84 protein-coding genes and 1 pseudogene (1 of these 85 running past the window's edge) are annotated in these 115343 nt (G+C 69.4%); 41 read left to right on the forward strand and 44 right to left on the reverse strand.

Features of this window, described 5'->3' with window-relative positions:
* The first annotated feature begins 116 nt into the window (after nt 1-116).
* Genes FLL47_RS35245 through FLL47_RS35255 form a run of 3 tightly spaced genes read left to right on the forward strand, consistent with a single transcriptional unit; the run spans nt 117 to nt 2084 of the window.
* Complete coding sequence (locus FLL47_RS35245; RefSeq protein ID WP_186316098.1) at nt 117-542, forward strand: STAS domain-containing protein; 426 nt, start codon at nt 117-119, stop codon at nt 540-542.
* On the forward strand, nt 539-1480 hold the full coding sequence (locus tag FLL47_RS35250) for a sensor histidine kinase (RefSeq protein ID WP_144127001.1): 942 nt from the start codon (nt 539-541) through the stop codon (nt 1478-1480). The genes FLL47_RS35245 and FLL47_RS35250 overlap by 4 nt, the downstream gene beginning before the upstream one ends.
* 40 nt (nt 1481-1520) lie before the next feature.
* Complete coding sequence (locus tag FLL47_RS35255; RefSeq protein ID WP_144127002.1) at nt 1521-2084, forward strand: transposase family protein; 564 nt, start codon at nt 1521-1523, stop codon at nt 2082-2084.
* A gap of 62 nt (nt 2085-2146) precedes the next feature.
* On the opposite strand, the gene FLL47_RS35260 is transcribed toward FLL47_RS35255, so the two are convergent.
* Nucleotides 2147-2946, reverse strand: a protein-coding gene (locus FLL47_RS35260) for an IS5 family transposase (protein ID WP_246159091.1) whose coding sequence is annotated in 2 segments (ribosomal slippage) — nt 2147-2605 and nt 2608-2946 — 798 coding nt in all. Because the reading frame shifts where the segments join, the coding sequence is not laid out codon by codon here.
* Nucleotides 2947-3419: 473 nt separating this feature from the next.
* Between FLL47_RS35260 and FLL47_RS35265 the strand changes: the two genes are divergently transcribed.
* A complete protein-coding gene (locus FLL47_RS35265) occupies nt 3420-4388 on the forward strand; it encodes a DUF8189 domain-containing protein (RefSeq protein ID WP_144127003.1) in 969 nt (322 codons plus the stop codon).
* 359 nt (nt 4389-4747) lie between these two features.
* On the opposite strand, the gene FLL47_RS35270 is transcribed toward FLL47_RS35265, so the two are convergent.
* Entirely contained in the window at nt 4748-5410 is a 663-nt protein-coding gene (locus FLL47_RS35270) for a transposase family protein (protein WP_222106350.1), read from the reverse strand.
* A 213-nt stretch (nt 5411-5623) separates the two neighbouring features.
* Here FLL47_RS35270 and FLL47_RS35275 point away from each other — a divergent pair, with 213 nt between their 5' ends.
* Complete coding sequence (locus tag FLL47_RS35275; protein WP_144127004.1) at nt 5624-5941, forward strand: hypothetical protein; 318 nt, start codon at nt 5624-5626, stop codon at nt 5939-5941.
* Nucleotides 5942-6194: 253 nt separating this feature from the next.
* On the opposite strand, the gene FLL47_RS35280 is transcribed toward FLL47_RS35275, so the two are convergent.
* Nucleotides 6195-6419, reverse strand: coding sequence for a DUF4193 family protein (locus FLL47_RS35280; RefSeq protein WP_425457788.1), 225 nt, complete (start codon nt 6417-6419; stop codon nt 6195-6197).
* Between the two features lie 639 nt (nt 6420-7058).
* Here FLL47_RS35280 and FLL47_RS45250 point away from each other — a divergent pair.
* Nucleotides 7059-7304, forward strand: coding sequence for a DUF7713 domain-containing protein (locus FLL47_RS45250; RefSeq protein ID WP_425457789.1), 246 nt, complete (start codon nt 7059-7061; stop codon nt 7302-7304).
* 184 nt (nt 7305-7488) lie between these two features.
* Here FLL47_RS45250 and FLL47_RS44425 read toward each other — a convergent pair whose 3' ends face one another.
* From FLL47_RS44425 to FLL47_RS35320, 7 genes are all read right to left on the reverse strand, one after another.
* Nucleotides 7489-8385: a DUF6841 family protein gene (locus FLL47_RS44425; RefSeq protein ID WP_246159099.1), complete on the reverse strand. Its 897-nt coding sequence runs from the start codon at nt 8383-8385 to the stop codon at nt 7489-7491.
* Between the two features lie 1760 nt (nt 8386-10145).
* The gene (locus FLL47_RS35295) at nt 10146-12173 is read right to left on the reverse strand and encodes a right-handed parallel beta-helix repeat-containing protein (protein WP_186316100.1); all 2028 of its coding nucleotides are present in this window, start codon (nt 12171-12173) and stop codon (nt 10146-10148) included.
* Nucleotides 12174-12348: 175 nt separating this feature from the next.
* Nucleotides 12349-14439 carry a glycoside hydrolase family 36 protein gene (locus FLL47_RS35300; RefSeq protein ID WP_144127007.1) on the reverse strand — a complete coding sequence of 697 codons (2091 nt, stop codon included), beginning with the start codon at nt 14437-14439 and terminating at the stop codon, nt 12349-12351.
* Between the two features lie 110 nt (nt 14440-14549).
* On the reverse strand, nt 14550-15104 hold the full coding sequence (locus FLL47_RS35305; RefSeq protein WP_144127008.1) for a DUF624 domain-containing protein: 555 nt from the start codon (nt 15102-15104) through the stop codon (nt 14550-14552).
* Between the two features lie 144 nt (nt 15105-15248).
* A complete protein-coding gene (locus FLL47_RS35310) occupies nt 15249-16202 on the reverse strand; it encodes a carbohydrate ABC transporter permease (protein ID WP_144127009.1) in 954 nt (317 codons plus the stop codon).
* 9 nt (nt 16203-16211) lie between these two features.
* Nucleotides 16212-17264 carry an ABC transporter permease gene (locus tag FLL47_RS35315; RefSeq protein ID WP_144127010.1) on the reverse strand — a complete coding sequence of 351 codons (1053 nt, stop codon included), beginning with the start codon at nt 17262-17264 and terminating at the stop codon, nt 16212-16214.
* Nucleotides 17265-17354: 90 nt separating this feature from the next.
* Nucleotides 17355-19049, reverse strand: a complete 1695-nt coding sequence (locus FLL47_RS35320) for a type 2 periplasmic-binding domain-containing protein (RefSeq protein WP_246159077.1) — start codon at nt 19047-19049, stop codon at nt 17355-17357.
* Between the two features lie 435 nt (nt 19050-19484).
* Between FLL47_RS35320 and FLL47_RS45045 the strand changes: the two genes are divergently transcribed.
* The 5 genes from FLL47_RS45045 to FLL47_RS35340 all read left to right on the forward strand — a co-directional run bounded on the left by FLL47_RS45045 (nt 19485) and on the right by FLL47_RS35340 (nt 26369).
* Nucleotides 19485-19727 carry a glycoside hydrolase family 95-like protein gene (locus FLL47_RS45045; RefSeq protein ID WP_342780388.1) on the forward strand — a complete coding sequence of 81 codons (243 nt, stop codon included), beginning with the start codon at nt 19485-19487 and terminating at the stop codon, nt 19725-19727.
* Nucleotides 19728-19867: 140 nt separating this feature from the next.
* Nucleotides 19868-20917, forward strand: coding sequence for a LacI family DNA-binding transcriptional regulator (locus tag FLL47_RS35325; RefSeq protein WP_246159078.1), 1050 nt, complete (start codon nt 19868-19870; stop codon nt 20915-20917).
* A 212-nt stretch (nt 20918-21129) separates the two neighbouring features.
* Nucleotides 21130-22656, forward strand: coding sequence for an alpha-N-arabinofuranosidase (locus FLL47_RS35330; protein ID WP_144127011.1), 1527 nt, complete (start codon nt 21130-21132; stop codon nt 22654-22656).
* Nucleotides 22656-24356 carry a glycoside hydrolase family 43 protein gene (locus FLL47_RS35335; RefSeq protein WP_144127012.1) on the forward strand — a complete coding sequence of 567 codons (1701 nt, stop codon included), beginning with the start codon at nt 22656-22658 and terminating at the stop codon, nt 24354-24356. Before FLL47_RS35330 ends, FLL47_RS35335 begins: the two co-directional genes overlap by 1 nt.
* Nucleotides 24357-24674: 318 nt before the next feature.
* Nucleotides 24675-26369: a GH39 family glycosyl hydrolase gene (locus tag FLL47_RS35340; protein WP_144127013.1), complete on the forward strand. Its 1695-nt coding sequence runs from the start codon at nt 24675-24677 to the stop codon at nt 26367-26369.
* A 379-nt stretch (nt 26370-26748) separates the two neighbouring features.
* Here FLL47_RS35340 and FLL47_RS44435 read toward each other — a convergent pair whose 3' ends face one another.
* Nucleotides 26749-26967, reverse strand: a complete 219-nt coding sequence (locus FLL47_RS44435) for a hypothetical protein (protein WP_246159080.1) — start codon at nt 26965-26967, stop codon at nt 26749-26751.
* Nucleotides 26968-27132: 165 nt separating this feature from the next.
* Here FLL47_RS44435 and FLL47_RS35350 point away from each other — a divergent pair, with 165 nt between their 5' ends.
* A complete protein-coding gene (locus FLL47_RS35350; RefSeq protein WP_281286767.1) occupies nt 27133-29622 on the forward strand; it encodes a transglycosylase domain-containing protein in 2490 nt (829 codons plus the stop codon).
* A 150-nt stretch (nt 29623-29772) separates the two neighbouring features.
* Here the strand turns inward: FLL47_RS35350 and FLL47_RS35355 are convergent, their stop codons facing one another.
* The 9 genes from FLL47_RS35355 to FLL47_RS35390 all read right to left on the reverse strand — a co-directional run bounded on the left by FLL47_RS35355 (nt 29773) and on the right by FLL47_RS35390 (nt 48160).
* A complete protein-coding gene (locus FLL47_RS35355) occupies nt 29773-31464 on the reverse strand; it encodes a hypothetical protein (RefSeq protein WP_144127014.1) in 1692 nt (563 codons plus the stop codon).
* 2 nt (nt 31465-31466) lie between these two features.
* On the reverse strand, nt 31467-36275 hold the full coding sequence (locus FLL47_RS35360; RefSeq protein ID WP_144127015.1) for a hypothetical protein: 4809 nt from the start codon (nt 36273-36275) through the stop codon (nt 31467-31469).
* Nucleotides 36268-37317 carry a hypothetical protein gene (locus FLL47_RS35365; RefSeq protein ID WP_144127016.1) on the reverse strand — a complete coding sequence of 350 codons (1050 nt, stop codon included), beginning with the start codon at nt 37315-37317 and terminating at the stop codon, nt 36268-36270. Before FLL47_RS35365 ends, FLL47_RS35360 begins: the two co-directional genes overlap by 8 nt.
* A 2-nt stretch (nt 37318-37319) precedes the next feature.
* Nucleotides 37320-40589, reverse strand: coding sequence for a tetratricopeptide repeat protein (locus FLL47_RS35370; protein ID WP_186316101.1), 3270 nt, complete (start codon nt 40587-40589; stop codon nt 37320-37322).
* Nucleotides 40586-44659: a DUF6603 domain-containing protein gene (locus FLL47_RS43305; RefSeq protein WP_186316102.1), complete on the reverse strand. Its 4074-nt coding sequence runs from the start codon at nt 44657-44659 to the stop codon at nt 40586-40588. Before FLL47_RS43305 ends, FLL47_RS35370 begins: the two co-directional genes overlap by 4 nt.
* 1 nt (nt 44660) lies before the next feature.
* Nucleotides 44661-45326 carry a peptidoglycan-binding domain-containing protein gene (locus FLL47_RS35375; RefSeq protein ID WP_144127018.1) on the reverse strand — a complete coding sequence of 222 codons (666 nt, stop codon included), beginning with the start codon at nt 45324-45326 and terminating at the stop codon, nt 44661-44663.
* 116 nt (nt 45327-45442) lie between these two features.
* The gene (locus FLL47_RS35380; protein WP_144127019.1) at nt 45443-45901 is read right to left on the reverse strand and encodes a transposase; all 459 of its coding nucleotides are present in this window, start codon (nt 45899-45901) and stop codon (nt 45443-45445) included.
* Nucleotides 45902-46037: 136 nt separating this feature from the next.
* Nucleotides 46038-46364 carry a hypothetical protein gene (locus FLL47_RS35385; protein WP_144127020.1) on the reverse strand — a complete coding sequence of 109 codons (327 nt, stop codon included), beginning with the start codon at nt 46362-46364 and terminating at the stop codon, nt 46038-46040.
* On the reverse strand, nt 46361-48160 hold the full coding sequence (locus tag FLL47_RS35390; protein WP_144127021.1) for a metallophosphoesterase: 1800 nt from the start codon (nt 48158-48160) through the stop codon (nt 46361-46363). The genes FLL47_RS35385 and FLL47_RS35390 overlap by 4 nt, the downstream gene beginning before the upstream one ends.
* 148 nt (nt 48161-48308) lie before the next feature.
* On the opposite strand from FLL47_RS35390, the gene FLL47_RS35395 reads away from it, so the two are divergent.
* Entirely contained in the window at nt 48309-48683 is a 375-nt protein-coding gene (locus tag FLL47_RS35395) for a hypothetical protein (protein WP_144127022.1), read from the forward strand.
* A 614-nt stretch (nt 48684-49297) separates the two neighbouring features.
* Here FLL47_RS35395 and FLL47_RS35400 read toward each other — a convergent pair.
* From FLL47_RS35400 to FLL47_RS35430, 7 genes are all read right to left on the reverse strand, one after another.
* Entirely contained in the window at nt 49298-50542 is a 1245-nt protein-coding gene (locus FLL47_RS35400; RefSeq protein ID WP_144127023.1) for a glycoside hydrolase family 25 domain-containing protein, read from the reverse strand.
* A gap of 440 nt (nt 50543-50982) precedes the next feature.
* The gene (locus FLL47_RS35405) at nt 50983-51837 is read right to left on the reverse strand and encodes a hypothetical protein (RefSeq protein WP_144127024.1); all 855 of its coding nucleotides are present in this window, start codon (nt 51835-51837) and stop codon (nt 50983-50985) included.
* Between the two features lie 142 nt (nt 51838-51979).
* Nucleotides 51980-52210 (reverse strand): hypothetical protein, encoded by a 231-nt coding sequence (locus tag FLL47_RS35410; protein ID WP_144127025.1) that lies wholly within the window; start codon nt 52208-52210, stop codon nt 51980-51982.
* Nucleotides 52211-52347: 137 nt separating this feature from the next.
* The gene (locus tag FLL47_RS35415) at nt 52348-53433 is read right to left on the reverse strand and encodes a hypothetical protein (protein WP_144127026.1); all 1086 of its coding nucleotides are present in this window, start codon (nt 53431-53433) and stop codon (nt 52348-52350) included.
* 103 nt (nt 53434-53536) lie between these two features.
* Nucleotides 53537-53779 (reverse strand): hypothetical protein, encoded by a 243-nt coding sequence (locus tag FLL47_RS35420; protein WP_144127027.1) that lies wholly within the window; start codon nt 53777-53779, stop codon nt 53537-53539.
* Between the two features lie 14 nt (nt 53780-53793).
* Nucleotides 53794-54657, reverse strand: a complete 864-nt coding sequence (locus FLL47_RS35425; protein WP_144127028.1) for a nuclease — start codon at nt 54655-54657, stop codon at nt 53794-53796.
* A gap of 998 nt (nt 54658-55655) precedes the next feature.
* Nucleotides 55656-56717, reverse strand: coding sequence for a hypothetical protein (locus tag FLL47_RS35430; protein WP_144127029.1), 1062 nt, complete (start codon nt 56715-56717; stop codon nt 55656-55658).
* Between the two features lie 1401 nt (nt 56718-58118).
* On the opposite strand from FLL47_RS35430, the gene FLL47_RS44855 reads away from it, so the two are divergent.
* The 4 genes from FLL47_RS44855 (at nt 58119) to FLL47_RS35445 (ending at nt 66627) form a co-directional block, all read left to right on the forward strand.
* Nucleotides 58119-58250, forward strand: coding sequence for a hypothetical protein (locus FLL47_RS44855; RefSeq protein WP_281286768.1), 132 nt, complete (start codon nt 58119-58121; stop codon nt 58248-58250).
* Between the two features lie 150 nt (nt 58251-58400).
* Complete coding sequence (locus FLL47_RS35435) at nt 58401-58733, forward strand: CU044_2847 family protein (RefSeq protein WP_144127030.1); 333 nt, start codon at nt 58401-58403, stop codon at nt 58731-58733.
* A 516-nt stretch (nt 58734-59249) separates the two neighbouring features.
* On the forward strand, nt 59250-63794 hold the full coding sequence (locus FLL47_RS35440) for a WD40 repeat domain-containing protein (protein WP_186316103.1): 4545 nt from the start codon (nt 59250-59252) through the stop codon (nt 63792-63794).
* A 748-nt stretch (nt 63795-64542) separates the two neighbouring features.
* Nucleotides 64543-66627 carry a HEAT repeat domain-containing protein gene (locus FLL47_RS35445; RefSeq protein ID WP_186316104.1) on the forward strand — a complete coding sequence of 695 codons (2085 nt, stop codon included), beginning with the start codon at nt 64543-64545 and terminating at the stop codon, nt 66625-66627.
* A 530-nt stretch (nt 66628-67157) separates the two neighbouring features.
* Here FLL47_RS35445 and FLL47_RS35450 read toward each other — a convergent pair.
* The 3 genes from FLL47_RS35450 to FLL47_RS35465 form a co-directional block, all read right to left on the reverse strand.
* On the reverse strand, nt 67158-67523 hold the full coding sequence (locus FLL47_RS35450) for a hypothetical protein (RefSeq protein WP_144127033.1): 366 nt from the start codon (nt 67521-67523) through the stop codon (nt 67158-67160).
* 491 nt (nt 67524-68014) lie between these two features.
* Entirely contained in the window at nt 68015-68632 is a 618-nt protein-coding gene (locus FLL47_RS35455) for a TetR/AcrR family transcriptional regulator (RefSeq protein ID WP_246159081.1), read from the reverse strand.
* A gap of 452 nt (nt 68633-69084) precedes the next feature.
* Nucleotides 69085-70290, reverse strand: a complete 1206-nt coding sequence (locus FLL47_RS35465; RefSeq protein ID WP_144127034.1) for an RNA-guided endonuclease InsQ/TnpB family protein — start codon at nt 70288-70290, stop codon at nt 69085-69087.
* A gap of 148 nt (nt 70291-70438) precedes the next feature.
* On the opposite strand from FLL47_RS35465, the gene FLL47_RS35470 reads away from it, so the two are divergent.
* The gene (locus FLL47_RS35470; protein WP_144127035.1) at nt 70439-70942 is read left to right on the forward strand and encodes a DUF6326 family protein; all 504 of its coding nucleotides are present in this window, start codon (nt 70439-70441) and stop codon (nt 70940-70942) included.
* Nucleotides 70943-71380: 438 nt separating this feature from the next.
* Here the strand turns inward: FLL47_RS35470 and FLL47_RS35475 are convergent, their stop codons facing one another.
* Nucleotides 71381-72217: an IS5 family transposase gene (locus tag FLL47_RS35475; RefSeq protein ID WP_144127036.1), complete on the reverse strand. Its 837-nt coding sequence runs from the start codon at nt 72215-72217 to the stop codon at nt 71381-71383.
* Nucleotides 72218-72767: 550 nt separating this feature from the next.
* Between FLL47_RS35475 and FLL47_RS43760 the strand changes: the two are divergent.
* Nucleotides 72768-73451 (forward strand): annotated as a pseudogene (locus tag FLL47_RS43760) (alpha/beta fold hydrolase); the annotation flags it as partial.
* Between the two features lie 92 nt (nt 73452-73543).
* Here FLL47_RS43760 and FLL47_RS35485 read toward each other — a convergent pair.
* Nucleotides 73544-74140, reverse strand: a complete 597-nt coding sequence (locus FLL47_RS35485) for a TetR/AcrR family transcriptional regulator (protein ID WP_144127037.1) — start codon at nt 74138-74140, stop codon at nt 73544-73546.
* 186 nt (nt 74141-74326) lie between these two features.
* Between FLL47_RS35485 and FLL47_RS35490 the strand changes: the two genes are divergently transcribed.
* The gene (locus tag FLL47_RS35490; protein WP_144127038.1) at nt 74327-74887 is read left to right on the forward strand and encodes a hypothetical protein; all 561 of its coding nucleotides are present in this window, start codon (nt 74327-74329) and stop codon (nt 74885-74887) included.
* A gap of 91 nt (nt 74888-74978) precedes the next feature.
* Here the strand turns inward: FLL47_RS35490 and FLL47_RS35495 are convergent, their stop codons facing one another.
* The gene (locus FLL47_RS35495) at nt 74979-75824 is read right to left on the reverse strand and encodes an MBL fold metallo-hydrolase (RefSeq protein ID WP_144127039.1); all 846 of its coding nucleotides are present in this window, start codon (nt 75822-75824) and stop codon (nt 74979-74981) included.
* Nucleotides 75825-75998: 174 nt separating this feature from the next.
* Between FLL47_RS35495 and FLL47_RS35500 the strand changes: the two genes are divergently transcribed.
* Nucleotides 75999-76226: a hypothetical protein gene (locus FLL47_RS35500; RefSeq protein WP_144127040.1), complete on the forward strand. Its 228-nt coding sequence runs from the start codon at nt 75999-76001 to the stop codon at nt 76224-76226.
* 485 nt (nt 76227-76711) lie between these two features.
* On the opposite strand, the gene FLL47_RS35505 is transcribed toward FLL47_RS35500, so the two are convergent.
* Entirely contained in the window at nt 76712-77326 is a 615-nt protein-coding gene (locus tag FLL47_RS35505; protein WP_144127041.1) for a hypothetical protein, read from the reverse strand.
* A gap of 240 nt (nt 77327-77566) precedes the next feature.
* On the opposite strand from FLL47_RS35505, the gene FLL47_RS35510 reads away from it, so the two are divergent.
* Nucleotides 77567-79477 carry a tetratricopeptide repeat protein gene (locus FLL47_RS35510; protein ID WP_186316105.1) on the forward strand — a complete coding sequence of 637 codons (1911 nt, stop codon included), beginning with the start codon at nt 77567-77569 and terminating at the stop codon, nt 79475-79477.
* 219 nt (nt 79478-79696) lie between these two features.
* On the opposite strand, the gene FLL47_RS35515 is transcribed toward FLL47_RS35510, so the two are convergent.
* Together FLL47_RS35515 and FLL47_RS35520 are read right to left on the reverse strand one after the other, a co-directional pair.
* A complete protein-coding gene (locus tag FLL47_RS35515; RefSeq protein ID WP_144127043.1) occupies nt 79697-81544 on the reverse strand; it encodes a GTPase in 1848 nt (615 codons plus the stop codon).
* Nucleotides 81541-85173 carry a GTPase gene (locus FLL47_RS35520; protein WP_186316106.1) on the reverse strand — a complete coding sequence of 1211 codons (3633 nt, stop codon included), beginning with the start codon at nt 85171-85173 and terminating at the stop codon, nt 81541-81543. The genes FLL47_RS35515 and FLL47_RS35520 overlap by 4 nt, the downstream gene beginning before the upstream one ends.
* Before the next feature lie 205 nt (nt 85174-85378).
* On the opposite strand from FLL47_RS35520, the gene FLL47_RS35525 reads away from it, so the two are divergent.
* From FLL47_RS35525 to FLL47_RS35550, 6 genes are all read left to right on the forward strand, one after another.
* Nucleotides 85379-86014 (forward strand): GNAT family N-acetyltransferase, encoded by a 636-nt coding sequence (locus FLL47_RS35525; protein ID WP_246159083.1) that lies wholly within the window; start codon nt 85379-85381, stop codon nt 86012-86014.
* A gap of 717 nt (nt 86015-86731) precedes the next feature.
* On the forward strand, nt 86732-89617 hold the full coding sequence (locus tag FLL47_RS35530; protein WP_186316107.1) for a LamG-like jellyroll fold domain-containing protein: 2886 nt from the start codon (nt 86732-86734) through the stop codon (nt 89615-89617).
* A gap of 47 nt (nt 89618-89664) precedes the next feature.
* On the forward strand, nt 89665-93726 hold the full coding sequence (locus FLL47_RS35535) for an ALF repeat-containing protein (protein WP_144127046.1): 4062 nt from the start codon (nt 89665-89667) through the stop codon (nt 93724-93726).
* Entirely contained in the window at nt 93716-94099 is a 384-nt protein-coding gene (locus FLL47_RS35540; protein WP_144127047.1) for a hypothetical protein, read from the forward strand. Before FLL47_RS35535 ends, FLL47_RS35540 begins: the two co-directional genes overlap by 11 nt.
* 181 nt (nt 94100-94280) lie before the next feature.
* Entirely contained in the window at nt 94281-95045 is a 765-nt protein-coding gene (locus FLL47_RS35545) for an Imm10 family immunity protein (protein WP_246159096.1), read from the forward strand.
* Between the two features lie 486 nt (nt 95046-95531).
* Nucleotides 95532-96170: a hypothetical protein gene (locus FLL47_RS35550; RefSeq protein ID WP_222106351.1), complete on the forward strand. Its 639-nt coding sequence runs from the start codon at nt 95532-95534 to the stop codon at nt 96168-96170.
* A 29-nt stretch (nt 96171-96199) separates the two neighbouring features.
* Here FLL47_RS35550 and FLL47_RS35555 read toward each other — a convergent pair whose 3' ends face one another.
* The 3 genes from FLL47_RS35555 to FLL47_RS35560 form a co-directional block, all read right to left on the reverse strand.
* Nucleotides 96200-97003: a class I SAM-dependent methyltransferase gene (locus tag FLL47_RS35555; RefSeq protein WP_222106352.1), complete on the reverse strand. Its 804-nt coding sequence runs from the start codon at nt 97001-97003 to the stop codon at nt 96200-96202.
* Nucleotides 97004-97142: 139 nt separating this feature from the next.
* Complete coding sequence (locus FLL47_RS45255; protein ID WP_425457790.1) at nt 97143-97391, reverse strand: DUF3885 domain-containing protein; 249 nt, start codon at nt 97389-97391, stop codon at nt 97143-97145.
* A 592-nt stretch (nt 97392-97983) separates the two neighbouring features.
* Nucleotides 97984-98487 (reverse strand): bifunctional DNA primase/polymerase, encoded by a 504-nt coding sequence (locus FLL47_RS35560; RefSeq protein WP_246159084.1) that lies wholly within the window; start codon nt 98485-98487, stop codon nt 97984-97986.
* Nucleotides 98488-98674: 187 nt separating this feature from the next.
* On the opposite strand from FLL47_RS35560, the gene FLL47_RS35565 reads away from it, so the two are divergent.
* From FLL47_RS35565 to FLL47_RS35585, 5 genes are all read left to right on the forward strand, one after another.
* A complete protein-coding gene (locus FLL47_RS35565) occupies nt 98675-98863 on the forward strand; it encodes a hypothetical protein (RefSeq protein ID WP_144127049.1) in 189 nt (62 codons plus the stop codon).
* Nucleotides 98864-99450: 587 nt separating this feature from the next.
* Nucleotides 99451-99828: a helix-turn-helix domain-containing protein gene (locus FLL47_RS35570; protein ID WP_144127050.1), complete on the forward strand. Its 378-nt coding sequence runs from the start codon at nt 99451-99453 to the stop codon at nt 99826-99828.
* Between the two features lie 16 nt (nt 99829-99844).
* On the forward strand, nt 99845-100414 hold the full coding sequence (locus tag FLL47_RS35575; protein ID WP_144127051.1) for a M78 family metallopeptidase domain-containing protein: 570 nt from the start codon (nt 99845-99847) through the stop codon (nt 100412-100414).
* Complete coding sequence (locus FLL47_RS35580; protein ID WP_144127052.1) at nt 100344-101591, forward strand: MAB_1171c family putative transporter; 1248 nt, start codon at nt 100344-100346, stop codon at nt 101589-101591. The genes FLL47_RS35575 and FLL47_RS35580 overlap by 71 nt, the downstream gene beginning before the upstream one ends.
* Nucleotides 101588-102193 (forward strand): hypothetical protein, encoded by a 606-nt coding sequence (locus FLL47_RS35585; RefSeq protein WP_144127053.1) that lies wholly within the window; start codon nt 101588-101590, stop codon nt 102191-102193. Before FLL47_RS35580 ends, FLL47_RS35585 begins: the two co-directional genes overlap by 4 nt.
* Nucleotides 102194-102303: 110 nt before the next feature.
* On the opposite strand, the gene FLL47_RS45260 is transcribed toward FLL47_RS35585, so the two are convergent.
* The 4 genes from FLL47_RS45260 to FLL47_RS35605 form a co-directional block, all read right to left on the reverse strand.
* On the reverse strand, nt 102304-102954 hold the full coding sequence (locus FLL47_RS45260) for a zinc ribbon domain-containing protein (RefSeq protein ID WP_144127054.1): 651 nt from the start codon (nt 102952-102954) through the stop codon (nt 102304-102306).
* On the reverse strand, nt 102906-103298 hold the full coding sequence (locus tag FLL47_RS35595; RefSeq protein WP_144127055.1) for a hypothetical protein: 393 nt from the start codon (nt 103296-103298) through the stop codon (nt 102906-102908). Before FLL47_RS35595 ends, FLL47_RS45260 begins: the two co-directional genes overlap by 49 nt.
* A 189-nt stretch (nt 103299-103487) precedes the next feature.
* Complete coding sequence (locus tag FLL47_RS35600) at nt 103488-105164, reverse strand: copper resistance CopC/CopD family protein (RefSeq protein WP_144127056.1); 1677 nt, start codon at nt 105162-105164, stop codon at nt 103488-103490.
* Nucleotides 105161-105931, reverse strand: coding sequence for a YcnI family copper-binding membrane protein (locus FLL47_RS35605; RefSeq protein WP_144127057.1), 771 nt, complete (start codon nt 105929-105931; stop codon nt 105161-105163). Before FLL47_RS35605 ends, FLL47_RS35600 begins: the two co-directional genes overlap by 4 nt.
* A gap of 214 nt (nt 105932-106145) precedes the next feature.
* On the opposite strand from FLL47_RS35605, the gene FLL47_RS35610 reads away from it, so the two are divergent.
* Nucleotides 106146-106370 (forward strand): tautomerase family protein, encoded by a 225-nt coding sequence (locus FLL47_RS35610; RefSeq protein WP_144127058.1) that lies wholly within the window; start codon nt 106146-106148, stop codon nt 106368-106370.
* A 353-nt stretch (nt 106371-106723) separates the two neighbouring features.
* On the opposite strand, the gene FLL47_RS35615 is transcribed toward FLL47_RS35610, so the two are convergent.
* On the reverse strand, nt 106724-107515 hold the full coding sequence (locus FLL47_RS35615) for an IclR family transcriptional regulator (protein WP_222106353.1): 792 nt from the start codon (nt 107513-107515) through the stop codon (nt 106724-106726).
* Nucleotides 107516-107680: 165 nt separating this feature from the next.
* Here FLL47_RS35615 and kduI point away from each other — a divergent pair, with 165 nt between their 5' ends.
* The 7 genes from kduI to FLL47_RS35650 all read left to right on the forward strand — a co-directional run.
* Nucleotides 107681-108496 carry a 5-dehydro-4-deoxy-D-glucuronate isomerase gene (gene kduI / locus FLL47_RS35620; protein WP_144127060.1) on the forward strand — a complete coding sequence of 272 codons (816 nt, stop codon included), beginning with the start codon at nt 107681-107683 and terminating at the stop codon, nt 108494-108496.
* Entirely contained in the window at nt 108493-109272 is a 780-nt protein-coding gene (kduD, locus tag FLL47_RS35625) for a 2-dehydro-3-deoxy-D-gluconate 5-dehydrogenase KduD (protein ID WP_144127061.1), read from the forward strand. The genes kduI and kduD overlap by 4 nt, the downstream gene beginning before the upstream one ends.
* Before the next feature lie 136 nt (nt 109273-109408).
* Entirely contained in the window at nt 109409-110494 is a 1086-nt protein-coding gene (locus FLL47_RS35630) for a sugar ABC transporter substrate-binding protein (RefSeq protein WP_144127062.1), read from the forward strand.
* Between the two features lie 98 nt (nt 110495-110592).
* A complete protein-coding gene (locus tag FLL47_RS35635; protein WP_222106354.1) occupies nt 110593-111489 on the forward strand; it encodes an ABC transporter permease in 897 nt (298 codons plus the stop codon).
* Nucleotides 111486-113039 carry a sugar ABC transporter ATP-binding protein gene (locus FLL47_RS35640; RefSeq protein ID WP_144127064.1) on the forward strand — a complete coding sequence of 518 codons (1554 nt, stop codon included), beginning with the start codon at nt 111486-111488 and terminating at the stop codon, nt 113037-113039. The genes FLL47_RS35635 and FLL47_RS35640 overlap by 4 nt, the downstream gene beginning before the upstream one ends.
* Complete coding sequence (locus tag FLL47_RS35645; protein ID WP_144127065.1) at nt 113036-114031, forward strand: ABC transporter permease; 996 nt, start codon at nt 113036-113038, stop codon at nt 114029-114031. Before FLL47_RS35640 ends, FLL47_RS35645 begins: the two co-directional genes overlap by 4 nt.
* Nucleotides 114032-114080: 49 nt before the next feature.
* Nucleotides 114081-115343, forward strand: the 5' portion of a protein-coding gene (locus tag FLL47_RS35650; protein WP_144127066.1) for an aldehyde dehydrogenase family protein. 234 nt of this gene lie beyond the right edge of the window; 1263 of the gene's 1497 nt are visible here — the first part of the coding sequence; it begins with the start codon at nt 114081-114083; its stop codon lies off the right edge, out of view.

A 115343-nucleotide genomic window follows, 5' to 3' on the forward strand; every position in this document is an offset into this window, starting at 1 on the left:
TACAACGCCAACCGTCTACATTCCACCCTCGGATACCGCACACCCACCGAGGTCCGCCTCGGGTATCGTCACGACCACGCCCTCGCAGCGTGAGAACCCCGGTGTCCGGTCCTGGGGTGGAAGCTCAGCGCCAGGTGACGCACGCGCACCCGGCGTCGACCGGCAGCAGCGCCGAGGCCGGCTGGTCGCCGCTGCTGCGCATCCGCCGCACAAGGCATCCTTACGGGCTGCGGCTGACCGGCGAGGCAGACCTCAGCAACCAGCAGGCGCTCGCAGCGGCGCTGGACGCCGTGCTGGACCGACAGCCCGACCCCGCCGCCCCGATCCTGATCGACATCGCGGGCCTGTGGTTCGCCGACGCCGCCACCGCTACGCTGCTCGGCCAGCTCGCCCTGCGGGCACCGGCCGGTGTACACCTCGCCGGAGCCCAGCCTGCGGTGGAGACTGTTCTCGACCGGCTGGGCCTCACGCAGCTGAGTAAGATACGGCTGACCCACGCCAAGCCCGGTACGAGCAGAACAGGGACGGAGGTGGTCGCATGAGTACCGTTTCCGTGCAAGAGTTCGTCCACCCGGCGCTGCTCTACCGCAGCGACGAGGAGTACCTGGCCGGGACCGTGCCCTTCATCCGTGACGGCCTGGCCGCCGGAGAACCGGTCGCGGTGGCCGTGCCCGGCGCGAACCTGCGACTGATCGCAGACGCTCTCGGCGCCGACGCCGAGCAGGTCCTGCTGAAGGACATGACCGTCGCCGGCCGCAACCCGGGCCGGATCATTCCCACTGTCCTGCTCGCCTTCGCCAACGCCCACCCCGGACGGCGAGTGCGCCTGATCGGCGAACCCATCTGGGCCGGGCGCAGCGAAGACGAGTATCCCGCCTGCGCCCAGCATGAAGCTCTCATCAACGCCGCGTTCAACGGCCGGCCGGCCACGATCCTGTGCCCCTACAACACCGAACTGCTGGACCCGGCGTGGATCGCCGACGCATACAAGACACACCCGGTCATGCTCGACGCCACCCGCCGCTTCGACAGCGTCCACTACGACGATCCGGTCGCGGTCGCGGCCGGCTTCAACCTGCCACTGCCCGACCCCCCGGCCGACGCGGCGACCATCACCGTCGACCTTTACACCCTGGCGGCCGTGCGCCGCTTCGTCGCCGGGCACGCCCACCGGGCCGGGCTGACAACCGAGCGGATCACCGACCTCACCATCGCGGTCAGCGAACTGGCCACCAATGCCATCAAGTACGGCGGCGGCACCGGCGAACTCGCCCTCTGGGTTCACGGCGACCACCTCATCTGCCAACTGACCGACAGCGGACACCTCAGCGATCCCCTCACCGGGCGGATCCCGGTACCGGCACACGCCCCAAACGGAGGCCGAGGACTGCTGCTGGTGAACCAGCTCTGCGACCTGGTCCGCGTGCACACCACCGCGGTGGGGACGAGCACCCGCATCCACCTGCACCGCCGGGCCTGAGCAGTGCCGGTGCCGCGCCGACCGGTTCCCACCGCGACCTGTGGCAAGGGTTCATCACCGGCTACATCAATACCCACTGCTCCATGCAGGTCGCCAACCGTGGCTTCGCCAACATTGGGTCCGCCGACCGCGGGCCGGCCGGGGCGGTCGCAAGGCGTTCGTGTCGGGCAAGGCCCGCCAGAACACGATCAAAAGCACGGTGGTCAGCGACGAGACCGGCGCGACCCTGTGGTGCGGCAGCCACCGCCCGGGCCGGGTCCACGACCACACCGCGGTCCGCGTCGAAGGCATCGACGCGCTGCTCAACGCGTACCCGCAGGTGAGGGTCCTTGTGGACTCCGGATACCAGGACCTGGCCAAGAACCATCCCGGCCAGGTCGAGGCACCGCCGTTGAAGCTACGTCCAGGAGCCTGGGAACCCTACGTAATCGCCTACGCGAACAAGCGCAAGCAGCAGTCCAGCCAGCGGATCGCGGTCGAGCACGCCATCGCCAAACTGAAGTGGTGGCGGGTCCTGCAGCGCTTCACCGGACGACGCGAACTCCTGCCCGAGACCGTCGACGCCGTCGCCGCCCTGGTCTCCGACCACACCATCACCTGGTGAAACGGCCGGAGCAGCTCATCGCGTGACCTCAATTATTGCGCACAAGATCGTAAGGGCGTGTCTCATTTGGTGAGGCGGCGGTAGCAGATCAGGGCGCTGGCGATCACGGCAGAGGCTTCGTAGTGCTCGCCCTTGCGGTCGTAGCGTCGGACCAGGCGCCGGTAGCGCATCAGCCAGGACAGGCACGCCTCGACGATCCAGCGGTGCCGGCCGAGCCGCTTGGAGGACTCGACGCCCTTTCGGGCGATGCGGACCTTGATCCCGCGACGTCGTACCTCTTCGCGCAAGGCGCGCACGTCGTAGGCCTTGTCGGCATGCAGCTTGTCCGGGCGCCAGCGTCGGCGGCGGGCCGGTGTCAGGATCGCGGGCACGCAGTCCAGCATGGGTAGCAGGACCTGGCTGTCGTGCACGTTCGCCGCGGTGGCCAGCACGGCCAGGGGTACGCCGGTCCGTTCGCAGATCACATGGATCTTGCTGCCGGGCTTGCCTCGATCGACCAGGTTTGGCCCGGTCAGATCGCCCCCTTTTCGGCTCGGACACTGATCGAGTCGACCACCGCCCGTGACCAGTCGATACGCCCTCCGCCGCCGAGCCGGTCGAGCAGCGCCTCGTGCAGCCGAAGCCATAACCCGGCGGCGGTCCACTCGGCGAAGCGCCGATGGGCGGTGGCCCGGGTGACCCCGAAGGAGACCTCGGGCAGCTTCCACCAGGAACATCCCGCCTGGGTGACGTAGACGATCGCCGCCAGCACCGCCCGGTCGTCAGTTCTGCGCCGACCACCGCCCTGCCTGCGACGCGGCGCCGGCGGGATCAATGGCTCAGCGATCTCCCACAGCGTGTCCGGCGCCCACAGACGGATCATCGACTCGTCCACGGAACGACATCATGCCGCAGTCCAGCCCACGTCCAATTGAGAGATGGCCTTAAACGGGCAAACCTCGACCTTGCGAAGGTCTCTGGGGCCATACTGTGGTCACACACCATCCTCTGTAGAGGAGATGGGTGAACCGTCGCCTCGATAGTCCGAATTGGGGGAGGTCATGGGATCTCCGCAGGCGTGGTGACCGAGGATCGCGGCGTGAGCGGGTACCGCCCGGGCGACTTCGCGTTTTCTAAGACGGCTCCGAGACCGTAGTACGGCGTTGTTTGGGGTAGTCGGGATCCACAAAACGGGCACCGGGCCTCGCCCTGGCCTGACGTGTCGTCCCGCCTGGTACGAGAAAATGGTTCCGCAACCGCGCTTTGCGAGGTGGATGATATGTCCTGTGTCTGCGGAATCAACCGGGGAAACGGTTACGTAAAACCGCTGGAGTTTTGACATAAGGAGGATGGACCATGCACCTGTCCCGCCGTCAACTCTTGCAGGCGGGCGGCGCTACGCTCGGCGCGCTCGCGCTGCCCCTGCTTCCGACGGGCCCCGCTTGGCATGAGGTTCCCGGCGGGGGTCGCACCAGGACGGAGCCCAGTGTAACCATTTTCAATGGCAATCAGGAACTGTTTGTCGTTGGCTACGATCGTCGTATCTATCGAAATACTTCGGGAAGCAATTTTCCCTTCACCTCATGGCTTGAGGTAGAAGGCGGCGGAGTGGCGGGTAGCACCGTATTGGCGGACCAGGGAGACCCGGATAAACTGGATAAACCTGGCAATTCGGACGCTGTCGAATTCATAACCGGACCAAATGCGGTGGCATTTAGCAACGAGCTGTATTTATTTATTCGAGGCACGAATGACCGAGTGTACTACAACAAAACCGGCGGGGGACCTTTCGGACAATGGCAGCAGATTCAAGATCAAAAGTTTTATTGGGACGTCAGTGGCGTCGTATTTCTTAATCAGCTATACGTGTTCGCGACAAGGAATAAACAAATTTACGCGTGCAAGTCCAGCGGGGGAGCGTTCGATTCATGGGGCAGAGTCCCGACTAACGGCCAGACCGACCTCGGGCCTTGCGCCGTCGTTTTCGATAATGTTCTGAACCTTTTCGTGTGCGGCACCGATGGTCGGATATATAGGAACTCCTCGATTGGCGGTCCGTTCTTTGGCTGGTTGGAGGTCGAAGGTGGCGGAAGGACTCGGAACAAGCTGTGTGCAGTAGCATTCGGCAACACGTTAAATTTGTTTGCGGTCGGTACAGACAACCGGATCTATCGCAATGAATCCACTGGCGGCCCTTTCGGCAGTTGGCTCGAAGTCGGAGGTAACGGACGTACTCTCTCGGGACTTACGGCCACTGTCTTCAACAACAGGATTCGTCTCTATGCACGTGGCACCAACAACGCGATCTACGTTAACGATATATAGTGTATTTGAACGATATAGCGTTAAAAGACTCCCTCGACGGGGATACGCGCCGACGGAAACGGCCCCGGATCGGGCGTGGCAGCCCGCATTAGCCGCGGCTAGCTGGGTGACGTAGACGATCGCCGCCAGCACGCACCACCCAGTCGCCAGTTCTGCGCCACCCACCGCCCTGGCTGCGACGCGGTGCCGGCGGGATCGAGCTCAGCGATCTCCCGCAGCGTGTCCGGCCGCCCACAGACGGATCATCGACTCGCCCACGGAACGACATCCTGCCTCAGCCCACCCGCCTCCAATTGAGACACGCCCTTACGATCTTGTGCGCAATAGTTGAGGTCGCGTGATGAGCCGCGCTAGGCGTTTCACCAGGTGATGGTGCGGTCGGAAACCAGTGCGGCGACGGCGTCGACGGTTTGCGGGAGGAGTTCGCGTCGTCCGGTGAAGCGCTGCAGGACCCGCCACCACTTCAGTTCGGCGATGGCGTGCTCGACGGCGATCCGCCGGCTGGACTGCTGCTTACGCTTGTCCTCGTAGGCGATCCGGTAGGGCTCCCAGGCCCCTGGACGCAGCTTCAACGGGGGTGACTCGACCTGGCCGGGATGCTTCTTGGCCAGGCCTTGGTATCCGGAGTCCACAAGGATTCTTACCTGGGGGTAGGCGTCAAGCAGCGCGTCGATGCCTTCGATGCGGACGGCGGTGTGGTCGTGGACCCGGCCGGGGCGGTGGGTGCCGCACCACAGGGTCGCACCGGTGCCGTCGCTGATCACGGTGCTTTTGATCGTGTTCTGGCGGGCCTTGCCCGACACGAACGCCTTGCGTCCGCCCCGGCCCGCCCGCGGGCGGCGGACCCTGATTTCGGTCGCGTCCATCCGTAGCGTCACGCCCTCGGCCGCGGCGTAGGCGAACACGTCAGCCAGGGTCCGGAGCCGCACCCCGGTCGCGGTCGCGAACCCGCGCCCGGCCAGCAGCGGCCGGACCTGCCCGATCGCCCGCGTGACGGTGGACCGATCCACCCCGAATGCCACCGCTACTGTAGCGCATCATGCGACAGGCCCGTCCGCAGGTGCGCGAGGGTGATCACCGCCCGGTCAGCCAGCGTCAGCGCGAACCTCCTGCCCGCGCCTGCAGCACGCCGACGGCGGCCACCGCGCCGAGCGTGCAGCCGGCCTTCCCGGCCGGCGACCCAGGCCGGGCCCACCTCGGCCAGGACCAGCCGCAGATGATGCCGGGAGATACCTGTGAACACCGGATGGCTGAAAACACGGCGAGCCCAGCGACGCGACATCCAGAAGGATCTGCGATCGGATCACGAGTCGCCACCGTCAACTATTGCGCACAAGATCGTTAGCACCGCGCTGAGCGACGGCCACTGGTGGCAGGTCAACGAATATGCGACCGAGCTGATCACTGCCGCGGCAGAGCTGGCGCTGGCCGCCGAGCAGGCCGAAAACGGGGCCGAGGTGAACGCCGCGGACGTGGTGCGACTCATCGGCCGCAGCAAGGCCCATTTGGCGCTGCTGCGTCAGCTGGCAGACCTCCCCGACCCCACCGGGTGACCCCAGCTCGCAGGCTGAAGCCGTGCTAACGGGACACGGATCGGCACGGCTGTACCCGGGGAAGCCGGCGGTACGGGATGAACCTCCTGGACATGCCCAGCCGGACCGGCGCGTGGAGAATCCGGCGATTCTGGCTGTCATGGTAGCCGTCTGCGCGAGCTTGTCCTGGAAGCGCGAACACCCTGGGACGGCTGTGACGGACAAGGGGTGAGTTCCGATGTGCGTCGGCAGCCTGCCTCTCGCGCGTCGAAGATCAGGCGCACTCTCGGCAGAGGTCCTTGCCTGCTGTAGCGCGCTGGCTGGTGTGGTGGATCAGGAAACACCTCGAGCATCGGAACTCGTCAGATTGGATGGGGACCACCGCGACAACGAGTTCTTCGTCGAGTTGATCGGTGCCGGCCATCTCGAGCGAGGCCGCAATCTCACTGTCATCGGCGTCAATGGAATCCGTGCGGGGTTTGTCCAGGCCGGCCCGCAGGTCCTCAAGGGCTGTCCTCTTCTGATGCCTTCGAGCGGGGTGCGTCGTAGTCGGCGGTAGCCATTTATGCGCCTCTCTCTGGTCGCACCATCAACTGTGCACGCTCGGCTGAAGCATACCGGCTGAAGATCGTCATCGCTCTGCTGACGAATGATCACCGCCGGCGCCCACGCCGGAGCCGCGGCTGGCGCCTAGCGGAAACGAGAATGCGAGCCGATGGGGCGGCCCTTTGGGGCCGCCCCATCGTATGTGGCGGGCCAGCCCATCCCCCCGGAAACGCCTGACCCAGCATCCTCGACGTCAAGTTACCGCAGCTAAACACCCTTTGCCCGCGGTTTCCCGTGAGCCATCCCGCCGGCGATCCGTCATGCCGTTGACGCGGCGGCGGCTGGTCGGCGCCGGACTGTGCGCGGTGGGGAAGGGCCAGGACCGATGGCGACACGTCCGGGCCGGCTGCGCTCGGCGCGAGCCGCGCAGCCCGCCACTGCGATGCGGGGGAGTACTCGGCGTGGTGGTGCCGCCCCGATGACGAGGTCCAGTCCACCCTGTTCAGCGCTGCCGGACGGCCTTACCGAATTGAGAGGACCAACGATGGCACATCCGTCGCGACAAGTCATGTTCCGCCTGGCAACAATGGTGATGGCGGCGTTGGCACCGCTGCTCGTGGCGCCCGCGCCCGGGAGGCGGGACTCCGAACCGGAAGGTGGGCCGCATCGGGAAGTTGTCGATGGACGGTCGATGTCCTGGGAAGAGTTCGGCCGGGCGCTGGCGCCCTTCGAAGGGCGGCGCTTCCGCCTGATCATCGAGGATCCCTCGGTCGACCTTCGGGCTGAGCCGGAACCTACGAGGAGCAGCGGCATCGTGCCGTCGCCCACGGTCGGATAGATTGGGCACCTATGGCCGCGCAAAGCAGGGTGGTTGAAGGCCCTGGCGGCCGCAGCGGTCAACGCCCTGGCGAACGTTCAGTGTCGTTCGGACGTGGGTGTGGACACCGGCGGGCCGGTAGCGGACAAGGTTCCCCACTCGAGATGTCTCGAGGTCGACGACCCGGCTGTCGCCGCGCATGACCTCAGCTCACTCCTTCGCTCGATGCATGCTCGGGCGGGCCCGCGGTCCGGAGCACGAACGATGCGACGCGCCATCCCTCGCCCGTCTTCACGGCGAGGTAGGCCGCTCCGGCGTGGTCGATCTCCTTTCCTTCGCGGTCACGGCGAGAGAACAGGCCCTCGATGAAGGCGGCGTACGAGTCGAGCGGTCGGATGTCGAGTCGCAGCAGGTCGGTGCCGGCATACCCGGCGCGCAGCAGCGGGTCGATCGCATCGTGGGCGAATTGCAGTACCGCCTCACGGGTGGGCAGTACCCGGTAGCCGCCGTCGCTGACGATCGTCATCGGCACGCCGTAGAAGTCGAGGAGCGCGTCCAGATCACCGCGCTGACCTGTCGCGAGGCTGACGAACGTGTCGAAGTAGGCGCTGTACCACCCACGGACCTCGCTCTCGACGCTGTCTTGTGCGGACATGGCAGGAACTCCTCTCCCCGAATCCGGCCCCTGGTCGCCCGGCGCGACATACAGGCGGCACCCCGTCCCCTTCAGTGCCGCGGCTGGGAGGGCGGCGACGGTTTCTGGCACCGTCCGCGCTTGCGTTCGGGACAATGTTTGAGCCGGGGTGTTTCCGGCATACGGACCGCCCCTGGCCGTGGCAGCGAGGGGGCCGACGATGGCGCGTACGGTGGCTGACCTGATCAAGATGCTCGGCCGGTCGCGACGTGCGGGCGACAGCGTGTACATGTTCACCGGGCGGACGAACACGCCGCTGCGGCCGGACAACATCACCGACCGGTTCAACAAGCTGTCGGCGACGCGGGCGTGCGGGTGCTCGGACCGCACCAGGTCCGGCACATGCTGGTGTCGAGCCTGTTGGACGCCGGCTACAGCGTGCATGAGGTCGCCGAACGGCTTGGCCACGACCCCGCGACACTGATGCGCTCCTACACCCGGGTAACGCGGTGCGTCGTCGGCAGCCCGCCGATGACGCCGCGGCGTTGGTCACCGGCGGGCTGCTGCTCACCGGGCGATCGGACCGTCGGCGCCGTCGGTCCTACAGCAGCGGAAGCGAGCCACCCGCCGCCACAGTTGTCCGGTCGGATGAACCGGACCGCCGGTCTCAAGGAGTGGAGTGGACGCTCGACACTGTCGGTGCGGCATCAGCGAGTACTTGGTCAGCTTGACTGGGTCAACACCGTGGTGGTCGGCAGGCCTGATCCCTGGGGAAACGCGCGTTAGTACAGCGTTTCTAGTCCGGTCGCCGCGCGGTCGTGGACGTGGGTGGGCCGAGGATTGGCGACTCAGCAGTTCGGTGAGACACGTCCTTTCAATTTGTCTATTTTGTCGCGCACTGATCGGCTATGCTGAATACCTGATGCGCCCTGAAGTGCTCGAACGTGGTGCTGGAATGGTGCAATCACAGACCCCTTGACTGGCGTACTTTATACTTCTGGTGACCTCGGCAAACGTTGCCTAGTACACCGCTGACCCTTACAACAACTGGGGGTCAAGGGGTCGTCGGTTCGAATCCGGCCAGCCCGACGTTGTCTAATACCTGCTCAAAGCCCGTTTCTGGGATCCCGGAAGCGGGCTTTGATGTTCTTCGAGACACGGTTTTCTACACGTACGAGCGTTCGGTTAGACGCGCGAGGCGCATGGACCGGGCGTTCCCGAGCTGGCCCACTGTAGTTGACCATGGGCCCAGCCCTTGGTGCCCTCTCCGTGACAGTCGACCAAATGCCCTGGTGAGACGGCCTGGCTGGTCCGCGGGGGAGTTGTCGCGATCATGCGAGTTCGACGTGTCGTGGAGTCGATCTGGCCGCGATTGCCGCTGGCGAGACGTGTGTTGTTTGTGGACAGGCGTGACCACCTCTGGGGCTGTCTAGCAGGCGAAGGTGTGAGGAGCGCGCTGGTAATGCCGGAGACGGCGCGCCACCGACGTACGGCACTGCGGCGAGGCCGAGACGGTCAGTGAGCTGTTAGCGAGGGTCAGCCCGGCAGTCCGGCGCTGATGCGTTCGCCGAGCGCTACGACGTGGGCGCAGAGGACGGCGAGGGGTTCCCCGCGCCCTCGGCCTGGGGGTGCCGCGGTCCCGGCTACGGCGAGCAGCATTATGTGGGAGCAGTGGAACTGGTTGCACACCTCGCGGAGTTCTTTCCTGCCGGCTGAAGCCAGCCCGGAGCCCTTCGAGGGGGCAGGCTGGTGCCCCTTCGGAACCGCTTCGGGCTGCCCCATGGGCCCCTGCCGTGCAGAGACAAAGGGCGTCTGAAGAACGGAAATGCGGTTGAGGAGCAGGTTGGTCTCTCCGGCGGGATACATCCCAAAACTGCTCCCCTGTAGGGCGGTTGGCCATAGCGGTTGACCTGCCGATTGATAGCGAATGGTCGTGATCCACCATGGGTTCGTGGGGTGCGGTTGGCGGGGTCTGACGGCGCTCAGCCTGCTCCGTGCGGGGCTGAGCGTTGGGTTCGAGCGATGTTGGTCCGATGAACCGGAGGTTCGCGCGTCGCACGGGATCGTGAATGAAAGCCCCACACCTCGCGCGGTCGGCCGTCCCAACGGAAGTCCACATCGGCTGGCGCCACCGCCCGAGCATGCAGCTCACGCCACAGGGCGCCATCGAGCAAGGGCGCCCCTCGCTCGAACCAGCCGCGAGAGGCGCCACGCAGCAGCTCTGACCCCTAGCGCCGGCCCGCCGGCTCTGGCGCGGCGAGTATCCGGGTGACGGGCGCCGATGCGGCGAAAGGCCCGGGCACAACCTCACCTCGGAGGATCCCACAGAGGTCGGCGCTCAGGTCCAGGTCAGACCCGTCGGGGTTGGTGTAGCCCATCTCGGCTTGGTAGCTGGTCCCGAGGCGGTCGGTGGTCACCGGGGCGACCACGTGGGTGCTCGGGTGGGTCACCTCGACGCGAAGGGTGCCGGCTGCGGTGTCGAGCACCTCGACTCGCACGGGTGATGCGCCTGTGATGATGGCCGCGGGTTCCGCGCGGAACGGCTCGGCGCCCTCCGCGTAGAGGTTGCCCTCGATCCAGACCGGGAGGCGTGGCCCGGCCATCGCGCTGCCGTGCTCGTTCGGGTACTCCTGCGCCGTCGGGTAGGCGTCGTACTGCGAGGTGCCCACCGGGGTGGGCACGAAGGTGGCCTGCCCGGGCACGCCGTCCATGTCGATCGCGCCGGACCAGAAGCTCGCGAGCGTCGATTCCGACTGCGGTTCGGTGTGCTCGGCGCGCGCGCCGTCGCCGACGAAGACGTTGTTGTAGAACCGGTTGTCTCCACCGAGGATGTTCGAGACTCCGTATACGGCCGTGGAGTGCGGGAGGTGGTACGGGGTGTACCGCTGGTGCTCGGTGCAGTTCGCGATGCGACCGGCGATGTAGTTGTGCACGTAGGCGCCGCCGCTGGACATGTCCTTGACCGCCCACGGTGACAGGAACAGGTTCGAGTCCACGAGGTACGGGCCGTGGCAGACCTCGACCATGAAGTCTTCGGCGGTGGAGGCGTAGAAGACGTTGCGCCGCACCAGGGTGCCCTGGGCCTGCCAGTCGAGCCACAGGGCACGGTGCGTGTGATGGATGGTGTTCCCGCTGATCACGGTGTCGATCGCGGCATGCAGCTTGATGCCGGCCACCTCGGCGCCGTGCCACTGACGCTTCACGTGGATGCGGGAGATGTGGTTGTCGCTGATGGTCGAGAACGCCGCCCCCAGGTGCCCGACGATGCCGGCCTGCTCGCAGTCCCGGATCGTGTTGCGGCGCACCGTGTGGGAGCCGACGTGATCCCGGTCCCACGGGTGCGGCTCGCCCGCGGCGGGCCCGCGCAGGGCGAGCGCCCGCTGGATCACCTCGCGCTCGCGCTGTGTGCCGCCCTTGGCGCCCTTCGGCCCTGCGGCGGCCTCGTTCTGCCCGGTGCTGGCCTCTTTGCCCAGCGAGACGCCGACGTTCTTCGAGTCGGTGATCGTGTTGTCCTCGATCACCCAGCCCTTCGACCAGTGCGGGCCGATCAGGCCCTCTTGCAGCGCCGTGGGCGGGGCCCACTGCGTGGCGGCCTTCGTCAGGGTGAAGCCGCGCACCGTAATGTAGTCAATGCCCGTGGCGGCGGGCCAGAAGACGAACTTGCGCGCGTTGATCTCGATCTGGTGCTCCGCCGGGTCGGCGCCCCCGAAGTTCGCCCAGATCGCGGTGACGTCGTCGCCCACCTCGCAGTACCAGGTCAGCAGCGAACCCGCCTGGTCGAACGAGTCCACGGTGACCTCGGGGTGCTCGACGCCGGCCATGGTCAGCGACTCGTACAACGACTTGCCGTCGAGATACACCTCGCCCGTGTGCCAGGTGTTGACCTGGTCGAAGAACCAGTCCCCACCGATGCGCTCGAGGTAGGGGTTGCGCGACCCGAACAGGGAGTTCGGCACGGTCGCCACCCAGACCCGGCCCGCCGAGCCGGCGTGCGGATGCCAGTCGCCGATCACCTCAGCACCCGAGATCGTCACCTTCTCGAACAGGCCATCCGCGCCCAGCGCAGGCTGGTAGGTGATCGGCGCAGCAGCCGTACCGCCGCGCGGCGGGTTCACCCACTCGCGGTACACGCCTTCGTGCACGACGACGGTGTCCCCCGGCTGAGCCAGCGCCGCGGCAGCAGCGATCGTGAGCAGGGGGGCCTGCGCGGTTCCGGCGGCGGTGTCGGAACCAGACTTCGCGACGTGCAGCTCCACGCCGGTAACCTCAGCCTCAGGGACGGGGAGAGTAAGAGCGCTGCTGGCCATTGATGATCTCGATTTCTAGAGTTTCTATCGGTACCTGGAGGTCTGCGTCTGAGTGCGATTACCTTGCGAGACGATGGCGAGTCCTATTACGGCAGCCGGCGCGGATCGGGATTCCCGGCATATCTCACTCGATCTGCGTGAGCAGCAATGCCGCGGCAGAGAACGGCTCATTCAGCTCCACGGCTACTAGTTCCTCGGACAGCTTGACCACGATCTCGCGGTGGGAGTAGAGGTCGCTGACCTCGTACCTGCCCGGTGGCAAAGCAACCTCGATCGGAGTTCGCTCAGCGGCTCCGAACCGGTGGACGACGACCAGGATCTGGGCGCCGTCGTTGGACACTCGCCGGACTGCCTGCCACCCTTCGGGGTGCCGATAGCTGCTCACCTTCGGTCCGAACCGGTGACCGACACCGTTCTTGATCACCGGGACCGCCGCCCTGTAGAAGGTGATTGCCCGGGAGACCACAGCCCACTGCTCGTCACTCAGTTCGTGGATGTCGCCCGATAGGCACATCCGGCCGAGCATGGTCGCGGTGAGCGAGTACGCGAGCCGCTGTGGGGAGTCCTGCGCGCGCAGCACTGCCCAGATCTGGCTCTGCCGCGGGAGCAGTGCGCGTTGCACGTTGGCGGCGATGATGGGGATCTCCGCGCACTCGTGGGCGTCCGAGAATGACGACATGCTTGTGAGGGCCAGCATCGAGGGCTCCAGCCGGTGGCCGCCGGACGCGCAGTTCTCCATCACGAGCTCCGGCATCTCCTCGCGGATCATCCGGAAGAAGCCCTGGACTGCGGCCATCTGCTGTCGCAACCCCTCACCGAGGGACTCTGCTCCGTCGCACCCGATTCCGATGCTGTTGTTGTAGTCGACTTTGAGATAGCCGAAGCCGTTGGCCTTGAGGAAGTCGATCACCCGGTCTTTGAGGTACCCGATCACGAACGGATCGCGGAAGTCCCAGAAGCGCCGGCCGCCTACGGTGACGGGGACGCCGTCGCGCTTGAGCAGGTGGTCGGTCAGCGTGAATGACGTGGCCCGGGAGCCGACCGTCTCGAACTCGAACCAGATGCCGGGGATCATGCCGGCGGACCGCACGTGATCAAGCGCCTCGGTCAGTCCGTCGGGGAACGTTCGGCGGTCCAGTTCCCAGTCGCCGTGACCGTTGAACCATTCGCTGCCCTCGGCCTTGTACCAGCCGCTGTCGATGACGAGATATCGAATCCCTTTGCCCGCAAGCCGGTCGACGATCGCACCAAGGTTCTGCGGCGACGGCGAACCCCAGGTGGTGCAGTATTCATTGAAGATGACGGGCAGAGCCTCTTCGACCGCTGGCACATCCAGGAAGAGCTGGTGGCGAGCCGTCAACCGGTGGGCGGCGTCGTCCACTCCACCCTGCGTGACCGTCAGGTATGCGACGGGGGTACGGAACTCCTCCCCGGGAGCCACGCTCTTCGTCCAGTGGCCCAGCTCACGATCCGCTAGCCCGCCCGACAGGTTGAGGGCGGCGTCCGTCCGGCCTAGCTCGATCTGCCACGAGGCCGGGTGGGCAATCTGCACGCCCCAGCAGACGCCGGCGCGGCTGTCCTCGAGGAACGCCGTCGGGAAGAACCCTTGCACTGGCCAAGATCCGACCTGACCGAAGCGCAGGCACCGCTCCCAGCTGGCCCAGGCTGGCTCCAGGCTCAGGTCCTCGACGTGGTCAGACACCAGACGCCCCTCACCCGACCAGGCGCTGCGCAGCCTGTGCAGGATCAGATCGCCGGGGGCATCGTCGCCGGCGAAGGGTGTCAGACCAGTGAGCGAGAACGAGGAGAGCAGCTCTAGCGTCACCGTGTCCGGTCCCTCGTTGCGAAGGACAGCAAATGAGTCCAGCGCGGCCTCGCCCGATTGCCACCGCAGATGGTGTTCGACGAGGCACCCTTGGTGCGTGCGCAGGAGGGTCACGACCGTGACACCGGCGTCGGTCGTGACCTCGAGCTGCGACTCGAGGGTGAGCGTGGCGACAGTGCCTCCGTTCCGCAACGAACGACCGGCCGAACCGCCCGGGTATGTGTCACCGACGGTCTTGATCTGGACGAGCGAGTCGATGGCAGACGACTTCTCGGCGACCTGGCCTGCCATTGCTGCCGGGAAGAGCATCATTCCCACCGGCCCGCCCGGACCAGGCTGCAGGTAGCGGGCGATCGTGTCCCCGAGGACGTAGTCCTTCAGGACCTCCACGACTACTCCTTTCAAAGACCGTGTCGAAGTAGCACCCAGCGGTGGCCGCGATTGAGCGCACGAAGGCCAACTACGGACTGCCGCACGGCTGTGGCCTCGGCTGGGGAGCGTCAGACCTCCGCCTCCTTCGGCTCCGGTTGCACGTACCCCCGGGCGACGAAGAACCCCTCGAGCAGGTAGCACCACCACAGGAGGATCAGGCCGGGCGCCACGAACACCGCGGGCATGAAGTTCCAGATGGCGACGCCCCCGAGGACCACGGCGAGCCCGAGCAGGAACGTCAGGCTGGGCGTCGTCAGCCCCAACGTGAGCCCGTTGAGCACCTGGCGCCAGGTGGGGTTGGTGAAGCGGGCTGCGAGGGGGAGGCACCAGAAGACCAGGACCAGGAGGAAAAGTCCGACGACGGTGAGCGGCACCCAGACCTCGGCCAGCCCGAGAGTGGGCAGGTAGGAGAGCGTGAGGATGCCCACGGCCGCGACCGGGACGGCCAGCAGGCCGATGACGGTCGCCTGCCTCCAGCTCTGCCGCAAGGCCTTCGTGGCGATGGCCCAGAGGCCTGCGTCCTTGCCCAGGACGTACCGGCGGCACACCTCGTAGGCGACCACCGTTCCCGCTCCCGCCGTCACGACGAGGCCGAGGCTCACGAGCCAGAACAGGCTGATCACGATGACGGAGCCGAGCGAGTCCAGGATGCGCCACAGTCGCGACGCGGGGTGGTAACGGAAGATGGTCGGCGCCTTTCCGGGTGCGGAGTTGCGGGGTGCTGAGGACGGGGTCGGCCTGCCGCGGCGGGCGGGAGCCCGGCGCCGTCAGCCCTTCACGGAGCCGATCACGAGACCGGACACGAAGTGCTTCTGCAGGAACGGGTAGACGAGCAGGATGGGGACGGCCGCCACCACGGTGATCGTCGATCGCAGCGCGATCGGTGTGGTGACCTGCCCGCCAGACTGCGCGCTGCCCGTGGCGGCCACGGAGTTCATGCCGGCGTTCATCGAGCTCGCCAGTAGTTTCTGCAACTCGTACTGCAGGGTGGACAACGCCTGATCGCCCGAGTTGTAGAGCAGGGTGTCCAGCCAGGAGTTCCAGCTGGCCACGGCCACGAACAGACCCACCACGGCCAGCGCGGGCTTGCACAGCGGCATCACGATCTGCCACCACATGCGGAACTCGCCCGCGCCGTCGGTCCGTGCCGACTCGATGATCTCGTCGGGGATCGACTTCATGTACGTGCGCAGGACGATCAGGTTGAACGCGCTGATGATCGTCGGCACCCAGTAGGCCTGGAAGCTGTTCAGCATGCCCAGGTCCCTGATGAGCAGGTAGTTGGGGATCAGCCCGGCGTCGAAGTACATCGTCAGCACGAAGATCAGGGTGATCGAGCGGCGGAAGATGAACTCTTTGCGGCTGAGCGCGTAGGCGAGCATCGAGGTGAAGACCAGGTTTGTCGCCACCACCACGACCGTCTTCAGGACGCTCATGACGAACGCCTGGTAGATCGTGGTCATGTTGAACACGACGTTGTAGTTCTGCAGCGAGAAGACCCGAGGCCAGATGCCGATCCCGCCACGGACGGCGTCGTTGCCGTCGTTCAGGGAGATGGCGAGCGTGTTCAGCAGCGGGTAGATCATGAGCGCCGCGAGGGCCAGCAGGAAGGTCGTGTTGAGCGTCGTGAAGATGATCTGCTCGACCGTCCGCTTGCGACGCCGTGACCCGCCTCGTGATGCGCGCCGCGTCAGAGGCTTCGCGACAGTGGTGCCTGACATGAAGTCCTCCTAGACCAGCGTCTCTTGGTTGAGGCGCTTGGCCGCTAGGTTCGCCGAGCCCACCAGGATGACGGCGACGATGGTCTTGAAGATGCCCGCGACGACGGCGAGGCTGTAGTTGCCCAGCTGGTAGCCATAGCGCAGCACGAAGACGTCGATGGTCTCGGACTTTTCGGACACCAGGCCGTTGCCGAGGAAGTACGGCAGCTCGAAGTTCGTGGACAGGATCCAGCCGCTGTTGATGATGAGCAGCACGACGATCGTGGGCCTGATGCTCGGGAGCGTGATGCTGAACATCTTGCGATAGCGGCCCGCTCCGTCGACCTCGGCGGCCTCGTACAGGCCCGGATCGATCGCAGTGATCGCGGCCAGGTAGAGGATCGTGTTCCAGCCCAGCTCCTTCCACAGGTTCGTCCCGGCGACGATCTCCCAGAAGTAGTTCGGCTGGGTCAGGAACAGGACCGGCTCGTCGACGATGTGCAGGTTCATGAGGCCCTGGTTGATGAACCCGCCGGAGGAGGGCAGCGAGAGCGCCACCGATGCCAGGCTCGCCACGATCACCCAGCTGAGGAAGTGGGGCATGTACGTGATGTTCTGCATGATCCGCTTGAACGGCAGGTTCTTTACCTCGTTCAGCAGCAGCGCCAGGACAATGGCCCCGAAGGTCCCGACGATCAGGGTCAGGACCGACTGTCCCATCGTGTTGACCACGACCTGGCGGAACCGCTCGCCGTTGACACCGGTGAACAGGTTGTGGAAGTTTTCGAGGCCCACCCACTGCTGGTTCCAGATGCTGCCGCGACCCGGCTTGTAGTGCTGGAAGGCGATCGCCCAGCCGTAGACCGGGACGTACTTGAACAGGATCTGGTACAGCAGCAGCGGGACGGACATCGCCAGCAGGGCTCGCTGCGCCCAGACCCTGTCCCAGGTGATCTTGCGCTTGGGATCCTTCGCTGCCTTCTTTCGGGCCTTGCGCTTCTGGGCACGCGAGCTGCTCGCCGGCTCCGGGGCCGGTTCGAGCCCGGTGGCGGGCACAGGGGTGCTGACCGTGGCGTCCGTCATCTGTCCAACCTCGTCAGGAGCAGTGGGTGGTAATCGAGAACGCGTCGTGGTGGGGGGCGCACGCCGCCCACCACGACTGCTCGCAGACTGTTACCAGTTGGCCAGACGGTTCTTGATGCCGGCGTTGACTGCGTCCTCGTACACCTTGACGTCGACCTTGTGGATGGAGTCGACGTAGGCCTGCCAGTTCTTGTCGAAGTCGGCGGGCTTGCCGGCGATGATCTTCGGCAGGTTCTGCACGCTGGTGTCGGTCAGCTGCTGGTTGACCTGGTTGGCGCCGTCGGAGAGCTTGATGTTCCACGCCGGGTAGTACTTGGGGTTGTCCGGCACCTTGTTCATGAAGTCAAGCCAGGTCTTCTTGTTGCCGTACTTCGCCATGAAGTTCTTGTCGTAGTCGCTCAGCGTCGCGTAGAACTCGGCGGGCTGGTCGTCGGGGCTGTAGGCGTTGCCGTCGGAGAACTTGCCCTGGTGCTTGGGCAGCATGTCGAGCAGCGCGTCGAGACGGTTGTGGGAACGCCAGGTGATGTCCTTGTAGTTCTTCCGCTGCTGGTCCGTGCGGGAGAAGACGCCGTCGGCGCCGACCTGGTAGTCCTCGCCGGCGATGCCCCAGGAGAGCGTCTTCTGCCACTCCTCGCTGAGCATGGTGTCGAGGAACTTCAGTGCCTTCTTCGGCTGCTTGCTGGAGACCGAGACGCCGAACCCCTGGTTGATGTTCATGACGGCGCGGTCGGCGTACCAGGGCGTCACCCCGTCGTAGACGGGCATGAGGGGCACGTAGGTGTTCTCGTCCTTGCCGGCGCTCTGCAGCGACTGGGTGGCGGTCCCGAAGTTCCAGCCCTGGTCGTGCATGCCGAGGACGGCGCCGGTGGCCAGCTTCGCGGTGTACTGGTCGAACGTCAGGGTGAAGGACTCGCGGTCGACGAGGCCCGCGTTGTACTGCTGGTTGAGGACCTTGTAGAAGTTTTTCGCGACGTCCTTGTCGGCGTAGATCGACGCGTTGTTGTTGCTGTCGACGATGACGCCACCGTTGTTCGGGGAGCCTGTCAGCAGCGCCGGCGGGTTGGTCATGCCCCACTCACGGCCCTTGGACGCCAGAATCTCGAAGCCGACGGTGGGGGCGCCGTTGGTCTGGGGGTGCTTCGCCTTGTAGTCCGAGATGAGCTGGAAGTAGCGGTCGAGCGTCATGTTGCCGAGGTCCGGGTAGCCGGCGTCCGCGAGCACACGCTTCTGGATCCAGAACGCGGGACCGTAGTAGGTGCCGCCGGTGATGTCGCCGTAGAAGCGGTTGTAGTTCGGGAAGATGTACAGGCCCTTGTCCACCTCGTCGCCCGAGTAGCTCATCTTCTTGACGTCGTCCTTGACGTGCGCAGCGAGGTCGGGGTAGTGCCCCGTCGTCAGCATGTCGTCCAGGCGCCGGAGAGCGCCGCCCTCCAGGAAACGCTGCTTCAGGTCGCCGGTGCCGACGAGGTCGGGGTACTGACCGCCCGCGAGCATGACACCGATCTTCTGGTCCTCGTTGTCCGGCGTGACGATCTCGTACGTGAGGGTGACACCGAGCTTGTCCTTGAGCAGCTTGGTGATCTTGTTGTCGGGTGCCGGGGCCTGCTGGGCCGACGTGATCCAGACCGAGAGCGTCGTCGGGTTGCTGGGGCTCAGCGTTTCCGAGTCGTCCGCGCTTTCGTCCGACGTGCAGGCAGGCAGGGCGATCAGTGCCATGGCCGTGGCGGCCACGGTGAGCTGCCGCCCGGCCCGGCGCAGGCCGCCGAGTCTAAGGTTGCGCTTCATGTCTCTCCTTTCGGAACTGTCCGGACGTCTCTGCTGTGAGAAAACTGTCCGGGCGATGTTGACCGGAAGCTGTGCGCTGCGGACGCGAAATTCGGCCTCGCGTCTTAACCGCGGCGTGATTTTAGCGATAAAGTAGAGAGGCGATCGAGTTCCGTCAAGCCCCGCGCACGAACCGAGACTCCGCCGTGACGTCCCGGTCCACACGCAAGGAGCCGCATGCGCCACACCCTCCGGAACGACGCCCTGTCGGCGTACAGGTCGGCGTGGGCAGGTAGGTACGGCTGAACGTATCCAGCTCGCCGTACGCGATCGATCTCGCAGCGCGACTGTCTGTTCACTTTGGCCACTTCGGCGGTGGCGGTGGTAGGCCGAAGTCACGGCGAAAGGGATGGGCTCGATCGAGGGATACCCCGTCGTCGGCCTTCCAGGGCGGGCATGGCCAGCCGAATCCTGCCGGCATTGCCCGCCGGATGGACATCGGGAAAGGCACGCGGACTGCGCGTCCGGGGCGGTGACGCCGCCGATCTCGAGTGGCGGGACAGGGTGCTGTCGACCATGATGCTTCACGCCTTGGCGACGCGTGAGGTGACCATCGACGTGCCCGGAGACGGGCAGGTGCGCATCAGGCGCAGGGTGTCGCTGCAGGCCGGCGCGACGGTGACCGTGGTGGCGCCGTAGGCGTGGGATGGTGCCGCACCCTCACATGGTCAGCAGAAGCTCGCCCCGTCAGGCGAGGTGGACCACTTGCCAAGCCGCATTTTATCGATAATATGACGGCACCCCGCGGTATGTCCGAGCCGCGAGCCTCTCGTCAGAGGTTGCTGGGCTGGCAGAACGTCGCGGACAGGAGGATACACATGGCGAGGGTGACGATGGCGGATGTCGCCCGTGAGGCGGGCGTGTCGACCATGACCGTGTCGAACGTCCTCAACGAGCGCCTCCCGGTCAACGAGCCGACGCGTGCCCGCGTCATGGCCGCCGTCGCGGCTCTAGGGTACGAGGTCAACCTGACCGCGCGACACCTGCGCGCGGGACGGACCGACACCGTCGCCTTCATCGTGCCCAGCTTCCACGACTACTTCGGTGAGATCGCAGACAAGATCGCGCCGCTGATCGAGGCCGACGGGCGGCACCTCGTCCTCGAGCGGACGAGCGCCAGCCCGGAGCATGAGATGGCGGCGCTGAGCGTCGCGCGACTCCAGTACTACGACGGCGTCCTGCTGTCCGTCGCCGGCCTCGACCGCGACCAGCTGGACCGCGTGCGCACGCCCAAGCCGATCGTGCTGCTCGGCGAGCGCGACGTGCCCGACCGCTTCAACCACGTGCGGCTGGCGAACGAAGAGGGCGCCCGCCTCGCGACGGCGCACATGATCGAGCACGGCTCGCGACGCATCCTTGCGCTGGGCTGCACGTTCGACACCGCGCACATGATGTCGTCGGACCGCCGCGCTGGCTGGGAGCGCGCACTTCGCGATGCCGGCCTCGATGTCGACGCACGCCATGTGGTGCCCGTCTCCACCTACACGTCGGCGGCCGGACGCGATGCCCTGCTCGACGTCATCGCGTCCGGTCTGCCCTTCGACGGCGTCTTCGCCGTCACCGACGTCATCGCGCTCGGCGCGATCGCGGCCCTGGCAGAGAGCGGGCTTCGGGTGCCCGTCGACGTCCAGCTCGCCGGGTTCGACAACCTCGACATGGCGAACTTCGTCCCGCCCGGCCTCACCTCCGTCGACGCGGACCATGAAGGTGTCGCCGAGACCGCGGTGGGTCTGCTGCGCCGGCAGATGGCGGGCTGGACCGGCCCGGCCGAGCACGTCGTCGCGCCCGTCAGCCTCGTGGTGCGTGGCTCCACCCGCGGTGGCGCCTAGGGCCGTGCACTCACGCGCGGAACGCCGCGCGCCCCTCTAGCCCGGTTCGGTCGAAGGGAACCAAGCTGTGAGCACCTCTGCGCGCACGTCCGCCTTGCGCGCCGGCGTGTACGCCGGTCCGCCGAGGCGGCGGATCGGCTCTGCCCTCTTGCTGCGCAGGAGCTCCGTTTCCTCTCCGGCCTGAAGGCCGGAGTATCCACGGAAGGAATCTGATGACGACGAGCACGATCGCAGTGATCGACCTCGACCTGCCCGGCGCCACGATCAGCCGGCACGTGTACGGGCACTTCGCCGAGCACCTGGGGCGGTGCATCTACGGCGGGTTCTGGGTGGGCGAGGACTCGCCGGTCGCGAACGTGCGGGGCATCCGCTCGGACGTGGTCGAGGCGTTGCGGGCAATCTCGATCCCGAACCTGCGCTGGCCGGGCGGCTGCTTCGCCGACGACTACCACTGGCGTGACGGCGTCGGCCCGCGCGAGAGCCGCCCGCGGATGGTCAACTCGCACTGGGGCGACGTGGTGGAGGACAACGCGTTCGGCACGCACGAGTTCATGGACCTGTGCGAGCTGCTCGGTGCGGACCCGTACGTGTCGGGGAACGTGGGGTCCGGGTCGGTGGCGGAGATGTCGGAGTGGGTGGAGTACCTGACCCGGGCGGACGACTCACCGATGGCGGCGCTGCGGCGGGCGAACGGGCGCGAGCAGCCGTGGCGGGTGCCGTTCTGGGGACTGGGCAACGAGGCGTGGGGCTGCGGCGGCAACCTGCGCGCCGAACAGTTCGCGTCGCTGGCCCGGCAGTACGCCACCTACTGCCGCAACCACGGCGGCAACCTGCTGTACCGGATCGCGGCGGGCGCGAACGAGGCCGACCTGCACTGGACCGAGACGCTCATGCGCTCGTTCGACGACCTGGCAGCGGACCGAGCCGGTTCGGCGGGCCCGTTCCAGGCCGTGTCGCTGCACTACTACACGATGGCCGGGCCGTGGTCGGACAAGGGCGACGCCACCGGGTTCAGCACGGACCAGTGGTACGTGACCATGGCCCGCGCCCGGCGCATGGAAGAGCTGCTCACCCGGCACTCCACGGTCATGGACCGCTACGACCCGCACCGCAAGGTCGGCCTGGTCGTGGACGAGTGGGGCACGTGGTGGAACGTGGAGAAGGGCACCAACCCCGGGTTCCTGTACCAGCAGAACACGCTGCGCGACGCCCTGGTCGCCTCCGTGCACTTCGACGCGTTCCACCGTCACGCCGAGCGCGTGGTCATGGCGAACATCGCCCAGACCGTCAACGTGCTGCAGGCCATGATCCTCACCGACCCCGACAGCGGGGCGCTCGTGCTCACCCCGACGTACCACGTCTTCGCCATGAACACCGGCCATCACGACGGCGCCGCCCTCGCGGTGCACCTGCGCGGCGTCGAGACTCGCGCCGTCGGCGCGACCGAGCTGCCGCTCGTCTCGGCGTCCGCGTCGGTCAAGGGCGACACCGCCCTGGTCTCGCTGTCCAACCTCGACGCCGAGACGGACCGCACCCTCGTCCTGGACCTGCGCGGCCGCGATGTCGTCGGGCACACCGCGCGGGTGCTGACCGCCAAGGCGCTCGACGCGCACAACACTCCCGAACAGCTCGACGCCGTCGCCCCTACCGACCATGCCGGCGTGCACCCCCACCCCCGGGGGCTCGAGGTCGAGCTGCCTGCCCACTGCTACGTCACCGTGGCGCTCGAGCTGCGCTGATGGACCGACCGGAGGTGAACATCCGCGACGGCGGGGCGCGGGCAGACGTCACCAACCCCGTCATCTTCGCGGACGTGCCCGACCCGGACGTCATCTTCGACGGCCGGTACTACTACATGGTCAGCACGACCATGTACTTCGCGCCGAGCGTCCCGATCATGCGCTCGGGCGACCTGGTGCACTGGTCCATCGCCGGGTACACCGCGGCGATCCTCGACGACACGGACGCGCTGGCGCTGCGCAACGGCCAGGACGCGTACGGCCAGGGCAGCTGGGCAGCGAGCATCAGGTTCCATGACGGGACCTACTACGTGTCGGTCGGCAGCCTCACCACGCAGCAGACGTACGTCTACTCGACTCCCAACATCGAGCACGGGCCGTGGACCAGGTCGGTGCTCGACGGGTACGCCCACGATCAGTCGCTGCTGTTCGACGGCGACGACGTCTGGCTTGTCTACGGTGGCGGGTCGATCGACCTGCGCAGGCTGCGGCGGCACGACGACGGGACCCTTGCCTGGGGCGGCCCGGCGGCCCGGCTCGTCGAGGACGCCAACGTCGACCAGACCAGCGGACTGAACGCCGAGGGCGCGCACGCGTACAAGATCGGGGACTACTACTACGTCTTCATGATCGAGTGGCCGTCGGGTGGCATCCGCCAGGAGGTGCTGTGGCGGTCGACGTCGCTGACGCCGCAGTCGGCCGGCGGCGTGTGGGAGGGCCGGGTCGTGCTCAGCCAGGGCGTGACGGTCGGGGGCCGACCCGGAACCGGCGTCGCCCAGGGAGGAGTCGTTCAGACATCCGACGGACAGTGGTACGCCATGCTGTTCCAGGACGAGGGCCCGCTGGGTCGTGCGCCTCAGCTCATTGGCGTGACCTGGGACGACGATGGGTGGCCGGTGTTCGCTCTCCATCCGCAAGCGCCCGCGGCGGCCGCACGGACGGCCGGTGACGGGGCCGCCGTCGTCGCCTCGGACGACTTCGACAACCTCCTCGAGCGCGCGGGCCACTGGAACACGGCCAACGCGGACCTCCTGGCAGAGTCCGCCGAGAACGCATGGAACGGGTCGGACCTGGGGCTCCAGTGGCAGTGGAACCACAACCCGGACAACCGGTTCTGGTCGCTCACCGAGCGGCCCGGACACCTGCGGCTGACCACGGGCAGCGTCGCGTCGAGCATCCTCGATGCGCGCAACACGCTCACCCAACGCACGCTCGGACCCGCGAGCTCCGGCGCCATCTCGCTGGACGTCTCGCACATGAAGGACGGGGACGTCGCAGGCATCTCCGCCTACCAGCGCAAGTACGGATACATCGCCGTGACGATGGAGGGCGGGACCAAGAGCCTGGTGATGCGCCGGGCGGGCGGCGACGGCGTCATCGCCTTCACCAGCGCACCGGTGCCGCTGCGGGCGGACGTCGTCTACCTGCGCGCTGACGTCGACTTCCGGGATGCCGTCGATACGGCGTCGTTCGCGTACTCGTACGACTGCAGCAACTGGACGCGGCTGGGCGACACCCTGCGGATGCAATACGACCTCGCGCACTTCACCGGGTACCGGTTCGCCCTCTTCAACTACGCCACTGCCGAGCCCGGAGGCTACGTCGACGTGGACTGGTTCCGTGTCAGCGACCCCACCGGGCTCGCAAGCCCTACTCACCGACGGAGCGAAGGAGCTGTTCTTGACATCTCCCCCAGCTGAAGCAGGGGGATTCGACCCTCGCGGGTTGAACTTTCTGCTTCGCAGCCCGTTGCCGACCTGGGTTACCAGCAAGGAGCGGTGGGCCGCTCATCGGTCTTACACAAGCTCCACAGACCTGACTTCCCGCCAGCCCGGCGGTAGGCCCGGCCGGCTTGGTTTTCGCCGGCCAGGCCACAACAAATTAGCACACCTGTCCACTTGTGCGACACCGGCGTACGCCGGATTCGCCTTGGCGGCGAACCGCCTTTTCCTGCCCTGCTCCGCAGGAGTTCCGTTTCCTCTCCGGCCTGAAGGCCGGAGTACCCACGGAGGCATTCGATGACTGAGCAGGCGACGTCAGCCCTGCTGATCGACGGACAGGAACCCGCCGAGGTGCGGCTGCATCATGTGTGGAACGAGTGCGTCGGTGCTGGCCGCGCGAATGAGGCGTTGCGGGCGGACTGGCAGGCGCACTTCCGCGAGGCCGTCCAGGTGCTGGGCGCCCGGCACGTGCGCTTCCACGGCCTGTTCCACGACGACATGTTCGTCTACCGGACGGACAACGGCGGCGGCTTCGGCCCGAACCAGCCGCTGCCCGAGCCGGTCTACACGTTCGCATATGTCGACAAGGTGTTCGACGCAATCCTCGACGCGGGCGCCCGCCCGTTCGTGGAGCTCGGGTTCATGCCGCGCGAGCTCGCCACCCAGACCGAGACGCTGTTCTGGTGGAAGGCGCACTGCAGCCCGCCCAAGGAGATGGGCCAATGGGTCGCGCTGGTCGACGCCACCGTGCGGCACTGGATCGAGCGGTACGGCATCGACGAGGTGCGGCGGTGGCCGTTCGAGGTGTGGAACGAGCCGAACCTCGTGCCCAACTTCTGGACCGGGACGCGCACCGAGTACTTCGAGCTATACGAGGCCACGGCGCGCGCGATCAAGGCCATCGACCCCCGGCTGCGGGTCGGCGGCCCGTCGACGAGCGTGTTCGTCCCCGACGCCCGTTACTCCGGAGAGACCCACGACCCGTCGCTCGAGGTCGAGACCGCGGTGGCCACCGACCCCGACGAGCTCGACTGGCAGCCGGTGTGGATCCACGAGCTGATCGAGTACTGCGCGCAGCGCGGGCTGCCGATCGACTTCCTCTCCACCCACCTGTATCCGACCGACTACGCGGCGGACTCCCTGGGCAACCTCAAAGCGATCACGCGCCAGAAGGACGCCACGTACGTCGACCTGCAGGTCCTGCGCACGATCATCGAGAACAGCCCGTACCCGGATGCCGAGCTGCACATCACCGAGTGGTCGACCTCGCCGTCGAGCCGCGACGCGATCCACGACACGCTCTTCGCCGCCGCGTACATCGTCCGGGCGTTCCTCAAGGGCGCGCCGCTGGCCGACTCGATCTCCTACTGGACCTTCACCGACGTGTTCGAGGAGGGCGGCGGCGGCATCGGCCCCTTCCACGGAGGCTTCGGGTTCGTTAACGAGAACGGCCTGCACAAGCCGACGTTCCACGCGATGGCCATGCTCCACCGCCTCGGTGACCGCCTCCTGGCCGAGCTGCCCGACGGCGCCATCACCCGCTCGTCCGCGACGGGTGACGTGTCGGCCATCTTCTACAACTACCCCGCCGATATGGGCACGACGGGGCTCGCGTCCCGCAACGGCTACGCCGAGACGCGAGCCCTCGCCGAGATGGGCCCCGAGCGCCGCGTCCGGCACCGGGTCGAGGGACTGCGCCCGGGCACCGAGCTCACCGTGGAGATCCTCGACTGGGAGCACGGGAACGTCGCCGAGGCCTGGTACCAGATGGGCGCCCCGCTCAACATCACGCGGGAACAGACCGCCGAGCTGCGCCACGTCGCCGACGGCCTCCACCGCAGCACGCTGACCGTCGGCGACGACGGCGTTCTCGACATCGACCTCACGCTGCCCGCCTGGGCGGTCGCCTCGGTCGCGCCGACGCTTGCCCGCGCCGCTGCTTGCCGCATTCCAGGAGCTCTTCGACCACGAGGAGGGTCTATTCGGCACTGAGGACGCGTACATGTGCAAGTACACCGACGACGGTGCCTACTGGTGCGGATTGGACATGCCGCACGTCACCACAGGGTTGGCAACGTCGCCAACTAGAGGGCGCGCGGAATCATATGTTGTCCATTTTGGCATGATGCGATCCGCTACGCTGAATGCGGTATGTGCCGTGAACTGGGTGAACGTGGTGCCGGAATGGTGCAATCACAGACCCCTTGACCGGGCAAGACAGCGTTCATCAGCGGATCGACCCAGGGAATCGGTTACGCGACCGCGAAGGCCCTGGCCACCGAAGGCGCCGACATCATCCTCAACGGCCGTGATCCGCAGAGGCTGACCGAGGCCGTCGACAGGCCGCGCCGCGAGGTGCCTGGTGCGTCGGTCAGCGGTCAGACTTCGCGGTCACCGAAGACGTCGATCGGCTGTGCGACCGGGTCCCGAGCGTGGACATCCTGGTCAACAACGTCGGGTCGTTCGAGTTCAAGCCGGTCGAGAAGATGAAGTACCGGCAGGTCATCGAGACGTTGCCGGTGACTTCTTCGACATGGCGGATGATCGCCAGCCGGCGTTTGCCGTCGCGGTCGAGCGGGGGGACGTCCATACAGTCTCCAACTTCGATGGAGCCCTGTAGGTGTCAACCGACTTCGTCAGTTTTATATAGACCACTGATTGTCATGCGGTACCCGTGGGCATGCGGGATGTGTCTAGTCTGCGGCAAGCGTAGGTCCTGGCAGCATTCGTGTATCCGGATGGGACGGTGTGAAACTTGACTACCTATGGAGATGATGAGCCGGTCATCGGCCGGGCGCGGCCGCCCGCGCCGCCGGCGACCGGCCGGGCCGAGGCCCCCCGAGCCGGTGCCCCGGCCCCGGTCGCGGGCCGGGAGCAGGCGTCCCGAGCCGGCGTCCCGTCCCTGGCGGGCCGGGCTGGCGGGGCGGCGCAGCCCGTGGCCGAGAAGAAGCGCAGCCCGCGGCGTCGGCGGGCGCTGATCGCGGGCATGATCGGCGTCGCCGTCGTGCTGTCCGGCGTCGGGCTGATCGCGGGCACCTGGTTCTACAGCAGCGTGCCCCGCCCGGAGCAGCTGCCGCTGAAGGAGAACACCGAGGTGCTGTCCGTCGACGGCAAGGCGATCGCCAAGCTGGGCGCGGAGAACCGGACCCTGATCCAGATCGGCACGCTGCCGGAGCCGGTGCGCAACGCGCTGATCGCGGGCGAGGACAAGAACTTCTACAGCCACGACGGCATCGACCTGGCGGGCATCGCCCGCGCCGCCTGGAACAACCTGACCGGCGGCGAGACCCAGGGCGCGTCGACCATCACCCAGCAGTACGCCCGCGCCGCCGCCGACGACCTGGAGATCACGTACGCGCGCAAGATGCGCGAGGCGGTGATGGCCCGCAAGCTGGAGGACGAGTACGACAAGCTGGAGATCGCCGGGTTCTACCTGAACACCGTCTACTTCGGCCGCGGCTCCTACGGCGTCGGCGCGGCCGCGCAGGCGTTCTTCGGCAAGGAGGCGGCGAAGCTGACCGTGGCCGAGGCGGCGGTGCTGGGCGCGGTCCTGCGCCAGCCCGAGCCCAGCGACAACCACGGCGGCTACGACCCGCAGAACAGTCCCGAGGCGGCCAAGGCCCGCTGGGGGTACGTGCTGGACAACATGGTCGAGATGGGCTGGCTGAGCGCCACCGACCGGGCCGCCGCGGCCTATCCCGACCAGACGCTGAAGGCGTACAAGGCGGGCCAGAACGCGGGGGAGTGGGGCTACCAGGACCGCGGCACCGGTAACGTGATCAACTACGTGGGCGCGGAGATGCGCGCCTGGAACGTGCCGGACTGGCGCAGCGGCGGCTACCGCATCACCACCTCGATCGACAGCCGCGCGCAGAAGGCGCTGGAGAGCCAGGTCTACCGCGCGCACCAGTTCGAACGCACCTGCCAGACCAAGGAAGGCAAGGAGACCTGCACCGAGACCCTGAAAGCTGCTGTCGACGGCAAGGGCACCCTGCTGGAGGGCCAGCCGAAGAATCTGATGGCCGCGGCGGTCGCGATCGACCCGAACAGCGGCCGGGTGATCGCGTACTACGGCGGCAACAGCGGCACCGGCGTCGACTACGCGGGGCGCAACGCCATCGGCACCGAGAAGGAGTACGGCGGCCACCCGCCCGCGTCCTCGTTCAAGATCTACACCTTGGCGGCGGCGCTGGAGGACGGCTACTCCATCAAGAGCCACTTCGACCCGACGCCGCTGTCCAAAGCGAACGGCGACCCGGACAACGTGCAGAACGCGGGCCGGGACAACGACGCCAGCTGCGGCAAGTTCTGCACGCTGGAGCAGATGACGGTGAAGTCGTACAACGTGCCGTTCTACAAGATCACGCGGGACATCGGTCAGGACAAGGTCGTCGACATGGCCCGCCGCGCCGGAGTCACCACCGTCTGGGGCACCGACGGCAAGCCGATGCGCCTGGCCGGGGCCGAAGCCGGCCGCATCAAGAGCACGTTCGGCTACCAGGTCGGCTTCGGGCAGTACCCGATCACCGTGCTCGATCACGCCTCCGGCGCGGCCACCTTCGCCGCGCACGGCGTCTGGCGCAAGCCGCACTTCGTCGTGAAGGTCGAGAAGAAGGACAAGGACACCGGCGAATGGAAGCCGGTCGATGGTCTCGGCGAGAAGGTCGAGTCCCGGCAGGCGATGCGCGCCGAGATCGCCGACGAGGTCACCTCGGTGCTCCGGCAGATCCCCGGCGCGCACGCGCTGTCCGGCCGCCAGTCCGCCGCCAAGACCGGCACCTGGGAGAACGGCCGCCTCAAACCCAACGGCCAGAAGATGTTCCCCGGAGAGAACGCGCACGCGTGGTTCATCGGATACACCCCCCAGATCGCCACCGCGGTCTGGGTCGGCAACGTCCGCGAGGAGCTGCCGCTGCGCGACCGCGACAAAGACAAGATCGGCGGATCGGCGCTACCTGGGCAGATCTGGGAGCAGTTCATGAACGACGCGCACCAGGCGATGAACCTCAAGGCCCAGCCGCTCGCCGACGGCAGCGACGGCAACCTCGGCGACCCCGACCGCGGCGACGGCGCGTCCCCCGCCCCGTCGGCAGCCCCCTCCAGCGCTGCCCCCGAGCCCTCAACCTCCTGCGGCCCGGACCAGCCCTGCGGCGGCGACCCGTCCCCCGAGCCCAGCCCCGAGCCCAGCCCGAAACCCAGCCCGTCGACCAGCCCCAAACCATCCCCGTCCCCCCGGCGCCCGTGACCGTCCAGCGGCCTCGCGACGCTTGAGGCGATCGGTGTCCGTGGCCGGAACGTCGTATCACACCACGTGTTCCGGCCACGGACGCCGATCCTCGTCAGAAGAAGCGGAGGTAGAGCGTCGGGTCCTCGGGGCGGGACGGGTCTGGGCGGTCTAGCCGGTGACGGTCCTCGGCGGGATTGCTGCGTCGTACTGGAGGTTGCTGGCAGCCTCGCCCTGGCCTGTCTGCGCACGACGGCTGGTCCAGCCGAAGACGCCACCACCGTGCCAGCGGGTCAGCACCGGTGTCCTGGTGACGTGCACACCGGCTCGGGAGATCTCCTCGTCCCGGAACATGACCGGGCCGTCCGTGCGTTCCAGGATCCGCCCCGCTGGCAGCACCGGTTCCAGGCGCACACCGTGCTCGTCGAAGCGCGGGATCCGGCCGCGCCGGAACTTCACCGCATCCGACCCGGGCCGCAACGGCACAGCCACGAGCGGGATCCAGTGCTCGGGCACGGGTGTCTCCAGCCGGTAGGTGAGCGCGTCGGCCGACAGCTGCACAGCCTCCGGCTCGGGCGTTTCGGTGTGCCGAGGCCGGGGCCGCCCGGTGGCGCCCTGCACGACCCGCTCGATCGCCCACCCGAGGTTTGCCATTTCGTCCCGTACGAACATGACCTCCTCTACCGGGGGGCCTTCCACGAGGTGGCCCGCGGTGGGTGGCAGTGGCAGCCAGGCCGGCCCCGGCCGCCCCGTCACGGCGTCGGTGAGGCGGAACACCGACCAGCCGTCCTCGTGAACGAGGTCGGTGGGTTCGATGTCGACCTCGTCGCCGAACGTGTCGGTGACGGTCAGCGACTTGATCCGGTGCAGCAGGCCGACCTTCAGATCGACCGGGATGATCCACCAGTCGTTGCCATACACGTTGGCGAACGAGACGAGCAGCAGCCGGGCGAGATCGACCGGTCCGGCATTGATCGCCGGCAGGTTGACCGTGTCGTCCTCGAACTCCCACCACCGCTCGGCCGGCATCCCCGGATACCCGGCGCGTGTGGCCAGCGTCCGCGTCTCCGGCGACTCGACCAGCTTCGGCGCCGCGCCGAGCCCGCGCCCGGGCCGCAGGTCGATGTCGAAGTGGTACCCCTCGACCCGGCCGCCGCTGAACTCCGGCACGGTCAGCCCCACCTCCTGGCCGGGGAACGAGGCGCCCAGGCTGAACCGGTGCTCCAGCCGCTCCGACACCCAGCACGCCTTACCCGCACCGGGATGCTCGGCGGCGAACCACGCCAGCCACCGCTTTGCGGTGTCCCGGAAGCGGCCGACCTGGTCACCGGCCAGCCCGGACGGCTGCCAGCCCTCACGGAGCCTGCGGGCGAGCGCGACCGCATCCGGTGCCCGCGCCGCCAGTACCCGGTGCAGTGACTGCCCGGCCGTGTCGCGGGCATGGATCCCAGCGTCCGGCAGGGGACACGATGCGAGCACGTCGTCGACGGCCTGGTCGGGGACGGGGCCGAGCATGGTGAGGAACCGCAGCCCGCAACGGGCTGTCTCGCGTACGGTCAGGCCGAGGTCGGTGCCGTGCTCGACCAGGTGCTCCAGCGGCCGGTCGGTGGGCAGGTCCACTAGGTCACCGGTCTCGCCGGGACGGAACCGGCTGATCGGCGTCGCCTCCGTCGTCAGGCGCGACGCGATGGGCGAACCGCCGTCCTCACCCTGGAACTCGGCCAGCTGCCACTGCCTGGCCAGCAGGAACAGGGGGTCGGCCACGGTCGCGGCGAGCGCGTCCTCCAGCGACCCGCCGTGCCGGTCGGGGCGGGTGCGCGGCTCCAGCCGCTGGTACTGCGCGAATCTGGTGTCGTCGGCCACCGCTATGACTCCGCTCTCCGGAATTCCGTGAAGCCGGGCTTGGCGGCCGTCTTCAGGACCAGGTCCTTGAACTTGATGCCCGGCGTGGTGCCGATGGCGCCGTCGGGTAGGTACGCGGCGGGCAGGTAACGGCCGAGCCAGGTCAGCGTCTCCAGGTCGACCAGGCGCAGCTGTGCGAGGTCGAGCGTCTCGCGCAGTAGCGCGGCCAGGCTGTCCGTGGTCCACGCCGCTCCGGGCACCGCGGGCATGGCCAGCAGCATCGTGTTGGGCGGCCGCGCGCCGGGCGCGTCGAAGTGGAACGACACGCCGGCGGACTGGACCTCGTCGGGGATCTGCTCGGCCCACGTGTCGATGACGAGCGCCGCGGTCGGCTTGGACAGGTCGGCGTCGTCCGGTCCGTGGATCACCAGCCCGGTCGCGGGCACCACGGGCGCCGGACTGCCGTCGTCGAGGCGGTCGGCGCCGATCCACCGGTCTCCGGCGGCGAACGGGGTCTGCCCGGCGCGTAGGGCCAGCGCCCGGCCGGTGCCCGCCGCGTCGGCGTACAGGAGGAGGTCGCTGAGCGCGGCGACCGCGGGCCGCACCGTGCCGGCCCGGTCGAGCCAGGTCCGGACCGGGTCCCGGGCCGGATCGCCGCGCCGCAGGTCCGGGCCGAGGGAGCTGTTGAGCACGGCCCCGTTCGGTGGGATGAACAGGTCCGCGGCGCGGAATCCCGGGCCGAACAATGCGGCCAGCGCCTCCCCGAGGGCATACGTGTCGGCGTCCGATGCGGACCCCCCGTTCAGCGCTGTGCGGGCCGCGTCTAGGCGTGTCTTGGCGACCTTCGCGGCCGACGCCTTCGCGGCGCGTAGTTCCGCGCTGTTGCCGGTCAGGGCGGTGACCGGGTCGGTGACGCCGTACGCGGCGAGCTGCTGCAGCCATTCTCGTCGCTGCTCATCGGTGCCGGTCCCGTCCGGTGGGGCGGTGAGCAGCAGCCGATCCAGGTCATCCAGCGCGCGGGTGACCCGGTTGCGCAGGTCGGCGGGAGGTTCGGCCTGCGGCGGGTGGGCCGCGGGGGCGAGGTCCGCGGCCGTGGCGGCCCGGCCGGCGGCGAGCGCCGCCGCGACGGCACGGGCCAGCGCGATCAGCTCACCGGCCCCGACGGCGGTCCGCAGCCACGCCGTGTCCCGGTCGTGGGCCAGCTGCGGCACGGCCTGGGGCGGGGCGCCGGATGGGCGTTGCGCACCCGACCGGGCGAGCAGCAGCGCTTCGAGGGTGTCGTCGGCCGCGAGCGCGACCACGTCCAGCGCGCATTCGTCGGCCAGGGGCCACGCGTGCTCGGTGATCACGGGCGGGGCGGTCACGTTCGGGACGTGCCAGGCGATGCGGAGCCGGAGCCGTTCGGTCGGGCCGAACAGGTGACCGGCCCAGGCGTCCAGGCGCGGCTCGGCCAGCGCCCGCGGCCGCTGCCGCCGCTGCCCGTCCCATCCGGCGGCCGGGGCGAGGCTGCCGGGCACGGCGACGAGGACCCGGTGCGTCACCGGGGTAGCGGAGCGGACCAGGTCAAGCACCTGGGGCCGGGGTGGGGGCTGCCCGCCGGCCGCCAGCGAGTCGAGGGTCGCCCCGGCCCGTTCCGGGTTGCCGTGGGCGAGCTGATGCACGCTGTCGGCCAGCAGGAGGTCCGCGACGGCGTCGACGTCGTCCTGCAGGGTGTCGAGCGCAGCCCGCAAGGCCTGCTCCTCGGCCGCCGACCATGCCGGGCGGTCGCCCTGCAGCCTGCCACGGAGCAGGCCGAGCGCCGCGTCGGTGCCCAGCTCGGCCAGCCGAGCGCCGTCGACGACGTCGTGCGCGGCGATGAACTCCTGCGCCTGCGCCAGAGGGTCCGCCGGGTGGTGGAGCCGGGGCAGGGGCGCGATCTCCCGCAGCGGGTGGATGAACCGGTCGAGTTCGAGCCGGTCGGCCGGTTCGGCCGCCTCCCGGGCGTCGTGCAGGCGGCGCTCCAGCCGGTAGCCGAACAGCGCCCCGATGTGCTGGCCGCGGCGTACGCCGTCGAGGATCGCCATCGCGACCCGCATCCGCCGCGACGACAGGTCGACGGCGAACGCTCCCGGATCGCTCGGGTGCGCGAGGGCGCCGCTGCGCAGGATCGCCGCGGTCGTCGCCTGCCGCAGCGACGGGGCGAGGATCGAGCCGTCGCTGCGCTGTGCCTCCGGGCGCGGGTGCAGGTCGGTGACCCAGCCGTAGGAGCCCAGCTGGATGCCGTGCGGCCGGCGCGACGCGTCGCGCATGGCGGCGAGCCGGGTGGTGGCCAGCGATGTGATCCAGGCGTCGAGCCGGTGCGACACCAGGTCCAGGCACTCTCCGAGCAGCCGTTCGACCGCCGGGAACGGGTCCTCGCCCCGGGCGTGCCAGTCCCGGACCCGGCGGGCCAGGTACTGCAGGGCGGCGTCGGCCTCGACAAGCCGGGCGCTCCACGGGCGCTTCGGCAGCTTCGCGGCGATGCTCACGTCGGCGTCCAGCCGCCCGTTGCCGAGCCGGGCCTTGCCGACTTCGGTGGCCAGGACAGCCCGGTCGGCCTGCAGCAGCTGCACGATCGGGGTGTCGGCCTCGGCGGGCAGCTTGGCGTCGAGCAGCGCGCCGGCGTGGAACACCTTCGCGAGCAGGCCCGTCTTCACCTGGAGCGCCGCCCGGTCGGCCGGGCTGGTGCGGCTGAACACCACTTCCTCGGTGCGCACCTTCGCGTCGGTGACCACCTGGCCCCAGCGGGCGGTGTGCGCGGCGGCCATGGCGTACTCCCGGTTCGCCGCGTGGCGCAGCAGGGCCTCCAGCAGGGTGGCGGCCTGCTCCGGACCGGTGGCCAGCAGCAGCGGCTCGACCTGGCTGACCACGTCCTCCAGGAAGCCGGCCAGCACCTCCACCGGGTCGCCGCCGTCCGACGGGAGGCGGCGCACCCAGGGCAGCCACAGCCGCGGTGGATCGTCGCCGCCGTCGTTCTGGTGCAGATTGACAACTGGCTGCTGGTAGCCCAGCCACTCGTCCAGGCCGAGCGCACGCGTCAGCGCCTCGGCGAACCGCCGCTCAGGCGTGTCGTCGCCGCACTGAATCTCGATGTCGCCGAGCACGTTGCGGTAGCAGGCGTTCAGTGCGCCGCGCACGCCGCGCACCCGGACCGTGCGCGACACCGGCGACAGGCCGAGGGCGCGCAGCACGTCTCGGGCCGCTTTCGGCACCTCCAGGTGCTCACCCGGCTGATCGGGGCCGCCGACCCGCGGCAGGGTCGGCACCCCGTCCGCCCACAGCGGGCGCAGCGTCTCCAGCAACAGGTGCATCCGGGCCAGCGCGGGCGGTTCCCCCGCACCGGCCTGCCAGCCACGGAAGGAGGTGACGGGGAGCAGCCCGTACGGCTGCGCGCCCAGCCGCAGCACCGGCAGCGGCCCGCGAGCGCGTACGTTGTCCACGAAGTGGCCGCGCAGCCAGTCGCGGTTCGCGGCGCTGACCGCCTCCCGGTCGCGGCTGGCGCTCTCCATCAGATCGTCGAGGAAGTGCTCGCCGGTCGCCGTCCACAGCGCCAGTTGCAGGGCGCGCGCGTCGGCCTGCTCGGTGTCGTCGGTGCCCGGGATCCGGGCGAGGCTCTGCGCGGTGACGCCCAGCGCCCGTGCGACGATGTTGCCGTTGGCGAGCGGGTCGCTCGGCGGGATCTCGTCTCCGGCCAGCAGCAGATCGTCCACGTCGAGCGGTGCTGTCCGCTGCCTGGTGGCGGTGACGGTGTTGTTGGTCGGCGAGCCCTGCGCCACGAACTCGGCGGTTCCCGTCTCGCGGTGGCCGCGCAGCATCTCCTCCAGCCGGGCAGCGGACGCGTCGGGGTCCAGCGAGGCCGACACTCCGAGCACCAGCACGTGCGAGAGCAGCGGCACCCGGGCCGGGTCGTGGCCCTGCAGCGGCACGGTGACGGCCAGCCCGATCTCCTCCGCCGCGCTGTACTCGATCATCCAGCGCAGCGCCAGGTCGGCGACGCCCGCGGCCGACCCGGCGTGCAGGTCGGGGCCGATCGGCACCACGTCGGGTACGGTCCGCCCGGCCTTGGCGGCCACCAGGCGGTCACCCTGGTAGGCGAGCACCACGAATCGGTCCGGCAGTGTCGACGCGTGTGCTGCCCTGCCCCACGCCCGGCCACGCCGCACCAGGTCCGAGGGGAACTGCGGCGAGGGTTCTGCCGCGTCGTCGGGCAGCGGCTGTTCGGGCCGGTCGTCGTGTACGGGGGTGAGCCGGCGCGCCACCCAGGCGGCCCTGGCCGCACCGAGCGCACCGGCCAGCTGGTCCCACGCCGCGAGCTGGATCCGGCCGCGCTCGGCGCCGGTGCGCCCGGCCCGCCAGACCGTCCGCCAGTACCGCTCGCCGAGCTGGACCTCGCCGTCGGTCAGCGCCGGCTCGTGCTCCTCGATGTGGACGGCGTCGGGGAAGATGCGCACCTGCATCGTCGTGGGCGGACCACTGGCCGGCCGCAGCCGCGTCTCGATCCGCACAGGCGTGAGCAGCAGCGGCACCGCGGGATCCAGCGCGGCGGCCAGCTCGTCGAAGCCGACCGGCTCGTCCAGCTCGGCCCGCAGCAGGCCGTCCAGCGCGCCGCGCCGCGTGGCCACCTCGTCGACGAGCGCGGCCCGGCCGTGGTCGCGGTCGGTCTCGGCGGCTGTGCTGGGCCGCGTGCCGGCCGCGGCCTGCTCACCGGCCGTGGCGGCGGTGGCCAGGTCGAAGTCGAGCAGCGCCGACTCCGCAACCGCGACGGCGTGACGCAGGGAGGCGGCCTCGGTGCGAAGCCGCTGGATGTCAACCATGTACGCCTTCCGTTACAGGACCACGGGCGGGCACCTCGGCCGCGCCGGGGGACGGGGAGAGCAGCCGGGCGGCCGGGAGCACCAACCGCACCGGCTGCTGGAAGTAGAAGCCCGCCGCGGCGGCGGAGTTGCCCACCGGCGGCGCCGCGAAGGCCGGGGTGTCGTCGGCCGGGGGCAGGCTGTCGATGCCGAACCGGGGCTCGCATGGCTGCTCGGCTATGACGAAGCACCACGGCGAGTCGAGCAGCACCTGCTCGGGCAGGTCGAAGCCGATGAACGTGGTCTCCGCGTCGAGAGCGCCCCGGAACATCGGATAGCAGGCCCGACCGTCGTCGGGCTGCCGGTCGGCTCCGGTCCCGGTGACCGGCGCGGCGTAGATGACCGCACCCGGGTAGCGGCGCAGCAGTGCGCTGCGCAGCAGCAGCACGATCCGGTCGGCGTCCGCGTCGCTGTCGTCGAGCAGGGTGTCCGCGGGCCAGGTGTGCAGCGGAGCGACGTCCGGCCCCGACCCCCAGAACACCGCGAAGTAGGTGCCGCGCTGGTCGGTGGGGTACTCGCGCCAGCGCAGCTCGCGGGCGAACTCGTGATTGGCGCCCACCAGGTACGACCGGACGAACGCAGCGTTGGTCAGGGCGACGCAGGCCGTGTCGGGCGGCAGATTGTCCAGCCCGGCCAGCAGCCAGTCGTTGGACAGCGAGCGCCACATCGGCTCTGGGAACGACGGAGCCCACTGCACCGGGTCCGTGTCGTCGGCCGCCTCCGCGCCCGGCGGCCGCTTGATGCGCGCGCCGAACACCGCCCGCAGCGACCGCACCGGATCGGTCAGCTCGACCACCGAGCGCCGGACGTCGTCCAGCGGCAGCGTCGCCCGCGGATCGAGCGCGGGCAGGTCCGACGCGTGCAGCAGCCGCTCGTGCGCGTCGACGACCATGGCGATCACGTCGGCCCGGGTGGTGCCGAGCACCGCCCGCAGCGGCAGCCGGCCGGCCACCAGCACACGCGCCGCCGACGAGACGATCTTGCTCAGGGGTGTTTCGGGCACGGCTATCTCCCGTCGTCGGGCAGTCCGGCCGCGGCGCGGTAGCTCTTGAGCTCCCCCTGTGCCGCGGACAGGAACTGCTTGAACCGGTCGGGGTCGAGTTCGGTCAGGGGCTGGAAGGTTTCGACGGCGCGTTCGGCGTAGGGCACCGCCTCTGCCGGCCGGCCGTGTTCGCGGAGCGCTTTCGCGGCCCAGCGCATGGCCTGCCCGGCGTTGCCGGCGGCGTCGCGGTGGCGTTTGTCGGTGGTGGGGAAGCGCTGCGCCTGGCTGGTGAAGTGGGCGATGGCACGGTCGACGGAGGCGACGTAGCCGTCGACCGGCCCGATGACGTAGCGGTCGGTGGTCAGCTCCGTCAGGCTCCCCACCAAGAAGGCGTCGTACTTGGCGGGATCGGCTCCGGCCAGGGGCAGGAAGATCTCGACGGCGCGTTCGGCGTAGGGCACGGCCTCTTCCCGCCGGCCGTGTTCGCGCAGGGCCCTGGCGGCCCATCGCATGGCCTGCCCGGCGTTGCCGGCGGCGTCGCGGTGGCGTTTGTCGGTGGTGGGGAAGCGCTGCGCCTGGCCCGTGAAGTGGGCGATGGCGCGCTCGCTCAGGGCGATGAAACCGTCGACGGGGCCGAAGACGTAGCGGTCGCCGGCCAGCTCCGGCAGGCAGGCGATCAGAAAGGCGTCGTAGGTGGCGGGGTCGAGCCCGGCCAGGGGCAGGAACGTCTCGACGGCGCGTTCGGCGTGGGGCACCGCCTCTTCACGCCGGCCGTGTTCGCGGAGGGCTTTGGCGATCCAGCGCATGATCTGCCCGGCGTTGGCGGCGGCGTCGCGGTGGCGTTTGTCGTCGGTCGGGAAGAGCTGCGCCTGGGCGCTGAAGTGGGCGATCACGCGTTCGGCCAGGGCGATGAACTCCTCGATCGGGCCGATGGTGTTTCGGTCGCCGGCCAGCTCTCCCAGGCTCGCGGCAAGCCACACGTCGTGCCTGGCGGGGTCGAGCTCGGCCAGGGGCAGGAAGGTCTCGACGGCGCGCTGGGCGTGGGGCACGGCCTCCTCGCGCCGGCCGTGTTCGCGGAGGGCTTTGGCGATCCAGCGCATGATCTGCCCGGCGTTGGCGGCGGCGTCGCGGTGGCGTTTGTCGTCGGTCGGGAAGAGCTGCGCCTGGGCGCTGAAGTGGGCGATCACGCGTTCGGCCAGGGCGATGAACTCCTCGATCGGGCCGACGGTGTACCGGTCGCCGGCCAGCTCCGTCAGGCTCGCCACCACGGAGGCGTTGTACCCGGCGGGGTCCGGACCGGCCAGGCGGAGGAACGCTTCGACGGCGCGGTGCGCGTAGGCGGCCGATTCTTCGAGCCGGCCCTGCTGGCGCAGCGACTGCCCCAGCGACCGCCACGTAGTGGCCAGTTTCAGCAGCTGGTCGCCGTCCAGCGAGTCCAGATCGACGGCCAGCGGAATGACGTCGGATACGGGCATGGTGTTTCCATTCGGGAATCGGATGTTGCCGGACTCGTCGAGCCGGGACTCGGTGAAGAACGATTCCGGCGCCTCGATCTCGGCCATGGTGGACAGCACGAGCGAGTCGTCCAGCAGCGCGTCCGTCAGGTCCGGCGCGTTCTGCAGGGCGGCGGCGTCGACGATCCGGCGGTTCGCCCGATCGGCGAGCTGCTGCTGGGCCCCGGCCCAGTCGAGCAGGGGCTGGCCCGACGGCGTCAGGGCCTTCCAGTACGCGGCCAGCCGCGCCCCGTGCAGGATCGCGTCCGGCGCCGTCCGGAAGGTGACCGCGCCGTCCGGCTGCCGGTACGGCGCGGCCAGCCCGGCCGGGGTCCTGGCCAGCGCGCTGACCGTCTGCCGGAACGGGAAACGGTCGCCGGCGCCCGCCACGCTCGCCGCGACGCGGCGGCTGAGTGGGCCGCGGGGGCTGGTCGCGCGGTGGTAGGCGAGGGACGCGGTGCCGTCGGGCAGGCCGCTGTCGCGGACCTCACCGTGCAGCGTGAGCGCTCCGCGTGGCACCCGCGCCTGTAGCGGCAGGCTGACCTCGAACGCCTCCTCCGGGCTGAGCGGGTCGAGGTGGCGCCGGTGCAGCGAGCGCCCGACCAGCCTGGCGAACCGGCCGAGGTTGAGGAACCGGTTGGCCTCGCGGATGTCGGCGAGCTGCCGCCACGCCGACGCCATGAGCCGCTCCTGGTCGCTCTGCACCGCCAGCGTGCCCAGGCCTGCGGCCACCCGCCAGCGCGGATCGAGGTTGAGCTCGGCGAACCAGCCGCTCTCGGCGAGCCCGACCCGGTCGCGTACGCGGTGGAACCCGCCGTAGCGCGGGGGCAGGACCTCCGGATCGGGGTCGTCGTCGCCGACCGGGGCCGGGGTCAGCCGCCGGTCGAGATCCGCCCGCCACCGCGTGCTCGTCTCGTCGAAGGGCCAGCCGGCCCGCGTGCCGTCGGTGCCCGTCCGGCGCAGCGCGCTCTCGACCTGGACGGTGAAGCGCCCGGCGCCGTTGCCGACCACCATCGGGCGTTGGCCGACGTCGGCGGGCAGGGGCCAGTTGCGCAGCCGGTCGGCGAGGATCTCGAAGTCGCCGGGCTCGCCGGTCCGGAACTCCCAGGAGAAGTACACCGGGAGTTCGGTCTCCTCGTCGTTGCGCCACGACGGCGACAGGTCGCCCTCCTCGTCGTCGCCGAGTCCCGCCAGGCGTCCCGCCTCGAACGCGGGCACGACGCATGCGACGTAGTCGGTGAACGCCCGCAGCAGGCGCGAGGCCAGCAGCCGCGAGATCGAGCGGCGCGGGTCGGCTCCGGGTCCCAGGAACCCGGCCACCTCCGCGTGCTCGGCGATCACCTGCGAGTGCGCCCACAGGTGCAGCGACAGCGGGTCGGGCAGCTGGTCGCCGGGCGCCCGCAGCACGGGCAGCGGGCGGCCGGCCTCCCGCCGGGGCTTCCAGCGGGCGGGCAGGCACACCAGCGCCAGCCACGGGCGCAGCGGACCGCGGTCGGGCCCCCGCAGCGGGGTGAACATCCACGGCAGGTCGGCCCGGTCGAACTCGACGAGCGGGAAGTTCGTCGTCTCGGCGTCGGCGGTCCCGGGCGGCGGGTAGACGCGCACGATCTGGCGCTGGTCCAGCGACAGCACGTCACCCGGCCCGTAGAGGGTGATCGGGTTGGCCCTCGAGTTCCCGCCGACCGCGACCGACACCTCGAGCCGCCCGCGGGCCGGGGCGGGCCGCCGAGTGTCGTCCAGGTCGGACAGCGAGGCGGCAGCGCCGGCCCGTACCCAGGCCAGGAACTGGTAATTGTTCATCGGCGCACCTCGTGGGCGGGGATCAGCTGCAGGTTGTCCCGCTGCGCCGCACCGGCGAGCTGCGCGGCGGCTTCGGTGAAGGTCTGCCGGCGGGGCCGGGTGATGTCCTCGGTGAGCGTGCGGGTGTCCGCCGTCGCGTATGCCCGGGGCAGCAGGATCGGCTCGCGTTCCGGCTGGGCGAGGGCGCGGTCGTCGTCGCGGATGGTGCTGCGGGCCACGGCGTTGTTGGCCAGTGCCGCCTCGACGAACGCGGCGTCGGCCAGCCGGGTGCCGAGGCTCAGCCCGTCGCCGACCCATTTGGTCTCGTACTCCATCCGGCGGGACTCGCGCGGCATGGCGAGCGCCGCCGGGGTAGGCGGGACCAGCTCCGCGCCGGAGCGCAGCGGCTCGAAGGCGGGCTCGTGCAGTTTCTGCTCGTCGGTGAGGTCGAAGAAGTCCGCGCGGGCGAACTGTTCGCGCGTCTGCTTCGTGTGTTCCGGCCCGCCGGCGGCGAAGCCGACCGCCACCTCGAACGTCGTCGCCGCGGGCAGGCGCCCCGGCCCGAAGCGGGTCACGGGCACGCCGAGCGGCACCACCCGCTGGCTGAACCGCACCCGCCCCAGCGGATGCAGCAGGCCCTCCTGGCGGGAGTCGAGCACCACGATGGGCTCGGCGCCCAGCGGCGGCAGCGGCGCCCAGGACCTCGGGTCGCGTACGGCCTTGTCCAGCAGCGACGCCACATCCGGCGGTGCGGGGGCGGTGATCTGCCCCGTGCAGGCCCAGCTTTCATCGAACGGGAACGACACGGTGGCCAGCGCGATCCGGACCCGCGCCCGGCCTGCGACGTGCCAGCAGGGCGTAGGGCCCTCCACGAGCACGCTGATGCTCACCGAGCACAGGGTCTCGCCGGCGATCCGCAGCCGGAACGAGCCGCCGGCCCGCAGCGAGACGCCGAAACTGGGCTCCCAGCGCATCAGCGCGTCGAAGCCCAGCGATCCGCTGACCCCGGTGCTCGACGTCCCCACGTTGACGTCGAGCTGCGCTCCGATCTGGAGCGTGCCCGGCGTGATCGCCACGTACCCGCGGAAGATGATGCGCAGGAACGGGGTGTCGGCGAGCGGGACCGTCAGCCGCTTGGGCACCGGGAAGTCCGCGGGGACCGGGAACCCGTCGCGGAAGCCCCCGGCGGAGAGCAGGAACATGGGGTGGTCGCCGGCCTCGACGCGCATGGCCAGGCCGCCGTCGATCGCGAACAGCGCCAGCCGGGACCCCGTCAGCGTGGCGTCAAGCTGGACCCGGCCACCCGCGGCGTCGATGGTGCCCTTGAACGCGGCGCGCAGGTCCACGACGGGCGCCTGCGGGGCCGGCAGCGCCATCCGCAGCCGGCCGAGGATCACCGTCCGGCCGGAGTGCAGCTCCAGGATCACGCCCAGATCCGCGGTGAGGAACGAGACCGGCCTGCCCCAGCCGAGGCGCACCATCGGCCCGACCAGCGCACCGCCCCGCCGCTCACGGAACACCGACGCCAGCGTGGCGACGACCTGCGGGGCGGCGCTCGCGGAGTCGGCCGGGAACAGCAGGTGGTCGAGGTGGCCGCTCTGGACCGCGGCGCTCAGCCCGTCGTCGTCGACGGCGTAGTTGACCCCGACCACGCCGCCGATCGCGTTGAGGGTGAACGCGAGACCAAGCTCGATCGGTGGAGTGAAGTGCGCGCTGAGCACGATGAGCAGCGAGAACGGGTCCGCGCGCAGCAGGCCGAACGCCGCGACGTCGACGATCCCCATCCGGAGCACGAACGCGCCGCCGTACCGGCCGTCGGGGCGCTCGCGCAGGTAGCCGGCGCCGCGCGCGGGTCCGAGCGCCACGACCAGCCCGGCGCCCGCCGGTGGGACCGGACGCAGCGACGGGGCGGCCCCCGGGGCGGGCAGGCTCACCTCGATGCCGGTACCGTCGAGGGTCGCGGCCATGCCGAGCAGGGTGGCGCCCAACGATGCCGTCAGCCGGATGCCGTCTCCCGCCGCGAGCGGCGCGAGGTTGAGCGACGGAGCCGAGACGCCGTGCGGCACCCCGGACAAGGGCACGTCGATTCCGCCGCTGCTGCCGCCGGTGAACCGTACGCCCTTGGCGTCGGCGGTGGCGCCCACGCGGCCCTCCAGCACCGCCGCGCCGGGCACCATGAGGTTGAGCAGGCCGCCTGCGGGGAGTCTGACCCGCAGCCGGTCGATCGTGAACGACAGTGCCGCCGCCGTCGGGTCGGTGGGCAGCGTCAGGCGCAGCGTGACCGAATCGGCGTCGAGCGCGCCCGCCAGGCGCAGCGCGGGCAGCGTGAAGACGAGTTCGGCCGGGTCGGGAACAGTCGTGCCGGTGGCGGTGACCCCGGTCGGGCCCGCCGTCACGACGCCGGGGACGCGCAGGCTCCAGTCAGGCCGCGCCTGCTCGGCGGCGGCCGCCATGACACGCGTCAGCGCGGTCCACAGCGCGGGTCGCTCGGGTGCCTGGCCCGTATCGAGATCGGTGAGGCTGCGCAGCAGGTCCCCGGGCTCCAGACCGGGCACCCCGAGCACTTCCGCCAGCGCCGCCCGCCGCGTGTCCGGGCTGGGATCATGCAGCCTGTCCATGGCGGACACGAGCCTGCTCCGCGTGCCCGCGGCCTGCTCGCCGACCGGCTGCGCAGCACCGGTCTCCCCGGGCTGGCCACCACCCATCCCCGTGGGCGTGGCTTGATAGGTGAACTCGGTGAACGGGGGGAACTGCGGGGACACGCCCCTCGGCGTCGTCACCGTGACGGTCACGGTCCCGCCGGTCGGATGTGCCGGCACCGGCACCTCGATCTCGTCGGGCCGCTCGTCGAGAACACGCAGCCCGGTCAGGTCGGCAGACGCGGAGCCGAAGCTGACCGCCTGCGTGACCGGCCCGAGCCGGTAGCCCAGCACCCTGACCCGGGTGCCGGGGGCGCCCGCAGCGGGCATCAGGCCGAGGACCAGCGGACCTAGGGCGGGAAGCGGGCCGGGAGGCTCGGGGCCGACGTACACCCAGGTGTCCTCCCAGGGGGACACGCAGCCGCCTGCCCGGGTGAACACGTTGATGCTGACGATCCCCGTCACCCCGGGGGGCACGACGATGTCGAGCCGTTCCGGAGTGGCGTCATTGTTGACGATCGTGGTTGCCCATACGTTGCCCACGGAGACGGCTCGCACATCCCACATGCCGGGGCCGAGGATCGTGAACTCCTTGCCGGTCACGGCGATGCGCTCGGGCAGCTCGATCGTCGTGGGCGCGACCAGGTCGACGATCCCGTCCCCGTCGTCGTCGCGCCAGCCCCAGTACAACGGAGTGTTCGGGCACAGGTCCGGGGTGCCATGGTTCATGAGGCAGGGCACCTGGTTCAGGTTGAGGACTGCGGGCACCCCGTCGTCGGTGGCGGGGATGATCGTCGCGCAGTTCGTGTTGACCGTGTCGTACGGCCCGCGCACCTCGGTGGTCAGGCAGTGGGGAAGCCCGTTGGGGAAGTTGCCCGGATATTCGTCAGGGGCCTGGAAGACGTGGCCGATCTCATGCGCGACAACTTCGTTCAGCATTTTCGAGTGGGTGGCCAGCAGCCACGGCCAGTCGATCACCACGTACCCCTCAGGAGGCGCGAAGGCCTGGTGATGGCAGTGGTATTTGGTGACGAACAGGGGGACGGCATCGGCCACGCCCCTGCCGCCGAAGGCTGTTGTTCTCAGAACGTCGCGCAGGGTCCTGATCCGCTGCTCAAAGGGGCCCTCCAGGCCCATCTTCCGGGTCGCGGTATCCATCCATTCCTGGTCGTGCTGCTTGGCCTTCTCCCAGTCGGGTTCCTTCGGCCACGGCGGCAGGGCCAGTTGACGGGTGCCGTGGGTGACCGTGAACGTGCAGATCCGGCGCACCGGCACCGGCTGCGCGTTGCCCCACTGCTCGGAGAGCCTGCGCAATATCCCGGTGCCGGCGTACACCGCCCTGAGCACGGCGGTCTTCTCCGCCTGGGTGAAGCCCGCCGACGAGCCCGCGGGGCCGTCGGCGAAGACGACCGACACGAGGATGAGTCCGGCCATGGGCCGATAAGGCGTCATCTCACAGCTCCCTGACGCAGCCGCCCAGGTCGGGCCTGGGTCCGTCGAGGCGGTGTGGGTCGAGTTGGGCGAGCAGGTAGGCCGGGTCCAGCATGGAGATCCACGCGGCGACGGACTCGGCCGTCTCCGTGTCGAGGCCGTCGGGGATCACCGGCGAGTCCGGGGTCACCACGCCGGCGAGCAGCGTGCCGACCATGGCGTCCAGCGTGTCGCGGGTCGCCTGCCCGCCGCCCACCGCCGACGCCAGGCGGCCCAGGCCGAGCAGGATCTGGCCGCCGGACCGCTCGACAGCGGCCCGCGCGGCGATCAGGTCGTCGTCGGTGGCCGAGGGCACCGCGACCATGAGCATGCCGAGACTCCCGTGGGCCTCGGACAGCGCGGCGATCTCGTCGAGCCGGATGACGGTACGCGGCCCGATGTCGTCGATGACCTCCGCGACCGGCACGCCCAGCTCCTCGTGCTTGAACCGCGCCACGGCGGCGGCCGTCTCGTTGCCGTAATCGCCGTCAGGCCCGCTGGCAGGCAGGCACGAGGGGTCCCACAGCAGCAGCGCGGTCTGCGCCCGGCGCACGGCGGGGGATCTGCGGTGCCGCTGCCGGGAGATCCGCTCCTGGTCCAGGGCGATCGCCTCCAGCAGCGGGTCACCCGCGAACAGCTGGGACAGCATCCGGCCTCCGCATGTCGATTCGTGGCGGCGATCCCTAAAGGGGCAATTAGCCTGAATCGGACTCTACTGGCCGGATAGCGAAGACGGCTGGACTATTTCGAACGTGTCTTGGCAGGTTAGAGCTGTTTGGCCGCCGACGCGTGCAGCCGGTGGCGACGTCGAGTCACCACCGGCTGCACGGTCACGCGGCCCATGATCGCCGCGGTCGGGGTGGTGTTGCGGTCTTCAGCGATGCGGACCTGTTCGCGCAGGCCGTCGTGTAGTCGGGTGAGGGTGCCGTCACGCGTCCAGGTCCGGAAGTAGTGGTAGACCGTCGGCCATGGCGGGAAGCCGACCGGCAGCGCCCGCCACACGCATCCGTTGTGGGCCAGGTAGCGGATGGCGTCGACGATGTCGCGGCGCGGGTAGAACACTGCGCGGCGGAGGCCGCCGGCCGGCACGTAGCGGGCCATGACCTGCCACTCCGCGTCGGTGGTGTCCGACGGGTACCGGCGTGCGCGGCCGGTGGGCAGGTGCTGGACCTGAGGTGCCGGGGGTGCGGGATCGGCCCGGCCGCAGACCAGGTAGAAAGACACTGTGGGGCCTTCGGGACGGCTTGGCGTAGACAACCAAAGCCATACCTGAAGGCCCCACTCTCGTCAGCCCGACACACCGAAACAGACTCAGGTTCTGTCGTGCCTCAACCGGCGGCCAGTCGGCTGACCTCGCTAATTAACGGGCACTAAGGTTCCGCTGCTGGGCCGCACCCCCAGCTTCGAGGATGCCGAACGCTACGAAGAGCGACTCCAAGACCGGCACCGGTTGATCATGAATGGCCTCCGCAGCCTGAGCTGGCTGGATTCCGACGTGCGTGCGCAGATCGGCGACGACCAGGCCGAGGCGATGCGGCTGATTCACGAGCTGCTGGAACGGCAGACGTCCGGTCCGTCCAGCCCGGTGGCGCGGCAGGCGCAGGTTGACCCCGGCTCCGTCACCGCCTTCCTGCCGACCAGCAACCGGCCAAACCGGGCCGTCTACTACCCGGGTCGACGTCGTCACGGTGCTTTCCCATTGCGGCCGACGAGAATCGGCGGCTCGATCAGTCGTGGCCGCCGCAGCGGCTCGGCGGGCACCGGCCGCTTGCGGCCGTCCGTGTCGGCCGCGAGATCCCAGTCATGACATACCTTGTCGATGAGGATGGGATACAGCGTCAGGTTCCCGTCGGCGCCGATGTGCATGCGGACGAAGCCCTTGTGGTCCTCGATCGACTGGGCGGACATCTGCCAGTCTGCCGCGACCCCGGTCCCGGCGAGCCGGATGTAGGCGGCGAACGCGAAGCACCCCACCAGCCCGGTCAGCACGCCGGTGCAGGCGAGACATATGGTCAGCACCACCCATCCAGGCCACGAGTCCGGCCACGGCATCGCCGTGGCGACGGCCAGGCCGCCGATCGCCACGCACAGCTGGAACAGAAACGCGATCACCGGCGCCGGGGGAGTGCGTGGCGCCCGCAGGGTCAGCACCGGTTTGAAGGAGTACGCCAGCACGACTACGGCCGTGACGATGAGCAGCCACAGCCCCAGTCCCATCGCGGCGAGGGGGCTGCCGTCGCGGACGGCGCCGATCGGCGAGGACCCTTCCAGCAGACCCAACAGCGGGATCAGCACGATGAACACGATCATGTGCAGAATGCCCACCAGCGGCCAGAACCCCGGGTTGCGGAAGGGCAGGCCGCGAGCTGTAGGTGACAGAACGCCCCACGACAGCAGACGGGACAGCCGTTCGTCGGGATATCGGGTTCGCAGCGTGAACTCGGCCGAGGGCTCCTTCTCCCGTATCCGCGAGTTGGCCTGCGGGATGTGCAGCGTGGCCGGCAGGTCGTGGGTGGCGGAAAGATATGCCCCGCCCATGCCGCACGTCACCATCTGGCGAGCCGCCGCGGGATCCGGGCTCGGCTCCGCGTAGCGGGCATAGTGGTGCCTGTCCCCGGTGATCCACAGGCGGACGCTCGCGCCGGTCGGCGTCGGCTGACCGGTCTGCGCATCGGGGCGGCATTGAATGATCTGCCGGTCGAAGTAGTGCATCGCGTTGAACGCCTCGACGTCGTCGGTCTCGGCCTTCACCCAGGTGGGGGCCGCGGCGCAGACGATGACCGCGTCACCCGGCCGTAGGTTGGCCGTGACGTGTTCGCGGAAGAAGCGCAGCTGCGGCTCGTCAATGTAAGCTCCGAGCTGGCTGTCCAGGCCGATCAGCCACCATCGGTGTGGCAGCTGCAGTGCGAAATAGCTGCGGTTCTGGACCGTGCGCCAGCCGCCCACGTCGCTTCCCTGCGTGAAGATCCGCAGGAACGAGGTGAGGCCGTCGTACCAGTCGTGATTGCCCGGCAGCGCGACCAGTATCGGCCGCGTCTGGTCGGCGGTCGGCAGCGCGGCGCGGTACGGCCCCGTCAGGCGATCCTCATACGCGCGCGCCGACGCGGTGGGGTAGACCTCATCACCGCCGAGCACCAGTAGGGAAGCTCGGGGAAGCACGTGCGGGATCGGGCCGTCCGCCGGGTCCACGTCGAGCTTCTCGTTCGCGATCAGCGAGGCTACCGTGTAAGTCGCGTCGAATCCGTCGCCCAGGTCGGCCACGAAGTCGATCCACAGTTCCCTGCCGTCGCCGACCAGGCATTCGACTGTCGCCGCCGGTAGGCTGGCCTGGATCTCCCGCTTGTCGGAGTAGTTCGCGAAGATCGACGAGAGGACGACCTTCACCGCCGTACGACACAGCTCGACGGGGGCGAGCCAACGCACCGACGGCTGCGGACTGAAGCCCAGCTCGTCTGCGTGACGGCACAACCGTGCGAGTTTCATCGGAGCACTCCCCTTTTGGCGTGTATCGATCCGGTGCTGAGCCTGTCGTGCGGGTCCGCGGTCCTGGCGGGCCGGCGGCAGACCAGGCTGTTCGGTGGTCTTCTGGCACGGCGCCTGCTAATCGGCGACTCCGCTCAGGTTGATGGTCATGGTCTTCAAGACGGGCTCGGTCAGGGTCGACCTCGATGACGCGCGGCTGCCCGGAGAGGTCCGCGGCCAGCACGTTGACGAGGCCCTGCGGTGCGTAGACGCGCTGCACCTCCTCGGCCCGGTCATACTCCAAGACGATCTCCTTGTCCTCGACTTGGATGCCGTTGCGGAACTGAACGACAGCAGCGACGAGTTCAGCCCGCCACTGGCCGCCGGTGCGGAGCTGAGCGGCGGTCCCAGCGGGCGCGGCAATGCTGTGGGCAGTTCGGACGGGCGGTTCGGCCCGGGCACGCCCGGGTGCCAGATGGGCCTGGCGGTCGCGGGTCGACCGGCGTGGCGCTGCGGAGCTGCGGCAGAAGGCTCAGCAGCGTAGATCCGGTGCAGATCCGCCGTGACGCGCTCCGGGAGGGTTGGTCGCAGGGCGGTGAGCGTGAGCCGGTACAAGACCCCGACGGGCGCGTCGTCGGCCTGCAACACCTGCCGGAGCATGGCGGTGCCGACATCCGAGAGCTGGACGCTGAGCACCGCCACGTTGTCGCCGACCAGCGAGCGCACGGTGGGCCGAGACGCAACGCGGTCTCGAGCATCAGTAACCCGCCACCGCGATCACCCTCGACCGCCCCGGATCGGGTGAGGACGAGGCTGAAGGCCGGGCCGTCCTCCCGTTCGGCCAGGCTCACCGGCGCTGGCAGGTACCAGAACTGGTGGGGATCGGCGTCGTCCGTGAATACTGTGATTCTCTCGGCCAGCAGCGGTGCCATGCTGAGCTGCGGCATCCGTTGGCCTCCTCGGTCAGCTCCGTGCGACAGCGCGGGATGTCGCGAGTGACGGCGGTGCCCTGCACGCCCACGCAGACCGGGTCGCGCCGGAGTCTCACTTCCGGCGTCGGCCACATCTGTGCAGCGCCGGCGGTACGGCCCGTTCTGGCACAGGCGGCAGGGGCCGCCGTGAGGTGTTCAGTCAATCCGCTGGAGCACCCGAGCGGGCTCACACCACCGCCGGGGCGTTGATGAGCTTGGCGAAGTCCGCCACCGTGCCTCGGAAGGCGTTGGCGTCGCAGGTCTGCTGGCCGCCGATAACGGCACGGCTGCCGAACTGCCAGATGGCGGGAACCCTACCGCTGTACTCGACCCAGCCGCGGCCGGTGTCGCCGCCGCGCGCCTCGTAGAGGTCCTTGAAATTGTCGATGGCGTTGGGACCGTAGTCGCTGGACCACAGCGGATCGCCGCTGCCGATCGTGTCGCCGTAGCACCAGTTCGGCGCGTAGAGCACCGCGCTCTTGGTGGTGCGTTTCTCGAGCTGCTCGCACATCTCGAGGCCCACCCAGGGCGGTACGAGGTCGTATGGCCCGTTTTGGTCGGACCAGTGTTCGAGGTCGACCTGCCAGAACCAGCCGGGCAGCGTCGCCCAGCCCGGGAACTGCTTGGTCGTCTCGGCCAGGGCGAACTCGACCTGCTGCGTGACCCCGCCGTGGCCGTTGTTGCCCGGTGTGCGGGGCACGATGTACGCGCCGATGAACGGGATGTCCGCGGCCTTGGCCGCCTTGAACTTCTCACCGGCCCGTGTGTGGACGGTTCTGGTGCCCTCGGTCACCTTGTGGGTGAAGAAGCTGATCCCCTCCTTGGCCGCGGCCGTGATGTGCGCGGCCCGCATCCCGCGGGTGTGGTCGAAGTCGGAGGCGTCCCAGCCGAAGAGCCTGCTCGTCGTGGCGACGGGCGTGATCCGGTGGGTCGCCTTGGGCTTGGCCGTTCCCCACTTCTGCTGCGCGCGGGACTCCATTTTCCCCAGCAGCACCGCCGAGGTGGCGTAGTGCACGTGGTTGTCGTGATCAGGGATCCCGCTCGACGGCTTCTGCGCCCTGATGTTGAAACCGTTGTCGTCACTGAACGGAGTGGTGTGGAACATCTCGACCGTGAGGTCCCCGAAGTTCTCGTACAGCCACTTCGCCAGGTCCCGCATCTTCGCGGAGTCGACTCCGTTCTTGCCCAGCTTGCCTGAGCCCGGTCGGCCGAAGGTGACGAAGTCGACCGCGGCGGTAGGCGAGCCGTTGTAGATCTGACCGTTGTGGTGCGACCAGGTGCCGCCATCGGCTTCGAAGGGCCGGTATGCGGAGCTGACGAAGACTTCATCGGCGGCCGGATACCACTTCTCGACGAAGTCGACGAGCTTGCGGCCGTTCGGGCCGACGGACGCCACCCAGTCCGGGCGGAAATTCCATAGTGTGACAGGCATGGTATTCCCCTTCTCCGAGGCAGGCCGCGTCGCGGCCCGTGGGACCAGAGACGATTGCTCGGTAGCGGAACGCTTGAGGGAATGGAATCGAGTCTGCTCGGTTGTGGATCCGGCAGCTCCGGAGGAGGCATCGTCGCCCGATGCGGGACCTTGACTCGGTCTTCAAAAGACCCTTGATCAGTCCTCAAACAGGATTCTACCAGGAATGATCGGATAGCGTCCCATATAGAAGGAAAACGAAGTAGTACTGCCCGATGCAAGTTGCATCAACCGGAATAAGCCCCTCGCGGGCAGCCGGCGCGTCCCCGACCTGTGGCGGGCGTCTGACCTGCCGGCCGACCAGCTGGCGTCACCGCGAGCGTGATTCCGCCGATTCGGCCCTGGAACATCCGTAGACAAACGCCCTGAAATGGGAAGACAATTCAATGAAGCTGGCGGTCCTACCGCTCTGGTGTGCCGACACGCCTCGGGTCACCGACTTCGACCAGGCGTGGATGGGCGGACTCGTCGACCAGATCGCACAGTACTTCGCGAAGCAGTCCGGCGACCGGGTGGGCATCACCTTCTCGGTACTCGACTGGTTCCAACTGCCCTACACCAGCCAGCAGTGGAACGACCTCGGCTTCGATGCCGGGCCGGTCGTCGAAGCCCGCCTCGGTGTCGACCTGACCGACTCCAGCCACTTCGCGCTGGTGATCGACAAGTTCGATGCCCGGCGGCGCGGCGGTGTCGCCGCTGCATCCCACCCACGTCCACGTCGGCGCGCAGAGCTTCGACCCGGCGCTGCTTGCGCACGAGATCGGACACTTCTTCGGCACTGAGCAGGCCAACCTCGACTCGCCCAACGGACCAAGGGAGTACGACGACCGGTTCTGCCTCATGGGCCGGAAGGGCCCGAAAGCGAGCTTCGCGCACCCGGCGCTCAACCGGTGGCGCGCCGTGCTGGACCAGGTACTCCAGTGGCCTGTCCGCGGGCAGGTCCACCGGGTTGTCGGTGTGCCGGGCCGGAACCGGCTGATCGGTGTCGCCTCCGTCACGAGCTGCGACGCGATCGGCGCCCCGCCGTCCTCACCCTGGAACTCGGCCAGCTGCCATTGCCTGTTGAACTTGATTCCGGGCACGGTGCCGACCGCGCCGTCGGGCAGGTACACCGCCGGCAGGTAGCGCCCGAGCCAGGTCAGCATCTCAAGATCGACCAGGCGCAGCTGTGCGAGATCGAGCGTCTCTCGCAGCAGTCCGGCCAGGTTGTCGGTCGTCCACGCCGCCCCGGGCACCGCGGGCACGGCCAGCAGCATCGTCTTGGGCGGCCGCGCTCCCGGCGCGTCGAAGTGGAACGAGACCCCGCCGACTGGATCTCTTCGGGGATCTGCTCGGCCCACGTGTCGATCACGAGCGCCGCGGTCGGCACGGACATGTCGACGCCGTCCGGCCCGCGGATCACCAGGCCGGTCGCGGGGACGACGGCCGAGGGCGGGCCGTCGTCGAGCCGGGCCGCGCCGACCCACCGTCCCCGGCCGCGAACGGTGTCTGCCCGGCGTGCAGGACCAGCGCCTGGCCGGTGCCCGCCGCGTCGGCGTACAGCAGCAGGTCGCTGAGGCGCAGCCACCGCCGGCCGGACCGTGCCCGTACGGTCGAGCCAGGTCCGGACCGGATCCCGGCCCGGATCACCGTGCCGCACGCCCGGACCCAGGGAGCTGTGAAGCACCGTCGCGTTCGGCGGGATGAACAGGTCCGCGGCGCGAAATCCCGGACCGAACAGCGCGGTCAGCGCCTCACTGAGGGCGTACGCGTCGGCCGAGCCGGGCTCACCGTCCGACGCGGCCGCAGCCGTGTCCAGGCGCGCCTTGACCGACTTCCTGGCCGACACCAGTCCCACGACGAGCTCGTCGCCGGTGCCGTCGGGGCCGTTGCGGGGTTGGCGACGCCGAACGCGGCGACCTTGAGCAGCCACTGCCGCACCAGCTCGTCCGAGCTGATCCCCCCGGCGCGGCGACCTTCAGCCGCCACCGCCGCACCAGCTCATCCGAACCGAGCTCCTCCGGTGGGGCGTCGTCCAGCACCTGTCGCAGGCTCTGCAATGCGCCGTCGACCCGCGCCCGCAGATCGGCAGGGGGCTCGACCTGCGGCGGGTGTGCCGCCGGCGCGAAGTCCGCGGCCGTCGCGGCCCGGCCCGCGGCGAGCGCGGCGGCGAGGGCACGCGCCAGCGCGATCAGCTCACCCGCCCCGACGACCGTCCGCGGCCACGCTGTGTCTCGGTCGTGGCTCAGCCGCGGCACGGCATGGGGCGCGACACCGGCCGGCTGCCGCGGACCCGACCGCGCGAGCAGCACCGCTTCGAGGGTGTCGTCCGCGGCGAGCGCGACCACGTCCAGCGCACACCCGTCGACCAGCGGCCAGGGATACTCGGTGACCACGGGCGGGGACCCGGCATCCCCGTCCGGGACACGCCAGGCGATGCGGACCCGAAGCCGGTCGGTCGGACCGAGCAGATGTCCGGCCCAGGCGTCCAGGCACGGCTCGGCCAGCGCCCAGGGCCGCTCCCGAAGCCGCGGCTCGCCCCAGCCGGACGCCAGCGCGAGGCTGCCGGGCACGGCGACGAGGACCCGGTGCGTCACCGGGGTCGCAGAGCGGACCGTGTCGAGCACCTGGGGCCGGGGAGGGGGTGCCCCGCTGGCGGCCAGCGAGTCGAGGGTCGCCCCGGTCCGTTCCGGGTTGCCGTGGGCGAGCTGGTGCACGCTGTCGGCCAGCAGGAGGTCGGCGACGGCGTCGACGTCGTCCTGGAGACTGCCGAGCGCGGCCCGCAGTGCCTGCTCCTCGGCTGCCGACCAGGCCGGACGACCGCCCTGCAGCCGGCCGCGGAGCAGATCGAGCGCCGCGTCGGCGGCGCCCAACTCGGCAAGCCGCGCACCGTTGACGACATCGTGCGCGGCGACGCGGGTCCGCAGCGAACAGCTGAGACAGCATGAAGTCCCCGCTGCCGTCGAGACGGCGGTATCAGCCTTCGTTGACAATCCTGAGCACGGTGACCTCGCGGACCCCGGCGATCTGCGTGCTCAGCTCCAGCAGCGCGGTCTGCAGGAAGGACATGTCGTCGCACGCCAGGTGGCCGACGATCTCACCGTCGGGATGCATGGCTGCGGTGCCCAGCTTGCAGTTGCCCAGGCTCCTGGTCCGCAGCTGCTCCTCGACGTCGCGCACGGCCGGATCGCACTCCAACATGATGTAGGCCCGCAGCATGGTCGCCCGCCGTGTCACTCAGCGGCCGCGAGCCGCGGCGACGGGGTCAGGTTGAGCCGGGGGACAGCCTCGCTGAGATCCTGCGGCCAGATCCACAACCGGTGCTCGGGTTGGACGGTGAAGTAGTCGTCGGGGTCGTGCAACACGCGGGTGGTCACGTCGGCGCAGTAGCGCTCGCGCCAGGTGAACAGGCTGTCCGGTTCCTGCGGCTGGTCGGAGACCTTCTTACGGGTGATGTGGAACAGCTTCTCCATCGCGCGGTACTCGTAGGCCAGCAGCGTCACCGGTTGCGACCAGATGCCGCGCAGCGCGGCGCGCGCCTCGGCGGCCCTGCGGATCAGCAGCGCCAGGTCGGGCGCGCTGGGGATGGACGGGTAGATGACGAACGGCGCGGCGTGCCCGGCGGCGACCAGGTCTAGGTTGAACGTCGCCCGTTGCTCGCGGCTGAGCTGTGCCAGTTCCGCGCGGGAGAAGTTCGGAGCCAGGTAGGCCAGCAGGCGGGAGTTGCCGTCGAAGGGTGCGTCGGCGATGCGGATGAACAGGTTGCGCTTGGTGCCGTCGGGGCGCAGCAGTCGGTCCTCCATGTTCTGTTTGGCGAACGCCGATGCCGCCTGCCCCTGCTCGAACTGCAGCGTGCCCGCCTTGCCGGTCTCGAGCTTCGGCAGCATGAACTCGGCCAGCCGGGCGTCGATCGGCGCCTGGCCGTCCCGGATCCAGGTGGCCAGCTGCTGGAAGTTCTGGTCCATCTCGTGTGCGCGCTCTTCGGTGCGGGCGGTGACCTCCGGGGTGTCGACCGACAGCATCCGCACGGGCATGCGCAGGTTCGGAGTGTCGCCGTCGGTCGTGTCGAGCAACGCCCGAGACCCGAGGGAAGGCATCGAGGTCCCTGCCGGAGCCCAGAAGATTTGCACAGCTTGTTCGGTCACGGTAGCTCCCGGGGTCGGTGGCCGCAGGCGGTCACGGCACGCGGCCGCCTATCCCCTTAATAGGGGCAATTAGCCTGATTCGGACTCTACTAGCCGCATAGCGAAGACGCCGGACCATTCCCCACGTGTCCTGGGAGGTCGGTGCTAACTGGGCGACGCCTTTCCGGCCTGTCGCAGACGGCTCGCGGCCGGACCTCGGGCCGACACGAAGGTGGCGCGGGCGGCCCCGCCGTTGGCGGTCCACCCCAGTCCGTCCCGGCCGGACTGATCGCCGCACCGTTGACCCGCCAGGTCTGGTTGGCGCGCTGCCGGCCGGGTATCGGCGTGCTATGACCTCACGCGGAAGGACATGGCTGATGCCTTTTCATGAACGAAAACGTCTCTACCGCCGTCGACCTGGCCGAGAGCAGCCCTGCGACAGCGGGGCAGCTGGTCGCCGACCATGCCGGCCAGGCACAGCGCGCCCTTGCCGACACGGCGCCGTCAGCGTGGTCGTCCAGCCGTTGACGTACGGGTGGGACTGCCGCGCGGCACGGTGAAGGTGGCGACGGTCGCACAGACGCCCGCGCCGAAGCCGCCGTGGCCAAGGACACAGCGCTGGAAGCCGCCGCAGCGCTCAAGGACCGGGCCGCTGCGACGGTGCAGGCGGTTTCTTGCGGCCACGCCGCCGGGCCCAATACTCGGCCAGGCGTGACTTGGCCGGTACAGATGCGAGCGCCAGTTCGACGATGGCCTCCGCCCGGGACTCGCGGCCCAGCGCCTCGCGCACGACCCTGGCCGCCGTGGCCGGATCCCTTGTCTCGGTGAGCAGGCTGACGTCGCGTCGCGTGCCCGTCGGGCAGGCCGGCCAGCTGGCTTTTCATCTCGGGCAGCAGCTCCGCGATCTCGGATACGAGACGCCTACTTGGCCGCCTCTCCTGTCCCCGCCTCCATGGTGCGTCACCGGCCGGTCACGGATCGGGGAGCGGTCGGCTCGCCCCGGCGAGGGGACAGTTCGGCATGAGCGCGGACTCGCCGTCGCGCTGGGGCCCACGTACGTTGTCCAGAACCTTCCTGCCTTGCACGTCCACCAGGCGCGTGACGCTCTCCTGCGCGACACCGAAGATGACCGCCCAGGCCAGGATCTGAGCGGAGCTGTCCAGGTTTGACAGTCCCGGCACGAATCCGCCGTGTACCAGCACCAGGCCCATGAGAGCCGTCAGCGCACCGACCGGAAGCCTGAGCAGGACCAGCATCAGCGGCACCCAGTAGGGCGTGGAGGTGCCCTGGATGCCGCGCAGTGAGATCGCGGCGGCCAGCGCGGCGGCCCCGGCTCCGAACGCCTCCACGAGCAGGACGTCCTGCCCGCTCGGCGTGTCCCCGATCGGACACACGACTCTGGTCTCTTCGGGGGTGAAGCAGAGCTTCGATGCGATCGGGATGGGGTCCTGGTAGGCCCAAAAGATGAACAACACCGCTATCGTTGCGGTCACCAGGATCGAGGCCAGGAGTATGTTACGGAAGCTGCGTGCCTGCGCGCGCTCCTGCTCCTCGGCCACCTGGGAAGCCAGCAGCACGGAGACGGCCAGCTCTCGCATGTCCTCCGTCACCTTGTAGCCGTTCTCATTGAGCCGGCCTTCCAGTGCCACGAGCCGCTGGTCGCTGGGCCTGAGATGTTGTTTGCCCGTCTCAACCAGGTACGGGCCCATTTCGGCGAGTTCCTCGGGCGGAGCGAGGCGCAGTATCTTTATCTCGGCGCGGTGGATGTTGGCGAAGGCGCGGTCGATGTCCGAGCCGGCGAGGTCCGGCAACAGCCGTCTCCGCTTGTTGGCGACGTCTCGCGCCGCCTGCAGATGCGTGTCCGCCTTGTCGGCTATCCGCTGCTGTGCCGTGGTGAGGTCACGAGTCCTGCTGGTGTTGAGCTGGGCCTGGAGCTCGGCAACGTACGCGCTGGTGCGCTGCCACCAGGAAGACTTTCGGTGGTATCCGGCGACGTCCTTGTCGCTGTCGATGAAGTTTCTCTTCCGCCACATGGCGAACCTCCAGCTCAGCTCACAGCTTCAAGGCTATTGCCGCCGCTGGCGGCGAGGCGACAGATCGGACGAAGCCGCATCCGCGCTCAGCGAGCTACGGACGTCCGGCATTCGGGCGGGATCGCACGTCGGTTGCCTGGAACACGCGTGGCATCGGTGTACCGGATGGACAGGCCCGCTCCAGCAGGTAGGCGGCGAACTTGTCGTCACGGTCCGATCCACACCCGGTGAGCAGCGACCCGGCGTCGCCGTACCGGTCACCCCGCATGCGAACGGAAGGCCCGTGAACCGCACTTGACCACCGGCGCGCGCTGCTAAAGTCGAACACGCCGGGTCAATTTGGCCAATACGCCCGGAACTGTTCAGCCTGCCGCGCGGGAGACGGTTATCGAGTGCTCGACATCCAAGGCGGGAGAATGGGCCGATTCATCTGCCGACGCTCATCCTTGACGGACTCCGCGGAGATGCCGGGATCAGGCAGCGGTCCTGATAGTACTGGGGGTTGCCACGTGCACCAGTACCAGCGGGAGCTTCACTTGCCGGTCCACCGCGCCCTGGTCCCCGGGCTGTCATCGTCCCACCTCAACTTCCTCGCTGAGCTGCTGGCCGAGCAAGCCGGCAGACCGGCTGCCGACGGTGCAAGCCCTCAGCCGCCCGGCAGGCGCTGTGGGCGCCGTGCAACGGGCACGTCCGGTCGTGCGAGGGCCGGCGATGGCGCATCGTCCTGTGCACGGCGACCGCCAAGAGGTGATCATGACCTCGGCAGACCAGCAGCGGATGGCGGTGACCGACGGCGACGAACAGCTCCTGATGCTCAAAGCGAGAGGTCATCAGCCACAGCCAACACCCCGGGGCACCCGAAGCACCGAACCTTGAATAACAACCTCGTGGAGGGACGCCATGCCTCAGGTCACCTACGGCGGCAGGCAGGGGGAGACGGCCCGGACCCGCAGCCGTCGGTCGTTGCTCAGCGGACCGGTGCCCGGTCCGGAAGCGGCGCTGGTGGACGGGATGGATCAGGTGCTCACCCCTCCCGAGGTGGGGGTGGAGGGCTACCGTCGGCGCGACCACCAGGCCCGCTCGACCGAGCAGATCCGGCAGGCGCTGCGGCAAACTTCTGACGTCTGCTTCGCCGGCAGGGAACACGCTGCGCCGCTCGTGCGACCGTATCGAGCCGCAGAACGGTCAGTGGTCCGCCGACGGCCACAGCGCGTGGTACGGGCGCGGCCGCCTTGACGCCGCGACGCCGTGCAGCTGGCCACCCTCAACCTGCCGACCGGCTGGTCATCTCGCGCATGTTGAACGGGTCCGGTCCCGGACGCCGCACGGGTCACCGTGTACGTCAGTGAGGCGAGGCGGCTGTCCGACCTGATAGTCCAGGCGGACATCGAACATGCGTTCGTGGGCGACCTGGTGGTGACCATCGTGCCGCCTCCGGAGATGAACGCCGAGCCGGTGAGGCTGCACGATCGAACGGGCGGCCGCGGCCGGGAGCTACGCCGCACGTACGACGCGCTGGTACGCCGGGGCTGAACGAAAACTCAAGGACAAATACGCGCGTGGCAGTTGGGCGCTCGAGGTACGCAACAACACGCCGGAGACGGCAAGCATCAGGTCGTTCGGACTTGAGTTCGTCTTCGGGTGAACCGAGCGGCGGTGGCCACGAACAGATCTGGGGGGCCGATGGCGAGCCTGGCTGAGATGCCGTTAGACGGCGGCGGTTGGATCCTGGTTGAGGCGCCGGAGGCGACCGGTGGGCCGGTGAAGGCGGGGCGGCTCGGCGAGGCGATCCGGGAGTTGCCGACGAGCTTGCAGACGGCGTTGGCACCGGTGGCGGACGCGGCCAGGACCATATTGGAAGAGCTGCGCAAGGCCGGCCCGACTGAGGTTGAGGTGGAGTTCGGGGTCGACCTGGCTATGCAGGCCGGGGCGGTGATCGCTAAGAGCGAGACGTCCTGTCATCTGAAGGTGCGGCTGACCTGGCAGAACGGCGGCGCCAACCAGACTGTCGGCTGAGGCGGGTGGCTATGGAGGGAGATGGTGATGGCGACTCCCGGCGACGGGCCGAATTCGGGGCGGGCCGGCGCGGTCGCGCAAATCCTCGACGCCGAGGGTGTGGTGGCCGGGGCGGGGTTTCTGGTCGGCACGGATCTGCTGGTCACCTGCGCGCACGTGGTGTTGGCTGCCGGGGGCAGCCCAGGTGGGCGGTTGTGGCTGGTCTTCCCCCATGCGGACGGTGCGCCGCGGGTGGCCGGGCAGGTGTTGGCCCCGGCATGGCGTGCACCGGAGGCGGAGGATGTGGCGGTGGTGCAGTTGGACAGCGCGCCGGTAGGCGCCTCGGTGCAAGGATTGGGATCCGCGGCGGGGTGTCGGGGGCGCCGGGTGTCCTCGTTCGGGTTCCCTGCCCAGGCCCCGCCCGGCGGCCATTACGGCTATGGGATGGCCGGTGATCTGCTTTCGCTCACGGACGCTGGTGAGCTCCTGCAGTTGACCGACGCCAATGATCTTACGACCGGGTTCAGCGGTGGGCCGGTGATCGATGAGGTTACCGGTTTGGTGATCGGCATGATCACCGCGATCAGCCCTGTGGATACCCATCTACGCGGCACGGGTATCGCCTATGCCACCCCGACCCAGACCCTCCGCCAGGTGTGGCCAGAACTGGCTGAGCAGCAAGTATGCCCTTACCGGGGTCTGGAGCCGTTCACCGCCGAGCACACCGGATGGTTCCACGGCCGGACAACCGCAGTGAATCACGTGCTCGACGGGCTGGCCGGGCCACGACGGGCGCTGCTGCTGCTGGGGCCCTCCGGCGCGGGCAAATCTTCCCTGGTGCAAGCTGGCGTGCTGCCTGCGCTGGCCACCGGTGGGCTGCCCGGCAGCGACCGATGGATCCCTGTGCTGGCCCGCCCCGGGCAGGACCTGCTAGCCGAACTCGACCGCGCCGGGCTGCCCGGGGTTGATGATGGGCCGGTCGCCGAAGCGGTCGAGCGCAGGCTGGCAGACGAGCCGGCCGGCACACGGCTGCTGCTGATCATCGACCAGTTCGAAGAGCTGCTGACCCCGCTGGCCGCCGGGCAGGCCGGCGGCCCTCGCGACGTGCTTGACCGGCTCCGGGAGGCGATCGACTCGACCGCCGCGCTGACCCTGGTCCTCGTGATGCGCGATGACTTCTACCCGCAGCTGGCCGCACAGGCGCCGGAACTGCTGGAGGCTCTGACATCGGGCCTGGTCAACGTGCCAGCCACCCTGAGCACGCAGGATCTGCACGATATTGTCACCAAACCCGCTGCGGCTGTGGGACTTCGCTGCCAGGACGGGCTCGTCGAACGCATCATCACCGACGTGCTTGCTGTTGGCCCCGACGCCTCCGCCCACCACGCGCCGATCACCGTGCTGCCCCTGCTGGAACTGACGCTGCAGCAGCTCTGGCAGCGCCGGCAGGACGGCTACCTGACCCACGAGGCCTACCAGCGCATCGGCGGAGTCACCGGCAGCCTGGCCACCTGGTGCGACACCGCGATCAACCAACTGAGTCCCGCTCAACGACCTGCCGCGCAACGGATCCTCACCGCGCTGGTCCGCCCCGCCGACGAGGCCCACCACATTCCCGGCGTCCGCCAACAACGCACCCTGGACGTGCTTCGCGAGCTGGCCGACGGGGACGACCCCGCCTCCGGCGGCCAGCCCACCGATCAAGCCGACGAGGTGCTGGCCATTCTGACCAGCCAACGAATCGTCACCACCCACGCCGTCCCCGGCACCGGTCGGCCCCAGGACGCCCCCGCCCTCCCAGTCGCCGAACTGGTCCATGACACCCTCATCCGCGACTGGCACACCCTCCGCGACTGGGTCACCAGGGACCACGACTTCCACGACTGGCTGTGCCGCGTCGACGAAAAACGCACCCGCTGGGCCGGTCCCCAGAACCCCGACGACCTGCTGCACGGCACCGACCTGGCCGAAGGCCTCGACTGGGCCAAGCAGCGCCACCTACCCCACGACATCGCCGTCTTCCTGACCGCCAGCCATCAACGCCAACAAGCCGGACAGCGGCGTGCCAGGCGCCTGAACATCATTCTGGCCACCCTGCTCGTGATCGCCCTCGCCGCCGCGGGACTGGCCCTGTGGCAGCGGCAGACCGCCGCCGCCGCACAGCGCGCCGCTGTCGCCGCACAGCGCGAGGCCCAGTCCCGCCAACTCGCCGCACAGTCCACCACCCTCATCGATGCCAATTCCGATCTGGCCTCGCTGCTGGCCGTCCTCGCCTACCGGACCAGCCCAACCACCGAAGCCATTGCCAGCCTCTACGCCGCCGCAGCTCTGCCTCTTCGGCACCGCCTGAGCCACACCAGCAGCGTGTCGTCGGTGGCGTTCAGCCCCGACGGGAACACCCTGGCCACCGGCAGCGCCGACCGCACGGCGCGGTTGTGGGACCCGGCCACCAGGCAGACTCGCAAGACCCTGACCGGCCACACCGGCGGCGTGTCTTCGGTGGCGTTCAGCCCCGACGGGAACACCCTAGCCACCGGCAGCGAAGACGCCACGGTGCGGCTGTGGGATGTGGCGACCGGGCAGTCCGGCGAGACCCTGACCGGCCACACCGGCCCCGTGTTGTCGGTGGCGTTCAGCCCGGACGGGCGCACCCTCGCCACGGCCAGTCAGGATGGCACGGTGCGGATGTGGGATCCGGCCACCGAGAAGACCCGCATCACCCTGACCGGCCACACCAGCTGGGTGAACGCGATGGCGTTCAGCCCGGACGGGCGCACCCTGGCCACGGCCAGCGACGATAAGACCGTGCGGCTGTGGGACCCGGACACAGGGAAGACCCGCACCACCCTGACCGGCCACACCAATCCCGTGTGGTCGGTGGCGTTCTCCCCGGACGGGCGTACCCTTGCCACCGCCAGCACCGATAAGACCGTGCGGCTGTGGGACCCGGACACAGGGAAGACCCGCACCACCCTGACCGGCCACACCGACCCCGTGTCCTCGGTGGCGTTCAGCCTGGACGGGAACACCCTGGCCACCGGCAGCTACGACGGGACGGTGCGGTTGTGGGACCCGGCCACCGGGAAGACCCGCACCATCCTGACCGGCCACACCGGCCTCGTGTGGTCGCTGGCGTTCAGCCCGGACGGGCGCACCCTGGCCACCGGCAGCAACGACGCCACGGTGCGGTTGTGGGACCCGGCCACCGGACAGCCCGGCAAGGCCCTGACCGGCCACACCGGCCCCGTGTTGTCGGTGGTGTTCAGCCCGGACGGGCGCGCCCTGGCCACCGGGGGCGACGACGGGACCGCGCGGTTGTGGGACCCGGCCACCGGACAGCCCGGCAAGACCCTGACCGGCCACACCGGCCCCGTGTTGTCGGTGGTGTTCAGCCCGGACGGGCGCGCCCTGGCCACCGGCAGCATCGACGGCACAGCGCAGTTGTGGGACCCGGACACCGGGCAGGCCCGCACCCCCCTGACCGGCCACACCGGCTGGGTGAACGCGGTGGCGTTCAGCCCCGACGGGCGCACCCTGGCCACGGCGAGCGACGACGGGACCGTGCGGTTGTGGGACCCGGCCACCGGGAAGACCCGCACCACCCTGACCGGCCACACCGGCGGCGTGCGGTCGGTGGTGTTCAGCCCGGACGGGCGCGCCCTGGCCACCGGCAGCGACGACGCCACGGTGCGGTTGTGGGACCCGGACACCGGACAGCCCGGCAAGACCCTGACCGGCCACACCGGCCATGTGTTGTCGGTGGTGTTCAGCCCGGACGGGCGCGCCCTGGCCACCGGCAGCGACGACGGGACCGTGCGGTTGTGGGACCCGGCCACCGGGAAGACCCGCACCACCCTGACCGGCCACACCGGCACCATGGGGTCGGTGGCGTTCAGTCCGGACGGGCACACCGTGGCCACGGCCAGCTCCGGAACGGTGCGGTTGTGGGACCCGGACACCGGGCAGGCCCGCACCACCCTGACCGGCCACACAGGCTGGGTGAACGCGGTGGCGTTCAGCCCGAACGGGCACACCCTGGCCACCGGCAGCTCCGACGACACGGTGCGGTTGTGGAACCCGGCCACCGAGCGCATCACCCTGACCGGCCACACCGGCGGCGTGCGGTCGGTGGCGTTCAGCCCGGACGGGCGCACCCTGGCCACCGGCGGCGAAGACGGGACGGTGCGGTTGTGGGACCCGGCCACCGGGAAGACCCGCACCACCCTGACCGGCCACACCGGCCACGTGTTGTCAGTGGCGTTCAGCCCCGACGGCCGCACCCTGGCCACCGGCGGCAACGACGGCACGGCCCGGTTGTGGAACCCGGACAGCGGCCAGATAGGCAAGAATCTGACCGGCCACACCGGCCATGTGTTGTCGGTGGCGTTCAGCCCGGACGGGCACACCCTGGCCACGGCCGGCTCCGACGGGGCGGTGCGGTTGTGGGACCCGGCCACCAGGCAGACCCGCACCACCCTCGGCCAGAACGACCTTGTGTCCTCGGTGGCGTTCAGCCCGGACGGGCGCACCCTGGCTACCGGCGGCAACGACGGGGCGGTGCGGTTGTGGGACCCGGCCACCGGGAAGACCCGCACCACCCTGATCGGCCACACCGACCTTGTGTCCTCGGTGGCGTTCAGCCCGGACGGGCGCACCCTGGCCACGGCCAGCTCCGACGGGACGGTGCGGTTGTGGGACCCGGCAACCGGGAAGACCCGCACCACCCTGACCGGCCACACAGGCTGGGTGAACGCGGTGGCGTTCAGCCCGGACGGGCGCACCCTGGCCACAGCGAGCGACGACGGCACCGTGCGGTTGTGGGACCCGGACACCGGGCAGACCCGCGGCACCCCGACCGGGCACACCCGCCCAGTCTCCTCGGTGGCGTTCAGCCCGGACGGCCGCACCCTGGCCACTGGCGGCTACGACGGCAGGGCGCGGTTGTGGAGCATCACACCGCAAGACCCAGTCGCCGCCATCAACAAAATCTGCTCGGCCATCCACCGGGACCTCAGCCCCCTTGAAAGGGACGCGTACCTGCCGCCGGACCAACCGCTCGCGGCCGTATGCCCTCCCTCCTGAACAGCGTTTCGGCACCCCGGCGACCCACCCCGGACCCACCTCGGCCAGAACCAGCCGCAGATGATGTCGGGAGATCCCGGTGAATACCGGATGGCTGAAGACACGACGAGCCCACCGACGCGGCATCCACAAAGGATCGACGATCCGTGCAGCCCACGCCACTAGCAGCTATTGCGCACAAGATCGTTAGTGGCTGCTAGAGATAAGGCATCTGCCGAGTCTCCCGAGATGGGGATTCTTCGAACGTGCGGGCAGGCGGACCCTGGAGGACTACGTCAATGTGCAGCGCTGCAGGCACGGGCAGGTCGGCTGCGGTCGTAGCCGCCGGAGGCTCTGGTGCCGGCGATCCGTGTCGTTCAAATGTCCATTTTGCCACGGACTGATTATCCAGGCTGAATGCGTGATGTACTTTGAACTGGGTGAACGTGGTACCGATGTGGTGCAATCACAGACCCCTTGACTGGGGCACTCTATACTTCTGGCGACTTCGGCAAACGTTGCCTAGTACACCGCTGACCCTTTATATACCTGGGGGTCAAGTGGGTCCTCGAACTGTGCAAGGGAAAAACCTTCGCGAACCTGCGCGACCAAGCGAGTATCGGACTGCAATGCAACACGGCACCCGCTTGACCAGAGGTGGGCCGAGAGTGGTCCGGGATCAGGGGGCCGTGAGACGGATGGCGGTGCCAGCATGAGCGGCAGCCGTCCGCTGCCTATGGCCGTCACCGGTGGCCACTATATTGGCGCGATGCTTGCAGGACTCGATGAGATCGACTGGTCGGCGTACGAGGGGGCCTACGGCCCGGCCACGGACACGCCGGACATCCTGCGGGCCATGGCGGACTCGGACCCGGAGACCGCACGCGAGGGAAGCTACGAGTTCCACTCGTCGATCTGGCATCAGGGCAGCGTCTTCCCCGTGACCGTCGTGGCCGCGCCGTTCCTGGTCGAACTCGCCACCACGCCGGGCGTTCGAGGCCGCGACCGACACCTCATTACCCTCGGCATGCTCACCGACCCGGAGCAGAGCAACGGCGCCGACCAGCCAACTGTCCGCGACGTGATCGCCAGCCACAGCGACACGCTGGCATCGCAGCTCGCCGACGCGGATCCCGAGGTCCGCGCGGCGGCGGTCTACGCGCTCAGCCGCTGCGGGCCGCACACCCTGCCGACGCTGCGCGGCCGGTGGGCCGTCGAGTCCGACCCCGCGGTCCGGGCCGCGCTGCTGCTCGGCCTCGCACACCACGACGGACCCATGAACGTCGGCCTATGGCGCACTGTGGCTGCCACCGAAACATGCCCGGTGCCGTCGGCGGCCGCGCTTGCGTACGCGAAAGCCGGCGTCCCACTGCCTCCGGAGACCGTGTCGGCGATGGCGGATTCCTTCGCCTCGGGCGAGTGGCGCACCCCGTGGTCCGAGGGAGCCGCACTGGACGAGACCCTGACGCGGCTCGACGCCGGATCGGCGGATGCGCTCGTCGCGGCGATGCTGACCAGCAGTGGCCCTCCCGCCGTGCGTGTCCGCCTGGCCTGGGCCATGCTGACCCGGTTCCGGGAGAGCCGGTCAGCGCCGGTGGCGCTGTTGCCTCGGCTGCGCGCGCTGCTGGCCGACCCCGACGGCGAGGTCGTCGCGGCGGCCGTGCAGGCGGCAGAGCACGCTGGCGAGGCCGCGTCGGCGGTCGCCGGCGAACTCGCCCGCATCGCCGCGAGCGGCCTGAGCGCCGCACCGCGGCCGACGGACGACCCGTTCTTCCGGCACACCACCGGCGGCCTGGCGGTGTACCCGGAACCCGCTAACAGCGCCCTTACCGTCCTGGTTCGGCTCGGTGACCCGCGCTGGCGGGACCCGGCGCTGGCCGCCTGGGCGGCGGGCTACTGGCTGTCCGCCGACCCGCTGCTCGACCAGTACATGCCGGAGTTCGATCCGATCGCCCTGGACGGGGTGCGCCGCCGGATCAACGCGTTGCTCGCCGCTGAGGTTCCCGGCAACCCGATCACCGAGGCGGTGCTGGCGCTCGTGGGCTGGGGCCCGGCCGCCGCGCCGGCGGTGCCCGAAGTCCTCGCCGCGCTGCCGGCCGCAACGGCCGCCGCCCCGCTGGCTCTGGCCGCGATCGGCATCGCCACCGACGAGGTCGTCGCCGCCCTGCGCCGAGCCGGCGACACCCGAGCCGGGCACGCCCTCTGGCGGCTCACCGGCGACCCCGAGCCGTTGGTGGCGGCTGCTGCCGAGATGCTGGACCGGCGTCCGCTGCACTACATGTATTTCGAACTGGGCTACGTCGCCGACGCGGGTCCGGCAGCCGCAAGCCTGCTGCCGCGGCTGCGACCGGCGCTGACCGGGGTGGCCGGGCAGACCGGCCCCGAACGCCAGGCACAACTCGCCGCCGCCCTGGTGGTGTGGCGGGCCACCGGTGACGCGGCCGCGGTGCTGCCGACCGTTGAGGCGGTGCTGCGGGCTGCGGACGACCCTGCCTGGGAGGCCGCGAGCCTGGTCGCCGAGATGGCGCCCGCCGGTGCGGAACTGCTGCCGCTGCTACGAGAGAGGTTGGAAAACCAGTCTGCACCGGTCGACGCGGCCCGTGCGCTGTGGAGGCACGGCGTGGACCCAGCCGAGCTGCTCGATCCGCTGCTGACCGCTGCCGCGGCCCCCCACGGCGACACGCGCGCGGTAGCGCTGCTGGTGGAGATGGGCGCGACGGCGGCCGCGCCCAGGCTCACCGAGTTGGCCGAACAGGACGAGCGGGTGGCACGTCACGGATTCTGGGCAGACACCGTATGGCAGGACGAGAAGCTGCGTCGTGAACTCCGAGCCGCAGTCGCCGCCCTCAGTTGACCGGCACCGAGGACAGTTTGGCACGGTTCCTCATCGCCTTGACTTACATGGCGAGGCGGACCGTCGGCCGACTGAGCAGCACTACTCCTGCGTAATCCACTAACAACCTCTGGGAACTGGTGCCCGCAGCGCTGTTCAGCCGCGAGTCGTGCAGTCATGCCCAAGGGTCGAACGCCGGGGACCAGGCGGGGACCACACGTCACGCTTCTCACTCTCCGACCGGCCTCGCAGCGGAGTCTGTTCACGGCCCGTATCGGGCGTGACGTGCATAGACGTGTGGTCACCCGTCCTGGGGGTCAAGGGGTCGTCGGTTCGAATCCGGCCAGCCCGACAGCGAGAGGGTTTCCGCTGGTCACGGACCGCGGATGCCCTCTTTTTTGGTCCAGGGACGTCGGTCAAAGTCAAGTACACCGCTGATGGACCCCTTGACTGGACGGGTTGTTGAGTGACAAGCCTCAATGCGGGAAGTCTTGGTCGGGTCGGCGATTTCCATGCTCCAGGTCGAGCTGCGGTGATCCGCTGTTGCTAGATCATCCCGCTGTCGGACTTGTTGGGCTGGGTGCTTCCGTGGAAGCGCGGGAGTCGCGCGGCCTGGGGATCGGGAGTCTTTCCAGGGTGCTGGCGATGCGGTCGGCGAGGGCGGCTGGCGGCGTGTGGTCGGTGTGGAGTTGTAGCAGTGGCCAGTCCATGGCGGCCAGCGTGGCGGCGGCTGCCTGGTAGGCGCGGAATTCGCGGCTGGCGTTGCCCGGTTCGGCTTGCCGGTGACTGTGCGGCCCACGGGTGGTTAATTGGGTTTCCAGCGCGTCCGGGTTGCTGGAGAGGATCACCGTGAGGTCGGGCTGGGGCAGGCCCGCGTGGAGATCCCACATGACCTGTTCTGGGACGCCGCGCAGCATGTCCAGGACGGGTGAAGATCACGCCGCCAGTGCCGACAGCCGCGGCTGCGGCCAGCATCACCCACGCGGTGACGACTGCCTTGGGGTTCGTCATGGGGCCACATTGCCCGATCGGGCCTCGTCACGCATCCGCCGTCCGCACCGCAATCAGATCTCCGGATGACGGGCCAGTTGCAGACGCCGTGGGCACACGCTTGACGACGGCGTACACGATCCTGCCCTTGCCTCAAGATTCGTCCGTCGCCGACACGGGCATCACGCTTCCCGGGTCTCGGTCAGGCCAAAGTAGACTGATCGACTTGCTTCACCTATACCTTGCCCTGTAACAAGCTCAGCGTCTCTCGATCTTGCCACCTTCTTCGTCTACCGGCTTCCGTCAAGACGGTGACGTTTGCTGCGGCGCCAGCCGTGTGGGGCCGACCAGCGGAGCACTTCGGCGTCGTCTGCGGAGCCTGTGGTGCAGAGGGCCGCGCGACGGTTCGCGAGCGTCGCTATGCGGAGGCTCTCAGGGGCTCGAGGGCGGCTAGGATGAGGTCGAGGCCGAAGATGAACTCCTCCGCCGGGTCGTAGCCGGCAGCGACGAGCGCCGCGGCGGACTCGTTGAGGTAGGGGAACTCGTCAGGTGAAAGCTGGGGCAGAAAGACGTCCTCGGTCATGTTCGTGAACTCATCGGCGGTGTCGAACGGCAGGCTGGCTTCCTGCAGGGCGAAACCGTAGACGTAGCTGTCGAGCAGCCAGTTGGCGTGCGTCGCCATCAAGACCGTGAAGCCAGCCCTCCGCAGGCAGGCGGTGACCGCTTCGCGGTGGCGGAGGTTCGCGGGCCCCGGCGATGTCCGCGACTCCATCAGGCCGATCGCCCACGGGTGGCTTGCGAGAACCTGTCGGGCGGATACCGCCCGCCGTCGCATCGCTGACTGCCAGCCGGTCTCTTCGGGCGGGAGCTCGATCTCCTCGAAAACGATGTCGATCATGGCGTCCAGCAACTCCTCCTTGTTCGCCACGTAGTGGTAGAGCGACATCGCGCCCGCGCCGAGCTCGCCGGCCAGCCGGCGCATGCTCAGCCCGTCGACCCCCTCGCGGTCGGCGAGCCGGATCGCCTCGACGACCACCCGTTGCTTGCTCAGCCCTGCGTCTGACGCGGCTTGGCGTTGTTCCCTCGCAGACACGGGTCTCCTCGCTAGCTCGAATGGCTTGACAATCGTCCAGCCTACGGTCATCGTACAGTGTACGAGCGTCGTACAGTGTACGACGTACGGTGTACGAGTCGGCGAGAGTCGTAGCCCGGATGTGAGGAGGCTCCTGCGGGAATCGAACAGCCATCGAATGCCTGAGCACACCTGGTGCCCGGGGCGGGCCCGGCCGGGGCGACGACGACGGTACGGGCTGCCGTCCAGCACCGCTACGGCGCGCCCTCAGTGCTCGAGTCGTCCGAGTCGGGCTACCGCTGCCCGGTCGAGGCGATGTGCTCGTCCAGGTGGGCGCGGCCTCGGTACATCCCTGCCGCCACTCCGGCGGAGGAACCGCTCCTCTCGAAAGAAGAACCGTTGACAAGCTCCCCGCCCTAAAGGACGGGGATTCCCTTGGTCGCCCTCGGGTTTTCCTGTTTCGCCGACGACTGCCCCGTCCGAGAGGATTCTCGTTGAGGTCTTACACCGTCTCCGCAGGCTGTCACCGCCAGTCCGGCGGCCAGGATGTTACGTGCGGCGTTGACGTCGCGGTCGTGGACGGCGCCGCACCGGCACGTCCACTCCCGCACGTCCAACGCCACCTTGTCGCCCAGCGCGCCGCATGCCGAGCAGAGCCGGGTCGAGGGGAACCAGCGGTCCACGACGACCAGGTCCCGGCCGTGCCAGGCGGCTTTGTACTCCAGCATGGTGCGCAGCTGCCGCCAGGCCGCGTCGCTGATCGCCCGGGCCAGGCGGCGGTTCTTGACCATGTTGGCCACGGCCAGGTCCTCGATCACGATCGCTTGGTTCTCGCGAACGAGCCGAGTGGTCAGTTTGTGCAGGTGGTCGCGCCTGCGGTCGGCGATCCGGGCGTGGATGCGGGCGAGGTTGACCCGGGCCTTGGCCCGGTTGGCCGAGCCTTTCTGCTTGCGGGCCAGGTTGCGTTGCGCGCGGGCCAGCCGCTGCCGGTCGGTGCGCTCGTGCCGAGGGTTGGTGATCTTCTCGCCGGTGGACAAGGTGAGCAGGCTGTCGATCCCCGCGTCGATCCCGACCCGGCCGGCGGCCGGGGTCTGGGCGATGACGTCGTCACAGAGCAGGGACACGAACCAGCGCCCGGCCGCGTCGCACGACACGGTCACCGTCGACGGCGACGCATCGTCAGGCAGCGGCCGCGACCACACGACGTCGAGGGGCTCGGTCATCTTGGCCAGGGTCAGGGCGCCGTCGCGCCACCGGAACGCGCTGGTGGTGTACTCGGCCGACCGACGCGAACGCTTCTTGCTCTTGAACGTCGGGTACTTGGCGCGTTTGGCCCAGAAGTTGGTGTACGCGGTCTGCAGGTGCCGCAGCGCCTGCTGCAACGGCACCGCCGAGACCTCGTTCAAGAACGCCAGGTCGTCGGTCTTCTTCCACGCGGTGAGCAGGGCCGAGGTGGCGTTGTAGTTGATCCGCTCCCGGCGCTGTGTCCATGCCTCGGTCCGGGCCTGCAGGGCCATGTTGTAGACCAGCCGGACACACCCGAACGTCCGCGACAACTGCGCGGCCTGCGCGCCGGTCGGGTAGAAGCGGTACTTGAACGCCCGCTTCACGGTCCTGGACACGGCAGCAATCCTAAACGGACACTGCAGAGCCTTGGCGCGTGGGTGGACGCCGGTCCGCCTTGACGGCGGATCGGCTGTGCCTGTCCTGCTCCGCAGTGTTCCGTTTCCTCTCCGGCCTGAAGGCCGGAGTATCCACGGAAGGACTCAGATGACCATCCGAAAGAAAGCCCCGAACCTGCTCGACAACCCGCCGATCCCCGTGCAGGCCAAGCTCGCCGCCGCATGGACCAGCTTCATGTTCCTCTACATCTACGTCGACTACTTCCACCTCCACAAGCCCGGCGTCATCGACAACCTCCGCGGCGGCGTCGTCTTCGAGTTCGACATCAGCCCGACGTTGTTGACCATGATGCTCGCGTCCGTGGCGATCCCGGCCCTGATGGTGATGCTGTCCATGACGCTGCCCGCCCGGGTGAACCGCGCCACGAACCTCGTCGTTGCATTGCTCTACATCCCCTACTCGGTGGTCAACGCGGCAGGGGAGTCCTGGGACTGGGCCTTCTTCTACGGCCTCTCCATCGGAATCGAGGTGCTGCTCCTGGCCTTCATCCTGCGCTCCGCCTGGAAATGGCCTCGAACCCCCGCCGTCCCAGCCGGTCCCGCGGCGACCGACCTTCGACAGCAGGTATCCGCGCAAAGTCCCACGGCGTGACGCCCGCCGCCGCGGACACCGGGCCAACCGTGACCAGCTCAGTCGCGGTATCCGCAGAGAAACCTGCTCACGAACGGTCCGGTGTCCGCGGCGAGGGCTCACTGGCCGGTGGCCAACGCCCGTGATGGGACCCTGCCGCCGGCAACCGTCCTGGGGTCGTCGCGGCCCCGGACCGAGCCGCGGCGGGGATGTCAAGTGGCCGATTTCTCGGCGTCCGGACCGGCAGTGGTGCCGGCATCGACGAACCGCATCGGCCTTGTCCTGCGTGGCTTGGTCGGGTGGTGCCGTCGGGCGGGATCGGGCTGCCGTCTCCTCGAACTTCCCCGACGGGGCAGGCGCAAGTATTTCTGCGGCTGTCTCCTTCTGACCGGCTCCGCGTGACCAGGCCTTCCCGCCTTAGTGGGCGTATAATTCAAGAACTTTGTGAGTGATGCCGGTTTAGGTGTCTCGCCAGGTTGGTGTGTTTTCGCCGGTGGCGCGTTTAGCGAGGTTGTCGATCATGGCGATGTGGATCATGCTGGCGGAGTTGCCGGGAAGAGCTTCGTAGTCACGGGCCAGGCGTCGGTGCTGCATGATCCATCCGATCGTCCGTTCGACGACCCACCTGCGTTTGACCACGGAGAAGCCTCTGATCTGAGGGTCCTTGGTGACGACCTCGACGTCGATGCCCAGGGCTGCTCCGTGTTCGATCACCCGGTTCTTGAAACCGGCGTCGACCCAGGTCTTGGCCGGGTCGGGGTGGGTGGCTTTGGCCTGGTCGAGCAGGTCGATGCCGGTGGTGTTGTCGCTGGCTGCGGCCGTTGTGACGATGACGGCCAGGAGCAGGCCGAGGGTGTCGGTGACGATGCCGCGTTTGCGTCCGACGATCTTCTTGCCGGCGTCGACGCCCTGGGTGTGAAGCGGGACGTTGCCCGAGGTCTTCACGCTCTGGGTGTCGATCACGCCGGCGGTCGGGGTGGCCTCGCGTCCGGCCTGGGTGCGGACCAGGCCGGTCAGGTCGTAGTTGAGCTGGGTGAAGATGCCGTCGTTGGTCCAGGCCGTGAAGTAGTGGTAGACGGTCGGCCATGGCGGGAAGTCGTGGGGCAGGTAGCGCCAGGCGATGCCGGTGCGGTTGACGTAGAGGATGGCGTTGAAGATTTCCCGCAGGTCGTAGCTGGGTTTGCGGCCTCCGACGCCGGCGTCGGTGCGGGCCTGGCGCCATGCGGTCAGCCGTGGCGCGATCAGCGCCCAGCGGGCGTCGGACAGGTCGGAGGGGTACGCGGGCCGTCCGGTCATGCCGCCGTTCTACTATCGACAGCGGCCATTGGGTCGCACCCGATGTCCGGCAAACCTGGCCTTTGTGAATGAGACACGTTCCACTGGTGAAACCTGGCGTCCTAATCGGGGCAAGTCTGTCCGCAAGCCGCTATCCGGCTCGCGCCTCGTGCGGAATGACGCCCGACGAATCAACGCGAGCTACCTCATACGTAATTGAAACACCCAGTTAGAAGGGCCGCGGGCACCGCGATCGGCCGACCGGCAATACAGACGTTCCGGGGCATCACAAATAGTCGGCGGTCATCTGCCATCCGGCGCCTGCGTCGACGTGGCGGGATGAAGCGTTTACGCCATACCGACGACGGCATCCTGTTTCAGGCGCCTGCCAGGTTCGGCAGTGCGGGTGGCCCTGTGGACTGCCAAGCTAGGCGCTGCCAGCTACTGCCTGGACCCGGCCAAAACTTGAGCGAGCCCGGCTAGCGGTGGCGGCCGGAATTCAACATCCCGCTACCCTGTACGCGGCGTCAAAGTCGGCAGCCACCAGACAGCCGTGGACGCGTGCCAGACAATGCCGGGTGCCAACTATCGTCACCCGGCAGTAGCGGGCAAGGCCGACGCCGACCCGCCGGCGGTAGCGCCCGGAGTGGCGGCCTTCACCCGGGTCTGCGTCTACGACCGTCCCGGATCGCTGATCACCACCACGACCACCGGCGGTGACGTGACAACCGCTCCGTCGCCGGCCGCCGCGCGCAGCACACCGGTGCCGCCCATGCCCCGAGATCCCGCCGAACTGGTCACCGAATTGCACACCCTGCTGGCCGTCGCGGGCGTGCCGGGACCTTACGTGCTGGTCGGGCACTCGCTGGGTGGAGCCCTCAGCCAGCTGTACGCCCGGACCTATCCCGACGAGGTGCGCGGCCTGGTCCTCGTCGACGCAACGTCGCCGGCGCACCGGGCCGCGCAGTCCCGGCCGCTGTTCGAGAAAGGGCGGTGCCCGAAGATCCCGCCGGGCACGGTCCCCGGATACCGGACCGAGGCGTACGACATGGGTGCCGTCCACGACCGGATCGAAGCCGCCCCGCCGTTGCGCCCGATGCCGGTGGCCGTGCTGTCGTCGAGTGACCTCGACCTGCCCGATCCGTACACGGCCGGCGAGCGCGCGGACGTGGCCCGTGCCTGGCGAGACGGCCAGGACGCGCTCGCCGCGGGCATACCCGGAGCCGAGCGCGTCACCGTTCCCGGCACCTCGCACTACGTGCAGAGCCAGCGCCGATGCGGTCATCGTGGTGGTGTGCGAGGTTGTCACCCGCGCCGCATCTGCTCGGCCCGCGGCTTCATGAGTGGTCAGGACGCTTTGCGCGAGCCGTGGATCTCGACGAGTCCGTCGACGCCGCGCAGGAACGTCTCGCCGATCGCGGCTGGGTCGAACAGGCAGCCCGCCGCCATGGCGCCGTCGCGCAGCATGACGAAGTGCCGCGCGGCAGGCTCGGCCTTCGTCGGCTCGATGCTCGTCATGAGGGTGTTGATCGTGTCGAGGAACCACTGCCGGTGCGCCAGGACGGCTCGGTGCACGGGGTGGCCGGGGTCGGGATACTCGGCCACCGCGTTAAGGAAGGCGCATCCCCGAAAGTCGGGGGACTGGATGGCCGCCGTGATTCCCGCGGCGATGGCCCTGACGGTGTCGGCGGCGGACGGGCTCGCGGCGACGGCCGCTTCGACCTGGCCGCGGATGGCCTCGTCGGCGCTCTGCAGATGGGCTAGGACCAGGTCTTCCTTGCCGGGGAAATGTCGGTAGAAGGTGGCCCGGGTCACCTTCGCCTCGGAGATGATCCGGTCGACGCCGACCGAGTGGATGCCCTCGGCGTAGAAAATCCTGGTCGCCGTGCTCAGCAGCCGCTGCCGTGCCTCCGAAGGCCGGATTTCGATCTCGGTACGCGCCATGCGGCCATCATAGCGAAAGAACGTTCAGTCTTGTCTGTTGGCAGCCCGAACGCAGAGATAGAACGTTCGGTCTTGACAACCACGCTTCCGCGAGACAGGGTAGTGGCGACAGAACGTTCGGTCTCTCTCGCTCGACGGCCGACCCGCTGGGCCGTAGAGCCACCGCCCCTACCGCAAAGGATCGTCATGACCACCGTTGCCGCTCCCGGCATCTCCACGACGGCGGCCGCGCTGCGGCGGCTGTACTTCGCCCGCTTCGTGTTCGCCATCGTCTGGGCCGCCGTGACGTTCACGATCGCCGACGGCCTCAACCCGCTCGCCGTCACCCTGTTCGTGCTCTACCCGCTGGTCGACGTGGCTGCCGCGATCATCGACGCCCGCTCGTCGCGCGCCACCGGATCGCCCACCCTGCTGTACGTAAACGTCGCGGTCAGCCTGCTCGCCGCGGCCGGCCTCGCCGTCGCCGGCACCTCCGGCGTCCCGGCGGTCCTGCGCGTGTGGGGCGCCTGGGCGGTCGTCGCGGGCCTGGTGCAGCTGATCGTGGGCGTCACCCGCCGCCGCGGGATGGGCGGACAGTGGCCGATGATCATCAGCGGTGCCCTGTCCATGCTCGCCGGCGGCTCGTTCTTCGCGGCCGCCGCCGCGGCCGAGCCGGCGCTGGCCAACGCGATCGGCTACGCCGTCCCCGGAGCGATCTTCTTCCTCATCGCGGCCATCCGGCTCGGCCGCACCGCGAAGCGAACCTGACCGCACGGCACGGCGCTGTCGACGTCGTGGGATCAGTCGGCTGCGGACCTGTTCCGCGGCCGGCTCGCCGTCGGCGGGGCAGGGGCGGCCGTCAGGGCAGGAACGCCTTGGCGGAGCCCCAGAGCACGGCGCGGTTCACCCGATCGGGATACCGAACGACCATCGCCTCGTAGAGCTCGTGGTACGTGCGCGCCTGCCGCGCAGCCGCCAGGAAGTCCTTGATGTGGCAGCGGGTGCCGTCGACCTGTTCGGGGCTGTCCGGGTCGCCGTCGCGCTTGTGGCCCGCGACCACCGCCCGGGGTCGCAGGCCCTCGATGGTGTCCAGAGCGCTCAGCCACTGCTCGGCACCGTCTCCTGTGGCCTCGCTGAGGTACGGGTGCACGTCGCCGTACACCGCGTCGCCGGCGACGACCAGCCCGATCGAGGGCACGTGCAGGGCGCTGGTGCCGTCGGTGTCGGTGTGCCCGAGCTCGATCGCCCGCAGCGTGTGCCCCTCCAGCTCGAGCGTGCCCGGGGTGAGCGGCTGCACCGGCACCTGCCGGCCGGAGATCTGGTCCGGGAACCGCGCTCGCCAGAACGAGTCGAACCACCGCGGCTCGTACTGGCCGCCCATCCGCGCTGTCACGCCAGGTGTCGCGACGACCTGGGCATCCGGGAAACGCTCCAGCACCGCGGGCGTGCCGAAGAAGTGGTCGCCGTGCGCGTGGGTGATGAACACGGTGGTCAGGTTCTTGCCCGTGCCGGCCACCCAGTCGGCCAGCGCCCGCGACTCGTCGATCGTCAGCAGCGGGTCGACCAGGATCGCGTCGCGCTGCCCGTGGATGAGAGTCGACGCGGTCGGCGACCACATCCGCCGTGCCTCACCGGGGGGCAGGTCGTCGGAGACGGCGGGCTTCGAGGGTGCCACCCGGACGGTGTACTGCAGCAGTCGCGCCATTCCTGACCCCTTCCGACGCTTGTCGGTCGCGATCCCGGCCGGGCTGGTCGGACTGGCCGAACTTCCCGATGACTGGGGCTTGGACCGGCCGCAGCGTGATCTGGGCAAGCCGTTCCGCTTACCTCGGCATGGCTATGGGAGGAGGACGGCAGGCCGTACGAGGAGATCAACGCGTTGCTGGAGCCGGTCTTCAACCACGGCTCGGTGGTTCTTGGGACAGGCGGATGCGGCATGTACTGGCATCTGATCGTCAGCGGGCCGCATCGCGGGCACGTCTGGTTCATCTGCGGCGAGGGCGCGATGCCGTTCGCGGCGCAGTTCGGCCACACCACGGGTGAGTCGGGATTCGCCGGGTGGGTCAAGCACTGGTCCGCCGGCAACGAATGGTTCGACGCCGAATGACGAGCCTTACTGCCTGCGACTGCCACAACCGTCACCGGCCGCCGTCACAAGACGGCCGGTGATGGTCGGTAGTCACTGGTGAGCGAGGGCGCGACGCGCGGGCCGAGCGTTGTGCTCGGCGCGTAGCGCTGTCCTTCGGCGATGGCCTGCTCGGGGGTCATCCGCATGATTTCCAGGTCGCTGTGGACGTCCAGCTCCGGGAACCGGGCGCGGATCGTCAGGCCGACGTCGTGGTCCGGCCAGTGCCCGATCTCGGGGCGCCCGTCGGTGAGCCTGGTGGCCAGATTCAGCGTCCCGCTGCCCGACGCAGTGCCCGATCCGCTTCACGCCGCCAGCATGATCCCCGCTTTCCCTCGCGTCAGGGGACGGTGTCCCGCCGGTGCCGCTGATGGAGGCGACACCAGCGGGAAGTGTCCCGCCGGACGGGTACTCCGTGGGCTGGTAGCCGATAGCCGGCCCGCTGTCGGCTGAGCGGTTCCGCCAGGTCATTCGGCCAGGCCCGTGGTGTTCAGCAGCCGCCGCCAGTTGTTCGCGTAGGCGCACCGGTTCCGGCCTCGACGCAGCCGCTCCTCGGCGACACCCGGGCCGCAGACAGTGGCGACCATCGCGGGATAGCCCGGACCGAGGACGACTTCGTCGAAGAAGGTCACCACGTCCGGGGCGAGCACCGCGAACTCGGCCTCTTCGTCCGGATGCTCATACAGGAAGAGATAGTCGTCCGGGTCCATCCAGTAGACGTCCCGGTCCTCGGTGTCGAGCCGGATCGGCCCGCTGCGCGGGATTTCAGCGCGGAGTCTCTTCGGGATGGTCGCCAGTTCGGAACCGAGGATCAGCGGGCTGCCCATGGGGCAGGACGGATCGTCGTGGCGGTCGGCCCAGGGTACGCCGTCGAGGAGTATCTCCGGCGGATCGAAGCGGAAGTTGTCCCCGTGCAGGTGGCCGAAGAGGGCGTACACCTCGGTCAGCGCGGGCATCTCCGGCAGCGGCGAAATGAGCTTCGGTCCACCGAGGTGAACCCCGAAGCCGTGTTCGGCCTCCACCTGGCGCAGCAGCTCCAGCTTCGTCCGGATCCGGTCCAGCGCCGGAGTCATGTCGTCCACCCCGAAGCACCGTAGCGGCACTCGGCTGATATTCGTAGGCGGGCAGTGGAACGTCTTTCATCGCTCTCACATTGTTGACTCGGGGCGTGTCTCACGATGCCGTGGCGGCCGACCTGCCTTGACGGTTGGTCAAAGGGCGGCTCCGTGCGAACTTGGGCGTCGAGTCACCGGGGCCGGTGGTACAGCCCTGCTAACGTCACATCGATGACAGTCAGGGTGAGGCGCGGCCTGCGAGCAGGTGTGTCAACAACCCTGGCGTTGTCGACCGGGCTGCTGACCAACGTCGTCACCCAGGGCTGGGCGTGGCCGGCGTTCGCGGGCCTGCTGGTGTTCGGCACGGGCTGGATCGTGCTGGAGACCTTGTGGCGGCCGGAGGCGACACTTCCGAACATCGCGCCGGTGCCGCGCCAGTTGCCCGCCTGCCCACCAGATCTCATCGGCCGCGACGGCGAACTGGCCCGCCTGGACCGAATGCCGGCTTCCGGCACGGCGTGCGTGCTCGCTGGGACAGCGGGGGTCGGCAAGACCACCCTCGCCGTTTACTGGGGACACCGGGCCGCCGGACGGTTCCCCGGTGGGCAGCTCTATCTCAACCTCCGCGGATTCGACCCGACAGCGCCGCCGCTGACACCCGCGGAGGCGGTCGATGCCGCACTGGCCGCGCTGGGAACCGCACCCGAGGACCTACCCGACGGCCTCGACGCCCGAACCGCGTTGTTGCGCACCATCGCCGCACAGCGGCGAGTACTGATCGTCGCGGACAACGCCCGCGACGCCGCGCAGGTCCGGCCGCTGGTTCCCGGGGCGCGCGGGAGTTTCCTCATAGTCACCAGCCGCCATCAGCTCAGCGGACTGACCGCGGTGGAGGCCGCTCCGATCCTCACCATGGGTCTGCTGAACGCCGACGAAGGCCGACGCCTGCTAGCCCGCAGGCTGGGACCGTCCTGGCTTACCGCGGACCGGTCCGCCGTGGACGGGATCGTCCGCGGCTGTCAGGGCCTGCCTCTCGCGCTCGCGATCGTCGCCGCCAAAGCCGCTGCCCGCCCGGCACTCAGCCCGTCGGCGCTGGCCGAGGATCTGCGGCTGGCGACGTTGCGCGGCGACGAACCGGCGACCGACCTGCGTGCCGTCCTGTCGTGGTCGTACCGGGCGCTGAGCCCTGCCGCCGCGCGGCTCTTCCGGCTGATGCACCTGCATCCCGCGTCCGTCGCCACCGCGGCGGAGCTGTCGGCGCTGGCCGGTGCGGATGCCAGCGCGCAGCTGGCCGAGCTGGTCCGCGCCAGCCTGATCGACGAGATCGCGCTGCACCGCTACACGTGCCACGACCTGCTTCGCCAGTACGCCGCCACGCTTGCGGCCGACGACCAGCCGGCGCGACAGCGGGCGGCCCTGGGCCGCCTTCTTGCGCACGCCCTGAACGCTCCGGCGGACTTCGAGCTGCGCGTGCTCCTGGTGCACAGGGCCGCCGCCGACGGATTCGCCGACGAGGCCGACCGGCTGACCGAAAGCGTCGAAGGCTCCCTGCGGCTGCTCGGCCGCTGGGATGTGCTGGCGGCAGTGGCCGAAGCCGCCCTGGACGTGGCACCGAGCCCCGGGGCTGAGGCCAGGCTGCGGTTCGCGTCAGCCGAAGGCCGCTACAGGCTCGGCGACTACGAGCAAGTCGAGACGCAGGCACGCCGCGCGGTCGACCTCGCTACGTCGATGGAGCTGCGGTTCGCCGCGCTCATGCTCCTTGCCCGCGTCCACGCGGTCACCGGGCGGCCAGAGCAGGCGCTCGCATTCGCCGCCGAAGCGACCGGTCTACCGGTCGGCGACACCGCCGACCAGCTCAACGCGCTGGGCTGGATCCACTCGACCGCCGGCAGCCCGGAGCAGGCGCTGACGCTGTACCTGCGGGCCTTGGCCGCCGCGCGAGCGGGCGGTGACCGCCAGAAACAGGCGGTGACGCTGCACAACATCGGTGACGCGCACCTGGCCTGCGGCCGCCACCGCCTTGCCGCTGACGCTTTCCGTGAGTCGATCGAGATCTGCCGCAGTCTCGGCGATCGCGACGGCGAAGGCGTGGTGCTGCGACGCCTCGCCGTCGCCTACGACGCCTGTGGACGGCATCGCCGTGCCCGCCGGGCACGCGCGGCGGCGGCCGCGTTGTGAGCACCACGACCAACACGTCACGACCGGTGTGCGCCTCACCGGTCGTGACGCGAGCGGCCTGGCCGCCCAAGTGCTCCAGGTTACCGGCGTATCGGTACGCTGCTGCGCCGTGAGCCAGCCGGGAAGGGTTAGGGCGTCCGGCCCGCGCGGTCAGCAAGCGCCAGGTACGGGCCGGGTCCCGCACCTGAACCGGTGCGGGACCCGGCGACCGACCCGGGATCAGTCCTCGACGCTCCTCGCGGCGGCCAGCTCACGCAGCACCGTGTCCAGACTGTCGCGGGCAGCGGTCAACGTCGAGATCTGCTGCGCGGCCCGGTCGAGCGCCTCGTCGTCCGCAGCCCCGGCCCGCAGCGCCGTCCGCAACTCAGCCACCTGGCCGCGCCAGCCGGTGCGCTGTGGCCCGTCGCCCAGGATCTGCTCCGCCTGCCGCGCCGCCGCCCCGTCGGCCTGTACCTGCAGCTGAGCCCGCCTGTCCCGCAGGTGCTGCGACGCCCGCTCCTGCTGCTGCATATGCAGCAGCTCCAGCAGCACCGGCGCCACGTCCGCGGCGATCCGCAGCGTGTGCGCGGTGTTCTTCAGCTTCTCCGCGTGGGCGGGGCTGGTGATGCCCCCCGGCTTGCGCAGGTAGGAGATCAGGTCGGCCACGCCCTCGTGCTTCTGCAGGCTCGCCACGTCCTGCGCGTACTGCGGGTTGGTGAGCACCCCGTCGATGCCCAGCAGCGACAGCGTACGGGCGTACACGTCGGGGTGGATCCGGTCCACCAGGGACTGGTATTCGGTGAGGTGATGCGGCACGTCGGAGCTCTTGATGCCCAGCCGCAGCTCCTGCATCTTGTCGGCCACCAGCAGACCCTTGGCCACGAACTCGTTGAGCTGGGCGTCGAACCGGCCCGCGGTCGGCGCGCCGACTCTTTTGACGAACTGCTCGACGTGCGTGCCCACCACCTGGCTCCCGGAGCCGGCCCCCGCGGGCGTCAGCTCGATCTGGGCGCGCCGGGCCAGCGCGACCAGCTTGCTGGTGGACTCGGCGTGCCAGACCGCGACGCAGGAGTTCAGCCGCTCGCTGATCTGCTCGGCGAGCTGCTCGTTCGACTCCACGTCGCTCTGCATGATCACGTTGTGCATCTCGTCGCGGATGTCGTCACGCAGCCGGCTCGCCGCCGACGCGTCGATAGCCGCCAGCTCCTCTTCCAGCACCAGCACCTGGGACCGGTCCGCCTGCATCCTGCGGAGCTGGTCCTGCGACTGCGCCAGCGCCGCCGTGGCCTGGTCGAGCGCGACCGCACCGGCTCGGGCCCAGTGCCGCAGCTGCGCGGCCGCCCGCAGCCGCGGCACCTGCCCGGCGTCCAGCGCCGCGCGCAGCTGCGCCACGCCGTCCCACTCCCGGCCCTCGGCGAACGCCGCCGCGTCCGGCTGCGGGTTGCGCGCGTGCTGCCCGCCCAGGTCGGCGACCACCGCGATGACCGGCGGCAGCTCGCCGCGCACGTGCCGCTGCAACGCCGTCACCACCGCGGCCCGCTTGCGCTCGACCATCGCCCGGAAGCCGTCGAGGTCGTCGACCGGGTCTACCCCGGCCATGTCGGCCTTGCTGATGACCACCACCAGCGCCCCCGCAGGGAAGAACCCGCCGCCGTACGGGGTGATCGCCGTCCCGTCCACCAGCGCCGCCAGCCGGTCGACGTCGGTGCCCAGCAGCTGCGGTGTCACCGTGACCACCAGCAGGTCCGTCGCCGCGACCGAGGACAGCGCCAACAGGTCGTGCCGCCGCTCGTCACTGCCCAACCCCGGCGTGTCCACGTAGGTCACTCCCGTCGAGCGGGCTTCGCGGATCTCATAGGTCTCCCGGGAGGCGCTGACGGTCAGCCACTGCGGGACCGGGCTTGCGTCCTCCACCAGCAGCCGCTTGATCAGGCTCGACTTGCCGGCGCTCCACGGCCCCACCAGGGTCACCCGCAGCGCGTCGGAGTCGGCGACCTGACGCCACGCACTGTCGGTGTCGGCGGCGCTCTGCGGCCCGGCGGCGGCCTCGATCGCCTCGCGCAGGCGCTGCACCCATCGCGTACTCATGCGTTCTCTCCTCCAAGTAGCCCCAGCGCCAGAATCCGCGCGTCCTCGTACCGGCTCAGCCTCGCGCCGAGCGCTTCGACCTGCCAGGCGCCCACCCGCAGCCGCTCGGTGGCCTCGTCGATCGCCTGGTCGAGCAAACCACCCTGGGTCAACAGCCACGACAGTCCGGGATGTGCCTGCACCAGTTGCGCTACCCACCGCCGGGCGTCGTCGAACAGCCTCGCCTCGTCCTGCTCGCGCTCGCCCTCGCGGCGCTTGCGGGAACGGGCCGACAGCAGGTCTTCGGCGGTCGTGGCGATCAGCGGCACGAACGGGGCGACCCGGATGAACCGCGCGGCGACTGTGCTGCCCTCACCGGCGAGCCGGCCCACCGTCTTGAGCCTCGACAGCGCCGACACCGCGCTACCGGTCCGGCCGAGCAGTGACGAGTCGGTGGCGCGCTGCAGGAACCGGGCCTGCAGGCGCACGTTCGGGTCGCGCTGGTGCGGGATCGTCGCCACCGCCTCGTAGGTGGCCATGTCCTGCGCCCAGTGGTCCACCTGCCGCTGTACGGCTGCGGCCCACTCGTCGACGTACGCCTGCAGGTCAGGCCGCTCATGCAGGCGCAGGATCTGCTGGGCGATGGCGGCCTGCTCCTCCTTTTCGGTCGCGGCGTCCCACTGGTCCAGGTGGGCGCGGACCGCGCCGGTGATGATCCAGTCGAGCCGGTCGGTGGCCGCCGACCGCAGCGCGACGGCGTTCTCCAGGCGCAGCCGCAGGTCGGCCTGCAGCATGCGCAGGCTGTCCAGCTCCTGTTCGACCTCGGCGTGCGCCGCCCGCGCGTCCTCGGCCAGGCCGCTGAGCCGGCTCACCGCGCCCAGCAGGACCCCGGCGTCCACCGCGGACGGCAGCAGCCAGGCCCGCGACGAGCGCCAGCCGTCGCAGAAGTCCTCGGTGCCGTCCCAGTCGGCGGGCTGCCCGATCCCCGCCACCGGGTCCGGGGCCAGGCTGACCACCTGCACCGCGCCGATGAGCCGATCCTGCGGGCCCTGCAGCCGGTGCAGCTCGGCCAGCAGCTCGGCCTCCTTGCGGCGGCACCGCCGCACGAACTCCTCCGGCGACTCGACCGGGTCGGCCCCCATCACGTCGGCGTGCCCGATCACGAAGATCACCCGGTCGGCGCGGGGCAGGACGCCGTGCGCCGGATCACCGCCGATCACGGCGCGCAGATGGGGGGTGGCGGTGAGGTTCGGGCTGAGCATGTACCAGATGAACGCCGCGTCGTGCAGCGCCTCGGCGGTGCCCGGATCGCCCAGCGGCGGCGTGTCGACCAGCGTCACCCCTTCCCACGGATAGTGCCGCACCCGGGTGGTCGGGCCGGTCTCCACCGCCACCGGCGCGCCCGTCAGCGACACCATCCGCCGGATCAGCGCCGTCTTGCCGGTGCCCCGGTCGCCGACCACCGCCACCCGGGGCGCCTGCTCGGCGAGCAGCGTACGCAGCTGGGCCAGCGCCGCCTCGGCCGCCGGATCGGCCGCCGGGTCGTGCCCGTTGGCCGTCCACGTGTGCAGCCATCGCTGCGCCGCCCCGGCCGCCACCGGGCGGGCGCGGCGTACGGTCTGCGCCACCCGGGCCGCCGCGACCCGGTGCTCGGCCGGGAACGGCCGTCCGGCGGACGCGTCGACGGCCACGGCTGCGGGCGTCTCGTCGACCCAGTCGTCGCCCAGCCACACCCGGCGGCCGGGACGGCCCGTGGCGGCGTACTCCGCCTCGATCGAGGCCACCGCCGCCGACACCGCGTCGCGGCCCAGCGCGGTGGGCCCGATCTCGTCACACGCCGCGGTGAGCAACGCGGCGTGCCGCACCGCCCGGTGCTCCTGCTCGCGCAGCGCCAGCGCCGACCGGACCAGGTCGCTGCTGGCGGCCACCACCTGGTCGAACGCGATGCGCAGCAGCCGCGCCCGGACCTGCTGCGACAGCTGGGCGAAGTAGCCGCGCACCGCCAGCCGGGCCTGGGCCAGCGCCGCCGCCCGCGTCTCGCGCTTGCGGATCAGGCCCTTCTTGCGGACCCGGCGGCCGATGATGTCGCCGATGATGCCGACCACGGCCATCGGTGGGAACACCACGGTGCCCGCGGCGGCCATCGCCGAGCCGTACCGCACGAAGTTGCCGCCCATCCGCAGGCCCTTGCCTGCGCTGCCGTCGAATGAGGCGCCGGCCGCGGGCATGCTGACGTGCAGGTCGGCCTCGACGGCGTCGAGGCGGTGGCGCAGGTGGGCGGTGAACGCCGCCGCGACCGCCTGGACGGCTGCTTCGACCTCGTGCTGGGCGAAGACGGCGCCGGCGAATTCGTCATCGTCGATGACCCGGTTGCGTGCGAAGGCGTCGTCGACCAGCACCTCGGCCCGGCGTAGCGCGACCCGCTCCAGCGGCCCGAAATGGGAGGTCATCAGGTTGGCCACGTAGTCGACGACCACCCCGGGGCCGTCGGCGAAGACGGTCTGGTCGCTGCGCCGCTGCAACTCCACCAGGTCGGTCAGCACCTGCCCGGTGGCCGGGGGAACCTCCTGCTGACCCGCCGCGTAGTACAGGTGCCGGTAGTCGCCGAACAGCCACAGCACCTTGGCCAGGGCCTGCTCCACCACCACCGCGCGGGCCCGCAGGTCGGCGGCCAGGTCGGTGAGCTCGCGCGCCCCGTCGGATGCCTGCGACACCAGCTGCCGCCGCAGCGAGCCGAGCCGCAGACCGACCGCGTCGGTGGTGATCGCCCTGGCCATCAACCGCTCCAGCACGTCCACGTGCGACCAGGCCATGAGGTTGGCGACGCCGTAGTCACGGCGGTGCTTGCGGAAGGTCACCGCGTCGTAGCCGTCGTAGTCCTCGGGCAGGCGGGCGAAGGCCGCCCGCCTGCTGTTGATCGCGACGATCGGCACCTCGGGCAGCCCGATCTCGGACAGCTGGCCCTGCAGCCACAGCGCAGACTGCGCCACCGCGTCGGACAGCTGGCGGCGAAACGCCGGATCGGGCACCCGCGGCGGCTGGCGCCACAGCGCGTTCTTGACGTTGAGCACCGCGATGGCCTGTTTGCCGAACTCGGCCACCCACCGGGAGATCTCCGCGAACTCGGTGATCTGGGTGACGGTGTCGTCGAAGCACAGCAGCACCAGATCGGCGGTGCGCACCGCGGCGCGGGCTCGTTCGTGCAGCTCCGCGGCGTCGACGGTGCGGCCCCAGCCGCCGGTGCCGGGGGTGTCGACCAGCCTGCTGCCCTGCCAGAGCAGCGCCCCGACCTCCGTGGTGAAGTCGTTGTCGCCCGGGGAGATGAGCGTGCCGTCGCCACGACCCAGCGCCGTGATCAGGGTGCTCTTGCCGGCCCCGGTGCGGCCGAAGAAGACCACGTTGAACGTGTCGATCTCGGCGAGCTGGTCGGTGACCATGGTACGCAGCGCGGCGGCCGCTTTCGCGGCCAGTCGCCCGGCCTCGTCCGGCGCCGCGCCCGCCGACAGCTCGGCGTCCAGCCGCGCGACCAGCTCGCGCAGCGCGGCCGCGACCGGACGGCTCTGCGCCACCGCCGCGGCGCAGGCCCGCTGGAACTCCGCTCCGCTGTCGGGCGTGGATGCCGCGCCAGGGGTCGTCGGCATCTCCGTCATGCGTTCACCGCCACCACACTCCATACCCGCACTCGATGACGCATGCTCGACCAAACGTTTCCAGAGGACGGTCCAGTGTCCCCGACCGGTGCGACACAGGACGCGCCTCTGCGGCGAAGGTGCCCTGCGGCGGTGGCCGGTATGCGTGGCGCTTGCTTCAGATGGACGGGTGGCGGCCCTCTGACCTACGAGTACTCTCGTGCGGATGATCTCGCATGAAGAAACAGACGTGCTCCGCAGCTGGGCAAAGGGTTTGTCCGCAGTCAGGCGCAACTCCGTGCCCATCGAGACCACCTGGGGTCTGCGGATCGACGAGGTCCGGCCGAAGACCCGCGCCCGCTGTCTGGTGTTTCGCGACGACCTCGACGCGGTGCGCAGCGCGGCGAAGGACGCGAGCGCTCCGCACGGTGTGATCATCGTTGTCGCCGCCGAGGACGCGGTAGCCGCCCTGCTCGGGCCAGCCTGGCAAAGCACGCCGCCAGAGCCAATCATGACGACCACGCTTCGGCAGATCCCGTCGAGCGTCCCCGCCGGCTATGACCTCAGCACCACGATCGACGCTGGCGTCATCAACGTGCGCGTACATTCCGAGGGCGAGGTCGCCGCGGCTGGATACACCGCCGTGGTGGACGGTGTCGCCGTCGTGGATCGTGTCGCCACCGATCCCGCACATCAGCGCCGTGGCTTGGGCACAGCGGTGATGAACGCACTAGCAGTGGCAGCCATAGACCAAGGGGCTGTGACCGCCGCACTCCACGGGACAGAGGAAGGACGTGCGCTCTACGAGGGTCTCGGCTGGCAATTGCGCTCAAAGATCACGAGCTTCACTCACGCGGCATGATCTTGACGACTGTGGCGGCGGGTGCGAACACGCCCAATCCGGCCCGCAGCACGGGAAGAAGTCGGGACGGCGCCATCCGGATATTCGGCGATCAGACTGTCCAGAATGCTCTTGTCAACCGTGCCGATTGAGAAGACGGCTCGGCGACCATCTGACTTGCACAGCGGCCAACTAAATTGCTCCGTTACAAGTGGCTGCCCCAAGACCCGACGGAATGCAACCACCTTGCGGGTCGGTCCGGTGGGTCCCCGGCCTCGACGCACCTACGGTTTCGGGAACCGCTGCCGGACTGCTGGCAGTTGAGAGATCGTCGAGGCCTTTGTCGAGCCTGGGCGCTAGGCCGGCGAGCAGCTGAGGAACGGTCGTCCATCCATCGGGTGAAGGCGCATCATCGCCGACGGCGCTCGTAGCGCCCGATGGCGCGGTCGAACTGCTGGCGCTGCGGTGTCGGTGTTCGAATCGTCGGCGGCCGGCGGCACTCAGCTACCACTCCGTCCCGTTCAGCATCGAAAAATTCATATGGCCAGCTCGATGGCGGGTTTGCGGCCGGTACATGCTGAGACCCCCTTGACGGGTGCGAGGGCGGGCGTTACGTTCCGCGCGCAGGGTCACTACTCATGATCCTGATTGGAGCACCAACACGGGGGAGTGCGGTTCATGGTGTCCATGTTCCGTTTAACGGGCTTTGTCAGCGCCGCCGCAGTGGCGGTTTCCTTCTTGACCTTCGGCGGTGTCGGTCCGGCGTATGCGGATCCGGTCCCCGTCCCATCCCTGGTGGACGACGGGGCGTATCCCGGGGCCGCGCAGATCCTGGCAGAGCAGAACGTCCGCCTGATCGCCGGGGACGGGCACATTGTCCTGGCCGACTGCGCGACGCCCCCGGTCGGCGACATCGGCCTGCTGAAGGTACACACGACCGATGAGACGATCGGCGCGGACGGGATCGGCCGGGTCTGCTTTCAGGTGACCGCGCCGGGCGGCTGGCTGAGCCTCATGGTTCCGGGCGTGTACGAGATCCGCGGCGACGGGCAGCGCACGGGCACCGGCCATGAGGTCACCGCGGAACTGGTCGACGACGACGACGAGCAGATCACCGTGACAGTCGACCCGGACGGCAGTACGCCGGTCGGCCTGGGTGCGGACCCGAACGCGGCACCGACCATGCTGCTCCAGTTGCGTGCGGGCGCGGGCCTGGCCCCGGTGACCGGAGCGCAGGCGGCCGTCGGCAAGCTCACCACACGCGAGCGCATGTGCACCGTCACTCTCGTCGCGCCGCGATGGGTGCTGGGCGCGGCGGGGTGCTTCGCCGCGGACCCGTTGGCACCGGCGCTGACCGAGGGTGTGCCGGTCGAGGCCGCGACGGTCGTGTTCCCGGGCCATGCCCCGGTGGGCGTGAACTGGCTGAGCCCCCGCGCGGGCCGTGATGTGACCCTGGCTCGCCTGGCGGCGCCGATCGTCGACGTGACGCCGGTCGGGCTGGCGGCGGCGGTTGCGCCGGTCGGCCTGCCCGTGCCGGCGGTCGGCTATGGGCACACTGCCACCGGCTGGTTGACCGACGCGCAGCAGACGGCCCAGATCACTTTCGGGTCGGGCTCGGCGACGACCCTGATGGCCGCCTCCGGACCTCTGGTGTGTAAGGGGATGGCGGGCGCACCGATCATCGTGGGCGGCAGTGTCGCTGCCATTCTCAGCCGGGCCGGGCAGGCCGGCTGCTTTGAGACCACCGGTGCCGGCAGTGCCGTCACGGCCGCCCGTACCGACGGCCTGGCGACGTGGTTCACCGCCGTGACGACGGCCGACGCCGACCACACCTGGAGCCTGGCCGACGCGCCCGGCATGGCGGGCGAGGCGGTGACCGCCTCCGCCGACGTGGTGTACGCCGGAACCGGCCGGCCGCTGACCGCCACTGCGGGGGCGACCTGGAGCACCGGCGACACCTTCAGCCCGGCGGTCGACCTCAACGGCACGTCGGGATCGCTGGCGACCAGCGACCCGGCCGTCGCCACGGAGGGCTCGTTCACGGTTTCGGCCTGGGTCAAGCCGACCACCGCCACCGGGTCGGTGCTGTCCCAGGACGGCGGAAACGGTCGGATCTTCGACCTCTACGCCAGTGGTGGTTCCGCGCGGTCGTGGATGTTCGGCATCCACAACGGCAACGAGCCGTTCGGCCTGTTCGGCATCAGCTCGGGGACCGGCACCGTCGAGATCGGCAAGTGGACCCACCTGACCGCCACGTACAGCAGCACCGACCAGGTCATGAAGCTGTACGTGAACGGTGTCGAGGTCGCCGCCGGCCACCAGGCCACCGCGCCGATCGCGTCGTCCGGTGCGTTCCGGGTCGGTGCCAGTCGCGCGAACGGATCGGTCGGCAACTTCTTCGCCGGCCGTGTCTCGACCGTCCGGACGTGGAACCGGCTGGTCGAGCCCGCACCGGCGGCCACATCGGGTGCCTACTACCAGCGGCTGGCCGCGCCGACCCGCTTCCTGGACACCCGCACCGGCATCGGCGCTCCTGCCGGCGCAGTCGCCCGCAACACCGTCGTCCGGTTGCAGATCGCGGGGGTCAACGGCATCCCGGCCACCGGCGTCACGGCCGTGGCGCTGAACCTGGCGGCCGTCGCCCCGGCCGACCGCGGCTGGATCAAGGCGTGGCCTGACCTCACCCCGAGGCCGTACGCCACGACGATGGTGTATGCCGCCGGGGCGGTCACCTCGGGTTACGCGATCGTGCCGGTCGGCAGCAACGGGTACATCAACATCTCGCCGGTCAATCCGTCGCCGTATAAACCCATCCCGCCCGTGGACACGAGCACGCAGCTCATCGCCGATGTGAGCGGCTACTTCACCACCGACAGCGGCACCGGCGCGAGTTCGTACACGCCGTTCGGCCCGAAGCGGTTCGCCGACAGCCGGACCGGTGCAGGCGGTCACAGCGGCCTGATCGCGGCCGGCGCCACCCGGGACTACAAGGTCACCGGGCTGGCAACCGGATCGGTGACCGTCCCCAACGGGATCACCGCAGTCGTGGCCAACGTGACGACCGTGTCAGCCTCGGCCGCCGGGTTCATCACCACCTGGGAGCAGGGGCAGGCCAAGCCGGCCGCGTCCGGGCTGCAATACCGGGCCACCGACGGGTACGCGGGGATGGCGATCATCCCGGTCAACCCTGCCACGGGGAAGTTCTCGCTCAGCGCCAGCCAGTCGACGCACGTCGTCATCGACGTCCTCGGCTATTTCACGCCCGGTACGGCCGGACTGAAGTACCACACGTTCCCGTCGGTCAGCCTGCTCGACACCTCGGTCACGCACACGTTCATCCCGGCCGCCGGCAGCACCACGGTGCTCCCACCGGCGGCCATGGGCACCGGCGCAGTGCTGATCGCCGTGCTCACAGCCTCGGCTGACGTCGGCGGGAACCTCATGGCGTATCCGGATGCCCCGACTGCGCCGGACACGTCGACGCTGAACTACCGAACCACCGGCGGCATCAGCAACCTGGCCATCGTCCCGGGCGGCACCGGCGGCGCGGTCAAGGTCGCCGTGTCCGGATCAGCTCAGGTCTGGGCGTCGATGTCCAGCAACGGTTACTTCGCCGGCGCCTGACGCCGCCCGGCACCAGCGCTTCGCATCAGTCTCATGGGGGTACGGCAATGAACACTCTGTCCGCTGTGGCGATCGGCGGCGCGCGCCGTCGGGCCGGCGGTCGGCGCCGAGCGCTGATCGCCGCGATCACGGTCCTGACACTGGTCACCGGGCTCCTGTCGGGGACCGCGGCGCACGCCGAAGATCCGCCGGTGCCGGCCGACCGGTCGCTGGCGCTGTCGGCGTGGCGGCTGGGTGGGCTCAAGGTCCACCTGGCCGCCGAGGCGGCGCTGATCGGCACTGACGATCAGGTCCGCGAGTTCCTGACCACCGGGCTGAGCGAGGCTCAACGCGCCGATGACCGCGACGCGGTCGACAACGTGATCGCGAGCAGTGGTCCGTCGGTGCGCGCGGCGGCTCGGCAGGCGTTGGCCGCGGCGGACGCCGGCAATGCCGACGCGATCGCCACCTTCCTGAACACCGGGTGGCAAGGACCGGCGAACATCGACACGCGGGTGTCGGTGAACCAGCTCCTCGCGGTCGGCGGCCCGCAGGTCCGCGAGGCGGCGCAGGTCGTGCTCGACGCCGGCGACCCCGAGGCGATGCGCACGTTCCTCGACTCGGGCTGGCAGCGGCAGTGGCAGACCGACCAGCGGCTGCGCGTGAACCAGGCGCTGGCCATGGGAGGTCCGCAGGTACGGTCTGCGGCGCAGCGGACGCTGGACGCCGGTACGCCCGAGGCGATGGAAGGTTTCCTGGCGTACGGCTGGGCGGTCGCGTCGGCGCGCGATGACGAGGTCGCGACGCTGACCGAGCTGCTGGCTCAGGCGCAGGCGGCAGGCGAGCTGGCCGCGCAGGAGACGAGCCGGGCCAAGGAGGACGGCGCCCGGGCCAAGGAGGCGGCCGAGGCGGCCAAGAAGGCGGCCGAGTTGGCGGCGGCGGCGACGGAGGCGGCGCGGGAGCACACCGCTGAAGCGGCTGCTCACGCGCTGCGGGCGGCGGCTGCGGCCGACAAGGCGGCGGAGGCGGCCCGGGTTGCGGTCGACGCAGCGGCCGCGGCGAGCCGGGCTGCGCGGGCGGCAGCGTCGGCTGCTGCGCGCGCCGCTTCCGCGGCTGCGAAGGCCGGCGAGGCCGCGTCGAAGGCGTACCAGGCCGCGGCCGATGCGGCCACGGATGCGGGGAAGGCTTCGGCGGCCCGGCAGGCAGCCCAGAACGCCAGCGCGGTCGCACAGCAGGCGCGGGACTTCGCTGCCACCGCCAGCGCGGCCGGCCAGGCGATCCAGGCCGGACTCGACTCGATCGCGGCGGCCAAGGGCGCGGCCGAGGCCGCCAAGCGCGCTGCCGATGCCAACGACGACGCGATCCGGTACGCCCAGCAGGCCGGTGCGGACGCATCGGCGGCGGTCGCGGCGGCCCAACGGGCACGGGCTAACGCCGACCGGGCGATCCGTGCGGCGAACGCGGCCGAGCAGTTCCTCAACGTCGCGATGGCTGAGGCGTACGCGGCCCGGGACGCGGCTCTGCGAGCGGCCAACGATGCCGATGCGGCGGCTGCCGCCGCGATCGATGCGGCCAACCATGCCGGCGAGGCCGCCCAGGCGGCCAACCGGGCCACGGCGTACGCCAATGCCGCGACGGTTGCGGCGCAGCGTGCCGTCGATGCAGCCGACGAGGCCCAGAGCATCTACCTGGCGGCTCGCGATGCCGACGCCGCGCGGCTGGCGGTGTTCCGCGACGAGGGGCTGGAGTCGGCGCAGGCGGCCAGTGTCCAGTACGAGCTCCAGCGGCAGAGGGCCGACTGGGACGTCGAGGAGGCGACGAAGCGTTCTGCCGAGACCAACCAGCTGGTCACGCTGGTGCAGAACCCGGCTACGCCGGCCGCGGCCGCGGTGGCCGCGGCTCGCAAGGTCACCCTGACCCTGGCCGGGTCCCAGGGCGCGTGGACGCAGCAGGCCGCGCTCGATGCGCTGACCGGTGACGACATGCAGGTCGTGGCGTTCGTGCGGACGGGTTTGGCCAGGGCGAACGCCTTGGACGACCGGTATGCCGTGATGAATCTGGCGATCACCGACAACACGGCGTTCAAGAACGCGGCGATGACCGCTTTGAACGGCAACGACACCACGGTCAAGACGTTCCTCAGAACGCAGAACTACCCGGGCCGGTACACCCAGGACCGGCTCAAGGTCAACCAGATCCTGGCTGCGGCCAACGCCGCCGGCGACGTCGTGCTGGCTCAGGCCGCCCAGGCGGCGCTGGACGCCGGGACGCTGCCGGCGTTGCGGGACTTCCTCGAAACCGGCCAGTACACGGCGGCCGCCATCGGTCAGCGCGTGCGCGTGAACCAGGTCGCCGCGGCCGGTGGTCCGGAGGTCAAGGCGGCCGCCCAGATCGTGTTGGACGGCCCGCCGGCCGGGCTGCGCGAGTTCCTCGACACCGGGCAGTACTACGCGGCCGAAAGGGACTACGAGGGCGCCGCCCACCTGGCGACCGTCGGTGGTCTGCTCCAGCGGATCAGTGAGACCGCCGAGACCGCGGTGAAGAACGCCCTGGACGCGCAGACCGTCGCGGCCGAGGCCCGCCATGACGCCGCGCAGGCTGCGGACTACGCCCAGCAGGCGCTGGACTCGGCCGAGCGGGCGGCGGCGTACGCGGCGCAGGCGCAGACGTACGTGGCCGCGGCCGCGCAGTCGGTGGAAAAGGCGACGGCGGCCGTGGCCACCGCGAGGAGCGCGGCGACCCGGGCGACGTCCTCGGCGCGCAGCGCCGTGAAGTCCGCGGCTTGGGCCATCGCCTCTCAGAACATCGCGATGCAGGCCGCGAAGGACGCGTACGGCTCCGCTCAGCGGGCCTACGACTCGGCGGTCGCGGCCGGGCAGGACGCCCAGGCCGCCGTCGACGCGGCCAACGCCGCGTTCACCGCCTACCAGCAGGCTCAGGGCCTGGAGATCGCCAAGTGCCAGGCGGAGTACGCCAACGGCCCGGCCCCCGAGCTGGAGAGGATGCTCACCGGATCGTCGGGCAACTTCTACCGCAACTGTGTCGCCAACGTCATCGCCGACCCGAAAGAGCTGGCCACGCGGGCGTACACGAACGCGACGCTGTGCGGGATCTACCCGGATCAGGCCAGCCAGGCGTACCAGAACTGCATCCACTCCACCCTGGATCCGGAGTTCCGGGGGATCCAGCCGCTGATCTTCGCCCAGCAGATCCTCACCGGCCTCACCCTGCTGTATGCCGTCCCGGTCGGGCTGGTGTCGGGCACATTGTGCATAGCGACCCTGGTCTGTGGAGCCGTGGCAGGCACCCTGCTGACCATCGCCGACATCGGCGTCAACATCTTCAAGCTCGTCAACGGCGATCAGTCCCTGTTCCAGACACTGACCAACCTCGGCCAGCTGGCGCTGGAGAGCCTACTGCTGGCGGGGGTGGGCAAGGCGCTCAGCGCCGGTTTCCGCAGCCTCAAGGCGCTCTACATCGCCGCCCGCGACGCCAGGATCGCGCAGAACGAGCTGAGGGCGCTCAGCGTCGTCAGGGTGGTGATCAACGGTGGCGCGTCGTGCCTGCGCCCGCCGGGCGGCGCGCCGCTGGCCGTGGCGCCCGCCAAGCTGCCGGCCCTTCGGGCGGGTGGTGTCCGGGCGCAGACTGCCGGGACGCCGCCGGCCAACAGTGACGCCTGTCGGCTGGTCCTCGGCCGCCACGCCCCCGGCGAGGCGCTGGCCCTGCAGATCAGGGGCTACACGTACAACGACCCGAACCTGGCCGAGGTCACCGGCAACGTCAACGGCCTGCCGTACGCGCTGTGGATGCACGAGGTGAACCAGGCGCTGCGGGACAACCACCACGTCGCGGTGGCGATGGACGGCTTCCGGCTCATGGACGCCGGAACCGTCGAGGACGCCCAACGGGCCTACGTCGAGGCGTACCGGACCGGATACCTGGCCTCCACGTTGCAGCACGACTGGGTCGCGACGCCGTGGGAGATGTACCGGATCGGGTTCTACGTCCGGCTCGGCCACCTCGAATGGCGCAACATAGACTGGTACTTCGGCACCACGAAGATCGCGCTCCCGGAGCCGACCTGGTACAAGGACGCCGACGGAGTATGGTGGCCCAGATATGAGGATTGACGAGTTCCGGTCGGAGCGGGAGTTCAAAGTCTGGGCCTACTCGCCGAGCCACGGCCGGCTGCTGCTGCGCAGCACGATGGAGGGCGGGCAGCCGTCGCGGATCGACCTCTACTTCGGTGCCGTCGACCGCATGCTGCTGCGACCTTCCTACCGGGGCCTGCGCGCGGCTGTCGCCGACCCGCTGGAAGCGGAGGCCTACCGTCGGCGGTTCGGCGAAATCCCGGACCGGTACACGCTGTTCACGCTCGAACCTGACCTCGGCAGCTTCGTGGTGGCCGGGGTGATGCAGTCACATGAAGACACTGGGGCCTACTTGGACACCTCGTTCTTCGGGCGGTTCAGCAGTGCCCTGGCCGGTCCGGAGGCTGGCTGACCCGTGAGCCGCGCCGTCGACCCGTTGTCGGCGGCGCGGCGGGGCCAGCGCGGAGACGGTAGGCGGTTTCGGTCCAGAGGCGTGCAAGGCGACGGCTCGGAACAGCGGCGGTGGCGTGCCCGTGCGCCGGCTCTGGCCGGTGGTCGGGATCGGGCGCTGAGAACCTCGTTGATTGCTGAAGGTGATCAGCTTGGATGACATGGCGCGAGTTCGACGAGCAAGCGACACGGGAGACGCTGACGTGCACACGAGGTGGACCGCGACCAGCGCGGCCGTGGACAGGGACTTTGAGGCCGACATCGTAGAGGTCGGGCTGGCGGAGAACGCCGACGGCAGCGGCCGGTGTCTGGCGTTTCAGGTCGGGTTAGCGCGTGTGCCTGATCCGGACTTCGATGAGGTCTACTGCCTCGTCACGGAAACACATGCCTCTGCCTACGGCGGCGTTCAGCAGCTGGAGCTGCGGGGCAGGACCCTCGGTCTGACGCTGACGAAGAAGGCGGCGACGGCACTCGACCTGCCGAGCCGTCGGCTCGTCTTGACTCTCGATCTGACGCAGGATGAGGCTACGGCGGTGCGTGACGGCCTTGCGCAGGTCTTCGCCTCGTCCGTCGGGTGGAGCAGACCGTGGCGGCTCAAGCTGCCAGGCGCGACGCCACAGGTCCGGGCGCGTTCGGTGTTTCGTTCGCCCCCGTGGACGCGGGGTGCCCGCCGCGGTCGTGTCACCTACCGGGTCGCCGCTGTGCACGGTGCCCGCGTGGAGCTCATCAACGAGTCGACCGGAGCCGTGGACGACGGGACCCCGATCACGTTCGTTGGAGAGCTCGCGCAGCTGCTCGTCATCGCGGAGTCGGACGTCGTGGGCCAGCGGTTCTCATACATGGTCGTACCGGATCGATGGGGAGCGTCGTTTGGCGACTTGCGGCGCGAGCCGCCGATGCCCAGATGACGACGCCACATGACGCTCAGGAAGTGAGTGTCTAGCTGAGTGACGACGGGAGGGGACCAGCCGGGGACCACACGTCGTGCGCACTCGTGCATCGGCCTGCTTCCAAAAGGCAGTCGCTCGCGATGCATACCGGGTTTGACGTGCGTAGACGGTTGGTCACCCGTCCTGGGGGTCAAGGGGTCGTCGGTTCGAATCCGGCCAGCCCGACAGCGAAAGTCCAGGCCGTGGGCCGGGTATCCTGAGTCGGATACCCGGCCCATGATCGTTATGTCGGTGAAATGTCGGTGGGACCTGAAGAGAGTCGGCGATACTCGGCGACACGGTGAAGCTGCTGGTTGTCGGCAGATCTCCTGGCGTCCTGTGCCCTGGCATCCACTCGAAAGCTCATCCGTGCCGATGCTGCCACCTGTGATCCTGTGAGTGCGTCCGGAGCACACGCTAACCGGTGATGTACTGGCGCGTGGAGCCGCCGCCACAGCGGTTGGGGTGCAGCAATGGCTCGGGCACAAGCACGCCGCGAGCACCCGCTACTACGGCGAAATCCTGCAACGCACCCTGAGCGCCGCCCGCCGCAAGGCCGACTACTTCACCCGCAACGTGCGCACCATCCAGGTCCTGATCGACCGCGAGTCCATCCTCACCGGCACGGCCGCCGCCGGCGAACAGCCCTGGAAGTACTACGACCTGGGCGACGGCTACTGCAGCTACGACTTCTTCGCCAAATGCCCGCACCGACTTGCCTGCGCCAAATGTTCCTTCTACCTGCCCAAACAATCCAACGCCGGCCAACTCTTGGCCGTCAAAGACGGGATCGATCGAACGCTCGAGCAACTCGACCTCACCGACGACGAACGCGCCGCACTCGAAGGCGACCGAGAGGCCCTGACGGCCCTCGCCAACCGACGCGCCGACGTCGCGACTCCGTCCGGCCCGACCCCGAACGAACTCGGCAACCGCACGGCCTTCATTCCGCTCACCGCCCTGCGCGCCTCCGGGAGGGGCCTCCGTGACGACACCGCGACCCACAGAAACTTGGACGCCCCGTGCAGCCGAACAAGGCGAACTGCACGGGGGTCTTCGTTGCCGTTCAACAGGACTCGGCCGAATGCACGTGCACCCTGCTGAATCCGACGACCGCTACCGATAGAAGCGATTCACCGGACACGCTCGGCGAGCCTCAGCTCAGTCAGGTAGCGCTTGACGACTTGGCCCCCGTAGTTGACGTCTATGAGCCGCGCGATGGAGTTCAGCAATGCGCTCTGCTGCGCGTCCGGCAAGGCACGGTGGCCGGAGTAGGTCAACAGCAGATCCAGGTAGTCCGCTGTCGAGTACGGCAACTCCCACTCGTATCGGTAGAAGCTCGCAGGCCCGAACCGCTTCGACGAGGTCAGCTCCCGATCGTCCTCCGGAATGTCTTGAGCACCTTCAAGACGCAGGCCCGGTGGGGTCGACGGATCGAAGCGCTCGTAAAGCTTCTGAATCTCAACGAAGAACGCCTCGGTCCAGGTGCCGCCGGCGATGTGGTGGGTTCCCACGGTGGCCAGCAGACCACCGAGACGCAACGCGTCAGCAGACTTCGACACCCGCACGGCCGGATCGATCCAGTGAAACGCCGTCGCGGAGAAGACCACGTCGAACGGTTCCGCAGGCAAGGGCCACTCCTCGAACGCTGCCGTCACGACCTCCACCGAGTCGGAGCCGGCAAGGTTTCGCCCAGCCACAGCAGCCATGTCTGCGCCCAACTCGACGGCCACGATCCGGTAGCCCCGTTCCGCCAGCGGCACGGTCGCCTGCCCAGTGCCACAGCCGATCTCCAACACCCTTGCACCGGGCGCCACTCCGGCCGCAGCGAGATCATTGAACATCTGTGCCGGGTACCGTGGCCGCGCACGGTCATACCGTTCAGCGTCCTCGTTGAAGGTTTCTCGCAGCCTCACGTAGTCATTGCTATCGCTCACCCAGAGAGAGTACGGGTGCCGCTCCTACGGCAGGCACTCAATTGCCAGTGCCTGGCTCGTCGGGGCGCTGCAGCTCGCCCGCCTGCCGATCGTTGCCGGAAATTCGCAATAACGTGTCATTCTGGCTCGTCGGGATCCTCTACGAAAGTTCGCCAGTGGTGTGCCCGAGGTGCGATCTCGCGCGCCGTGGCCACCGCTGAGGTGTGAGTTCTGCGGTGTCGGTCCACTCGGTGGTGATGGCGAGGGCTACCGGCCCGGCTCCCAGTTGGTCGAGAACGGTGTGATGCCGGTTGAGCACCGTGCCGTACTCGCCTTCGTTCTCGGGGTAGCGCTTGGAACCGGGCAAGCTGTGGAACCTGACCCACCGATCCGGGGAGCGCGAGCGCAGCTAGTGCGCCATCGGCGGGCACTCCGGCCACTGTTGCTCCCACAGGTCGGTCAGAGCGTGTAGCTGTGGGTGCCGGTTGGAGATCATCGTGTAGTCCTACCGCATCAGGGAGATAGGCAATGCGGGGACCAGGCGGGGACCACACGTCATGCGCGGGAGGAATCGCCGCCTGCTCAGACGAACGTGAAGAGCGATCGCATAGCGGGCATGACGTGCGAGCGCATTTGACCCAACGTCCTGGGGGTCAAGGGGTCGTCGGTTCGAATCCGGCCAGCCCGACGGTGCGAAGACAAGGGCCCTTTCCGGCTTGGCCGGCCGGGTTCAGCAACGCCCAGGTAAGTGAGCTGCTTGGGCAGGCCCGCACGTCGAAGAAGAGCGACTGGCCATTGAGCACACTGAAGACGTACTCATCCGTGGAAGCTTTCGTCTCGAGCTGGCCCGCGCCGGCTGCAGGGCTTCCGTTCGACACGACGAGCGGTACAGACATCGAACGTCTGGGTGACAGGCGCGGTGGAGACTGCGAGCTGATACGCGCCTACCTGTTCTCGCGCCGTGCGAATGATCAGTCGGTATGTTCCCGCTTGCAGGTCCCTCACCTTTTGGTCGGCGCACCAACCCGAGGCCGCCGGTTGCCCGGCGGCATTGAGAAGTTCCCAAGCGAGGTAAGTGCTGTTCTCCGGGCACGACTGAATGTCCACGTAGATCGAATTCCCGTCAGCGACGTGGAAGTCGAACTCGTCAGCGGACACCTGCGTCTCGAGGTGTCCCGCCCCGGTTCCCGGAACACCGTCTGAAGCCGTGAATGGAAGGGCGACCTGGAATGTCTGGGGTGGCACGACCGCAATATCGAGAAGTACATCGTCGATAGGCTGCACAGTGTGGCCATGCCGCCGTGGCCGGTGTCGACGTCGATGACGACCAGGCCGGATGGCGCGCCGGTGCGGATGGCCAGCAGCCCGTGCGGTACGGCGGCCAGCATCGCGGCGATGCGGTGCGGGTCGGTGGTGGCCGCGTAGAAGCCGTGGCAGGTTAGGCAGGGCACGCCTGTGGGTCGTGCGGGGTCTTGGTCTTGCGCGCCGTATCGCAGGGCGGGCATAGCGCTGCGGGCCGTTTGGACCGGCCGAGCATGGACACCGGCCAGCCGTTGGCGGCGTAGCGCAGCGCAGCGGTCAACCAGGGGTGAGCCGCCGTAGGCGTCCCTTCAAAGGCTTGTGTCATCGCCGGTCACCCCCCGGCCGCGACGCGGGGCAGTGGCGATGGCGCTCGCTGCGTACCCTGCCGCTGTGAACTACACGGCACCGAACTTCTCGAAGATCTCGACGGACCGCTATTTCTTCGCGCTTGGCATGTTCCTGTTGGCCATTGGCTTCTTCTTCGACAAGCAAAAGTCCCTCATCACGGGTGGTGTGCTCCTGATCGTTGGGCAGTTGATGCGCGTGGAGACCGCGATCAGGCAGCGCGGCTCCGACTAGTTCAAGGTCGTTGGCGGCGCGGTGCCGTTGGCCATCCCAGCTTTCGATCGCTCACCGGTGTCGCGACCGGATTCCGGGGCGCGAGTGGCGATCAGCCGAGGGCCGCACTGCGCGGCGAGCGGCTACAGGCGGTCGTGATCCGAGGCGGCGCGACGGGCGACAGCGCGGCGGCGGAGGGGAGATGGCGAAGGCTGTGCCACCACGGGGGGAGTGGCACAGCCTTCGTCGTGCCAAGACGATACGCCCTGGGACGGCAGCCGTCCACATTCATCTGCACGCAGAAGGCCGGCACCGCTGTCACGCCGGCAGGACGCGCGCCTCAGTGGCCCGTCCCTGCAGGTCGTCGCCGGTGCGGCGAGTTCTTGAACGTGCAAGGTGACCAGAACGACATCCGGCCACCTTGCCCCCCGTTACTGCCGAACTCCACCGGAGCCCCGCATGCGAGGGGTTCCCGGTGGCTTGAGCTTCCTGAGCCGTCAGCATAGAGTGATCGACCGAGGGCTTGTCAACCAATGATTACAGAAGTTCCATGTTGTAGTCCACGGCTTACAAGTCAGGTAGCGACCTGATCAGGTAAGGACACGTTTATGAGCTCGCAGCACGGCGGCCGGACGATCGCGGACCGCGTGTCGCAGCTGTTCGAGACGCACCGCCGCCCCGACGGTCGCCGGTACACGACCCGCGAGGTCGCCGCTGCCGTCGGGTGCTCCCACACCCACATCGCGGAGATCGCCAACGGCCGCGTCCCCGACCCGCACGTCAACGTGCTGGTCGGAATCGCCAACTTCTTCGGCAAGGACTCCGCCTACCTCATCCCCCCGTCGAAGGCCGGCTTCCGGGCCCAGTCGGAGGAAGTGGCGTCCATCGCGTTCCGCGCCTCTCGCCTCGATGCCGACGCGCTGCGCGGTGTCAAGGCGCTGATCGACGAGATTCTCGCCGACACGGTAGACGGCAGTGATCGGTAAGATCCACCTTTCTTCAGTGACCGAGGACAGGAAGGTGGATCAGGTGGGTGACATGCGCGAGATCCGGCGCACCTGCGCCCGGATCGTCGCGACCCTGAATCCGCCGCGGCCGTGGGACCTGAAACTGTTCGTCGAATACGTCTCCCAGCAGATCCGGCACCAGCCCATCCACCTCGTCGGCCGGCAACTGCCCCCAGGCGTCACCAGCTTCTGGTTCAACGTGGCCGGCCGCGGGGACTTCATCGTGTACGAGGAGCACTCCGTCCCTCAGCACCAGTTGCACCTCGTGCTGCACGAGATCGGCCACATGCTCCTGGACCACCCCAGCGTCGACCCGGCCGTCCTGGCGAATCCGACGCTCCCGCTGCCCTACGGCGGCAAGCAGGAGCATGAGGCCGAACTGCTGGCCGGCGCGATCCTGAACCGATTCGGCCCGTCACCAGTCGGTGAGCCTGTCGCCGACGACCTCGCTCGGGCGATGGAGACTTTCGACCCCTCCTGGGAGGCCACACCCCATGTTCGCCCGATACTTCTCGGCCGCACTTCTGCTTGGCGTCGCGATCGCCGGAGTGGACCTGTGGCGTAACCCGAGCCGACGCTCCGGGGCACGCGTCTCCCGGATGATGATCGTGGCGCTCGGGGCGGCGGCCATGCTCATGCTCACCCCCGGCTTCGGGTACGAGGCGATCGACCGCCTGTTCGGCGTGGAGAACACGGCCCGCCTGCTTTCCAACTCGACCACCCTCGCCGCCTGCGCCGCGATCCAGATCATGATCCTGTACTGGGTGATGCCGGCCCCGCAGGCCGGCCGGGCGGCGCTGCGCCGGGGCGCCGTCCTGGCGCTCGCCGTCGCCGGCATGGCCACCGCGTTCGCGACCACACCGACGGCGCAGAACACCGGAAACTGGCAGGCCGACAACACCACCAGGCTGGGCATCAGCATCTACCTGGCGATCTACTTCGGCTACCTCGCCTGGACCGCAGCGCAGATCATCCTGCTGGTGCCGAGATACGCCAGGCGGGCACACCTGACCCACATCAAGCTCGGGCTCTGGTGTTTTGTCGCGTTCGGCTGGACCGGGATGGTCTACAACGGCGCCGGGCTGGTCACGGCGGTGGCCGACGATCTCGGCGCGCCGCGGCTGCCCGGGCAGCTCGTTCCCGTCTACCTGACCGGGCTGGGCCTGTCGATCGTGTCGCTGATCCTCAGCGTGGTCATCCCCATCCTCGGCATCACCTGGATGAAGTCCTACCGCGCCTACCAGTGCTGCCGCCTACGGCCCTTCTGGGCCGCCCTCACCGGCGCGCACCCGGAGATCCTGCTGGAGACCCCGGCCAAACGCTTCGCCTACAACATCGGCTGCATCTTCGCCCGCGAACACCAGGCGCTCTACCGGCGGACCACCGAGATCCGCGACGTCTACCTGTCGCTGCGCCCATGGATGGACGCGCAGGCGCAGAGCGCCGCCGAGCACCACGCCGACGCCGTCGGGCTGTCTGGGCGACGCCGCGCCGCCGCGGTGGAAGCCGCCGTCGTGAAGGCGGCGCTGTACGCCAAGGTCAACGGCCACCCGACGACCGGGACGGGCGCCGTGCAGCCCGGGGGCGCGGACATGCCGTCCGAGGTGGCATGGCTGCTGCGGGTGGCCACGGAGTTCTCCGGCACCGTCGCTGGGCAGGTCATCGACCAGATGCGCCATGACCGCGGACCCGACACCGTCGGGGCCGTCGACGACTTCGAACAGCAGGGACGCCCCGCATGACCGACACCTCCGCACCACCCCGGGCCACCGGCTCCGACCGCGCAGCCGCGCTCGTCTCGGAGGTCCTGCAGCCGGGCGTCTTCGCCATGGTGCTGCCGCCGGCGGTCGGCGCCGTCGCGGCAGGCTGGCGCGGCGCGCTATGGGGGCTGCTGGCCTGCGTATTCACCGCTGTGATACCGCTTCTGATCATCCTCGGCAGCGTCCGGCGGGGCCGCCTGAGCAACCACCACATGGACCGGCGTGAGGAGCGCGCAGCACCGCTCGGTCTGTCGGTCATCTCGGTCGCCGCCGGTCTCGGTCTGCTGACGCTCCTGGACGCACCCGCCCCGGTACGCGCCACCGTCGCGGCCCTCGGTGCCGCACTCGCCGTCACCACACTGGTCAACCTGGGCTGGAAGCTGTCGGCGCACGCCGCGACGGTCTCCGCGGCCGCCGTGGTGCTGACCGCAGCCCTCGGCAGCCCCGGTGTCGTCGCCTGGTTGATGGTGGTAGTGGTCTGCTGGGCGCGCCTGCGTGTGGGCGCGCACGATCTCGCGCAGCTCGGTGCCGGAGTCCTGGCCGGAGCCGGCTCGGCCCTGCTCGCCTGGACCATGCTGAACTGACCTCCGGTTGGCGTGAGCGCAGCAAATGCGCCATCGGTGGGCACTGCGGCCAATGTTGCTCCCACAGGTCGGTCAAAGCGTCTCTGATTTCCTGAGTTTGTCTGTGTAGTTCAGACGTTCCGGGTGGGGCGTGGCCGTGTCGTGCCGGGTCCGAAGTCTCTGTGGTGGGAGATGACGGGGGTGGCGCGGACGTGGTGGAAGCCGGTCCGGTGGTGTGGGGGTTTCAGGATTTCGTATGCAGGACCTGACGCCGCCGCCCGGGGGTGGTGGTTCTTGGGTTCCTGCCCCGCCGGACGCTGGCCACCGAGGGGTGGGGCGGGGGCCGTGCGCCGGTCGGGCACACGGTGGGAAAGCTTGAAAGGTGTTGGTCGCTTCGGGGTCGGGCCGTTCTTCGGACCACGAGCGGGGGCAGGTTGTCTGGTCGGGGGTAGGGTCGGGCGTCGCACGGTCGCGACGTTGCCTTCGACGACCGTGGTGGTGGTGTGTCGGCCGGTTTTGCGGTCGGTGCGGACGCTGGTTCGGGCGAATAGTCCGCGGGCGGTGATGCGCATGGCTGCGGCGTGGTCGCGGTCTGCGGACAGGTCGCAGCGCGGGCAGGTCGACCACTTCCAGCCCCGCTCGTTGGGCCGGTCGGGGGCGGGCAGGTGCTTGAGTTCGGTGTGTCCGTGGCCGCAGCGTGGGCAGTATCTGCTGGTGCCGCGGGCGGGCACGGTCACCACCGCGATGCCGGTCTTGGCGGCCAGATGCGTGATCGCGTCCATGACCTGGCCGCGGACCTGCCCGGACAGCAGAGATCGAGCACCGTAAGCCGGGCGGTTTCCCGGTCCGTTTTCAGCAGGTCGACGATCTCTGCGCTCAGACCGTCCTGGTCGTCGCCGAAATCGCGGCTCGATGCGCGCAGCAGCGTCGGCAGTGCCGCTACGCCGTCGATGCCGGCCAGGATGCTGGCGATGAGGTCGCGGCCGTAGAAGTTCTCTTCGTGCAGGAACCGGTCGAGTTCCTCGTGCAGACGGGGAACCAGGGCGCTGTCACCGCAGGCCGACAGCGCAGCGAGCGTCGGCGCGATGTCGTAATAGTGGCCCTCAAGCTCGATCGCGTGCCGCACCACGGCCTCTAATGCCCGACGCTGTCGATCATTCGCTCAACTTGCCATATCTTGACCAGTCCGCCACAGCCCACGGTGCGCGAGACGACTCTGCACGAACAGGAGTCTTCGGTAGGGGCCTGATGGCAGATGTCCGGCCTGTGCGTCCGGTGCGGGGGAGACGGTGGCTGATGGGAACCTGCAGCGAAGTCACCCTCTGACGGTGAACTCCAGCTCATCCACGGGGTTGGCGAATTCGCTGACTCGTAGTGACACCTGCATCCGCCACGTCCCCGATACCGGGAGCAGGACCTGCGCCGTGTAGAAGCCTGCTGACACGTGTGTCAGCGGGACGGCGCCGAGCGTCGCCCCGTCGGTGGACAGACGCACCACGGGCGGTGCGACACCCTCGGTGGGTTCGCCGGCCGTGGAACTCAGCCGAAGGGTGATGGTGTTGGAACCGCGGGTGAGTGGTGTGAGGGAGGCCCGCACCTTGATGTCGCCCAGCGTTGTCTCATGCGTGTCGGGATTGGCCTCGGCCGTCACGCTCGCGGGCCGGGAGCCGCCCTCGGGACTCGTGTCGACGAGGAATCCGGTGACGAGCAGGGCGACAGCAAGGACGGCGCCCTCGATCGCGGTGGCCCGCACCACCGGTCGGGCGTGCGTTTGTCGGCTGGTCTTGTTCGCTGCCCGCTTGAGCGAGGGGAGCAGCGACCACCTGTTCCACGCCGCGATCGCGAGAGCTGCCAGCACGATGGCGATCTTGGCTGTTACCAGCCTGCCGTAGCCGGTGTCGACGAGAGCTGACCAGGAACCGATGAGCCGCCATGCGAGCAGCGTTCCGGTGGCGACCAGGGCCGCGAGCACGCCGGCGGCGGCGGTGGAGAACCGGGCGAGCGTCTCGGCCGCGGCGGCTCCGCGGCTGGACAGGGCTGGCAGCGTCAGTGCCAAGCCGGCGAGTCCGCCGAGCCATATGCTGCCCGCGAGCAGGTGCAGCGCGTCCGCGCCGATGACGAGGCTTTCGGGGCTCGCTGCACGGGTGTGCCCTACCAGTGCGGGGGCCATGACCGTGAGCGCGGCGGTCCCTGCCGCTGCGACGCGTCGCTGTCGCGATGCGGACCCGGGACTGAGCAGGGCCAGGGCCAGTGCCAGTCCGGCGACGACGGCCGCGGCGACGGCGTACTCGGTCAGCGGCAGAGAGGACCACGTTGCGCCCTGTTTGAGCAGCGCCGGCCCGCCGCCGAGCAGATAGGCCGCGGTGATCGGCAACGCGGCAAGCCACGCCGCGGCTGCGACGGCCGCAGCGGCACGCGCGAAGGCGGCCGTACGTCGTCGTGGGTGGTCGGCACCGGGGTCGGTGGGCAGGAACATGGCGGCGAACGCGACAAGCCCGGCTGCGAGCAGCAGGCCGACATAGCCCACGACGCGGGCCAGGGTCAGTGTCCAGGGAACCTGCGGGATGCTGCTGGAGTCACTCGAAGAGGGGGCGGTGACAGGGGTGGGCGCGCCGACGGAGAAGGTGAGGGACCCGCTGATGGGATGCCCGTCATCGGAGACGACCCGCCAGGTGATCACGGTAGTGCCGTCGCCCAGGCGGGCAGACGGCACGACTCGGAGTTCGGTGCCCGTGACGGTCGGATTCGCTTCGACCGGCTCACCCTGCGGGCCGTAGACCTGGACGCCGCCCGGGATGGCGCGTACTGGTTCATCGAACGTGAACAGGATCCGGTCGGGTGCGGTCTGCAGGACCGCACCCTCGGCCGGGTTGGTGCTGACCAGGTGCGCGTGCGCGTTCGCCGGCTGGGGGAAGCCGAGCAGCAGCGCGGATACGAAGACCAGGACCAGCAGTGCCGTTGTCCGGATGCGCCGCGATCGTGGGTCGCTCATGCCCGACGGCGCTGTCGTACGAGCGCCGCACCGCCGAGGACCGAGCCGAGGACGCCGGCCGCCAGCGCGGCGAGGGTCAATGCGCGGTCCGTTCCCGACAGGGGCTCGGTGGCGGCGGAGTGCATGGGGTGCGCGTTGCTGGTGGTCATGTGGTGGAGCGTGCCCTCGTCGGGCTCGGAGGTGGTGAATCTCGGGGCGGGCAGCTCGAGTTCTTCGACGTTCCGCCCGTCCTGGGCAACCTCGATCCAGGCGGACTCGCCTTGCTCGCAGGTCTGGATGGTCGGGAAGACGAGCTCGGTTCCCGCGGCTTCGGGTAGCTGGACCGTGAGTTCGAAGACCTCGCGGTAGCCGTCCGGCAGTGGGGTGTCCGTGCTGAACGTGACCGAGGCTACCCGTTGCACGATCTGGGTGCCGTGGGAGTCCGTCACGGGCGGGTCGACCGTTTGCGTCTGCTTCGCGATCTTCCACAGTGCTGTCCGGGTGGGGGTCACTGAGGTGATCTGCGCCGGGATCTGAATAGTGATCTTGGTGGTGGGCGAGTTCCTGCAGCCGTGCCCGACGCTGAACTGGAGGACTGCGTGGGCGCCGGCCGCGGTGGTGGAGGGGGTGACGGTGACGTGCGCACTCGCCGGGGACGCGAGACCGAACAGGCTGACGATCAGCGTGGCGGCGCTGATCTGCATGCCGCGCCGTGCCCGCGTCCGAGTCGAACGGCGGTCGTGCTGGTCGGCCTGGGCCCGGACGGATCCGATGTCGTTGCGCCGCATGTCGCATCCTCGCGCTCAGGGCGAGTCGGCTCGCCCGGTGTTGATCGATGTGCGGGTTGGTCGTGCGGGTCGCAGTGATTCGACCAACCAGCGGAACCAATGTCAAGTATGTGAACTGGGCGCATTGCGGAGCCGCTGGGCTGAACGGTAGCGTGCGTTCACGTTAGCGAACTCAAGTCCATATGGTGGACAGCCGGTATCTGGGAGGGGCGTCATGCCTAACATCACCGTTGAACTGCTCGCGGGCCGGTCCTTGGAGCAGCGCAGGGCCTTTGCCCGGGCCGTGACCGACAATGCCGTCGAGATCCTTGGGGCCCGTGAGCAGGACGTCCGCATGGTGTTCAGCGAGATCACCGCCGATGTCGTGGCCAACGGGGGTGTGCTGGCCAGCGAGGACGCCAGCCGTGCCGGTGTGCTGGCCGCGTTCGACAAGCACTGAGGCCCTGTTTGGACGGTGGGCCGGCCGGCTGAGCCTTGCTCAGCGCGGCAGGCGGTACAGGCACGGAGATCTCCGTGCCTGTCGGTAGGGTTCTATGCGGATGCTGACGTGGGGCTGGCCGGGGGCATGGTCGGTCCCATCGTCGTTGTACGGGTCAGACGGTGGCGTGGCAGGCGAGCCGTCAGGTCATGGCCCCTGCGCCGGCCCAGTGGACCACTGCTTCGTCACGGTCTGGGCGGCCGTGACAGGCGACCGGCGAGTGCGTCCAGGTCCAGGCTGCGGCCCCCGGCTTCGCGAGGTGTGCGACAACGGCCGGCTTCAAAGAATGCGACCTGCGCAGTATGCGCAGTGGTTCAGCGCACCGGCCTGTTGTCACGCATCGCCGACAGGCGAGCCTTCACGCTCAGCAGGGTCTCGATGATGAAGTCTTCCCGGCCCTTTTTGAGGCGGCTGATGGGGACTGCGATGCTCAGCGCGTCGACCGATTGGGAGGAGAAGGGCAGCGCGACCCCGAAGCAGCGCACGCCCAGGCAGGATTCCTCGGTCTCCTCCGCGTAGCCGAGCTGGGCGGCCTTGTCGATGGTCGCCAGCAAGACGTCCCGGTTCGTGATCGTCTGGGAGGTGATGGCTTTGATCTGGTGGGGAACGAATGTCCCGCGGACGTCTTCGGGCATCTCTGCGAGCATCGCCCGTCCCAGGGCCGTGCTGTAAGCGGGAAGGCGGCGGCCGACGGCTGAGTACATGCGCAACGGATGCTTGGACTCGCGCTTGGCGGTGTAGATGACCTCGGTGCCTTCCAGGCGGCCCAGGTGCACCGTCTCCTCGGTAGCCGCCGCGATCTCGTCCATCACGGCGCTGGCACGCGACAGCACGGGGTCGCCATCGATGTAGGCGGAGCTGACCGTCAGCGTATGAACTCCGAGCCGGTAGACGGTGCCGGTCTGGTCGGTGTCCAGCCATCCGCGAGCACACATGGTGCGCAGGAGCGCGTGCAGGCTGCTCTTCGGGATGCCGAGGCGGGTGGCCAGCTGCAGCTGGGTGCCGGGGCCATGAGCGGCGATGTCGTCCAGGACGTCGAGGACGCGAGCAGCAGATTTGACCCCCGAGGTAGCGGAGCTGCTGTTGACCGTTTTGTCCGCGTCCACCGCGGCCTCCTCATGATCCATCGTGGTACAGGCACTTGGCGCCTAACACTAAACCACAGTTCACATAGAGGGACCGACTTCGGCCCCTTGACTCGTGATCGAAGGCATAGGTATCGTCGCGCTCAGTTCACATAGCGGAACCAGGTTCACAACCGAGGAGAAGTTTTGATCGAGGTAAGGCACTCCGCATCGCCGTCCAGCGTGGAGACGGCAACCAATGCGGACCTGCGAAAGAACTTTCTCGTCGACAGCCTGTTCCGCACCGGCGAGGTGCACGGGGTGTACACCCACGATGACCGGCTGGTCGTCGGCGGAGCGGTGCCCGGTGCCGGCCAGCTCGAACTGCCGGCCTGGGACGTGCTCGGCACGGCGTCGCACCTGGCCCGCCGCGAGCTCGGCATCGTCAACGTCGGCCAGTCCGGCCACGTGCTCGTCAACGACGAGAAGTTCGAACTCCGTCACCTCGACGGACTGTTCGTCGGCCGCGGCAACGAGGTCGTGTTCGCCGGTGCCGACGCCGCGTTCTACTTCGTCTCCGCCCCGGCACACGCGGCCTACCCGACCGCCCTGCTGAGCCACGCGGCGATCGAGCCGGTCAAGCTGGGCACGCCGCAGGGCGCGAGCCAGCGCAGCCTCTACCGCTACGCCTGGGGTCAGGAGCTGCAGACCTCGGTGCTCCAGTTCGGCGTGACCGTCATCGCCGACGGCTCCGTCTGGAACACGTTCCCGCCGCATCTGCACGACCGGCGTACCGAGGTCTACATGTACGTCGACCTCGACGACAAGGACCGGATCTTCCACCTGATGGGCCAGCCCGGCGCCGCCCGCCACCTCGTCGTGCGCGACCGCGAGGCCGTCATCTCGCCGCCGTGGTCGATCCACTCGGGCGTCGGCACCGGCTCGTACGCCTTCATCTGGGCCATGGCCGGCGAGAACAACGACTACACCGATCTGCAGCCCGTGGCGCTGGAGGATCTGTGACCGCTCAGCCTGCCGCCGAACTCCGCTCGCCGTTCGACCTGACCGGCCGCTGCGCCGTCGTGACCGGCGCCGGCCGCGGCCTGGGGCAGGCCATCGCCCGCGGGCTCGCCCAGGCCGGTGCCGACCTGGTCCTGCTGGGCAGGCCGGGCAGCCAGTCGGCCACCCGGGACCAGCTGGCCGGCCTCGGCCGGGACGTGGAGCTCGTCGACCTCGACGTCAGCGACCACGACGCCGTCGAGCGGGTCGCCGCGCAGGTGAACGGCAACCGCCAGGTCGACATCCTGGTCAACAACGCCGGCATCATCGACCGCGCGGACTCGGTGGACGTGAGCCGGCAGTCGTGGAACCGCGTGGTGGACGTCAATCTGAACGGCCTGTTCCTGCTCTGCCAGCAGTTCGGGCGCCCGATGACCGAACGCGGGCACGGCAAGATCGTCAACGTCGCCAGCCTGCTCTCCTTCCAGGGCGGACTCCGCGTGGCGTCCTACGCCGCCAGCAAGCACGGCGTCGCCGGCGTCACCAAGGCCCTGGCCAACGAGTGGGGACCGCGCGGGGTGCAGGTCAACGCCATCGCACCCGGCTACATGAACACCGACAACACGACCGCGCTGCGTGCGGACCCGGACCGCTCCCGGTCCATCCTCGAACGCATCCCGGCCGGTCGCTGGGGAGACGCCTCCGACATCGCCGGAGCGGCTGTCTTCCTGAGTTCCGCCGCCGCCGACTACGTCAACGGCCACGTCCTGGTCGTCGACGGAGGCTGGATGGCCCGCTGACCCTGGCCTCCAGCGCACCGAACCCGCACCATACAACGACGCTGTCGCCATCAGCGCCCCGGCGGCAGATATCGCTCTCTGTTTGTGCCACCCCTCCCGCCGGATCCTCCGGCACTGAAGAGATCGAGGAACAACCATGAGGATCGCGTTTCGTCCCACCGCGGCGTTAATCTCCCTATCGCTGGCGGCCGCCGCCCTGGCCGGCTGCAGCGAGCAGGCAGCCGGAGACGGCGACCCCGCCGCCGCGGGCGCCTGCAAGCCGGCTGACGTCAAACTGGTGGGCCAGGTCCGCAACGAGTCCAACCCGTACGAGGCCTCGTGGCTGGCCGGCGGCGACGCCTTCGCCAAGTCGGTCGGTCTCACCCAGCAGCGCCTCACCTACGGCGGTGACTCCACCAAGCAGCAGGAGCAGATCAGCCAGATTCTCGCCGGCGACACCAAGTGCCTGGTCATGAACGTGCTTCCCAACGGCGACTCGGACACCGCGCCGATCGTCAAGGGCGCCGACAAGGCCGGTGCCTTCCTCGTCACGCAGTGGAACAAGCCGGCCGACCTGAACCCGGCCGACTACAAGACGTGGATCAGCCACATCACCTACAACGGCGTCGAGTCCGGCAAGCAGATCGGTGACGCGCTCGCCAAGTCGATCGGCGGCTCGGGCGGCATCATCGCGCTGCAGGGCGTCCTGGACACCGCGGCCGCCAAGGACCGGTTCGCCGGACTCCAGGCGTCGCTCAAGGAGAATTCCGGCGTCCAGCTGCTCGACCAGCAGACCGCCAACTTCTCGCGCGCCGAGGCGCTCACCGTCACCAAGACGCTGCTGACCAAGCACGGCGACAAGGTCAAGGGCATCTGGGCCGCCAACGACGACATGGCGCTCGGCGCTCTGGAAGCACTCCAGCAGGCAGGTCGTGCGGGCAAGGTGGCGGTCGTCGGCATCGACGCCGTGCCCGACGCCGTCACGGCGGTGCAGAGCGGAGCCATGACCGCCACCGTCTCCAGCGACGGCACGTGGCAGGGCGGGATCGGCCTGGCGATCGGCTTCTGCGTGGCCACCGGCAAGCTGGAGGTCAAGGACATCGCCGCGGACAACCGGGCGTTCTTCGCCGAGCAGTTCCTCATCACCAAGGACAACGCCGCCGACTTCGCCCAGCCGAAGACCAACCCGTCGGACTTCGACTGCGCCAACGTCTTCAAGCGTGTGGCCGGGCCCCTGAAGTGACGGTTGAATCCGGGGCCGCCGTGCCCCGCCGGAACTCTCGGCGGGGCACGGCGTTTCGAGACGCCGGCCCACCGGTCGCGCTGGTCGTCATCTTCTCGGTGTTCGCGGTCCTGAGCCCGCAGTTCCGCAGCATCGACAACGTCCAGAACATCGTCGACGCCGCCGCGGTGCTCGCCGTGGTCACCTGCGGCATCACGTTCGTGCTGATGATGGGGTCCATCGACCTGTCGGCCGCGGGCGTGATGGGCGCTTCCGCGCTGACCGTGTCGCTGCTGGTCGCCAACAACCGCAACGACAACGACTTCGGGCTTGTCGGGATCGCGGCCGCGGTCGTGCTGGGCTGTGCGTTCGGCTGCCTGAGCGGCCTCGCTCTGGTCCTGCTGAAGGTGCCCTCGTTCATGGCCACGCTGGGGGTGTCGGCCATCGGGCTCGGCGTCGCGACCCTCATGTTCGCCGGCGTCCAGCCCAACATCTCCGACGCCATGCTCAAGAGCTGGGCGATCGAGCGCTTCCTGGGCTTGTCGTACCTGACCTGGATCGCCGCCGCGTGCATCCTGCTGGGCTGGCTCGTCCAGCGCTACACCCGGCTCGGCCGGTACGCCTTCGCGATCGGCGGCGCCGAGGAGGTGCTCACGCTGTCCGGCGTCAAAGTGAAGCCGTACAAGGTCGCGGTCTTCACCCTCGCCGGCGCGTTCTACGGCCTCGGCGGGGTCATGGTGACCAGCCAGCTCGGCGCCGGCCTCGTCCAAGCCGGCAACGGATACGACTTCTCGGCCATCACCGCCGCCGTCGTCGGCGGCACCCTGCTCACCGGCGGCCGTGGCGGCATCCTGCACTCCGCCGTGGGCGTCGTGCTCGTCATGGTGCTCACGAACGGTCTCGTGCAGGTCGGGGTGAGCCCCTACTGGCAGGGTGGGGTCGAGGGCCTCATCGTCGTGGCCGCGGTCGCCGCCGCGGTCATCCCCCAGCGTCGAAGAAACCAGGTGGTCAAGTGAGCGTCCCAGCCGAACGGGAGCCCACCACGTCCGCGCCGGTACCGGCGTTGGAGGTCCGCGGCCTCGTCAAGCACTACCCGGGCGTGAAGGCCCTCGACGGCGTCGACCTGGTGGTCCGCCAGCACGAGGTGCTGGGTCTGGCCGGCGAGAACGGCGCGGGCAAGTCCACGCTGCTCAAAGCGCTGGTCGGCCTGGTCACCCCCGACGCCGGCGAGATCTACGTCCGCGGCGAGGCCGTCAAACTGCGCAGCGTCGTCGACGCCGCCAACCACGGCATCGGCATGGTGTTCCAGGAACAGTCCCTGGTGCCCAACCTGACCGCGGCGGAGAACATCCTGCTCGGCAGCGAAGGCGCCGCGGTCCGCCGCGGCGTCTACCGCTGGGACGTCATGCGCCGCCTGGCCCAGGAGCAGCTCGACAAGATCGGCTCGAAGATCGACCCCCTCGCCCGCACCGACACGCTCTCCTTCGCCGACCGGCAGATGGTCGAGATCGCCAAGGTGCTGCGCATCGAGCAGCGCAGCCAGCACCCGCCGGTCATCATCCTCGACGAGCCGACCTCGGTCCTGGAGTCCAAGGAGATCGAGACCCTGTTCGCGCAGATCCGCCGGCTGCGCGAGTTCGCCTCGGTCGTCTTCGTCTCCCACCGCCTCGACGAGGTGCTGGACGTGTGCGACCGGGTGACCGTGCTGCGCAGCGGCCAGTCCGTCGGCGAGGTCGCCACGGCCGGCGCCGTCCCACGCGAGCTGCACCGGATGATGATCGGCTCCACCGGGTCCGACGATCACTACCATGAGAACGCCGCCGGGCCCGTCGAGGCCGAGCAGCCCCGGCTGTCCATACGCGGCCTGTCGGGCAGCTCGTTCCGCGACATCGACCTCGACGTCGCGGCAGGGGAGATCGTGGCGATCGTCGGCGTGCACGGATCCGGTCGAGAGGACGTCTGCCGCGCCCTGTTCGGCATCGAGCCGACGACCGCCGGCGAGATCCGGATGGACGGCAAGAAGATCAGCCTGCCCAACACCCGTGCCGCGTGCGCGGCCGGCATCGGCTACGTGCCGGCCGAACGCAAGACCGAAGGCATGGTCGGCCCGATGTCGGTGGCCGAGAACATGACCCTGACCAAGCAGAAGGCCCGCTGCGCGGGCCCCTTCGTGGCGCCGAAGAAACAGGCCGGCCTGGTGGACCGCTGGATCGACCGGCTGTCCATCCGCACGCCCAGCCGCGACACCCCCATCCAGCGGCTGTCCGGCGGCAACCAGCAGAAGGTCGTCCTGGCCCGGTGGCTGATCGGCGGCGACATCCGGCTGCTCCTACTGGACCACCCGACCCGCGGCCTGGACATCGGCGCCCGCTCGGAGGTGTACCGGCTGATGCGGGAGCTCGCCGCGAACGGGGTCGCCACCGTGCTGCTGGCCGACAGCCTCGAGGAGGCCATCGGCATGGCCGACCGCATCCTGGTCATGAACGACGGACGGGTCGTGACCGAGGTCGCCTGCCCGAACGGCGGCAAGCCGAGCCCTCTGGACCTCGTGAAAGAGATGGTATGAGCACTCCCGTCGCCATGCAGCCGGTCGCCGAACCCGCGACCGGCAGAAATGGCCCCCGCCCAGCCAAGCGACTCACCGGGTTCATGCCGCTCATCGCCCTGGTGGCGCTCGTGGCCGCCCTGACGGTCGCCGACCCGGACTTCCTGACCCCGCGGAGCCTGACCGCGGTGGCGCGGACCGCGGCGCCGCTCATCGTGCTCGCCGCGGGGGCGACGCTCATCGTGCTCTGCGGCGGCATCGATCTTTCCATCGCGGCGTTGGCCTCGCTTTCGACAGTCCTGCTGGCCCTCTGGCTGCCGAATCTCGGCGGCATGGCCACGCCGGTCGTCATCGCCGTCGCGGCGGCGATCGGCGCGGTCCAGGGCCTGGCGCACGTGCTGTTACGGATACCGTCGTTCATCGTCACCCTGGGCGGGATGAGCATCCTGTCCGCGGTCGCCCTCGTCGTGTCCGGCGCCGGCACCGTGCGGGTGGTGGACGACTCGCCGGTCAAGTGGCTCGAACTCTATGTCGGCGGCTACGTGCCGATGTCGGCCGCGATGGCGCTGCTCGTCGTCGCCCTGATCGCCGCCGTCGTCAAGGCCACCCCGCTGCACAGCTGGATCTCGGCCACCGGCTACTCCGAGTCGGCCGCGCGGCTCGCCGGCACGCCCGTCGACCTGGTCAAGATCGGTGCGTTCTGCGTCTCCGGCGCCTGCGCCGGGTTCGCCGCGGTCATGCTGGTCTCACGCCAGTTCAGCGGCGGCCCCACCATGGCCGACAACCTGCTGCTGCCGGCGGTCGCGGCGATCGTCGTCGGCGGCACCGCCATCACCGGCGGTCACGGCAGCCTGTGGCGCAGCCTCGCCGGCGCACTCGTCGTGACGCTGCTGCGGGTCGGCCTGCCGATCGTCGGCGTGCCGTCCGCCTACGAGCAGATCCTGTACGGCGTGATCATCGTCGTCGCCGTCGCACTCACCCTCGACTGGTCAAAGGTGTCGATCATCAAATAGCCGAGCCGAATCCTCATGACCTAGCTAACCGCACATATGGAAGGCCACCATGTCCCACGAGAACTCCACGCTCCTGCCCGCCGTCCGATCGTTCCTGTCCTCGCCCAAGCAGCTGCTCATCGGCGGCGAATGGGTGGACGCCAAGGACGGCAGGACGTTCGCCACCGTCAACCCGTCGACCGAGGAGGTGCTGGTCCAGGTCGCGCACGCGTCCGCCGTCGACGTGGACCGCGCGGTCACGGCGGCTCGCACGGCGTTCGAGTCCCCCTCCCCGTGGTCGAAGATGACCCCGCGTGACCGCTCCCACCTGCTGTGGCGCATCGGCGACCTCATCGACGCCCACGCCGACGAGTTCGCCCAGCTGGAGGCCCTCGACAACGGCAAGCGCGTCGAAGCGGCCCGCGACGGTGACGTCGTGGTCTCCGCCGAGCTCTTCCGCTACTTCGCGGGCTGGGCGACCAAGATGGAAGGCACGTCCATCCCGATGTCCGTGCCGGGCCGGGAATTCCACGCCTACACCCGCCGCGAGGCGATCGGCGTCGTCGCGGGCATCGTGCCGTGGAACTTCCCCCTGCTGATGGCCTGCTTCAAGATCGTCCCGGCCATCACCGCGGGCAACACCGTCATCCTCAAGCCGGCCGAGCAGACTCCGCTGACGGCGCTGCGCCTCGGTGAGCTCCTGCTCGAGGCCGGCGTGCCCGCCGGCGTCGTGAACATCCTGCCCGGCTTCGGCGACACCGGGGCCGCGCTGGTCGACCACCACGGCGTGGACAAGGTCGCCTTCACCGGCAGCACCGAGGTCGGCAAGAAGATCGCCGCTGCGGCGTCGGGCAACCTCAAGAAGGTCTCCCTGGAGCTCGGCGGCAAGGCTCCCAACATCATCTTCAACGACGCCGACATCGACGCCGCCATCGCCGGCGCGGTGCTGGGCGGTTACTTCAACGAGGGGCAGTGCTGCGTCAACGGCTCGCGCCTGTACGTCCAGCGCGGCGTCTTCGACCAGGTCGTCGAGGGTGTGGCCGCGGCCGCGCGCGCGATCAGGGTGGGCGACGGCTTCGATGCGGCCTCGCAGATGGGTCCGCTGGTCTCCCGGGAGCAGCACGAGAAGGTGCTGGGCTACATCCGTGGCGCGGTGGCCGAAGGCGCCGTGCTGCGCGCGGGAAGCGCCGATGCGGTCGGTGACCGCGGCTTCTTCGTGTCGCCGACGCTCATCACGTCCGTGAACGAGCGGATGGCCGTGCAGACCGACGAGATCTTCGGCCCGGTCGTGACGGCGGTGCCCTTCGACACCGAGGAAGAGGTCGTCGCGGCG

Origin of the sequence: Catellatospora sichuanensis, assembly GCF_007483665.1 — a bacterium.
Lineage (GTDB): Bacteria > Actinomycetota > Actinomycetes > Mycobacteriales > Micromonosporaceae > Catellatospora > Catellatospora sichuanensis.

Coding starts and splice junctions, on each gene's coding strand:
- FLL47_RS35340 (WP_144127013.1), top strand. CDS start 24,675: ATGACTGAGCAGGCGACGTCAGCCCTGCTGATCGACGGACAGGAACCC.
- FLL47_RS35585 (WP_144127053.1), top strand. CDS start 101,588: ATGACCGACACCTCCGCACCACCCCGGGCCACCGGCTCCGACCGCGCA.
- FLL47_RS44435 (WP_246159080.1), bottom strand. CDS start 26,967: ATGGACGTCCCCCCGCTCGACCGCGACGGCAAACGCCGGCTGGCGATC.
- FLL47_RS35645 (WP_144127065.1), top strand. CDS start 113,036: ATGAGCACTCCCGTCGCCATGCAGCCGGTCGCCGAACCCGCGACCGGC.
- FLL47_RS35360 (WP_144127015.1), bottom strand. CDS start 36,275: ATGGTTGACATCCAGCGGCTTCGCACCGAGGCCGCCTCCCTGCGTCAC.
- FLL47_RS35515 (WP_144127043.1), bottom strand. CDS start 81,544: ATGAGTACGCGATGGGTGCAGCGCCTGCGCGAGGCGATCGAGGCCGCC.
- FLL47_RS35610 (WP_144127058.1), top strand. CDS start 106,146: ATGCCTAACATCACCGTTGAACTGCTCGCGGGCCGGTCCTTGGAGCAG.
- FLL47_RS45260 (WP_144127054.1), bottom strand. CDS start 102,954: ATGGACGCGATCACGCATCTGGCCGCCAAGACCGGCATCGCGGTGGTG.
- FLL47_RS35525 (WP_246159083.1), top strand. CDS start 85,379: ATGATCTCGCATGAAGAAACAGACGTGCTCCGCAGCTGGGCAAAGGGT.
- FLL47_RS35420 (WP_144127027.1), bottom strand. CDS start 53,779: ATGCTGCGGGCCTACATCATGTTGGAGTGCGATCCGGCCGTGCGCGAC.
- FLL47_RS35560 (WP_246159084.1), bottom strand. CDS start 98,487: ATGCCCGCCCTGCGATACGGCGCGCAAGACCAAGACCCCGCACGACCC.
- FLL47_RS35405 (WP_144127024.1), bottom strand. CDS start 51,837: ATGCTGCTGGCCGTGCCCGCGGTGCCCGGGGCGGCGTGGACGACCGAC.
- FLL47_RS35445 (WP_186316104.1), top strand. CDS start 64,543: ATGCTTGCAGGACTCGATGAGATCGACTGGTCGGCGTACGAGGGGGCC.
- FLL47_RS35540 (WP_144127047.1), top strand. CDS start 93,716: ATGAGGATTGACGAGTTCCGGTCGGAGCGGGAGTTCAAAGTCTGGGCC.
- FLL47_RS35370 (WP_186316101.1), bottom strand. CDS start 40,589: ATGAACAATTACCAGTTCCTGGCCTGGGTACGGGCCGGCGCTGCCGCC.
- FLL47_RS35600 (WP_144127056.1), bottom strand. CDS start 105,164: ATGAGCGACCCACGATCGCGGCGCATCCGGACAACGGCACTGCTGGTC.
- FLL47_RS35435 (WP_144127030.1), top strand. CDS start 58,401: ATGGCGAGCCTGGCTGAGATGCCGTTAGACGGCGGCGGTTGGATCCTG.
- FLL47_RS45045 (WP_342780388.1), top strand. CDS start 19,485: ATGGCCAGCCGAATCCTGCCGGCATTGCCCGCCGGATGGACATCGGGA.
- FLL47_RS35310 (WP_144127009.1), bottom strand. CDS start 16,202: ATGTCAGGCACCACTGTCGCGAAGCCTCTGACGCGGCGCGCATCACGA.
- FLL47_RS35425 (WP_144127028.1), bottom strand. CDS start 54,657: ATGCCTTCCCTCGGGTCTCGGGCGTTGCTCGACACGACCGACGGCGAC.
- FLL47_RS35320 (WP_246159077.1), bottom strand. CDS start 19,049: ATGAAGCGCAACCTTAGACTCGGCGGCCTGCGCCGGGCCGGGCGGCAG.
- FLL47_RS43305 (WP_186316102.1), bottom strand. CDS start 44,659: ATGACGCCTTATCGGCCCATGGCCGGACTCATCCTCGTGTCGGTCGTC.
- FLL47_RS35485 (WP_144127037.1), bottom strand. CDS start 74,140: ATGGCGCGTACCGAGATCGAAATCCGGCCTTCGGAGGCACGGCAGCGG.
- FLL47_RS35265 (WP_144127003.1), top strand. CDS start 3,420: ATGCACCTGTCCCGCCGTCAACTCTTGCAGGCGGGCGGCGCTACGCTC.
- FLL47_RS35395 (WP_144127022.1), top strand. CDS start 48,309: ATGGTCTTCAAGACGGGCTCGGTCAGGGTCGACCTCGATGACGCGCGG.
- FLL47_RS35330 (WP_144127011.1), top strand. CDS start 21,130: ATGACGACGAGCACGATCGCAGTGATCGACCTCGACCTGCCCGGCGCC.
- FLL47_RS45250 (WP_425457789.1), top strand. CDS start 7,059: ATGGCGGCGTTGGCACCGCTGCTCGTGGCGCCCGCGCCCGGGAGGCGG.
- FLL47_RS35580 (WP_144127052.1), top strand. CDS start 100,344: ATGTTCGCCCGATACTTCTCGGCCGCACTTCTGCTTGGCGTCGCGATC.
- FLL47_RS35495 (WP_144127039.1), bottom strand. CDS start 75,824: ATGGCGCGACTGCTGCAGTACACCGTCCGGGTGGCACCCTCGAAGCCC.
- FLL47_RS35535 (WP_144127046.1), top strand. CDS start 89,665: ATGAACACTCTGTCCGCTGTGGCGATCGGCGGCGCGCGCCGTCGGGCC.
- FLL47_RS35470 (WP_144127035.1), top strand. CDS start 70,439: ATGACCATCCGAAAGAAAGCCCCGAACCTGCTCGACAACCCGCCGATC.
- FLL47_RS35520 (WP_186316106.1), bottom strand. CDS start 85,173: ATGACGGAGATGCCGACGACCCCTGGCGCGGCATCCACGCCCGACAGC.
- FLL47_RS35250 (WP_144127001.1), top strand. CDS start 539: ATGAGTACCGTTTCCGTGCAAGAGTTCGTCCACCCGGCGCTGCTCTAC.
- FLL47_RS35390 (WP_144127021.1), bottom strand. CDS start 48,160: ATGAAACTCGCACGGTTGTGCCGTCACGCAGACGAGCTGGGCTTCAGT.
- FLL47_RS35430 (WP_144127029.1), bottom strand. CDS start 56,717: ATGTGGCGGAAGAGAAACTTCATCGACAGCGACAAGGACGTCGCCGGA.
- FLL47_RS35570 (WP_144127050.1), top strand. CDS start 99,451: ATGAGCTCGCAGCACGGCGGCCGGACGATCGCGGACCGCGTGTCGCAG.
- FLL47_RS35605 (WP_144127057.1), bottom strand. CDS start 105,931: ATGCGGCGCAACGACATCGGATCCGTCCGGGCCCAGGCCGACCAGCAC.
- FLL47_RS35490 (WP_144127038.1), top strand. CDS start 74,327: ATGACCACCGTTGCCGCTCCCGGCATCTCCACGACGGCGGCCGCGCTG.
- FLL47_RS35450 (WP_144127033.1), bottom strand. CDS start 67,523: ATGCTGCGCGGCGTCCCAGAACAGGTCATGTGGGATCTCCACGCGGGC.
- FLL47_RS35315 (WP_144127010.1), bottom strand. CDS start 17,264: ATGACGGACGCCACGGTCAGCACCCCTGTGCCCGCCACCGGGCTCGAA.
- FLL47_RS35630 (WP_144127062.1), top strand. CDS start 109,409: ATGAGGATCGCGTTTCGTCCCACCGCGGCGTTAATCTCCCTATCGCTG.
- FLL47_RS35400 (WP_144127023.1), bottom strand. CDS start 50,542: ATGCCTGTCACACTATGGAATTTCCGCCCGGACTGGGTGGCGTCCGTC.
- FLL47_RS35375 (WP_144127018.1), bottom strand. CDS start 45,326: ATGCTGTCCCAGCTGTTCGCGGGTGACCCGCTGCTGGAGGCGATCGCC.
- FLL47_RS35335 (WP_144127012.1), top strand. CDS start 22,656: ATGGACCGACCGGAGGTGAACATCCGCGACGGCGGGGCGCGGGCAGAC.
- FLL47_RS35475 (WP_144127036.1), bottom strand. CDS start 72,217: ATGACCGGACGGCCCGCGTACCCCTCCGACCTGTCCGACGCCCGCTGG.